A 92305-nucleotide genomic window follows, 5' to 3' on the forward strand; every position below is an offset into this window, starting at 1 on the left:
CTGCGCCTGGAACTGGCCGATCCCGACAAGCTCGACGAGGCGGCCCTCAAGGCCGCCGGCGTGCGGGCGCTGGTCCGGCTCGACGGGCCGGTGGTGCATCTGGTGATCGGGCCGAAGGCCGAGGCGGTGGCCCTGGGGTTGTCGGAGATGGCGACCGCATAGGCGCCTCTCTTCCGTAAAATCCCCGCGAAAGCGGGGACCCAGGCTTTTTCTGCTACCCGCCGCGCTCGACGATAAAACACCTGGGTCCCCGCTTTCGCGGGGGTCTTACGGGGAAGGGGCTATCAGGCCGCCGCCAGGGCCCGCTCGCGGCGGTCGTCCCAGACGGCGATCGCCCAGATCACGAAGCCGCCCGCCGCCAGGGCGCAGCCGACCCAGCCGGTCGAGCGCCAGCCGAAGCCGGCCGCGACCGCCATGCCGGCCAGCCAGGGGCCCAGCGCGTTGGCGGTGTTGAAGGCCGAGTGGTTCAGCGCCGCCGCCAGGGTCTGGGCCTCGCCGGCCACGTCCATCAGGCGGGTCTGCAGGGCCGCGCCCAGGCCGCCGCCGCAGCCGATCAGGAACACCACCGGGACCAGGGTCCACAGGCTGCCCACGGCCAGCGGATAGAGCGCCAGCGACGCGGCGCTCCACAAGAGGATGGCGCCGACGGCCGGCATCAGGGCGCGGTCGGCGGCCCAGGCGCAGACCAGTGTGCCGGCCGTCATGCCCAGGCCAAACACCATCAGCACCAGCGGGAGGGCGGTGGGCGAGGCGTGGGTGACCTCGACCAGGGTCGAGGCCAGGTAGGTGTAGACCGCGAACATGCCGCCAAAGCCGATGGCGCCGATGCCCAGCGTCAGCCAGACACGGCGGCTGGCCAGGGCCGACAGTTCGCGCAGGGGGCTGGCGTCCTTGGGCGCGGGTTCGCGCGGGGCCAGCAGGAACACCGAGACGGCCGTCAGGGTCGCCAGCGCCGAGACGATGACGAAGCCCCAGCGCCAGCCGATCCACTGGCCCACGGCGTTGGCCAGGGGGACGCCGACGATGGTGGCCACGGTCAGGCCGATCATCACCCGCGCCACCGCCGAGGCCCGCTTGTCGGGCGGGGCCAGCGAGGCGGCGACCAGGGCGGCGACGCCGAAATAGGCCCCGTGCGGCAGGCCGCTGAGGAAGCGGAAGATCACCATGGTCTCGAAGGTCGGCGACAGGGCCGACAGGCCGTTGCCGATGGCGAACAGCACCATCAGCCCGACCAGCAGGGTGCGGCGGGCGATCTTGGCGGCCAGCACCGCGATCACCGGCGCGCCGACGACGACGCCCAGGGCATAGGCGCTGATGGCGTGGCCGGCCGTCGGCTCGTCCACGCCCAGGGCGCGGGCGAAGTCGGGCAGCAGGCTCATCGAGGCGAACTCGGTGGTGCCGATGGCGAAGCCGCCCAGGGCCAGGGCCAGTTGGACGAGCGCCGCGGAGGGGGCGGGGCGGCGGGCGGGGACGCTCATGGCGGACCTTGCTGGGGCGGAAAGCGGCGAGGCTGGTCGCGCACGCGCCCATCGCCCGCCCGGACGCGAAGGTCCGGCGGAGACGGCGCGCGGTTAGGAGCCGCGCTGCGGTTGGTCGAATGTGTGCATAGCTATTCACTCGCCATTCCGAAGGCAACCCTCTAATAGGGATCACGAGGGGAAATCGCGCGAGGGATCGCCGCATGAGCGGAAACTGGCGGCCGCCGTCGTCGACCGACGTGGCCAGGGCGGCGGGCGTGTCGCAGTCGGCGGTGTCGCGCGCCTTCACGCCCGGCGCCCGGATCGCGCAGGCCACGCGCGCCAGGATCCTGGAGGCGGCCGAGGCCCTGGGCTATCGGCCCAACCTCCTGCCCAAGATCCTGCAGACCAACCGTTCGGGCATCGTCGCCGTCGTGGTCGGCGGCTTCTACAATCCCTATTTCGCCATGACGCTGGAGGCCTTCTCCCGGGCCCTGACGGCGGCCGGCCGGCAGATGATGCTGGTGCGGGTCGACAGCGACCGCATCCTCGACGGGGTGGTCGACCAGCTGGCCGGCTACCGCGTCGACGCCGTGGTCTCGGCCCTGGCCCTGACCTCGCAAGGCGCCGCCGACCAGCTGTCGAAGCTGCGCATCCCGATCGTCACCCTGAACTCGGACCTGGCGGGCGACTGGATCCGCTCGGTGTCGTCCGACAACTTCGCCGCCGGGGTCGCGGCCGCGCGGCTGCTGAGCGAGCGGGGCGGAAGCCGCTTCGGTTTCGTGGCGGGGCCCGCCGACAGCCCGGCCCAGGTCGCCCGCGAGGCGGGCTTCGCCCATGGTCTCGCCGAGCTTGGCCTGCCGCCGGCGACGCGGGCCGGCGGCGGCTACGACTACGCCAGCGGCGCTCGGGCGGCGCGAGACCTGTTCTCGTCGTCCGATCGCCCGGACGCCCTGTTCTGCGCCAACGACCTGGCCGCCTTCGGCGTCATCGACGTGCTGCGCGAGGACTTCGGACTGACCGCGCCGGGCGACGTGCAGGTGATCGGCTACGACAATCTCGACATGGCCGAATGGGCTCCCTACCGCCTGACCTCGTTCGACCAGGACGTGGACGCCCATGTAGCCACGGCGATGGAGCTGCTCGACCTCGAGGCCGGCGCGACCTGCGTGGCGCGGACCGTGCCGTCGCGGCTTGTCGAGCGCGAGAGCACGCGACGAGGCTAGGCGCTGGAAGCGCTTTGGTCGGTCCAGGTTTTCAGGGGGTAATGGCGGAGAGGGTGGACACTCAATTTCTGTCAAACCTTCAGAGTTTCAAATTGTTAGGTTGAGTTAGGCGAGATACTGTCCCACAAATCGATCCGCAAACCTCCAAAATATGAGCAATCCTAAACGGGTCGAATCGCAATGGCGCGCCACCTAATGGTTGCGAGCTAGTTTGCTAGAACAGGCCGTCTCACGGCTGAGCGACGTCCTCTATAATGGATTGGATTGTCTGTCAGTGGCGCCAGACGCACCGCTCCGCGTGTGCGGCGCTAGCGATTGGGACGAATTGGGCGCCGTCATTGTCGGGCAGGAGCCCAATAGCGGCCCAACTAATCGCCTCTGACGTCCACAAGGCTGTGCATTAGGGGATGAAGAGCTTCACCGCCATATCGATGATAGCAGCTGTCCGGTCTTTAACTTGCTTAGGGCCCCAGGTAGGGCTGTCACTGATGTCCCGATTGATCCGCAGTTTAGATTTCTTAAGGACGCTTCGCTTGTCTTTGTAGGATTTGTTGGCGAGTTTATCATTTTCCTCTGGGCCAAATATTGTGAGATTGCCCAGGCTATCCTTATGTGGCTCAAGCGCCGCCACTTTATCTGCCGGTTTGGCTGAGCGCGGGTAGATGTGCTCCAGCGTCGTATTCGCAAAATCGAAGACGACGGCTTTGTCCTTACACTTCGGCGTTCCCGCTGCCTGCCCCTTCAACCAATCAATATGATCTTCAATGGCTATAAGAAGATAACGGACATGTCCGTTGCCGGTTCTTGGACTGTAAGATGTTTGAGCCAAATTCGTCCTGAATACAACCTCTGGGACATGCTTATCCAGCAGCTCATTGAGGTCGTTCTTCAGATTGGAAATTTTGTACGCGGCCGGGTTCCCACGAATTTGCTTGGCGTGTCTGACATAGAGCTCGGTCATCGGGGTGGCATGGCCATTTCCGATGGTTTTGTACCGAAAGACAAACCGCTCTAACGAGGCTACGGCCGTGGCGAAGTTTCGTGGACCTAGCAGTTGCAGTGAAAGCAACAGCGGCATGGCGTTGGTATGTTTGAGATGGGTGACAAGCATGCGCAGGCGCTCGCGGTCCCAAACAAAAACCTTAGGATCGGGATCAAGCGGCCACTCGCCTTCCCCCATTTCCTTCAATTGGCCGAAGGCCTCTGACATGGCTTTGACTTCGCCGAGGAGGCTCTGGGCCTTCGCTCCCATCAGCGCCGCGCCCTCCTCCAGCTTGAAGCGATACGTCATGAATTGGTCGGCGAGACCTGAGGAGGTAGGACGCCGCCCCTCATGGCTCGAAAAATACCAGCGCAGATAGTCGTCCGTGTCTTTAGGCGCGTACGCTAGGACCTCATCCCATCGCTTTGCGACCTTGGCCTGCATGGGGCGTAGAGCATCTGTATCCAGGGCTTCCATCGTCTTCGCGCGGAGCAGGTCGCCATCGGTTAGCAGAACGCCGCGGTCATTTAGCACCTGGAAGATCTGGTAGGCCTCGCTCCGGGTGTCGGCCGCCATGAAAATGACGCTGCAATCATTCTCCAGCACCGCATTAACAAGCATCCTGACCTTCTCGGCGCCCGCGACCGGCCCGTCGCCGAATATCGTGGCTTCAATGAAATCGCCAATCAGGCTCCAGGCTTTTGCAAGGCGCTCATGCGAGGCGCGTTGAGGCGCGATCGGCGTCGCATCAATAAGCGCCTGAAAAAACTCATTATCGGCTTCGGAAAGCGTTAGCTTACGAACCTCGACATACGCCATACCGACATTGTCTCTATAAAAGAGGTACAGAGCCCGAAGTTGTAATAGGGTCTCCGTCAGGAATGTCTTGACGACAACCTCATCGGCGCTCAAAGCCTTTTCTTTATCGAAAGCTTCGACGACTGCGGACATTTTTTGGCTGAGCTTAGCGATCAGTAGCACGAAGGTGGCCAATCGCTGTTGACCATCAATTACTTCATAGTTTGAGCGATTTGAGTTTTCGATCGGCCATTTTGCGGCCACGACGCCACCAAAAAAGTGGTTGAGAGGCGATCCGCTGGCCCGAGCTTTAAGACAGCGAGTAATATCAGACAGGAAATCCTCTACGGATTCATCCTCCCATGCGTAGCCGCGCTGGTATTTCGGGACCTGGAACGTGTGGTTTTGTTCAAAGAGCACCTTGATGCCGTGTTGTGTTGGCTTGATGGCCAAATTCCGCCCCCGTGATTGTCATCTACCCCTCGGCCTTCACCTGCCGACTCGCTTCTAACTTGTCATTTTTTCAAAAGACACGCACTGATTCCGAAGCCTAATCGCCCATAGGGCACCGATCGCCCGAGCCGGGCGGCCTTTTACGATAGGCGGACAGCCCCCTTCGCGCCTAAGCTGCGCTAGAAGCTCCACAATTAGACCTAGACGCTTTAGACGAGCCAAGAAGGTAAGCAGGCCAAGACCCTGGCGGCGATGATGCGCACGCCGCACCTGGGCGCGGCCGGGGCCCCATCCCGTTGTCGCCAGCGCGGCGCGCGAGCTTCTCAACTTGCTGAGAGATCGCGCTGAAGAACTCGACAACCGCCTGATCGGCATCTGGCCGAAAACCAAGTTCGAGCGCCAGGGATTCGATCTGATCCGCCGCACATACGTCGAAGCGCGCTATTCAGATCATTACCGGATTTCTGACGAACACCTCATTGGTTGGAGCAACGGGTGGCTGCGCTATAAGGCGTCGCTTTTGAAGTCTGCCAGGAGCGGATTGAGGCGCTTCGCCGCGCTTTGCCATAGTTCGTGCATCTGGGAGGCAGGTGGCAGGGGCATCACGCTACCCCGTGGCTCTGTCGAAAACTTCGGCCGCTAAAATAGGCTGAAGGCATGAAAATCTCGACGCGCTGGGCGATGGCGCATCGGCTAGTTGCCGTCAGCGAATTCGCCGATCGCGATCCTAAATCGAGTAATCGCGTTGGCATGCAATTTTGTCATACGGATTGGGCGCCAATCCTTGTGGCGTATCTCTAGCCGAGACTTGTCGTTGCCGATCAGTCGAATCTGAGACGCCCCGTGGGAAGATGGCGGAGGCACGCCCCGAGACCAGGCAGCAACGATATCACCTAAATCTCTAAGCAGCTTGGCCTTCGTGCGCGTAACTCGAAAGACTGGATCGATGCCCTCAAGCTCGATCCACTCTGCACCGGTATCGTTGACCACCTTCAACAGGCGATATGAGGCAGCTTCCGCGAGCGGGGTCTCGAGCGAATCGAGGGCGTCGCCCTGCGCCTGACTTTGTGCCTGGTCGCCTAGGCCGAGAAGATTGAGAATCTCCTCAACAGGGTCGCCCAACGTCGTCACTTCAGCAATTTGCTCAAAATGCCCGGGTCGATGCCAGTTAGACCCTCGCTCGGTCCCTGACGCTGTTCATCCACGATGGCAATTAGTTCCTCAAGCGGATCCCCCGTTTGATTGAAGCAGCGCTCTTCCATCTCGACGAGCCCAGCGTGGGCATATTCTTCGAAGATCCTAATGCGCTCGTCGGCACGCTCAGGCGACAAGACCTTTAGATCGTCCGTTGTGGCGATCGAGAGTGCATCGATAAAGCCGTCGTCTAGCGCCCGCTCAAAGATGTCATACCGGATGGCGACCCCCTTCCGGTCTAACGGCAGGGACGAGCCACGACGCCGACCTAGCGCAGCGGCGAACATCAACACCTTCTGTTTTGTCTCAAAGAGTGCATGCACCCCGTGAGCGTCAGGCGTGGTGAAACGGTCCAGGAGACCCTCTAGGTCCCGCGGCGGAGCGATGCGACCGATCATTTGCCGACCAACTGGATTTGGGTGCGCTCGTAAGGGTCTGTCGTCTCCACCACGTACGGATACGTCTCGTCGATAATATCAATGGTGCGCCCGCTGTCAGGCTTTGTAGAGTGCAGTTCCAAGACGTACTCCTTTCCGACTTTGGGTCGAACCTCCTTCTCCACCTCCACGCGCCATTGAGTTTTGGAGACGAGGATAACCACCTGACTCGCGAGCCTAGGTATCCATTGAGCCACTTTGGCGCGGTAGTCGTCTTCGAGAGATCCAAACGGTGAGTCCATCACGAGGGGATATTCTCCGCCTTGCTCAACATCCATTTCTGAACTCGCCGAGTCTTCAAGGTTCTTCCGCGCTTTCTCGACTAAGCTTCCAACGAAGCTCAGTGCAAGAACCTGCTTCTCCCCTGTCGATGCGCCGTGAACAGGTTGTTCAATCCCGCCTACGCGTTTCGTCAATCGGAGTTGGAAATCTTCGTTCAACGACGCTGTGTAATCCTTGACCGCAGCATCGTTCCAAAGCCGCGCGATGCGAGCGCTCAAATCCTGACGAACATCATCCTTACGAAGATCGTAGATTTGCCGAAGCACGTTGGCTACACGGTCGACAGCCTCCCGCCGGCGCTTAATGAGCTCGCCCATCTGGTCGCTGGCCTTGAGCTTTCCTAATCGCCGCTCAGCCTCTTCTTGAATCACCTTATTAGATGCCAGGTCCTGGGTCGTGCGTAGCAGGCCCGCCTTCTCGTCAATTATGTCGTTGGTGACCCGCTGAATTTGCTCGGCAAGGCTTACGGCCTTATCGCCCGCCTCCGGATCTCCCAGTTTGAGGTCAATATCATTCAATTGGTCGTCAAGCAGACGCATCTGCGCTTTGAGACCGGAGCGCTTTCCCTGAAGCTCATCAATCAATTGGAAATAGTCTCTGCGGCGCGACTCCAGAGAGTTTATCGCGGCGCTTGTTTGGGATACCGCTTCCTCATATTCAGCAAGTCCGGTATTCTGTTGCCACTTTCGAAGCGCATCGATTTCATGCTGATGTTCATCATCTAGAGACCGGCCGCAGATGCACAATTTTTGCTGGAGAAGGTCTTCGACGAACTGCGGCTTGATTTTAGCCGGAAGCTCCCCCCGTTGCCGTGCAGCTGCGACTGCCTGCCGGGTGCTTTCGAGCTCAGGGCCACCCAAGCCCAAATAGCCATTAGTTGAAACGGCCTTGGCCAGCTCGCCGGTGCGCTCCGCCAAATTAACCCGATATTGCTCGCGCTGCGTCCTGAGGCCATCCCGCTGGACGACGAGCTCCGCCAGCGACTGGAGCTCACGCTGCGATTGCTCATAGGTGTCTTTCTCCTTCGTTAGGAGCGCGATCGCGTTAGCGGAACGCTTTTCTTCCTTGGCGAGGTCGTCCGCTTTTTCCTTGAGCGCTTCAAGCTCAGACACGGCGGCCTGCAGCTCCTCACCACCGTGCTTCTTTAGCTCGGCGGTCAATTCCTTCGAGACAACTTCCTTGAGGTGGTGGAGGGAACGCTCGTAAATCTTGATGTCGAGTAGGCTCTTTAGCCCCTCCTCAACCTGCTCATAGGCGTCAGCGCTCGCCAGCCACTCGACGCGTTCACCATTGAAGAAGAAGAACGGGTACAAGGTTTGAGAAAGCAGGGTGTTAATTCGCGGTTGGACAGATGATGGGATCGGAGTTAGCTCCGCCTCACCAGCCTTTTGCACCGAAAGCCCGACTTTCTCAGCATCAGGAACTTGTTCAATACCTTTTTTGGTGACGGCGACGGACCGTTCGACGACATACAGGCCATCCCGATTCTTAAACGTCAGGCGCACCTTCACCGTGACGGAACCGCCTTCCGGGGCCTCCGTCATCGCTGCTTCGCTTGCTAGGCGATCAGGAGCCTCAAAATCGTCAGTGGTCTCGCCATAGAGGCACCACACGAACGCATTCAGCAACGCCGTCTTGCCGGCACCGTTGAAGCCGTGGATCAGCGTAATATTACGCTCCTTTCCCACGGCAAATTCAATATTTTGCTTTCCGTAAAATTGTCGGAAATTCTCAATGTATAGCCGCTGAAGGATCATTTAATAACATCCCTTACGGCTTTCATGAGATCTTCACGCACTTGCGGTTGGCGCTGGTAAAGCTTTTCCTGCTCGACCTTCAACACACGGCTCAAAAGCTGCTGCTCTTCGGTCGTGAGGCTCTGCAGTAGCTCCGCCACCTGCTCCTTGATGCTGCTCATTTGCCCCACAACCAAACCAAACCATGCTCCTTCGTCCAGTCGAGGATGCCCGCGCGGGCCTCGGGACCGTTCAAAGCTAAGCTCGAGAACTCCATAACACGCTGAAGCTGATTTTTCACAACCATGCGCATTGCGCGTGAAGTATCGCTTTCGCCAGCCTGGATCGGCGGAACAACGAAAAAATCAAAGATTTCCGCGCTTTGCTTTCCAGTAGAAGGCGATTTTCGCAATACACGTCCGCGACGCTGAACGAACTGCCGGGGGTTGGTGCTGCTAGACAAGATATATGCGGTCCGAGTCGAAGGGACGTCGACACCTTCATCCAGGCATCGGATCGCTACCAGCGCCTGAATCCGCCCCTGGTCGAAATCCGCCAAAATCTGACGTCGGATTTCCGGCGGCGTATCTGCGGTATATTTGGCGCAAACGATACCGAGGTCAGATGCGATCTGCACCACCTCCTCTATTTGCTTTGGGGGGATTTCGTCGTGGTCACCCTCGACGCGCCCGTCGCCGCAGTAAATAAGTATATGCGTGTCGTGCTTCCTATGACCGAGTAGTTCCTTTAGCTTCGGCAATTTCTCTTTAGTAGATGAAAGAATACGCGCCCTCTTCATCAAGAGAGATTTTGCCCCCTCCGAGAGATCGGAATTGCCGTCCGCGATCCCAAATTTTGCCAGCTTTGCTGATATCGCCTCGTATGCCTCCACCTCTGAAGGATTTAGGGTGGAAAATATTGTCGTGTACTCATAAGGCACGAGGATGCTATCCCGGATAGCATCTTCCAAACTATACTCGTAAACTGTCTTCCCAAAATAGCTCTCGATGCGGGCGGTGCCTGGTGCGTCCATCCACTTCTCTGGCGTGGCGGATAGCCCGATCCGATAAGTGGCAAACGCCGGAAGAGCTGCTGCCACTTTCTGGGAACCGTAGTTGTGAGCCTCATCACCAATCACAAGAAGCACAGCCCGCAGGCGCGCGAGCAGCTTCTGAAATCCTGGCGTCTGCAACGTCGCGCTCGTGGCGACCATGCTGAGGACGCGGCGCTGGCCGCCATTTACCGCCCCGATCGCCGTTGATAGCTCGCCACTCCATCGAGCCTCCCCCTCGGCGCAACGGATTGGATTGAGGCCAAATTGTCTTGAGACTTCAATCCATTGATCCACCAGGTGGATGAACGGGGCAATAATCAAAATTGCCAGCGGCTTGCCATCCATCGCATCGTGCAGCTGAGCGGCAATAGAAAGCGAAGTGATCGTCTTACCCGATCCAGTCGCCATCGCGAGGATACCCTTGCCCCCCGCCTCAGCCCACTTTGAAATCGCCTTTTGCTGATGCACGAAGAGCCCCTTGGGAAACGGGACTAGCAGTTCGGGCTCCTCAACGCGCAGCGGGACCATTGGGGCGGCTCTTTCGTCTGCGACCGTACCGATCCTAACCTCCATCCATCCGTCGCGGTAAGCTTGAAAGAGCGGCGCCACCATCAGGCCTTGCGTCCTGTTTTCCAACATCGCCTGAAATTGGGATTCAAACCTGAGAGTCGCCCGTCGCTCGTCGGCGATCCAAGACCTAAATACCTCAAACCGCTCGAAACTACCCTTTAGTGCGAGCGCAGATTCATTGCCGCTTCCAGAGGCGACAAGAGCCTCCGCTTCGTCGGAAAAAATCGCGAATTTCTCGTGATATATTGCGGGCGACGCCGCCTCTGAAGGGCGAGCGACGTACATCCGCAATATAGATCGACGCAGTAGCTCACCAAATAGTGCATCGCTCGAGATACGCTGCGCTACCAACCCTTCAAACAGATTTTCGATGGACTCGCCGGAGAGGCTAGCGCTCCGATCTATATAATACCTCTTTATTGCACCTAAATCTTTGCGACTAAGGAGGGGCGAGCACACCAGTGTCATTACCCCTCCACGCTCAAACAAACGCCTGAGTCCAGGCGCCAGCGCGTGAAAAGCTGAACTCGAAAAGAACCCCGCCGCCCTACGATAGCTTGAGGCTGTAGAGAGCGCCCTTACGAAGAGATCTCGTGCAAGATCGTCGACGCCGCTCCGATAACCGGACCTGAACGCCAGCTGGCTTAGCGCCGCCCCAGTCAAACAGTTACCCTTCCCCGATCGTAGTATGGAGTACTACGTTAGCGAGACCGGAAGGTGAAGGGCGCGAAAAGCGCCCTCTTAGGAGATGAGCCGGCGGGTGCCGTCGGCGAGCGAATCCTGACGGCCTCTTTGGGCGGTCGCTGGCCACTAAATGGCGGCAACGGTTCCGATCAGCCCTAGCGCTTGAGCTCCTTGAGTGCAGCGATAACGTCGACCCATGGAAGATCCGGCGTGTCGTGCGACCAGGACATCCGAACCGTCCCGGCGATCTCGTCGCCGTCCAGCTTCATTGCGGTCAGAACGTGGCTCGGTTCGTAAGACGCTGAGGTGCAAGCCGAGCCATTGGAAATGGCCACATAGGGCTTGAGCGCTACGATCGCCGCCTCGGAATCAACGCCAGGAACGGCAAAGCTAAGAATGTGATCCAGCCCGATATCACCTCCGTGGACGAGAGCGCCAATCTGGCCGATCGCGGCCAGTGCTCCGCTGCGTATCTCCGCACACCGAGCCGCGCGGTTTTTCCGTTCCGATAGAGCCAGCTGCGACGCTAGACCAAAGCCGGCGATCAACGGCACAGGCAAGGTGCCGGGACGAAGTCCTCGTTCCTGCCCCCCGCCGACCATGAGCGGCGTCAGGGGGAGACGACGACCTTTGCGGCGACGGGCAATGAGGGTGCCAACGCCCTTTGGGCCATACACCTTATGCCCACTGGCGCTGATCAGATCGATCCGAGGCGAACGCGGTTCGTCTAGGAGCTTGCCAAAGGTCTGGGCCGCATCGATGTGAAAATAGGGACCGTCAGCCTCCAGGCCCTCCGCGATCTGACCGATCGGTTGGATCGCCCCGGTTTCGTTGTTGGCGTGCATGACCGACACCAGGAGCGTGTCGGGGCGGACCGCCGCCAGAACCGCTGCAGCGTCGACTCGTCCATCCCGCCCAGGTGCCACGATGGTCACCTCGAACCCTTCGTCCGCCAATCGCGCCATTGGCTCGAGCACCGCCTTATGCTCGATGGCCGTGGTCACGAGGTGCCGGCGCCCCGTCGCTTTGCCGTGGCCGGCCAGGCCCAGAATGGCCAAATTGTTGCTCTCGGTGGCGCCGCTGGTGAAGGTGACCTCGTCGGGCGTGGCCGCCACGACTTCGGCGATAGAAGCCCTGGCTTGCTGGACGGCGCGATTGGCCTCAGCCCCGTAGGCATGGGTGCGGCTGCCGGCGTTTCCGTACTCTTCCAGGAAAAGCTCGGTGATCAGCGCCGCGACCCGCGGGTCGACCCGGGTGGTCGCGGCCGTGTCGACGTAGATGGGATAATCCATCGAATATGGTTCTCGGGAAAACGTACTATGGATGTTTGATAGACGTAGCGAACTGCGTCAACATGATGTAGTTCGCTGCAACCAAACCGCAGGATGAGGACCGCCATGGACCGGGCGTTCGAGTACGTATTCCCGGCGATTCGGGGGATCCAGGCAGGACGTGAGTTCTACGTCTCGATGTGCCCCCTGCGGTTGATCCCGCGCATGTTCCTTTTCAACGAAGCTGAGTTGGTGCCCGAGCTGCGCGCCCAGCGGCAATTGAACAAGCAGCGCTTGCCGGAGATCGCGCGCTACATCGCCGACAACCGTGACAGCTATGTTTTCTCGGCGATCACCGCCTCGATCGACGCGGACGTCGAGTTTCGCCCCTCTCACGACCACACCGATGTGGGCGCCCTGCATGTGCCGATGAGCGCCAAGTTCATCATCAACGATGGCCAACACCGACGCGCCGCGATCGAGATGGCGATCGCCCAATGTCCCGATCTCGCAGACGAGAGCATCTCGGTGGTGTTCTTCATGGATCGCGGCTTGCAGCGGTGCCAGCAGATGTTCGCCGACCTCAATCGCTACGCCATCCGCCCGTCATCGTCGCTCAATGTGCTCTATGACACTCGCGATGCAAAAGGACAGCTGTCCAAGCTCGTCGTCGACAGTCTCCCAGACATCAAAGCATTGATTAATTTGGAACAATCGAGCCTTTCGGCCGGATCCAAGCAGCTCTTCACCTTGAGCGCCCTCTTCAACGCCACCAGCACGCTGATGGACGGCCACGACTTTGAAGACGCCCGGGACCAAACGGTGATCGCCTTTTGGCAGGAGGTCTATAACCAGATGGTCGAATGGCAAGTCGTTCGTAGCGGCGGCATGACGGCGGGAACCTTCCGCGAGCAATATCTTCATGGGCATGCGGTCGTGCTGCACGCCATCGGACGGGTCGGCAACAGCTTGCTGCGCACCCATGGCCGGGGGTGGAAAGGCAAGCTTGCCGGCCTGAAGGACATCGACTGGCGGCGGAGCGCCAACGGCTGGGAGGGCCGCGCCATGGTCGGCGGCACCGCTCAGAAGTCGCGCACCAATGTCATTCTCACCGCCAACCTTATCAAGACGCGCCTTGGTCTGGCCCTGACCGCGGAAGAACAACGCGTCGAAGACGCCCTTATGAGAGCCGTCCGTGCAGCTTGATATCAGCCCTCGCCGCAAGAGCGCCTCGGCGTTCGCCGAACTCGGCTTTCGGCCGACAATCGACCAGACCCTGGCCGAAATCCAGGTCCTCTACCAGGCGGACTCTATTCCGTGGGTGGTCGGCTATAGCGGCGGCAAGGATTCCACCGCCACTCTGCAACTGGTCTGGCTGGCCCTAGCGGCGCTGCCGTCCGACGTCCTGACCAAACCGATCTATGTGATCAGCACCGACACCCTGGTCGAGAACCCGGTGGTGGCCGCGTGGGTGGGCCGTTCGCTGGATCGCATGGCGGCGGCCGCCAGCGCGGCCGGCTTGCCCATCACCGCCCACCGCCTGACGCCCAAGGCGACCAACAGCTTTTGGGTCAATCTGATCGGGCGGGGCTATCCGGCGCCGCGGCCGAAGTTTCGCTGGTGCACCGAGCGGCTCAAGATCGCTCCGTCCAATCAGTTCATCGCTGACGTGGTCAAGGCCAACGGCGAAGCCATCGTCGTCCTGGGCATGCGCAAGGCCGAAAGTCAGGCGCGCGCCAAGGTCATGGACAAGCTCGAAGGCCAGCGGGTTCGCGAAAGCCTGTCGCCCAACGCCAGCCTGCAGAACTCTTACGTCTACACCCCGGTGGAGACGTGGACGAACGATGACATCTGGACTTACCTGATGCAGGAAAAGAACCCCTGGGGGTTCAACAATAAGGACCTGCTGACGATGTATCAGGGCGCCACCGCCGATGGCGAATGCCCCTTGGTCATCGATTCCTCGACCCCCAGCTGCGGCGACAGCCGATTTGGGTGCTGGGTCTGCACGCTAGTCGAAAAAGATAAGTCGATGACGGCGATGATCCAGAACGACCAGGAGAAGGAGTGGATGTTGCCGCTCCTGAACCTGCGCAACGAACTTGACGAGGATGATCGCGACAAGCGTGACTTCCGCCGCATGAACGGCTCCGTGCAGCTCTATGGCGATATCGTTATTCCGGGCCCCTACACTCAGGAAGCGCGCGAGCACTGGTTGCGCAAGGTCCTGGAGGCCCAGCGGTTCATCCGCGACGAGGGTCCCGAAGACGTTCGCGACATCGATCTAATCACGATGGACGAGCTGGCTGAGATCCGCCGGCTCTGGGTGCTCGAAAAGCATGAGCTGGAAGACAGCCTGCCGCGGATTTACCGCGAGGCGATCGGCGAAGATTATCCAGGGGGGCGCCTGGACGACAACCTGGCCCTCGGCGCCGAAGAGATGGCGATCCTGCGCGAGCTTTGTGAAGGTGACGACATCCATTTCCAGCTGACGCGCGAGTTGCTGGACGTTGAGCGTCAGCACCGCACACTTGGCCGTCGCCACGGCCTGTTCAAGAACCTGGAACAGGCTTTCCGCCGCGGCTTCTTCGACAGCGCGGAGGACGCTCAACAGCGAGCGTTGGAACGTCGCGACGTCATTGAGGCCGCCCGCGCGGTCGCCCCGCCCGAAAGCGGCATCATTCAGCCGCGGGACAGCGAGCTTAGCGTCGAGACCTCCGAGTTATGATTTTTGACGAACTGACCCTGCACGACTTTGGGGTCTACGGCGGACGACAAACCCTCGCGCTCACGCCCGTATCCAAAGACAAGCCGATCACCCTGTTTGGCGGGCTCAACGGCGGCGGCAAGACCACCTTGCTCGACGCCTTGCAGCTTTGCCTTTACGGCCCGGCCTCGCGCCTCTCCAACCGCGAGGGGATCGCCTATGACGACTATCTACGCCGCTCGATCCATCGCCAGCCCGGATTACAGGAAGCGGGCATCGAGCTTAGCTTCCGGCACACTACCGACGGCGCGGAGAATGCCTTTCGGATTCACCGGTCCTGGTCGGCCAAGACCAATGTGAAGGAGACCTTCGAGGTCTTGCGCAATGGCGAGTTCGACCGCCTGGCCACCGACCACTGGGCCGAGCAGGTCGAGGAATTTATTCCTGCCCACATCTCCCACCTATTCCTGTTCGACGGTGAAAAGGTCGAGAGCTACGCCGCGCTTGATGGCGCGCCAGCCTTGATCGCCACAGCGGTGCAAAGTCTGCTGGGTCTGGACATCGTCGAGCGGCTTGTCGCCGACCTTGGCATTCTGGAACGCCGTAAGCGCACTGAGAGCAAGCCGTCTTCCGAACCCACCGAGGAAGACGCTCTGAGCGCCAAGCTCACGGCGCTCGACGCCGAGCGCCTGGCCGAAAAGAGCGCTCAGGCCAATCACGGCAACGCGCTCGATCGCGCCCGCAAGCAGCTCAAGGCAGTCGAGGATCGGTTCAAGCGTGAAGGCGGCGACCTCTTTGAAGCCCGCGCCCAGCTTGAAGCCGATCTGCGTTCGACGCACGGCGCGCTGATCGCCGCGCGCAAGGAGTTGAAGGACCTGGCCGCTGGGGCGGCGCCCTTGCTTTTGGTCGCGCCGCTTCTGAAGGCGGCCGACACGCGGGCGCAACGCGAGGAGCGCGCGCGCAATGGCACCAAGCTGGCCAAGGCGATCGAGGAAGAGCATAGCGCGATCCTTTCTCTAAGCGCGTTGAAGGATGCGCCCGAACCTCTGCGTCAGGCCTTGGCGCGACAGCTGGGCGAGCGACGCGTCGCCCAGGGCGGCGACAATGGCGTCAAGCCTATCCTCAAGCTTGACGAGGTCGGCGCGCTCGACCTGGCGACGGTGGCGCGGGATCTGCCGGCGATTCGCGGCGACGTTCGCTCGCGCTTGATCGCCGAGCGCAAGGCGCTGATCGCCTATGAGCAGGCGCGCCGAGCCCTGGACGCCGCGCCCAGCTATGACGCGATCGCCACGGTGATCGCCGACCGCGAGACAGCCCGGCAAAACCTGGCGGTCCTGGAAAAGGAGCACGAGGTTCGCGCCGAGACGATCGCACGGCTGGAGCGTGACTTTGCCACCCTGCGCGATCGCCTTGTGCGGATTTCGGAAGCCGAAGCGCGCCAGACCTTCGCGCAGGAAGATGTCCAGCGGGTGTTGCAGCACTCTTCACGGGTGCGCACGACGCTGAGCCGGTTCAGTCAAGCCGTGGTCGCCAAGCATGTCCATCGTATCGAAGAACTGGTCTTCGACAGCTTCCAGCAGCTGATCCGCAAGCGCGAGCTGGTGGCGGCGTTGAAGATCGATCCGCAAACCTACGCCCTGGAGCTGCACTCCAGCGACGGCTCGGTGCTCACGCCCGACCGGCTGTCGGCGGGCGAACGCCAGCTGCTCGCGGTGGCCCTGCTTTGGGGTTTGGCGCGCGCCTCGGGCCGCCCCTTGCCCATGGTTATCGACACGCCGTTGGGGCGCCTCGACTCCCAGCATCGCGCCCATCTCGTCGAACGGTATTTCCCGCGGGCCAGCCACCAGGTCATCCTGCTTTCGACCGACGAAGAGATCTATGGCGACTATTACGACGCCTTGTCGGCCTCGGTCGGGCGCACCTATCATCTGGCCTATGACGAGGTCCAACGGCGGACGATTGTCCATGAAGGCTATCTTCAGCGGGGCGCCAAATGAGCCTGGATCAATTCCGCGTCTCCAAGCAGGGCCGCGAGCAGCTCATTCGCCTCAAGCGCTACACCGGCATCGAGCACTGGAACGTGCTTTGCCGATGGGCCTTTTGCCGGTCGCTGGCCGAACCCAGCGTCCCGCCGCCGGCCAAGATTCCCGCCGACAGCAATCTGGAGCTGACCTGGAAGGTGTTTGGCGGCCGCCATCAAGCGCTCTACCTGGCGCTGCTGAAGGAGCGGTGCGCCACGGATGGTCTTGAGGGCTCCGACGAGATGCTGTCTCAGCAGTTTCGACTGCACCTTCATCGCGGCATCGCCTACCTGGCCAACGACCGAAGGCTCCGCGACGGTGTCGGACCGATGGTCGGCTTGGCCATTGAGTAGGCCGAGTTGTCGTTGAGCGGGCTTCGCCTTTGCGCGACGGTAGCACCACGAGGTTCCGAAGTTCGAGCGTTCCGAAGGGCAGCAAGAGCTAAACTTTGCTCAGGGCACGGCGATCAGCCGCAGCTCGTGTTCTGCAGTGTTTCGGGCGAAAGCGGCTTGGCCCGCAAGGCCCTGGCGTGTGCCGACCGCCGCACCCCGGCTAAATCGCCTCCCTAAAGCATCATCCTACCTGCGCTCACGTGTCTAGTCTGCGCGGACACTTGGCTCCGCCTAACCAATGCGAACGTGATGCCCATCAAATCGGTCAGGCCGTGGCAGGGCAGCGCCAGGATTGCGCGTTTCAGTCCCGGGGGTGTCGATCTTTGCGTCGATTAATCACCGCATATGGTGCGGAGAATAAAGCCAATAATCTCCGCAGAGGGTCCCAGCGGGCCTAGGCCTTCCGGCGTTAAAACTCGTCTGGCTGGCTGATCTGTTCCTTGGCGACCTCGCGAGCCATTTGGCGCCCGAGCAGCCGTGCTAGCTGCATCACGACGGCATTCACGCGCTCCTCCGCCTTCGCGGCTTCCTGTTCGGTAAGAGGCGGGCCGCCGGCGACGACCGTGAGCTTGTCTTCGGCCGAACGCCGGGGCGATTTGCTCCTCGACGCCTTGGGGTTGGGGGAAGCGGCTGCTTTGAGAGGGTTTTCCACAACTGAGTTGGATGAGCTCGGCGCCGCCACCTTTTCCGGAACGGCGGGCACGCCAACGCTTATGGTTGGCGCAGCACCCAAGATCTTGTCCAGCTTGTCCCCGAGGAAAGCTTCGACGATGCGCGCTTCCTGCTCTGTGACTGGGATCATTCCAGGCCAGTCATCCGTGACGACGATCGGCTGTTCGTTGCGACGACGTCGAATTCCAGCTGGGGCCGCAGGCCGTTCTGAAGCCTGCGGAAACCTTGTGGTTTCATCCTGAGAGCCAGTGCCCAGTTGTGAGCCATTTGTGGCGGCGTCGACCTGCGAGGGAAAGCCGCGTCGCATATTCTGTGGCGCCACGGCTACGCGTCGCGGCTTGACGGTTTTTGTGGAGCCCGGCCGCTGATCAGTTGCCGGCTCCGTCCCCTCGGTCAGCGCCTTCCCGACCACCTCGATGACCTCCGTCAGCTCGTCACGAGTGATCGAGTGACTTGATGCATAAGCGGCGGTGATGTGTGCGGTCGCTCTTAAAAGGACTTGATTCAACTCCATCGGAACCTCCTAGGAAGTCGTCTAAGCGTCGCCGTCGCTTGAGACGACCGCCTGGCTTCGTCGCACAGGAATGTAAGCTCGGGAGTTCCGCCAGGCCACTGCAAGCGATCGGCGCCGGCGTCTCCTAGACCGTTGCGGCTCGCGTATCTCCCGCGTCTCAACCTGGGCATTCGCGGAAAATGGGATTGCCGACCCTCAGATTCCTAGCTGGATCAAACACCGCCGTGGACGTCTAGCTGGCCTCAAATCTCTCGCGCACTTGGCGAGCACGTCCCGGTTCTGGGCAACTATCGCCGCACCGTCGCGGCTGTCTTGCCATTTCCGAGCATCGGCGGTCTCCAACAGCCGCTCACCAGCGGACCAGAGATCCCGACGAAGCGTGCGTGCAGCCATTTTCTCGGGCCAGGCCCATTGATCGGGTGCTGCCCGAGCAACAACGCCAGGCAACCAGCCGCCGAGTAGTCCACCGGCTAACATTCCAACGAGCGTCATCTGGATGAGCCGGCGATTTTGGAGGCGCGCTAGCCGCGCGGTGTTGACCCAACCGCGAAGATCGCCGGCCGCCCGTTGAAGCATCTCCTGGGCCTGATGCAACGTCGCGCGGTCCTGCCGCCGGGCTTCATCACCGGCCGCCGTGATCTGCTGTGCTATCTCAGCGGGCGTTACCGCCAACGCCGGGCTCGTCGCCAGCTTCCCTATCCGCCCAACCGCGACCCTCACGCCTTGAGCGATCTCCCCCAGGGTCTCGCTGTAGTCTGGAGTGGAGGCTCGTTCGGCGGCTAACCCTGCCAGAGCGACGTTCAACAAGGCCACCTCCCGCCGCAACGCCTCGAACGCCACCGCCGCCGGATCTACCGGCGCTTCTGATCCGATGTCCTGATCCATCCCATCCTCCTACAAGCCAAGCCCCCGGCCGCGACCGATGCCGAGGTAGTCAGAAAGCCTCTGGCCGACGCTGCGCCCCATCTCGACAGGAAGCCCAAGCTCGGCCCGCCGCCCGCGCAGCAGCGAGTCCACCTGCGGGTCGCGCTCCAAGCTCTTGGCCATGGCGCCCATGCGGTCCTTGACCTGGCCGGCGCCGGCCAGGTCGCCCGCGCGGTGCAGCGCTGAGCGCTGGCGCTCAAGGCCCTGCCAGCGCTCGACGAAGCGATCGGCGCGTAGACGCGGATCGGCGCGGACCTCGGCTTCAAGCTGGAGAACGCGGATGGCTCGCTGCGTGCGGCCCGAAGCGGTCTCGCCGGCCAAGCCTGGATCGCGGACATAGGCCCGCTCCAGATCCTCGGCCGCGTGCGGGCCGATCTTGCCCATCGCTTCGCGCGCCTCCTCCAGCGCCCGGCGCTGATGGGCGAGCACCGGCAAGCCGCGGTCCTTCATGTGGATCACATCGGCCGCGGCGCGCGCATGGCGCTCCATCGCTCGGCGCCCGGCGACCTGGTCGGCATCGTGCGCCGGCGCCGCCGGCTGATGTGCGGGACTGGCCGGCCGGAACCCGGCGAACATGCCGCGTTCCCGCTGCGGCGGCTCCTTCGGCCTGAGCGCCGCCGGCACGCGGATGTCGCGACGTTCGGCGAAGTCGCTGGCCATGTCCTTGGCCCGCTCGCGCGACAGCACGCGGGTCAGCTTGCCCAGGTCGTCGAACTCGTCGCGGCCATAGTGGACCTGCACGCTGTCACGATGCCGCGACAGGGCGACATAGGCGCCGTGGCGGTCCATCCCTGGCGTCACCAGCACATGGGTGCGATCGACGGTGACGCCCTGGCTCTTATGGATGGTCGCCGCGTAGCCGTGATCGACCTGAGCGTAGTCCTTCAGGTCGAAGGCGACCGATCGCCCGGCGTCGAGACGCACGGTCATCTGGGTCGGTGAGACCTGTTCGATCTCGCCAAGCATGCCGTTCTTCACCCCCAGCCCGCGATCGTTCTTCAAGAACATCAGCCGATCGCCTGCCGCGAACGCGCGCTCGCCACGCTCGGCCTTGACCGTCACGTCGTCGCCCAACGCGCCGGCCTGGCGTAGCCGCTCGCGCGCCGTCAGATTGAGATCGCGCACCTCGTCATTGGTGTGGGTGAGGATGATCCGGCTCTTGCCCGGCTCGGCCACGCGGTCGCGATCCCACCGCTCGACCAGATCCTCGCGAGCCTGGTCGCGGGTCCCGGCGGCATGGACCATGCCGCGCGCCTCGTAAGACGCCAGCGCCTCGCCCGTCCGGCCGGTGGCCAGGTGCCGCGTGGCGTCGCGCTGCCAATCCTCATGCTGCCGGCGAACCTGGGTGATCTCGACGTGCGAATGACGCTCGGCGATCGACCGGAACGCCGCCCCGGCCTCGATCGCCTGGAGCTGCTCGGGATCACCGACCAGCACCACCTTGGCTCCGGCCTTTTCGGCCGCCGACAGCAGCCGCTCCATCTGCCGCGAACCAATCATCCCGGCCTCGTCGATCACCAGCACGTCGCGGGCGTCCAGCAACTCGCGACCCTGCACCCACTGGTGCTCCAGGCTGGCGATCGTGCGGGACGCGATGCCAGATCCGCCCTCCAGGTTCTCGGCGGCGATGCCCGACAAGGCCAGGCCCTGGACACGATAGCCGGCGTCCTCCCAAGCCTCCCGCGCCACGCCCAGCAGCGCCGACTTGCCGGTGCCGGCGTAGCCAACCACCACGCCCAGATCGCGGGTCGCGGTGACGTGCTCGAACGCCGCCTTCTGCTCGCCGGACAGGACCAGACCGCGCTGCTCGGCATGCGCCAGTGCGCGGCGCTGATCCAAGTCACTGACGCGATGCGCCTGACGCTCGGCCATCACGGCGGCGGCGCGATGCAGGCGATCCTCAATCGCGATCATCTCGCGGCTGGTGAACCGGTCCTGGCCGCGTCCGTCCTGGCCTAGCGCCACCAACTCTCGCGAGGCCTGCACCGCGCCCATGGCCCGATCGAACTGCTCCTTGCCGTCCGAGTGACGGTGAATGAACATCGCCAGGTCGCGGCGGGTGAAGGTCGCTTGCTGTTTGGTGATGGCGTCCAGGGCGATACGCGGATCAGCGATGATCCGTTCGCCATTGGCCCGCGCGATCTCGTGGTGTTCGTCGAGCCGATCGGCCTCCAGGCCTTCATCGGCCCGACGTCCAGCGGCCGGACCGATCTTGTTCTGCGGCTCAAGGTCGATGCCCTGGTCTTCCAGGCTGCGGTGATCGATCCGCGCGTCGATGTCGAGCTGCGCCAGCCGCTCGTTGACGTGATCGGCCCAAGCCTCGCGCCAATGCTCGACCAGCTCGGTGCGGTTCCAGTCGCGGACCTTGGCGCCGAACCCCTCTTCGCCGACTTCCCGCATCGACAGCATGACGTGAGCGTGGGGTTTGGCCAGACCATCGGGGCCAACGTCCCAATGCACATTGAGATCGGCGACCATGCCGCGATCGACCATCTCGCGCCGGACGAAGTCGCGGGCCAGGTCGATCCCCTGGGCCTGGTCCATCTCGCGGGGGATGGCGAACTCGACCTCGCGGGAAAGCTGGGCGTCCTTGCGCTTCTCGCCCGCCTCGACCGTGTTCCACAGCGTGGCGCGGGCGCCCAGGTGCTCGGGCGCGCCGTCCGGCAGCAGGATCTCGGAATGGACGACGCCGCTCTTGTTGGTGAAGTCGTGGTCGCGATCCAGCCGCTCGTCGTGCAGCCGCGAGGCGGAGCGATAGGCGGCCGAGGCCACGGCGCTGGCCCCGGTGGCGCGGCTGATGACTTTGACGGAGAAGTGGTAGATCGCCATGGCGACAGACCACTTACTATCCTGAGCGCACGTCGGCACGACGTATAAGCGCGCCCTCCAAGATTAAAATCTCGGGAGGGACCGGACCGTCCCAATGTGTTCCAGCGACCTTACAGCCTTCCGAGCGCCGTTGTTTTATCCTCCTCGCATCCCGCACTCATGGAGACTGCGATGCGCAAACCCCGGGACTTCGATGCTGAACTGAAGGCGCTGGAGGACAAGGCCAAGACGTTGAGGGAGCGGAAGATCAAACAGCTTGGCGAACTGGTCATCGCCACCGGGGCCGACGCACTGGATGTCGAGACCTTGGCGGGCGGGCTGCTCGGCCTGGTCGAAGGCGGCGATGCGGCCCGCAAGGCGGAGTGGCGCAAACGTGGCGCGGGGTTCTTTCGCAGCGGGAAGGCAGACCCTGCGCGCGCTGCTGGCGGCGACCAATGACGCGGCCCGGCGAACCAACGCGGAGCGACACCGGCTTGAGGCGCGACGGGCCAGGACCGATACGCGGGCCTGGGTGATGCAGCGGCGGGAGCGAACGCACCACCTCATCGAGTTGGGCGGCCTGGTGCGGAAGGCCGGGCTGGTCGAGCTGACCAACGACGATCGCGCCGCGCTCTACGGCGCGTTCCTCACCCTGGCGATGATGCTCCAGGGCGGGGACCGCGACCACACGCTGGCCCTCTGGCGGCGGGGCGGGAAGCGGGCTTTCGAGGACGACAACACGCCTAGCTGACCGCCAAGCCTCGCCAGTCCTTACGACGCCTTTTGCTGACCCTCGTCATCCGCCATGGCGCGAACCAGATCGAGGATCTGTCGGCGGACACGACCCTTTCCAATCTTCGGGAAGATCGCCGCTAATTCCAGACCTTCGGGCGTGTTCAGAAAGTCGGTGATGACCCGATTGGCGGTCTCGCCGACATCGTCACTCTCATCGGTGACAGGGTCGGCGAGGCCGTCGAAGAAGTATGACACTGGGACCTGAAGTGTCTTGGCGATCTCGTAGAGCTTCGATGCGCTGACCCGATTGGCGCCGCGCTCGTACTTCTGAACTTGCTGGAACGTCAGCTTGAGCGCGTCGGCCAGATGTTCCTGGCTGACGCCGAGCATCTTGCGGCGCATGCGAACGCGACCGCCGACATGGAGGTCGACCAGATTGGGGGTTCGAGCTTCAGGGATAGAGGTCAACTGTCGGCTCCGTTAGTTTCAGCTCGGAAAGGCCACGCGATCACAGCAGCGGTTCGGCGGGAGAACAGCCTACGCTGCTGCATTTCAAGCTCCTTCTCCAATGATGCGTATTGGGGTGGATTCGACGCATCCGGATCAATCCGCCATGCTGAGGGATGTCCAAGTACGATCCCCTGTCGGGCCATCTGCGTCGCCAACGTCAAGACGAACTCGAACTGACCTTCGTGGAGATCGAGCGTATCCTCGGCGCCATGCTCCCCAAGAGCGCGGCTCTGCCTCAGTGGTGGTCGAACGTCACCGACCGAAACACAACTCACGTCCAGCGCAAGGCCTGGCGCGACGCCGGCTATGACGCCTTTCTGCTGACCGGTAAGGACCGCGTGCGCTTCAGGCGGACCCGCTGACGCGGCCGCCCGGCTGGGCCTTTCCGGCCGACCACCGAGCTTGAAGCCGCCGCCGACCTTCGCTCGGAGACAATACGCCCTGGATCGCTTGGTGGAACAAGGGCCGGACGGGCTGGCGCGCGTCAAGGGGACGCCCTGCGGGCGTCTCGCGGAGCGACGGCGAAGCCGCCCTTGACCCGCACCATCCCGCCCGGCAGAGGCTCTCCAAGCGCTCCAGGGCGAGCACCGACCGTTCCGGTCCTGGCTCCCGCAGGTTGGGCTGGGCAAGGCGGTTGCCGTGAGTGGCGCGGCTATCGCTTGCAAACGGGCGCCCCGCAGTTCGGACAGCGCGCGGTGCGCAGCTCGTCCATCGTCGCCTTGAAGAGGTCGTACCCGTCGCCCTGCTGATGGACCATGACCTGTAGCGCCACCTCCAGCTTGGCGGCCACGCCGTGCATGTCGTGCGCGCGAACCTTGGGCAGCGCTTCGAGCCATGCCTCGCGTTGGTCGAACAGCGGCTTCAACTGCTCGTCGATGGCGTCCATCTCTTCGGAGGGCAACAATTCCCCACGCTCCTCGGGCGTCATGCGCTCCCATCGCTTCTGACGCACGAGGATTGTCTCCAGGTCCGACCAGCGCAGACCTAGACGGTCGATCTCCGCGTCGAGCGCCAACCACTCGGCGCAGCGGGTGATGGCCTGGTCCGGGACTGCTGCGCCACCCGCGCCAGCGACGACGGGCGCGGCGCTGGCGGCGCCGATGACGACGCGCCGGGAAACGGCGAAGGGCTCCTTGTCGTCAGACATCGGGATGCTCCGCGTTGGAAAGGTTGATGGGATTAGGGCGGACGCGCTCGATCAGATCGACCGTGCGGGAAAGCTCGCAGAGTGCGTCGGCCACGCGCGCCTGAACGTCGTCAATGGAGAGCCCCAGATGGCGAGCGATCAGCGCGTAGTCGAGCGCTTCAATCTGATTGAGCAGGAAGACGTCCCGCGTCTCCCGCCGAAGGCGGAGCACGGCATAGGACATGACTTGCTGGGCGTTGTGCGGATCGAGGACACGGCCGCGCCAGAGATGAGGATGTCGCCACCGCCACCACTGGCTGGCCACGAGCGGCCAAGGCATGCGCAGGGGCGCCATCACGCCGCGCCCTCACGATCGGAAGCTTCGCGCTCGGCGGCCTCGACAACGGCATTGATCAGATCGCAAACCGTCGCGCAGGCCTGCGACCAGCAGACCGATGCGATGGTCTCCGGCGGCATCCGTGAGATGGCGTGGACTTGATAGCAGGGGCCGAGGAGCGCGGCCAATTGGGGAAGGGCTGCTGGGGCGCCGTTGAACCCCGCGCGCCGCGCGAACCTGAGCGCTTTGCTCAGATCGTGTCGGAGATGGATGCGGTTCCAGTCATCGCTGATCCCCCGGTGTAAGAGGTGCGCCTTCAGCGCCAGCTCGATCGTGATGGCCAGGAAGTAACGGGCAGCCTCGGGATATCGCGGCAGCGCTGCCTCGGCCGCTTCGTGGAAGCCGGCGGCGTTACGGCGGAACGTCACTGCCAGCGGGCGGTCGGCGCCGTCGCGCCGTCGGGCAACCCGGCGTGTCACTTGCCACCGGAGGAGAAGGCCGCGAGGTCGTGGACCGCGCGGGTGATCAGGCCGTGGGCTTCGGGATGGTCTTCCACGAAGATCAGGCGGGCCGCCACCGACAGGTTGGCGACGACACCTTCGATGCTCTTTGCGGGCTTCGGCCGCATGGCTTTCAGCAGGGCGTTCCCCTCGACCTCCAGCACATCGAGTCGTGCGTCGATCTCGGCAAGCCTGGCGCCTTCAGGGATCGCGGCCTGCTGGTCGGGTGACAGCTGATACCAGTCGCGCTTGGTTATCAGCCAGCCTTCGAGGGTGCCCCATTCTAACTGGAGCCGCCGCTGTTCGGCGTCGATTGCCAGCCAGCGGTGGCAGTTGTTGATATGGGTATCAGTTCCGGCGTGGACTTTAGATGTGCCGCCGATCAGGGGCGCAGCGGAGACACCGATCATAACGGTGCGCCTGGAAGGTTCACTGAGGCGCGCAGGCGCGCGCCCCGCCTTTCGACGTGAACTCATGACCTCTGACCTTTGATGTGTATTAGTTGCCTTGTATCGTTTTCACAGCACCAAGTCCAACTAAAAGTGCCATCTCACACTAAAGATGACAACTTCAAAATGACGGCCGGCCAAATGAGGGCTGCTCGCAGCCTGATTGATTGGACTGGCCCAAAGCTCGCCGAGGCTTCCGGGCTAAGCCTCCACACAATTCGCCGCATGGAAACCATGGGGCCGGAGCGCAGCACGGTCGCAAACGTACAAGCTGTGAGGCGCGCGCTGGAGGACGCGGGCATCGTGTTTCAGGCTGAAGACGATCTCTTGGGAGCGGGCGTCCGCCTGAAGAAGTAGTGCGCGAGCGCCGCAACTGGCCGCAGCAAGGCCATGAAGGCACGCCACCGCCGCCACCAAGCTCGCCAATCTACGCTTTTGACGCCGTGAGCTTGTCTTTGTTTCCCATAGTACGATCTGGCCCCGCGAGGGCTTGCCGCTGACGGCGAGCAATCCAATTCTGGCTCATCGAATGCTTTCAGATCCCAATCTGTGGAGCTTGCAACGATGGCCGATCTCGACCGCATCGTCCGCCTCAAGACCGTGCTCGCGCGCACGGGCCTTAGCCGCTCGACCCTCTATCGGAAGATCAGCGAAGGTTCGTTCCCAAAACAGGTCCCGATCAGCGCGCACGGCGCGGGGTGGCGGGAGTCGTCGATCAATCGTTGGATCGCTGACCCTGCTGGATATCGGCACGAGGCCAGCTAGGCTTTCACCTTCCGGCAGCGCGGAACGGCCCGACCACGCCGCAGCTAGAGCGAGGCGGCGTGAGGCCGCAGGACATCGACGGTTTCTGTTAGGCCCTCGGCTTCCATGTCCAAGAGCAAGACCTCGGCGGTCTTCTCCGGTCGCTTGAAACGCTCGCGCATCGTACGCACTGCGGCCACAGCACGACCGGGATCAAGCGCGATCGTATCGGCGATAAAATCGTCGGCTGAGCGCGCCTCAAGATTCAATGGCCCCAGAATTTCGGCCGGAAAGTCTTTCAGGTTATCGGTGACGATGATCGCCGCGCGCGTCTTCAGCGCGGCGGCAAGAACATGGGCGTCGCCGGGGTCGGGCAGGGTATCGCAGGCGCAAAGCATGCTCTGGTAGTCACCGACGTCGGCTTCCTCGAATGCGGTTTCCATCGCGTCGCGAGCACGGCGCGCGCGCTCCGCCGCGTCCACCACGCCCCGACCGACGAGAATGCGCTCGATCGCTCTTTCCGTTTCGTCGAGAATGGCTTGCGACCAGCGCAGCCGGAAGAAGTCCGCTTCGGCAAGAGTCAGAAGGAGATTCCGCTTTAGCGTGCCTGCCAAACAGCATGCGTCGACAAGTGCGGTGAAGCGGTTGGCAAACACGGACTACAGAAGCTCCGCATCCAGAGCAGCCAGCTCCGACAGCGCCGCGGCTCGTTTTCCGTCGCGCCTTTGCTTGTAGTCGAAGAGATGCTCGGCCTTGATCCGGCGATGCCGTCCAACGAGTGAATGGGCGATCTCGCCCTTGTCTAGGAGGCCGACAAGGTAAGGGCGCGACACATTCAAGATGTCAGCGGCCTGTTGCGTCGTCAGCATCTGGCTGACGGGCACGAGCGTCACCGCATCGCCACGCCCGACGTGACGAAGCACCTCCATCAGCAGGCGCGAAAGCGCCGGAGTGAGCACGACCTCAGAGGTCGTCTTATCTTCTTGGAGAAGACGTAGAGTGGATTCGGCTTCGCCGGTCGCTTGCGCCGCCAGGATCTTGCGAAGTTGGTTGGCGGCGGCGCGCTCATCGGCAGACGGAAGCCTATCGCCAAGCTCCTTGGCGAATGCAGGCATGGTCATTTTGGTGCTCCCGGTTGAGGACGGGTTATACGCCTTAATCGAATTAAACGCAATAAACGAAACGAACGAAAGCCCGTCGAGATCCGTCCCGATCTATGAGGCAGGCCCTGCGCGCCGCCTGCGGCGCGGTCCACCAACGGTTGGCGCTGTTCGAGTGGATCGCCGCACAGGTAGGGGCGCCCAGCGTGTCATTGCCATTTATGAAAGGCGATGCGGCGCATGGCCTTACACAAGGTGCATAGCGATAACCCCACCTTTCACTAGATCGCTTGTGGTTCGCGGATGCCGGATATGCCTTTGGTAAGCGTGTGACGAACAGCCGGAGCTGATCAGACGGAGTGGGTTTGAGGCATACCTTGTGCGCCTGAGGCAGGCTTTGCTGCCCGGTGTGCGCGGCCAGCGGCGACTGCCCAGTCCTCCATGAGCAGCTTACGCTTTTCGAATAGATCGCCGCGCCGGTAAGCGGCCTCGACTTTGTTTCCGATCGTGTGGGCGAGGGCCATCTCGACAATCTCGCTTCGATACTCGGTGGTCTCGGCCGCCCAATCGCGGAAGGTGCTGCGAAAGCCATGGGCGGTGAGGTCCTCGCGCTTCATTCGCTTCAGCACCGCCAGCATCGCCATATTGCTCAGCTTCTTGCCAAACAGCGTGCCCCAGAAGAGAGGGCCGACGGGCGGTATATCGTCTGGAATGGGCTGCCTTTTGGATTCGAGAACGCGCCGGATCACGGCGGCGTAGTCCGCCTTCCGCCCTTCAAGGATCTCTATCAAGGGCGCCGTGAGTGGGACGCGGTGTTCCTTGCGCCCCTTCATTCGGTCGGCGGGGATGATCCAAACTTGGCCAGCGAGATCAATCTCGTTCCATTCCGCGCCGATGACTTCTCCGGTGCGGGCGGCTGTGAGGATCGTGAACTCAAGAGCCCGCGCCCCGGCGCCGGGTTGGTCCTTCAGCGCGGCCATAAATGCGCTCAACTCGGCGTAGGGCAGGGCGGCGTGATGTTCGACCTTGTGGACGCGCGACTTCGCCGGCAGCAGCTTCTCCAGATGACCCTTCCACCGAGCCGGGTTCTCGCCTTCGCGCAGCCCTCTGGCGGTCGCCCAATCGAGCACCGCCTCGACGCGCCCTCGCACGCGGCTGGCGGTCTCGGGCTTGGTGGACCAGATCGGCTCAAGGACGGCCAGGACCATGCCGGTGTCGATATCCGATACGCCGCGACTTCCGAAGATCGGATCGGCGTAGGTTGTCAGCGTGCTCTCCCATTGCTGGGCGTGCTTTTCATTGCGCCAGCCGGCCTTGTTGGCGCGGATGTATGCGGACGCCGCCTGCTTGAACGTAAAGCCCTTGGCGGCTTCCAACGTGGAGCGTGTGCGAGCCAGTTGACGTTGCTCGATCGGGTCGATGCCGTCGAACTTGAGGCGGCGGGCGTCGCGCGCCATCGCGCGCGCTTCCGACAAGCTGATCGTATGGGCCGGACCTAGCCCCATCTCGCGGGCGCGGCCCTGGAGCATGTAGCGATAGACCCAGGACTTACCGCCGCCCTTCTGGACCATCAGGTAGAGACCGCCGCCGTCCGGGTGCATTCCCGGTCGCGTCGTCCTTTTGACCTGCAGCGCCGTGAGGCGTTCCCAAAGTCGGGCCATTTTGTCCCACACTTCGTCCCACAAATGAGACTCGGAGCGTGTTGGATCGCGTGAGACGTGTCGAAACACGTTTTCGCGATTATCCCTTATGGTTCAGGGATTTGCGGGACGCCCGGGGGCGTTCTGGCACTGACTGGGATGGGGTGGTGGCGGAGAGGGTGGGATTCGAACCCACGGTGCCCTTCCAGGCACGCCGCATTTCGAGTGCGGTACATTCGACCACTCTGCCACCTCTCCAGGGGGTCTTCGTGACCAGCTTTTGGCCGGTCTTGAGTGAGGGCGGGATACCTATCCGCGACGCCGGAAGAGCGCAAGAGGCCATGATGCGCTTTTTCGTCTTTTCTTGCGGCGGGCCGCGACCCTCGGTCGCGGGTCAGGCCTTCGGGTACAAAATCATCTGGGTGCAGCGGAAAAGGGCGATGGTTTTCCCCGTGCCCTCGGCCGTGACGATGGCGTCCCAGACCTGGGTGTTGCGGCCGCCGTGGACGAGCTTGGCCTCGCAGGCCACGCCGCCGTCACGGGCCGTGCCCAGGAAGTTCGACTTCAGCTCGATGGTGGTGAAGCCGGTCGCGCCCTCGGGCAGCGAGACCACGCAGCCATAGCCGCTGGCCGAGTCGGCCAGCGCGATCACGGCGGCGGCGTGCAGGAAGCCGTTGGGGGCCATGTGGTGGCGGGCGACGTCGAAGCGGCCGCGCACGAGACCGGGCTTGGCCTCCTGCCATTGCAGGCCCAGGTGGTCGGGCAGGCTGCCGGCCTGGACGGTGGTGAGGTTGGCGCTCTGGTCGTCGGCCATGACGAGACCTCCTGATACTTCACGTGCGAAGCATTAGGCGCGCCAACGACCCTTGTGGCAAGTGCGTTTTTAAAGAGAACGAATGTTCCGCGGCGGAAAGCGCACGCCGTGTTCGTCGGGCGCCGGCAGCTTGCCCGAGCGCACCGCCACGTCGAGGGCGGCGATGGTCAGGGCCGAGGGCTCGGCGGTCTGGCCGGCGCGGCGGGCCGTGAACTCGGCTTCCGTCACGCCGTCCCCGGCGTCGGGATTGGCGGCCTTGTGGGCGGCGGCGGTGCTGTCGGCGGCGGCCGGGTCGGCGCCCGCCCAGCTGGACAGCACCCGCACGTCGTCGGGCAGGGCCAGCAGCTTGCGGGCGTCGGCGAACAGGCCGGCGGCGTCGGCGCCGGGCGCGTCGCTGGCCGGAAGGCCGGTCGGCAGGAGGGCGTCGCCGACGAAGACCACGTCGCCGGCCTTGTAGGCCACCGCGCCGGGCAGGCGGCCGGAGAGGGCGATGGGATGGAACTCGACGCCGCCCATGATCAGCGGCTCGTCGTCCTCGCGGGCCAGCTTGTCGAAGTCCCAGCCGTCGAGATCCACGCCCTCGGCGCCGAGAACGGGCACGAGGCGCTGGAGGCTTTCCAGGACGTGGGCGCCGATGGCGACCGAGGCGCCGGTCTCGTACTTGAGATGGCCGGCGGCCGACAGGTGGCCGGTGTGGACGGCGGTCTCGAGGATCCAGGTCGGGCCCAGGTCCTTCTCGCGGATGTCGGCGATGATGGCGTCGACGAAGGCGGTGGAGGTCTCGCCGGTGGCCGGATCGAAGTCCAGCACCGGATCGACGATGGCGCAGAGCAGGGTCGCCGGATCAGAGACGAGATAGGTCACGCGCCCGCTGGCGGCGTGGTGGTACGCTGTGATTTCCGGCTGCATGCTTACGCCTGAAGGTCCCCGTTTGCGGGCACCATGACGGCAAGCCGTTAAGCTTCGGCGAACGCCGGAATCGTCTGGTCAGCGACGGTCGTCGATGTCGCAGGGGCGCTGGGAGCCGCGCATCTGGGTGGCCCACAGCGGTTCGACATAGCGGCCGTCGTCGGCGCGCAGGCCGTCGACGCAGCGCTCGGCCGACGCGCCGCGGCCCGACATGTCGAGCGACACGGCGACCGACTGGCTCTTGCCGCCGCGGGCATAGGGGCCGTAGCCATAGCCGCCGTATCCGAGCCCGCCATAGCCCAGGCCGCCGTAGCCCGGACCGCCATAGCCGAAGTCGTCGTAGCCGTAGCCCCAGCGGCCGTTCTTGCCGAATTCGGTCTGCGAGACGGCGACGCCCAGCGTGCCGGTCTCGCCGACCGGAAACAGGGCGCTAGCCGACATGTGGCGATAGCCGCCGGTGCCGACGCCGACCTCGACGCTGCCGTGGACCTTGCGCTTGATGGGGCCGGCGTCGTCGTCGCGCGACAGGTTCAGCGGGCCGCCGCCGTCCTGGGCCGTCGTCTTGACCGGCGAGGCCTTCAGCCAGGCGTCGATCTGCTCCTGGGTGGTCAGGGGGCGGGTGGCCTCGGGCGCGGCCGGCGCGGGGGCGGTCGCGGCCTGGGCCGGGCTCGACGTCGTCTTGGCCGTGGCCACCACCTCGTCGTCGGCGCCGGCGGCGAGGGCCAGCACGGGCGCGGCGAGCAGGGCCAGACCGAGGGAAAGAGGCGTAGCGAGGCGGGCGACGAACAGCATGTGACGGATCTCCAGCCCTCAACCGATACGCGGGCGGCGAAGCTGAATTAGGGCGCGAATGTTTCGCGGGCGCAAGTTCACAGCGCCTCCAGCCCCGCCTGAACCGCGGCCATGTCGGGCGGCAGGGGGGTCTCGAAGCGCAGGGTCTCGCCGGTCACCGGATGGACGAAGCCCAGCAGGGCCGCGTGCAGCGCCTGGCGTGCGAAACCGGTCTCGACCAGGATCGCCTTGACCGGGGCGGCGGGCGCGCCGGCGCCGTAGACGGGGTCGCCCAGGCACGGCGAGCCCTTGCTGGCCATGTGGACGCGGATCTGGTGGGTGCGGCCCGTCTCCAGCCGGCAGGACACCCGGGCGGCCTGCGGCTTGCCGCCGTCGCCGCCGAACGCGCGCTCGACCTTGTAGTGGGTGACCGCCTCGCGGCCGCCGCTCCGGAGCACCGCCATCTTCTTGCGGTCGTGCGGCGAGCGGCCCAGGCGCGTCTCGATCGTGCCGGAAGAGGGATGCGGCGCGCCGCGCACCAGGGCGACGTACATGCGGTCGATGTCGTGCGTGGCGAACAGGGCCGACAGGCCACGATGGGCCGCGTCGCTCTTTGCCGCGACCATGACGCCGGAGGTTTCCTTGTCGAGCCGGTGGACGATGCCCGGCCGGGCCACGCCGCCGACGCCCGACAGGCTGTCGCCGCAGTGGTGCAGCAGGGCGTTGACCAGGGTGCCGGTCTCGCTGCCGGGGGCGGGATGCACGGCCATGCCGGCCGGCTTGTCGACCACGATCAGGTGGGCGTCTTCATAGAGCACGCTGAGCGGTATGGCCTCGGGCTCGGGAATCGCCGGCGCGGGGGGCGGTTCGACGACCAGGTAGTCGCCGGCCTGGGCCTTGGCCGAGCCGTTGGTCACCGCTTGCGGCTGGTCGCTCCGGTCGAGGCGGAAGACGCGGCCTTCCGCCATCAGGGCCTGGAGCCGGGCGCGCGAGAGATCGTCGAAAAGCACGGCCAGGGCCTTGTCGAGCCGCTGGCCGACGAGATCGCCGTCGAGACGGCCTTGCAGGCGGCGCTCGCCCGCCGTATCGGCGGCCGCTGCGTCGTCGGGGGCGTCCAGCAGGTCCTCGATCTCGTCGTCGGCGTCGGCCAAGGGTTTCACGGCTCCTTCACAACCCCGTCGCGTGGGCGACACGGCCGCTCCCTAGGGGCGAGGCCTCGTACAGTTGTTGGAGGGGAATAGTCCATGCGCGCCATCCGCACCACCTCGCTCGCCGGAGCCAGCCTGCTGGCCTTGATGATCGCCGGCCAGGCCTTCGCCGCCGACGCCCCGCCCTCGACCGAAGTGCAGGAAGTGGTCGTCACCGCCCAGAAGCGCGAGCAGAGCGTGCTGGACGTGCCGATCGCGCTGACCGCCTATTCGGGCGAGACCCTCGAGGCGCTGGGTCTGCAGGAGTTCGAGGAGCTGGGCCAGTTCGTGCCCGGTTTCGACGTGCAGAACCAGTCGCCCAACAACCCCGGCTTCGTGATGCGCGGCATCACGTCGGACAGCGGCGAGGCCACCACCGAGCCGCGCGTGTCGGTCTACCAGGACGGCGTCTCGATCTCGAAGTCGCGCGGCTCCTATGTCGAACTTTTCGACCTGGAGCGCGTCGAGATCGCCAAGGGCCCGCAGTCGACCCTCTACGGTCGCGGCGCCCTGATCGGCGCGGTCAACATCATCCAGGCCAAGGCCAGGCACGAAGCGGCCGCCAACCTGAAGATCGAGGGCGGCGACAACGGCTACGCCCTGATCGAGGGCGTCGTGAACGTGCCGATCGGCGACGCCCTGGCGGTGCGCGTGGCCGCCCGCTCCAAGAAGCGCGACGGCTATGTCGAGAACCTGCTGGGCGGCGAGGACTTCAACTCCACGAACACCCAGGCCGTGCGCGTGGCCATCGCCTACGACCCGGGCGACCGCTTCAAGCTGGACGTGCTCTACAACTACCAGCAGGACAATCCGTCCGGCACTTCTTTCAAGTCGCTGACCTACGCCCCGACCAACCCGCAGACCGGCGCGGTGATCGGTGACCGGGGCCGCAATTCCGGCGCGGCCCTGTCCACCGTCGAGGGCTTCGAGAACAACCAGGAACTGGGCCTGAACCGTCGCCTGTGGAGCCTGACGGCCCTGGCCAGCTACAAGCTCAACGACAAGTTCACCCTGAACTCGACCTCGGCCTACCGCTACTTCACCGGCGAGGAAGTGTTCGATCCGGACGGCTTCTCGCTGCCGATGCTGACCTTCGCTGAGGACGCCCAAGGCAAGTCGGCCAGCCAGGAGTTCCGCCTCAACTACGACGCCGGCGGCCGCATCACCGCCTTCGGCGGCGCCAGTTGGTTCTGGGAGGACGGCAGCCAGCGCGTGCCGATGCTGATCAACGAGAAGGTCGCCGGCCTCTTCCTGACCGGCCAGCTGCCGATCCCGAACGCCCTGCCGATGTCGGTGATCAACGTCCTGCCGGCGCTGGCGGCCCTGCCGTCGGCCCGCCGCGAGGAATACACCAACTACGGCGAGACCAACTCGTACGACGTGTTCGGCGACGTCACCTTCAAGGCCACCGACCGCCTCGAGCTGACCGCCGGCGCGCGCTACACCTACGACGACAAGACCAGCGGCTACGGCGCCTCGATGAGCGGCCCGTCGATCATCATGCTGGCCCAGACCGGGACCCAGCGCGGCCTGATCGTGCAACCCACCCTGAACGGCCAGGCGCAGTACCAGGACTTCACCGACAACGGCGTCACCTACCGCCTGGTGGCCCGCTACAAGGCGGCCGACAACACCAGCCTCTACGGCTCGGTCTCGACCGGCCGCCGGCCCAAGGTGCTGGCCGGCAGCAATGGCGCGCCCGGCGCGGCGGCGACCTTCCGCGAAGTGGCGGCCGAGGAGGTCACCTCCTACGAGGCCGGCGCCAAGACCGCCCTGCTGGACCGTCGCCTGACCCTGGAAGGCGCGATCTACCGCTACGACTACGAGAACTTCCAGACCAGCCAGCGCAACGCCAACGGCCAGACCATCCCGCTGAACGCCGGCGAGGCCAAGGCCACCGGCTTCGAGGGCCAGGTGAACTTCCAGGCGACGAAGGACTTCCTGGTCTTCGCCACCTACGGCTACAGCCACGCCCGCTTCGGCAACGGCCTGTTCGACGGCAACCACTTCCGCCTGTCGCCCGACCACCAGGCCTCGATCGGCGTGAAGGCCGGCTTCGACACCGCCGTCGGCCGCTTCACCCTGATCCCGACCTACACCTGGCAGTCGGAGATGTTCTTCGACAACAACAACGACATCGCCGCCCTGCAGACCACGACCGGCGTGATCAAGGACACCGTGCAGGACGAGAAGCAGAAGGCCTACGGTCTCCTGAACCTGCGCCTGACCTACCAGCCGGACAACAGCCCGCTGACCTTCGGCGCGTTCGTCACCAACGTGCTGGAGCAGGACTATATCAAGGACGCCGGCAACACGGGCGACGCCTTCGGCATCCCCACCTTCATCGCCGGCGAACCGCGCTTCATGGGCGTGTCGGTGTCGATCAAGCGGTAGTTCGGAATCCTTCTCCCTGTAGGGAGAAGGTGGCGGCCGAAGGCCGTCGGATGAGGGGTTGAAGACTGAAGACGGCGTGCCGGCACGCCGGTTGACGCCGTCACCCCTCACCCTCCCACGCTACGCGCGGGCCCCTCCCTCTCCCCTCCGGGAGAGGGATCTAGGCAAACAGCCCCGGCGTTGGCGCGACGGCCTTCAGCGCCGCGCCGAAATAGTCCTGCACCTCCTGGAACAGGTCCGGGCGGTAGATGGCTCGGGGGTCGTTGGCCTTGTCGTCGTCGAAGGCGTGGGTGGCGTCGGCATAGAGCTTGAGATCCACCTTCACCCCGTCGGCGGTCAGGCGGTCGAGCGCCTTCTTGGGGAAGCGCCAGCCGACCACGCCGTCCTTCTGGCCCAGCACCGACCATACCGGCGGGGCGCCCGGGCCCCAGCCGCGGCGGCTGGTCATCGAGGGGTAGGCGGCATAGGGATAGACCAGCAGCGCGCCCTTGACCTGCCGGCGCAGGGCGACCGCGTCGGCGTCGGGCAGGCCGGTGGCGCTGGGGGCAGAGGTCCCGGCGGCGTAGGCGTCCATGATCGTCCAGGCGCCGTGGCTCCAGCCGGCCAGGAACACCTGGTCGGGCCGCGCCCAGGATTGGGTCTTCAGCCAGGCCAGGGTTCCGAAGATGTCGGCGGCCCGCTTGGCCCCGTGCAGGGTCATCAGGGTGCAGACGAAGAGCTTGCCGTCCAGCGTGCTCATGCCGCGCGGCTTGAAGGAGTCGAGCACGACGGCGGCGTAGCCGGCCTTCACGGCGACTTCCGCATAGGTCTCCAGGAACGGGGTCTTGCCGCCGCAGCCGTGCAGGATCAGCGCCACCGGGAAGGGGCCCAGGCCCGCGGGCTTGAACACCCGCGAGCGCGCGACGACCTTGGCCCCCCAGGATGTGCTGTCCATCGTGCTGCCGCCTTGTCCCCGCCTGTCCGCGCGCGGAGGTGAACGGATTTGGGAGGCCTGTCGAGGCCTCCCAAAGGTCCTAGTGGCGGAACACTCGCACGCCGGTAAAGGCCATAGTGAGGCCGAGCTTGTCGGCGGCCTCGATGACCTCGGCGTCGCGCATGGAGCCGCCCGGCTGGATGATCGCCGTGGCGCCGGCTTCGGCCGCCTGGATCAGCCCGTCGGCGAACGGGAAGAAGGCTTCAGAGGCGCAGGCGCAGCCCGCCAGGTCCAGGCCGAAGTCGGCGGCGCGCAGGGCCGCGATGCGGGCCGAGTCCTTGCGGTTCATCTGGCCGGCGCCGACGCCCAGGGTCTGGCCGGCGCGGGCGTAGACGATGGCGTTCGACTTGACGTGCTTGCCGATCTGGAAGGCGAACAGCATGTCGCGGATCTCTTCCTCGGTCGGCTGGCGCTGGGTGACGATCTTCAGGTCGGTCGCCTTGATCCGCGCGTCATCACGGGATTGAACCAGGAAGCCGCCGGCCACGCTCTTGAAGGTGTCGCCGGTCGACAGCGGGTCGGGCAGGCCGCCCGTGACCAGCAGGCGCAGGTTCTTCTTGGCGGCGAACACGGCGACGGCGTCGTCGTCGGCTTCGGGGGCGATCACCACCTCGGTGAAGATCTCGACCATGGCCTCGGCGGCCTCGCGGGTCAGGCGAGTGTTGGTGGCGACGATGCCGCCGAAGGCCGAGGTGGGGTCGCAGGCCAGGGCCCGCTCATAGGCCTCGCGCTGGGTGGCGCCCAGCGCCACGCCGCAGGGGTTGGCGTGCTTGATGATGGCGACGGCCGGGCCTTGGGCCGGGTCGAACTCGGCGATCAGCTCGAAGGCCGCGTCGGTGTCGTTGATGTTGTTGTAGCTGAGTTCCTTGCCCTGCAGCTGCCTGGCCGTGGCCACGCCGACGCGGGGGTTGGGGAAGGTGTAGAAGGCCGCCTTCTGGTGCGGGTTCTCGCCATAGCGCATGGTCTGGCGCAACTCGCCGGCGATCGACTTGCGGGCCGGGAAGTCCTGACCCAGCTGGGCCGCGAACCAGGCCGAGATGGCCGCGTCATAGGCCGCCGTGCGGGCATAGGCGCGGGCCGCCAGGGTCTTGCGCAGGGCCAGCGACGTGCCGCCGTCGGCCTTCAGGGCTTCGAGCACGTCGGCCAGGTCGGCCGGGTCGGTGCAGACCGACACGTAGCCGTGGTTCTTGGCCGCCGAGCGGATCATGGCCGGGCCGCCGATGTCGATGTTCTCGACGCACTCCTCGTACGAGCCGCCCTTCGCGACGGTGGCCTCGAACGGATAGAGGTTCACATAGAGGATATCGATGCCGCCGATGCCGTGGTCGGCCATGGCTTTCGCATGTTCGGGCGCATCCCGAACGCCGAGGAGCCCGCCGTGGACGATGGGGTGCAGGGTCTTGACCCGGCCGTCCATCATCTCGGGGAAGCCGGTCAGGTCCGACACGTCCTTCACCGGCAGGCCGGCCGCGGCGATGGCCGCCTTGGTGCCGCCGGTCGAGACCAGCTCGACGCCCGCCTCGTGCAGGACCTTGGCCGCCTCGACCAGGCCGGTCTTGTCGGAGACCGACAGCAGGGCGCGCTTGGGCGCGACGAGATCGGGGGCGGACGGATAGTCGGGGGCGGCGGGCACGGCGGGACTCCGGGTCTGGTTGCGATCAGAAAGGAGCCCAGGCGCGCGGCATATGCGTTCCGAGCTCCCCGGTGGTCACCCACCTTCAACGCCAGTCACTCGAACGGCGCGGAACATACGGAGGGGGGGCGGGGAGTCAATGCGGCCTGATGATCCTTCTCCCCTTGCGGGAGAAGGTGGCGGCGAAGCCGCCGGATGAGGGGTCTCTCAAAAGGTCCAACCGCCGTTTCAGGTCGAACGATTGTCGCGGCGGAGAGGGCTTTCGACCCCTCACCCGACCCGCTTCGCGGGCCACCCTCTCCCGCAGGGGGAGAGGGGTCAGGAAGCCGGCGCCGCCAGCAGCACCTCGACCGCCACTCCCGCAGCCGCCAGGGCCTGGATGTCGGCCGCCTCGACCGGCGCCGCCACCAGCCGCACGACCTGGCGGCCGCTGCGGGCCAATTCGATCAGCTGTTCCGGCGTCGCCTCGGCCGGCGACAGGCGGTGGGCGTCGCGGCGGGCCATGGTGACCACTTCGGGATCGGCGGCTTCGTCGATGACCAGCACGTCGGCGGCCGACAGGGCCCGCACGGCGCGCAGGGTCAAAAGGTCGGCGGGGCCCTTGCCGGCCACGAAGCGGACCTTGCCTTCCTTCCTGACGCTCTTGGCCAGGGCCTCGCGGAACAGGGCGCCGGCCTTTTCCATGTCGCCGGTCATGGCCGCCTGGGCCGCCTCGCCCGACAGCGCCTCGCGCAGGAAGGCCCGGCGTTCATGCAGGGTGGGCAGGGCGCCGCGCACCTCGCTCTGGAAATTGCGCATCAGGGCGGCCACGCGGCCGGCGCCTTCGGGCACCTGGGCCTCGATGTCGGAACGCAGCATGGTGGCCAGCACGGGCGCCGCGCCGCCGGTGCCGACGGCCGCCACCACCTCGCCGCGGTCGATGACGGCGGGGGTGTTGAAGTCGCACATGTCGGGCTTGTCGACGACGTTGACCAGCACGCCGGCGGCGCGGGCGGCGCGGGCGGCGGCCTGGGCGAACACCTCGTCGGCGCTGGAGACGAAGGCCAGCACCGCGCCGCTGTAGGAGCCGGGCAGGAAGGCGGCGTGGCCGTCCAGCCGCACCAGCGTGGCGGGCGAGCCGTCGAACAGCCGGGCCTTGGCCTCGGCGCCCTCGCCGGTTCCGGCGATCACCACCTTGCGGCCGGCGAGGGGGAAATAGGCGGGGAAGGAGTCCAAGGCGGGGTCCTCTTGGCGGCGGCCGGGCGGGTCTGGTCCCAAGGCTAGGGCGCGTCGGCCGCGAACGTGAGCCTTTTCGCGCAACAGGCGTCGAGGATCTGGAGCCGAGGCCATCCTGACGGCGTTAAATTTCACTGGCGGAGCTTTCGAGGAACGGTGTTAGCTCTGGTTTGAAGGGCAGGAGACGACGCATGGCGGCGAGCTTGAACGTCAACGGCAAGACGGTGTCGGTGCTGGCCGAGCCCGACACGCCGCTGCTGTGGGTGCTGCGTGACGAGCTGGGCCTGACGGGCACGAAGTTCGGTTGCGGCCTGGCCCAGTGCGGGGCCTGCACGGTGCATGTGAACGGCGACCCGGTGCGCTCGTGCGTCACGCCGATCGCCGCGCTCTCCGGCGCCAAGATCACCACCATCGAGGGCCTGGGCGGCGCCCATCCGCTGCAGCAGGCCTGGGTCAGGCTGGACGTGCCCCAGTGCGGCTACTGCCAGTCGGGCCAGATCATGTCGGCCGCCGCCCTGCTGGCGGCGACCAAGAGCCCCAGCGACGAGGACATCGACGCGGCCATGGGCGGCAACATCTGTCGCTGCGGCGCCTATCAGCGGATCCGGGCGGCGATCAAGGAGGCCGCGACCAGCGCCGCCGCCCCGGTGGTCGCCGCGCCGCCGGCCGCCAAGGAGGCGGAGGTGGAAGCCGCCGTCGACGAAGCGATCTCGGCCGCCTCGGGGGCGACCTCGCGCGTCCAGCGCGGAGAGGTGCGATGAACGCGCCCGTCAAACCCGAAGGCTTCAGCCGCCGCGAGCTGATGGTCGGCGCGGCGGTGGTCGGCGGCGCTCTGGTTGTGGGCTGTTCGCCGGCCGACCTGATGAGCGCCGGCTCCAAGGTCGAGGTCGGGGCGTTCGGCCCGTTCATCCGCTTCGAGCCCGACGGCTTCGTCACGGTGATCTCCAAGCACATCGAGTTCGGCCAGGGCAGTCACGCCGGCCTGGCGGCCATCGTCGCCGAGGAGCTGGACGCCGACTGGACCAAGGTGCGCGTCGAGCAGTCGCCGGCCAACGCCAAGCTCTACGGCAACGGCGCGCTGGGTGCGCAGCTGACCGGCGGCAGTTCGGCGATCTCCAACAGCTGGGAGCAGCTGCGCAAGGCCGGCGCCGGGGCGCGGGCGATGTTCGTCGAGGCCGCCGCCAACCGCTGGAACGTCCCGGCCGGCGAGATCGCCGTCAAGGACGGGGTGCTGACCCACGCCTCGGGCAAGAGCGCCGCCTTCGCCGACCTGATGGCCGACGCCGGCAAGGTGACGCCGCCGCAGAACCCGCCTCTGAAGGATCCCAAGACCTTCACCCTGATCGGCACGGACCGGGTGCGCCGCAAGGACGCGCAAGGCAAAAGCGACGGGACGGCCCGCTACACTCAGGACGTCCACCTGCCCGAGATGCTGACGGCCATGGTCGCCCATGCGCCGAAGTTCGGGGCCAAGGTCGAGAGCTTCGACGCCGATGCGGCCAGGAAGGTCGCCGGCGTTGTCGACGTGTTCGAGATCCCGACCGGCGTGGCGGTGGTGGCGCGATCCACCTGGGCCGCGCGCCTGGGCCGGGAGGCGCTGGCGGTGCGCTGGGACGAGGCCAAGGCCGAGAAACGTGGCTCCGTCGAGATCGCCGCGGCCTTCCGCGACCTGGCGACCGGCAAGGGGCCGGCCGACCAGAAATGGGAGTCGTTCGGGTCCAAGGGCGACGTGGCCCAGGCGGCGGGAAGGCCCGATGATGGGAAGAACGCCTTCGAGGCGGTCTACGAGTTCCCGTATCTCGCCCACGCCACCATGGAGCCGATGAACTGCGTGGCGATCGTCGACGGCAATCACGTGCGGCTGGTGCACGGCTCGCAGGGCCAGACCCTGGACCAGCTGAACGCGGCCAAGATCGTCGGGACCCTGCCGGGTTCGGTCGAGGTCGAGACCCTGTTCGCCGGCGGCTCGTTCGGGCGGCGCGCGACCTTCACCTCCGACTATGTGGCCGAGTGCGTGCACGTCGCGAAAAAGGTCGGGGGCGGCAAGCCGGTGAAGCTGGTCTGGACCCGCGAGGACGACATGCGCGCCGGCCACTATCGGCCGCTGGTCGCGCACGCCGTGCGGGTGAGCCTGGACAAGGACGGCCTGCCGGCGACCTGGCGCCATCGCATCGTCAGCCAGTCGATCATGAAGGACTCGCCGATGCCCGCGAAGGGCGTCGACCAGACCGCCGTCGAAGGAGCGATGGATTCGCCCTATCTCAAGGCCACGCCGATCGTCGACGCCCAGGTCGCCTTCCCGGAGGTCGGCGTGCCGGTGCTGTGGTGGCGTTCGGTGGGGGCCACCCACACCGCCTTCGCCATGGAGCACACCATCGACCAGCTGGCCCGCAAGGCCGGCAAGGATCCGGTCGAGTACCGCCGCGCGCTCTACGCCAAGGCCGGCGCCAACCGCCACCTGGCGGCGCTGGACCTGGCGGTCGAGAAGGCCGGGCCGACGGCCGCGGCCGGCTGGACGCGCGGCGTGGCGGTGCACGAGAGCTTCGGCTCGGTCGTCGCCCAGGTCGCCGAGGTCAAGCTGGTGGATGGCGCGCCCAGGGTCGGCCGCGTGGTCACCGCCATCGACTGCGGCACGGCCGTCTCGCCCGACCAGATCGCCGCCCAGATGGAGGGCGGGACCTGCTATGGCCTGTCGGCGGCGCTCTACGGCGAGATCACCCTCACCGACGGGGCGGTCGACCAGAGCAATTTCGATACCTACCGCGTGCTGCGGATCGGCGAGGCGCCGATGGTGGAAACCCACATCGTGCCGTCCACCGCGCCGCCCAGCGGGGTGGGCGAGCCGGGCACGCCGGTGATCGCGCCGGCGGTCGCCAACGCCCTGCTGGCGCTGTCGGGCCAGGCCACGGCGCGGCTGCCGCTGGTCCGGTCTGTCTGAGTGTTAACCTTGGCGCGACCGGAATTGACGTCGGACCGCTGGACGAGAGGCTGTGCTAGGACCATCTTAGCGCCATGGTCGAGCCTGCCGACAGCCTTGGTTTCGAGAAACTCACGCCCCGTGAGCGCGAGATCCTGCGCCTGATCGCCAAGCATCAGCGCTCGAAGGAAATCGCTCGCCTGCTCAGCCTGTCGCCCAAGACCGTCGAGATGCACGTGCTCAGCGCCCGTAGGCGCCTGGCCGGCATGCCGCGTCGCGACGCCGCCCTGGCCTTCGTGGCCTGGGAGCAGGCCCCCGGTAATTGGGACCCCGGTAATGACTACCGTAGGCAATCGCCAGACCTAGCCGTCGAGCCCGAGCCGGTCTCTCCTGACTTCAACAGCGGGAGCGGCCATGGCCATGAACGACAACTCACCCAAGACGAGGCCTTCGGGCGCTCCCGGTTCGGCCTTCTTCATCGCGAGCTGGAAATCGCTGGAAGAGGGCCTGACCCTGATGGCGGGCACTCCCGAGCGGGAGCGCCTGGTGCCGGAAACGGTCTCGGCGCTGCGGCAAGGCGCAAGCGGCTGGCGATCCTCCGTCGAAGCTGCTGCTGCGGGTTCTCGCGGCGACGGCGTTCCTGTCGGACGACAGTCCGATCCGGTCCGAACGCGGGGAGGTTGGCGCAATGACCTGACTCCCGCCCAATGGATGGGCCTGATCCTGGTTTCAGCCCTGGCGGCCGGCGTGCTGCTCAGCGTGGTGACCATGGGCGCCCATGAATTCCTCTTCGCCCTCCAGCGGTTCCGCGAGGGCTGGAGCACTCCGCCGGCGCACTGACCGGCGACCAGCTTTCCAAAAATCCATCGCCTTGAACGTGCGGGGGGCTCCCGCGCGAGTGGGAGAGTCTTGCATGAAACGCAGCGACGCGGCCCGTGCTGGGGCCGAGAAACTGAAGCGCGCCGAAGCCGCCATCGACGCGGCCCTGCGCGAAACCGCCGAGTTGGTGGGCCTGCTGCCCTCCCTGCGGCTCGACGCCCAACTTTCGGCCGTGATCGGCCAGGAAGCGATCGAGACCCTCGGCGACACCCTGACACACATCCTTTCCGCCCGTCGGACGATCGTGAAGGCGCACGGCGATCTCGCCGAGGTCCGCGCCCAGATCGGCTGCGGCGCCCTGGCCGTCGGCGACATGGGCAAGGTCGAGGGCGGCGATCAGCCGCGCACCGCCGGCCTGCGCGCCCTCGATGGCGGCCGCGCCGCGTAGTCCGCGCGGCGCCCCTCTTAAATTCCGGAGCCAATCCATGACCGCCGTTCTCGCCGCGCTTCAGCCGGCGATCGATGAAGCCGCCGAATTCGGCCGCTGCCTGCGCGACCTCTGCCCCGTCCAGAAGCGGGTGCTGACCGCGCTGATGCACCGGCTGATCGCCATGGAAGAGGCCAACGACGCCGAAGGCGCCCTGGTCGTGATCGACGAGGTGCGCCGCATCCTCGGCGAGGGGCGGCTGACCCACCACTGAACCGAAGTGAGAGCGGGTTCGGATCAGGCTTGATCCGAACCCGGCTTTGGGCAATTTGGCCCCCGCGAGACGGGGGTCCTTCCTTGATACAAGCCTTGATTTCCCTGGGCGTGGCGATCGTCGTCTGCGGCGCGGCCTTGCGCTTCGGCGACAAGCCGGCGCGGCGCATCGGCGCGATCATGCTGGGCGGCTGGCTGGTGTCGCTGGTCGTGTTTCGCAACAGCCCGCGTTTCACCGATATGGGCGTGATGGTGATCGACGGCGTCGTGGCGGCGCTGTTCGTCTGGGTGTCGCTGTCGTCGCGACGCCTGTGGACTGTCGTGGTGTCGGCCTTCCAGCTGCTGGCGGTGGCGTCGCACCTGGCGACCTTCATCGACCATCGGGTGACCATCAACACCTACACCGTCAGCCTGGCGGTCTGGAGCTACGGCATACTGTCGGTGCTGGCCTTCGCCGTCTGGCGTCACTGGCGCGAGCAGCGAAGGGCCGAGGGCGAGGGCGAGGGCGCCTAGCCGGCCAGATCCTCGCGTCGGTCGACATCGAACAGCACACCGGCCGCATCGGTCTCGACCAGCGCCAGGGCCTCGCCCGCCGCGGCCATCAGCCCCTGGGCGCCGCGATCGCCGCCCAGCGTCGCCAGGTCCGCGAAGCAGGCGCGCGAGAACAGCACCGGATGGCCGCGCCGGCCGGCATGCACCGGGGCGACGATCCTGACGCCTTCGACCAGTCGCGCCGCCAGGGCGTCGGCCAGGTCGTGGGGGACGTCCGGCATGTCGCCAAGGAACACGAAGACCCCGTCGCCGGCCGGATCGAGGGCGCGGGCCCCGGCGCGCAGCGAGGCGCCCAGGCCCTCGGCGGCGTCGGGGGCGAGCAGGGGACGCAGGCGCGGGTCGGTACGGACGGCGATCCGCTCTGCCAGGGCCGAGTCGCCAGGGCGGATCACCGCCGTCACCCGTTCGACCGGGGCCGCCAGGGCCGCGTCCAGAGCGTGGTCCAGCAGCGTGCGGCTGCGATAATCGGCGAGCAGCTTGCCGCCGCCAAAGCGCGTTCCCGCGCCGGCCGCCAGGACGATGGCCTCCAGTCGCATGCGATCCCTTTCCGCGACGCCTTCGGAAGCCTATCCTATGGAGGATATGACGTCCCCTGACGACAGCCCCCGACTGATCGACGGCTTTGGCCGGGCGGTGACCTATCTGCGCGTTTCGGTGACCGACCGCTGCGACCTGCGATGCGTCTACTGCATGGCCGAGCACATGACCTTCCTGCCGAAGGCGCAGGTGCTGACGCTCGAGGAGCTGGACCGCCTGGCCTCGACCTTTGTGGACCTGGGCGTGCGCAAGCTGCGCCTGACCGGCGGCGAGCCGCTGGTGCGCAAGGGGATCATGGAGCTGGTCGAGAACCTCTCCCGTCACCTGAAGTCGGGCGCGCTGGACGAGCTGACCCTGACCACCAACGGCACCCAGCTGGCCCAGCACGCCGACCGCCTGGCGGCCCTGGGGGTGAAGCGGATCAACGTCTCGCTCGACACCCTCAAGCCCGACCTCTTCCGTCGCCTGACCCGCGGCGGCGACGTGGCCAAGGTGATCGGCGGCATCGACGCGGCCCTGGCGGCCGGCATCCAGGTCAAGATCAACGCCGTGGCGCTGAAGCGCGACAACGCCGCCGAACTGCCCGGCCTGATCCAGTGGGCCCATGCGCGCGGCTGCGACATGACCCTGATCGAGACCATGCCCCTGGGCGAGATCGACGAGGATCGCACCGACCAGTTCCTGTCGCTGCGCGACGTGCGGCGCGAGCTGTCATCCTATTGGACGCTGACGGACCTGGCCTACGCCACCGGCGGCCCGGCCCGCTACGCCAAGGTCGAGGAGACCGGCGGGCGGCTGGGGTTCATCACGCCGCTGAGCCACAATTTCTGTGAGGCCTGCAATCGCGTGCGGCTGACCTGCACCGGCACCCTTCACACCTGCCTCGGCCGCGACGACGCCAGCGACCTTCGGGCCGTGCTGCGCGGCGGGGCGACCGACGGCGAACTGGTGGCGGCGATCCACGCGGCGATCGGATCCAAGCCCAAGGGCCACGACTTCCAGGTCGATGCGCCGCGTCCGGCGGTGGCCCGCCACATGTCGACGACCGGAGGCTAGGCGATGGCCCGCGTGCTGTTGTTCGGACGCCTGGCCGACCAGGCCGGCTGGCGCGAGCGCGAGGTCGAGGCGGGGAGTCTTGCGGCCCTGCGCGCGTCGATCGCCAATGAAGACGCCGCCCTCGCGCAGGCCCTGGAAGGCCCCGGCGTGCAGGTGGCCGTCGACAAGGCGCTGGTCCGGGGCGAGGCCGTGCTGGCGGCTGGCGTCGAGGTCGCCTTCCTGCCGCCGATGAGCGGCGGATGATCACCCTGACCGAGGCGCCGTTCGAGCCCGGCGCGCTGCTGGCGCAGTTCTGCGCCGGTCGCGACGAGACCGGGGCGGTGGCCAGCTTCGTCGGCCTGGCCCGCGCCGAGAGCGGGCAGGCCAGCATCCTGGAGCTCGAGGCCTATCCCGGCTTCACCGAAAGCGCGATCGAGGCCTTCGCGGTCGAGGCCGCCGAGCGGTTCGAGTTGCAGGACTGGCGGATCGTCCATCGCGTCGGAAAGATCGCGCCGGGGCAGGCGGTGGTGTTCGTCGCCACGGCCTCGAAACATCGCCGGGCCGCCTTCGAGGCGTGCGACTTCCTGATGGACTGGCTCAAGAGCCGGGCGCCGTTCTGGAAGAAGGAGCACGGACCGGACGGCGCCCGCTGGATCGAGCCGACGGCTCAAGATAGGACCGACGCCCAGCGTTGGGATGTTTAGGAGAGACGGATGTCGGCAGGCCTCACCCCGGGCGGCGGGATCAAGCCGGAGCTTCCGTTCAAGCCGGTGCGGGTGGCGATCCTGACCGTCTCCGACACCCGCGACGAGGCCACCGACACCTCCGGCCAGATCCTGATCGAACGGGTCAAGGACGCCGGCCATGAGTTCGCCGGCCGGGCGGTGGTGCGCGACGACATCGAGAAGATCCGCGCCACCGTGCGCGGCTGGATCGACAGCGGGCAGGTCGATGCGGTGGTCAGCACCGGCGGCACCGGCCTGACGGGCCGCGACGTCACTGTCGAGGCGCTGCAGCCGCTGTTCCACAAGGTGATCGACGGCTTTGCGGTGGTGTTCCACCTCGTCTCCTACGCCACGGTGGGCCTCTCGACCCTGCAGTCGCGGGCCACGGCCGGGATCATCGACGGGGTGTTCGTGTTCTGCCTGCCGGGTTCGAACGGCGCGGTGAAGGACGGCTGGGACAAGGTCATCGCCGCTCAGCTCGACAGCCGCCACAAGCCCTGCAACATGGTCGAGCTGATGCCTCGACTTCTTGAGCGATAGGGCTTCTCGAAACGTGAGCAGGCTGACCCACATCGACGACCAGGGCCGCGCCCGCATGGTCGACGTCTCCGACAAGCCCGCCACGGCGCGCGAGGCTGTGGCGACCGGCTTCGTGCGGATGGCTCCCGAGACCCTGGCGCTGGCCGTCTCTGGAACCGGCCGCAAGGGCGACGTGCGCGCCGTGGCCGAGCTGGCCGGGGTGATGGCGGCGAAGAAAACCTCGGACCTGATCCCGCTGTGCCACCCGCTGGCCCTGTCTAAGGTGGTGGTCGAGGTCGATCCCCGCGAGGGCGGGCTGTCGGTCACCGCGCGGGTCAAGACCACCGGCCCGACCGGCGTCGAGATGGAGGCCCTGACCGCCGTCTCGGTGGCCTGCCTGACGATCTACGACATGCTGAAAGCCGCCGAGAAGGGCATGGTCATCGAGGCCGTGCGGCTCTTGGAGAAGACGGGCGGCAAGTCGGGGGACTGGACGGCGTAGGCCCCATTAGTCGCTCTATCTATTCTGCTTCCCTCGCCCTTGTGGCGAGGGCCCATGCCTGCGGCTGCTCAGACCTGGATCAAGCTTGATAGGTCTGAGGAGGCTGATCCATGGGTCCTGGGCACAAGGCCCAGGAAAGCAAAGAGGGGGCGATAAGAGGGCGCGGCTAGAGCGCGACTTCCGCCCGCCTCTCCAGCGCCGGCTGCCCGTTGCGCGTCGCGATGATCTCGCCGATCACGGCCACGGCCACCTCGAACGGCGCCTTGCCGCCGAGATCAAGGCCGATGGGCGCGCGCAGCTTGGCGAGGTCCCGCTCGGTCAGGCCGTCGGCCTTCAGCGCCGCGAGCCGTTCCGACAGGCGTCGGCGGGCGCCCAGCAGGCCGACGTAAGGCGCCGGCGAGGGCAGGGCGGCCAGCAGGGCCTCGTGGTCCAGCGCCATGTCGTGACTGCACACCGCCACGGCGGTCCAGGCGTCGAGGCCGGCGGCGGCCAGGGCGATTGCCGGCGCCTCGCGGCTGTAGCGCACGCCCGGCAGGGGCGGGGCGGTCATCGGGCCCTTGGGGCGCGCCAGGGTGGTCTCGAACCCGGCCTGCACACCGAGGCTGGCCAGGGCCAGGGCGGTCGGGTCGCCGCCCATCACCACAAGGCGCGGGACCGGATCGAAGCGGCGCACGAACACGTCGGGCCATGGGACAGGCGTCGCGCCCACAGGCGCGCAGACCCGTCGGACACCGTCGGTGAACCACAGCGCCGGGCGCCTTTTTCGGGCGTGAGTCAAAAGGTCGCGCAACGCGCCATCGTCGACGTTAAGGCGTTCGACCAGGATCTCGATGCGGGCGCCGCACAGCAGGCGGATGTCGGGCCAGGGGCTGCCTTCGCCATAGACGAGACGCTTGGGAAGACCCGTCTCGAGCACCGCCCGGGCATGCAGTTCAACGTCGCCCTCGATGCAGCCGCCCGACAGGAAGCCGGCGACAAAGCCTTGCGCGAACACCATCTGCGTGCCGACCGGGCGCGGGCCGCCGCCCTCCAGGGCGACGATCGTGGCCAAGGCCGCGGGGCCTTGCGCGAGCGCTTGTTCGAGGGCCGGTCGCATGTCGTCGGCCAGGCCGTGCATCGGCCATTCGGGGCCGGAAAGGGCGGCGGGATCGGTAAGGTCCATCGGGCTGATCTTAACCCCTCGGCAAGGTTCCAGAAACGCCTTCTTCAAACCTTGGCGCGTAGGCTCCTCGACATTGGTGCTTCATCCGACGCGGAAGTTCATGTCGCTCACCGTCTCCAAGCTCGGTCTTGCCGCCGCCCAGTTCGGACTGGACGGCATGAACGCGTCGCCGCGTTCGCGCTCCCCCGAGATCGAGGCGCGTGACATCCTGAACATCGCCGCCCGCGCCCGCCTGTCGGTGCTGGACGTCTCGGGCGTCTATGGCCGCTCGGAGTCCGTGCTGGGCGACCTGATCCCGCGTCCGGTCTCGTGCCGGGTGACCCTGGCCGCCGCCCGCGCCGACCGCGGGCCCGACTTCGTCGAGGCCGAGGCACGCGCCTCGCTGCGTCGCCTGGGCCTGGAGCGCGCCGACACCATCGTCGTTCAATCGCCGTCGGAACTGTTCGGCGCCCATGGCCCGGCCATGTGGGACCGCCTGCACCGCCTGCGCGAGCAGGGCCTGTTCCGCAACATCGGCATCTCGGCCCACGCCACCGACGATCCGGTCGGCGTGGCCCGCCGCTTCAAGCCCGACATCATCCAGGCGCCCGCCAGCCTGCTCGACCAGCGCCTGCTGGCCGACGGCTCGCTGCAGCGCATCGCCGGCATGGGCGTCGAGGTGCAGTTGCGCTCGATCTTCCTCAACGGCCTTCTGTTCCTGCCGCCCGACCGCGTGCCGGCCCAGCTGAAGGGCGCCTCGGGCCGCCTGTCGCGCGTGCGCCGCATGATCGCCGAGGGCCGGTCCGACCCGCTGCAGGCCGCGCTCGGCTTCGCCCTGTCGCGTCCGGAGGCCTCGGCCGTGATCGTCGGCGTGACCTCGGCCGCCGAGCTTTCCGCCGTCGTGGCGGCTGCTTCCAGCCCGCCGCCGGATCTCGACTGGGACGAGATGGCCATCGACGACCCGGTGGCCCTCGACCCGCGACGTTGGGTCGCCTAGCGGGCGGACCCGACTCGAAGCTCAAGGTTCAGAAAAGAACCTGATGAACGCCTCGAAGGGAGGCAACGCCATGATCCTCGCCGTCCTGCAGGCCCGCATGGGCTCCAGTCGTCTGCCCGGCAAGGCGATGGCCACCCTCCAGGGACAGCCGATGATCCTGCGCCAGCTGGAGCGCATCCGGCAGGCCCGCACCCTGAACAAGATCATCGTCGCCACCAGCGACCAGCCGGCCGACGACGCGCTGGCCGGGTTCCTGGTCTCGCGCGGCGTCACCGTCCATCGCGGCGCGGGCGCCGACATCCTCGACCGCATCGCCCGCTGCGCCGAGGCCGCCGGCCCGGTCAGCCACATTGTGCGCCTGAAGGGCGACGCGCCGTTCGTCGACCCGGGCCTGATCGACCAGACCGTCCGCCTGGCGCTCAGCACCGGCGCCGACTACGCCTCCAACCGCGTCTACCGCACCTATCCGGCCGGCCTGGAGGTCGAGGTGATCTCGGCCCAGGCCCTGCGCACCGCCGCCGCCGAGGAGCGCGACCCGCTGGCCCGCATCTCGCCCACCGCCGCCATCCGGAGCCAGCCGAACCGCTTCCGCCACGCCCACCTGCGGGCCGTGCGCGACTGGAGCGCGCTGGACTGGCGCGTGAAGACCCCGGCCGACCTCGCCTTCGCCCGCTCGATCTACGACGCCCTCTACCCGGCCGACCCCGGTTTCCGCATGGGCGACGTGCTGGACCTGGTCGAGAGCAAGCAGGACCTGGGCCGGTTCGCGGCGTAGTTCTTACCCTCTTCCCACGGGAGAGGTTTACTTGGAGGGAAACCCGCCCGCCCGCGCCAGCGAGGACGCCGGGGCCTTGCCCAGGCGTTGGCTGATGTCGCGGCCGATGGCGATCAGCGCATCCAGGTCGTAGCCCGTCTCGAAACCCGCGCGCTCCAGCATGTAGACCAGATCTTCCGTCCCGATGTTGCCGGTGGCCGCCGGGGCGAAGGGGCAGCCGCCCAGGCCGCCGACCGAGGCGTCGAGCACGTCTACCCCCGCCTCGACGCTGGCGAAGGCGTTGGCCAGGCCCGTGTTGCGGGTGTCGTGGAAGTGCATGCGCAGGCGCGCGTCGGGGGCTGCGGCGCGGACGGCCTCGATGCGCTTGGCGACGGTCCAGGGGTCCGCGACCCCGATGGTGTCGGCGATGGCGATCTCGGGCACGTTCATGGCGGCCGCCTCGCGGGCGATGGCCACGACCTGGTCTTGCGACACCTCGCCGTCGAACGGGCAGCCGAAAGCCACCGAGATGGTGGCGGTGATCGGCGGGCCGCCGTCGATCGCCTGGCGCTCGACGATGGCGGCCAGGGTGTCGAGCTGCTGGTTGACCGTCGCGCCCTGGTTCTTCACGCCAAAGCCGTCCGAGGCGCAGACCACGACATTGGCCTCGTCGCAGCCGGTCGACACGCAGCGTTCCCAGCCGCGCATGTTGAGCACCAGGCCGATGCGCGAGCGCGCAGGGTCCGGGCCGCCCAAGGCGTCCATGATCTCTTCGGCCCCGGCCATCTGCGGCACGCGGCTGGGATTGACGAACGACACCACCTCGGTGCGGCGGGCGCCGGCGGCCTCAAGGCGTCGGATCAGGTCGAGCTTTTCCTCGACCGTCAGGATGGACTTTTCGTTCTGCAGGCCGTCGCGCGGACCGACCTCGACGATCTCGATGAAGCGGCTCATCGCGGGGCCTCCTCGGCGACGGGAGCGGTGACCTCGGCGCCGGTGACGGCGTCGGGTTGGTCGGTCGCTTCGACGGCCTCGTGGCGGCGGGGCTCGCCGCGATAGATGCGCAGCACCTCGTCGTCGCCGTCGGAATAGTTCAGGCCCCTGATCTCGCCGGCCTGGCGGGGGGCGTGGCCGAGCGCGGCCAGGGCGGCGCGGAACTTCTCGTCCTCGCGGCCCTCGACCACCGCGGGACGGCCTTCATCCACGGCGTCGGCCGCGCCCTCTGCGTCGGTCAGTTGCGTGGTGGTGCCCAGCTGGAAGACCATGCTGGGTTCGGAATAGCCGGTCACAGCCACCGGGCCGGGAGCGCCGGCCCGGGGGGCGAGATCAGTGGCCTCGAGCGCACGGGCCAGGCGCTTGGACAGCCACAGCGAGTCTAGGCGCGGGGCCAGCAGGCCGGCCATGGTTCCGTGGGCCAGGATGCCCAGCACGCCAGCGGTGACCAGGGCCTTTGCCGCCTGCCTGCGCAGGATCAGCCAGCCGCCGGCGATGGCGGCGGCCACGAACAGCAGGGCCGGCAGGATGGCCAGCGGCAGGGCCTGGGGCGCGGCGTAGGTCTTCCAGGCGATGATGCAGACGGTGGCGAAGGCGACGCCCGCCAGGGCCAGCAAGGCCGTGCCGATGATGCGCGGGACAAGGCCCAGGGGCGCGCGCAGGGCGGCGGCCATCAGCATGGCCAGGGCCCCGAACGAGGGCAGGGTGTAGTGGGCGAGCTTGGTCGGCAGGATCTCGAACATCAGCCAGGTCGGGATCAGCCAGCACAGGGCGAAGCGCACGCCCGGCTCCTTGCGGCCGGTCCAGGCCAGAACGAGGGCGGCGGGCAGCAGCAGGGTCACCGGGAACAGCAGCAGCGGCGAGAGCAGGGCATAGTAGCCGAACGGGCCGCTGTGGCTCTCGTGGCCGCCGGCCAGCTTGGGGGCCAGGTCCCCGCCCACCGCCGCGCCCCAGAAGGCGCCGTCGGTGGCGATGGTGATCATGGTCGCCCAGGGCAGGACGATGGCGGCGAACAGGATCAGGCCCCAGCTCCAGCCCAGCTGCTTGAGCCAGCCGATCTTCCGGTCCCAGGCCCACAGAGCCAGGACGGCGAGGATGGCGACCAGCAGGCCGACCGGGCCCTTGATCAGGGCGGCCATCGCCATGCCGATCCAGAAGGCGAGCTTGGGCCCCTTGCCGGCCTTCTCGCCCGCCAGGCCCGCCGCGTAGATCCGCGCAAGGCCGGCCATGGCCAGGGTGGTGAAGCCGCACAGCGCCGCGTCGGTCTTGGCGATGAAGGCCTCGGTCGAAAGCAGGAAGGTCGCGCCCAGGATCGCGCCCGACAGCAGGCTTTCACGCGGACCGAAGAAGGCGGCGGCGCCCCAGGCGCAGGCGGCGGCGGCCAGCATGGCGCCCAGCAGCGAGGGGATGCGGTAGGCCCAGATGCCCCGGTCTTCCGGCGCCGAGACGGCCTCGACCGCCACGGCCTGCAGCCAGTGGATGCCCACCGGCTTCTTGTTGCGCGGCTGGTCCTGAAGCTTGATGTTCACATAGTCGCCCGTCTCCAGCATCTGGGCCGTGGCCTGGGCGAAGCGGGACTCGTCGCGGTCGAGCGGCGGCATGGCGAATAGGCCCGGCAGGCCGGCGATCAGCGCCACGAGGGCGGCGAAGACGGGCGCGCGCCAGCCGCGCGACCAGGCGTCGAGGCGAGATTCTAGAGTCGGGCTTTGGCTGGGGGCGGGGCTGGTGTTCGCGCTCATGCGTGCTGGAATAGCACGATCCTTTCATGGCGCGAGATTTGCGGTAAAAGCGGCCATGACATCCGATAATTCCGCCGCGACCCCTGATTTCTCCGTCGTCGTGCCCGTGTTCGACGAGGGCGGGGCCGCGCCGGCCCTGGCGCGCGAGATCGCCGCCGCCTTCGCCGGCGAGTCCTACGAGATGATCTTCGTGGACGACGCCAGCCGCGACGACACCAAGGCCCTGCTGACGGCCCTCAAGGCCGAGATCCCGCAGCTGCGCGTGCTGGGCCATCGCAAGAATTCGGGCCAGAGCCGCTCGATCCGCAGCGGCATCCTGGCCGCCCGCGCCCCGATCGTGGTGACCATGGATGGCGACGGCCAGAACGACCCGGCCGACGCCCCACGCCTTGCCAAGGCGCTGCGGGCGGCCCCGTCCGAGCTGGCCCTGGTCGGCGGCGAGCGGGTCAAGCGCCAGGACAGCAACGCCAAGCGCTTCGCCAGCAAGTTCGGCAACGGCGTGCGCAAGCGCCTGCTGAAGGACACCGCCAACGACACCGGCTGCGGCCTGAAGGCCTTCCGCCGCGAGGCGTTCCTGCGACTGCCCTACTTCGATCACATCCACCGCTACATCCCGGCGCTGATGCTGCGCGAGGGCTACGAGATCGCCTTCCAGCCGGTGAACCACCGTCACCGCGAGACCGGCGTGTCGAAATACACCAACTTCGGCCGCCTGAAGGCCTCGGTCAGCGACCTCTTCGGCGTGATGTGGCTGCAGTCGCGGGCCCGCAACCCGCAGGGCGTCGACGAGGCTTAGGGGGCAGCGCTCCAGCTTTCCTCCATCTTCCCGTCATTCCCGCCACGAGGGCGGGAATGACGGGAGGTCGGGAGGCGGCGGACTGTCCCGCTCGCCCGGCAGGCGGCCCCCGCTTCACCCGCCTGGCAAAACCGGTTAACCCTGAAAGCCGACTTCGGGGGAATTCACCGCAATGTTCGCCGCCTTTCCGCTGCTGGCCCTGCCGGTGCTGATCTACAACCTGCTGGCCCTGACGGTCGGCGGCGGCTTTTCGTCGGACGCCGCCAGCTATCGGTTCAGCGAGCAGTTGTTCCGCATCCACATGGCCTCGCGCGTCGACTGGATCGTCAGCTGGGGCGACCTGCTGCTGGGCGCCTCGCTGGTGGTGCTGTTCGTCGAGCTCTTGAAGTCGACGACCAGCCGCAAGGTGGCGATCATCAACCACTCGCTGTCGATGGTGCTGTTCATCGTCTGCCTGGTGGAACTGCTGCTGCTCCCGGCGTTCGCGACCTCGGTGTTCTTCCTGATCACCCTGATGGTGCTGCTGGACGTGCTGGCCGGCTTCATCGTCACCATCGTCGCCGCCCGCCGCGACGTCGATTTCGGCGAGATGCGCTGAGACGAAAGGTCTTGGGGCGTTTCTTCAAGCCGCGAGCGGCCGTCCCGCGTTAGCCTCCCGCGTCAGGAGGCCCCGATGGACGACGACCAGCCGCCGCAAGACAGCAAGCTGACCCGCAGCAAGGAAGCCTGGGCGCGCTCGGGCAAGTTCCTGACCGGCGAGACGAGCCGCCCGGAGGCTGAGCGCCTGCCGCCGGGCCAGCACCTGACCCGCGATTGGCCAGTGCTGGATCTCGGCCTCAAGCCCGACCTGACCCGCCAGGACTGGCGGCTGCGCATCGACGGCCTGGTGTCGCGGCCGGCGACCTGGACCTTCGAGGCCCTGCTGGCCCAGCCGCAGAGCACGCCCGTCTCCGACATCCACTGCGTCACCACCTGGTCGCGCTACGACAATCACTGGGACGGGGTTCTGACCCGCGACCTGCTGCTGGCCGTGGCGCCCAGGGACGAGGCGCGGTTCGTCGTGCTGCATTCCTACGACGGCTACACCACCAACCTTTCCCTCGACGATTTCGCCCACGAGGGCGCGCTGCTGGCCCACGGCTGGGAGGGCGCGCCGATCGCGCCGGAGCACGGCGGACCGGTGCGGCTGGTCGTCCCGCACCTTTACTTCTGGAAAAGCGCCAAGTGGCTGAAGCGGATCGAGTTCGTCGCCGCCGACAGGCCGGGCTTCTGGGAGGAGCGCGGCTATCACAACCGCGGCGATCCGTGGGTCGAAGAGCGCTATTCGTGAGCGCGGCCGATTTCGACAAGCGCGAGCGTGTCAGCCCTCCTATCTATCGGTAACAGACCCTCTTACGGACGCCGTTCCACCATGACCGCTTCCAATCTCTGGCTCGCCGCCGGCCTGCGCTCGCCCTTCGCCAAGGTCGACGGGGCGCTGGCCGCCCATGACGCCATCGACCTGTCCGTTCCCGTGGTGAAGGCCATGCTGGAGAAGGGCGCGCGGCCCGACTTCGCGGTCTGGGGCACGGTGATCCCCAACCTGACCTGGAGCAACATCGCCCGCGAGGTGCTGCTGGACGCCGGGGCCGATCCGACCATCCCGGCCTTTTCCACCGTCATGGCCTGCTCGACCAGCATGACCGGCGTGCTCGAGGCGGCCGGCATGATCGACGGGCGCGGCCGCGACCTGGCCCTGGTCGGCGGCGTCGAGGCCATGAGCCGGGTGCAGATCGGCCTGTCGGTGCGGCTGTCGGACTGGATCCGCCGCTTCCAGCAGGCCCGTGACCTGAAGGGGCGGCTTGCGGTGCTTTCGGCCTTCAAGGCCGCTGACGCCAGGCTGTTCATCCCCAAGGTGGCCAACCGCACCACGGGCCTTTCCATGGGCGAGCACACCGAGATCACCGCCAAGGAGTGGGGCCTGGCCCGCGCCGACCAGGACGCCATCGCCTTTGCCAGCCACCAGAACGCCGTGCGCGCCTGGGAGAACGGCTTCTTCGACGACCTCGTGATCCCTGTCGGCGAGGCGCGGCGCGACACCATCCCGCGCAAGGACAGCACGCTGGAGAAGCTGGCCAAGCTGAAGCCGGCCTTCGACAAGACCAGCGGCCAGGGCACGCTGACGGCCGGCAACTCCTCGCCCCTGACCGATGGCGCGGCCAGCGTCTGGGTGGCGTCGGAGGCGGGCCTGGCCCGGCTGCCCGAGCGGACGCCGCGGGTGAAGATCCTCGACTACGAGGTCACGGCCATCGACCTGAGGAGCGAGGGCCTGCTGATGGCGCCGGCCTACGGCGTGCCGCGCATGCTGGCCCGCAACGGCCTGACGCTGGGCGACATCGGCCTGTGGGAGATCCACGAGGCCTTCGCGGCCCAGGTGCTGTCGCACATCGCCGCCTGGGAGAGCAAAAAGTTCCTGGCCGAGCGGGCCGGCGTCACGGCCGACCTGGGCGCCTTCCCGCGCGAGCGGATGAACCCCACCGGCGGGAGTCTCGCGCTAGGCCATCCGTTCGGGGCCACCGGCGCGCGGATCCTTTCGCAGGCCACCAAGGAGCTGGCCGCGCGCGGCAAGGGCGAGAAGGCGATCGTCAGCATCTGCGCCGACGGCGGCCAGGGCACGATGATGTTGCTGGAAGCGGCCTAGGGCTTAGGGCTGAGCCGCCCTGGCCCTATCTCATTCGCCTTCCTGGGCCTTGTGCCCAGGATCCATCGTTCCACCTGCTCAGACCCTTCGAACTTGATCGAGGTCTGAGGGGGCGCCGGCATGGACCCTCGCCACAGGGGCGAGGGGAGCGAAGAATTTGCGGCGGGCGTAGCCTTCGAGCGCACGCGCCTCGTCGCCGCGGCGGTCGCGAAATCTAGCGATGTCTTTGGGAGCTGAACGTAGAACCGGCCCGAGGACTAGGGGCAACCTCGGGCCGGCGGTACGCATGTCGCGTTGTGGGGGGTGGACGCGACACGGTTAAATTGGACCCGGCAGTCCCCGCGATCAAGCGAATGGATGTCGCTCGGCGCTTTTGTCGCAGGGAAGCGTTGTCAGGAAAACGGTGTCAGGTCAGGACCGAGAAGATCAGGGTGACGACGGCCACGTCGAAGGCTCGGATCAGGATGGACAGCATAGGTCGTGACGCTTTCCGAAAAGACTCGGGACTCGACCTAGCAAGACTGGCGCCAAGTCGGCGCGGGGCGCTAGAAATCCCATATGGCGCTGTTCTTCGATCACGACTGGTACGACGCGCGGCTGGAAGAGCGGGGGCTGGACCGCCTGGCCCTGGCCGCGGCGGCCGGCCTGAGCCCGGCCGATCTGGAGCTCGTCTTCAAGGATCAGCGCGAGATCCGGCCGGCCGAACTGGCGGTTTTTGCCGAGATGGTCGGGGTTTCCCGGGAAGAAGCCGCACGGCGGGCCGGCGTGGGCGCGCATGCGGCGCCGGTCGATCCCGCCGCCGCGCGGATCGCACGACTGGAGGCCAGGGTGGCGGCGCTGGAGGCCCAGGTCGCCGACCTTGCGGTCAGATCTGGCGGCTAGATCTCGGTCTTCTTGATCAGGCCCGCCTTGGGACGGCGGTCGGCCGGGCCGGAATATTCCGTGCCGAGATAGGTCGAACGCGCCGCGTCGAGCACTTCCTGCCCACCACGCAGGCCGCGCTTCTGGCCGGGCTGGCCCATGATCTGGGCGGCGAAGGCGGCGAACGGGCCGCGCGGGCGCGGTTGCGGCGGCGGATCGACCGGGGCCTCTTCCTCGTCGCGGACGAACACGACCTCTTCGCCGTCCGTCTCATGGCGGTCGGAGTCCTTGGGCGCGGCCAGCGCCCGGCGCGCGTTCGCCGCGCGTCGGATGGGGTCGATCGGACCGGTCATGGTCGGCACGCTAGCGGCGCCTCCGTTAAGAACGAATGCGCCGTCATGGTTGATGGAAATTAGGACTTGGTCGCCAGCTTGGCGATCTGTTCCTGCATGGCCTCGAGCTGGCGCTTGAGGTCGGCCAGGCTGTCCTCGCTGGGGGCGGACGGAGCCGGCGCGGGCGGCGGCGGCGCGGCGGGCGCCTCGGCGGCGTCTTCCGGGCGGTTGTAGGCGAAGGGCGAGAACATCTTCATGGCCCGGTCGAACAGCGCCATGTTCTGGCGGATCTGTTCTTCGTAGATGGCCATGCCCGGCGCGGCGGCCTTGCCGGCCAGGCCCGGGGCGCCGGTGAACTGCTGGCGCATGCGCTCCTGCTGCTTGGAGAAGCTTTCCAGCGACATCTCCAGGTAGCTGGGCAGGAAGGCCTGCATCGAGTTGCCGTAGAAGCCGATCAGCTGGCGAAGGAACTGGATGGGCAGCAGGTTCTGACCGCCGCCGCGGTTTTCCTCTTCGAAGATGATCTGGGTCAGGACCGAGCGGGTGATGTCGTCGTTGGTCTTGGCGTCATAGACCACGAAGTCGACGCCCTCCTTCACCATGTCCGACAGGTGCTCGAGGGTGACGTAGGAACTGGACGCGGTGTTGTAGAGCCGGCGGTTGGCGTACTTCTTGATGACGACGCGCTGACCCGAACCTTTTTCAGTACCGGCGGCTTCGCCTTTTTCGGGGTTCTCGGACATTTCGTTCCCTGGGACAGCGGTGTCGCCCGCCTTTTCGCATCGCACTATCGCTAATGCAAAGCCAGGGCGCCAGTCCCGCGAGGACTTGGACGCCAGATGATGACATGAAAATGTATTCGTGACGAACGCCGTTCGTTTGGGCATGGTGCTGTTGCACTGCAAAAGTGTGGGCGCCGCACCTGCGAAGGCGTCACGGAACAGTCACGGGAAAATCAAAGCCAATGACCGACATCGTCATCGTCTCCGCCGCCCGCACGCCGGTGGGTTCCTTCCTCGGCGCGCTTTCGAGCCTGCCGGCCGCGGAGCTGGGCAAGACCGCGATCGCCGCCGCGGTGGAGCGGGCCGGGATCACGCCGGCCGACGTCGACGAGGTGATCCTGGGCCAGGTGCTGCAGGCGGGCGCAGGCCAGGGCCCGGCCCGCCAGGCCTCGGTCAAGGCCGGCATTCCGGTCGAGAGCCCGGCCTGGAGCCTGAACCAGCTGTGCGGCTCGGGCTTGCGCGCGGTGGCCCTGGGCGCCCAGCAGATCCTGTCGGGCGACGCCAGCATCGTGGTGGTCGGCGGCCAGGAGAGCATGAGCCAGGCCCCGCACGCCCAGGCCCTGCGCACCGGCCAGAAGATGGGCGACCTGGGCTTCGTCGACACCATGATCAAGGACGGCCTGTGGGACGCCTTCCACGGCTATCACATGGGCCAGACGGCCGAGAACATCGCCAACCGCTGGCAGATCACCCGCGAGGACCAGGACAAGTTCGCCGTCGCCAGCCAGAACAAGGCCGAGGCCGCCCAGAAGGCCGGCAAGTTCGCCGACGAGATCGTCGGGGTGACCATCAAGGGCCGCAAGGGCGACACCATCGTCGACCAGGACGAATACATCCGTCACGGCGTGACGCTGGAAAGCATCTCGGGCCTGAAGCCGGCCTTCGCCAAGGACGGTTCGGTGACCGCCGCCAACGCCTCGGGCCTCAATGACGGCGCCGCCGCCCTGGTGCTGATGAGCGCCGAGGAGGCCGACAAGCGCGGCCTCAAGCCGCTGGCCCGCATCGTCTCGTGGGCAAATGCCGGCGTCGAGCCGGAAATCATGGGCACCGGCCCGATCCCGGCCACCAAGAAGGCGCTGGAAAAGGCCGGCTGGAGCGTTTCGGACCTCGACCTGATCGAGAGCAACGAGGCCTTCGCCGCCCAGTCGATCTCGGTGGTGCGCGAGCTGGGCCTCGACCCGGCCAAGGTCAATGTCAACGGCGGCGCGATCGCCATCGGCCACCCGATCGGCGCTTCGGGCGCGCGGATCCTGACCACCCTGGTGCACGAGCTGAAGCGCTCGGGCGGCAAGAAGGGCCTGGCGACGCTGTGCGTCGGCGGCGGCATGGGCGTGGCCCTCTGCGTCGAGGCCGTCTGACCTCGGAAGAAGTCTTCGTGACAAACTGCGTCCGGGGCTTGCGCTCCGGACGCGACCACGTGCAACCATGACGTAACGGCAGCGGGAGACTACTGGATGGCTAGAGTTGCGTTCGTGACCGGCGGCACGCGCGGTATCGGTCGGGCGATCTGTGAGCGGCTGGTGGCCGACGGCCTCAAGGTCGCGGCCGGCTATTCCGGCAACGAGGCGGCCGCCGAGGCCTGCGCCAAGGAGCTTGGCGTGACGGTGGTGAAGGGCAATGTCGGCTCGTTCGACGACTGCCAGGCCGCGGTGGCCAAGGTGACGGCCGAGCTGGGTCCGATCGACGTGCTGGTCAACAACGCCGGCATCACGCGCGACGGCTTCCTGCACAAGATGACCTACGATCAGTGGTCGGAAGTGATCCGGGTCAACATGGACTCGGCCTTCAACATGACCCGTCCGGTGATCGAGGGCATGCGCGAGCGCGGCTGGGGCCGGATCATCAACATCAGTTCGATCAACGGCCAGAAGGGCCAGGTCGGCCAGACCAACTATTCGGCGGCCAAGGCCGGCCTGATCGGCTTCACCAAGGCGCTGGCCCTGGAGAACGCCAAGAAGGGCGTCACCGTCAACGTGATCTGCCCGGGCTACATCGACACCGAGATGGTGGCCGCGGTGCCGGAAACGGTGCTGGCCGGCATCATCGGCGGCATCCCCGTCGGCCGCCTGGGCAAGGGTGAGGAGATCGCCGACATGGTCTCGTTCCTGGCCGGCGAACGGGCGGGCTTCGTCACCGGCGCCACCCTGTCGCTGAACGGCGGCCAGTACCTCGCCTGAGGCTGGCCTAGAACCTTCTGTCTTGACCTGACGGTCCCGGTTGGCGTCAATCGCGCCAACCGGGAGCACGTGGCGGATCGCCGCGCTCTTCCTGTTTGGGACGAGCCTGCTTGTCCGTTGCGGGCGACCGAAGCGGGCAGGCTCTATGGGGAGCGAGTGGCGGGGGCCGCGCGCCAAGGGAAGCGTTGCAGAAAAGTCGCACGGCGACGCTTGCCAGGAAGCGCCGCCTCCACGTCCAAGATTCGCCCCACTCGGGGACCATCACCGTTCGCATGATACGACCGACGGTGGAAAGGATGGGGCCGGGAGGCTGCGCGGCAACGCTGATGCTCGCCCTGGCAGGCCTGACCATCGCCACGCCCGCCGCGGCCCAGTCCAAGCATAACCTGCGCGACGCCCTGTTCGGCGACCGCGCCGCCGCCGAGGCGCGCAAGGCGCCGCCCCCGCCGGTGGCCCGCTACGTCTCCGACGGCGGCGGGGCCTTCGTGCTCGACCGCGCCACCTCGACCACGCTTCTGAAGTTCGAGAACAGCAGCGAGGTGTGGGTGCTGTCGCCCCACGCCGGTCCGCGCGGCGACGTCATCTACAAGAACGAGCTGGGCGAGCCGGTGCTGCGCGCCACCAAGCTGGGCGGCATGACCCTGTTCACGCCCGATCGTCCGGCCGGCGCCGCCGCGGCGCTGATGGGCCGGGCCCCGACCATCCAGCCGCCGGCCTTCATCACGCCCAACGCCCTGTTCCAGCGCATGCTGCAGGCGGCCGACCGCGCCAGCCGCGCCGCCCGCCACCGGGTCAGCTTCGAGACCGTGCAGGACGCCCGGCCCGAGACCTCGGTGCTGGTCGCCGAATGCGCCAACGTCACCGCCGAGGCGTTCGAGCGCATGGCCCGCAACGGCGACCGCAGCCTGCTGGGCCGCATCGGCCGCGTGCTGCTGGCCGAGGGCCGCAAGCCCGGCGCGACGATCAAGGACGACGCCCTGATCGTCACCTACGCCGCCGGCAAGGGCTTGGCCGGCCGCCCGTCGTCGGACCGCATCATCAAGGTGGTCGACAAGTAGGGACGCGGAACCGGGGCGTGTCGTCCACGTTCAAGTGGCTTCATGCATACGGCCAAGCTCCTTGAGGCGCTTTTCCCGTTTCGGAGCCTGCCTTGCCGACCGACACCGCCCCCGTCGACCTCACCAATTGCGACCGTGAGCCGATCCACATCCTGGGGGCCATCCAGCCCATCGGCTTCCTGATCGCCCTGACGGCCGACTGGCTGGTGGCGCGGGCCTCGGCCAACATCGCCGACTTCATCGGCTTCCAGCCGGACGAACTGTTCGGCAAGCCGCTGTTCGAGCTGTTCCAGCCCAAGGCGGTGCACGACCTGCGCAACCGCTCGACCCTGCTGCGTGGGGCCGACGCGGTGGAGCGCATCTTCGACCTGGAACTGGTGGCCGGTCGCCCCAATTTCGACGTCGCCCTGCATTTCTCCGGCGGCCAGATCGTCATCGAGGCCGAGCCGGCCTCGGGCGAGCACGGCGACGCCACCGGCATGGTGCGATCGATGATCGCCCGCCTGGACGGGGCGACCGACTTCGCCGCCTTCTATCGCGAGGGCGCGCGCCAGGTGCGGGCGCTCATCGAGTTCGACCGGGTGATGGTCTACCGCTTCGCCGCCGACGGCTCGGGCGAGGTGGTGGCCGAGGCCGTGCGCTCGGGCATCGGCGCGTTCATGGGCCTGCGCTATCCGGCCTCGGACATTCCGGTCCAGGCCCGCGAGCTCTATCGCCGCAACCTCCTGCGGGTGATCACCGACGTCAACGCCGCGCCCGTGCCGATCGTCCCCCAGCGGGACCAGCACGGCCGCCCGCTGGACCTGTCGCTGTCGGTGCTGCGCTCGGTCTCGCCGATCCACATCGAGTACCTGAAGAACATGGGCGTGCAGGCGTCCCTGTCGATCTCGATCATCGTCGAGGGCAAGCTCTGGGGGCTGTTCGCCTGCCACCACTACTCGCCGCGCTGTCCGACCTTCGAGCGCCGCTCTGTCAGCGAGCTGTTCGCCCAGATGTTCTCGATGCGGCTGGAGAGCCGCGAGCGGCAGGAAACCGTCGAATACGAGCGCCGGGCGCGCGACATCTCCGACCAGCTGCTGGGCGCGGTGGCCTCCGACGAGACCCTGCTGAAGGATCCCGACTGGCTGGGCGACATTCTCACGAACGCCATCCCGGCCGACGGGGTGGGCGTGTGGCTGGGCGGCAATCACGCCTTCTCGGGCACGGTCCCGCCGCTGGCGGACTTCCGCCGGATCGTCCGGGCGCTGAACGGCACGGCCGCCGGTAAGGTCTTCGCCACCGACCACATCGGCTCGCTGGTCGACGACGCCCACGGCTTCGCCTCCGACGCGGCCGGCCTGCTGGCGATCCCGATCTCGCGTTCGCCGCGCGACTACGTGGTGTTGTTCCGCAAGGAGCTGATCCATTCGGTGCGATGGGCCGGCGACCCGCACAAGCCGGTGGAGTACGGCCCCAACGGTCCGCGCCTGACGCCGCGCGCCAGCTTCGCCGAGTGGAAGGAACTGGTCGAGGGCAAGTCCCAGCCGTTCTCGGGCTCGGAGATCCGGGTGGCCGAGACCCTGCGCGCCACCCTGATCGAGGTGGTGCTGCGCCTGGCCGACGAGGCCTCGGCCGAGCGCCAGCAGGCCAGCGCCCGCCAGGAACTGCTGATCGCCGAGCTGAACCACCGGGTGCGCAACATCCTCGGCCTGATCCGGGGGCTGATCCGGCAGTCGCTGCCGGCCGGCGGCGACATCGCCGAGTTCGTCAAGGTCGTCGACGGCCGCATCCACGCCCTGGCCCGCGCCCACAACCAGATCACCGACGACCATTGGGGCCCCGCGCCGCTGCAGGCGCTGATCGACGCCGAGGCGGCCGCCTTCGTCGACGAGCGCGACCGCATCGCCGTGCAGGGCGAGCCGGTGTCGCTGAACCCCCAGGCCTATTCGACCCTGGCGCTGGTGTTCCACGAGCTGGTCACCAACTCCAACAAGTACGGCGCGCTGTCGGCCGAGGGCGGGCGGGTGACCATAGGCTGGCACCGCAAGGCGGGCGGCGACCTGGCGGTCGAGTGGCGCGAAGCCGGCGGCCCGCCGGTGACGCCGCCCACCCGCAAGGGCTTCGGCACCACGATCATCGAGCGTTCGGTGCCCTACGACCTCGGCGGCAAGGTGAAGGTCGACTACGACCCGCGCGGCTTCCACGTGGTGTTCAACATCCCCGCCCGGCACTTGTCGGAGCCGCGCCAGGGCGCGGGTCCGCAGGTGATTAAATATCCGCGACCGGCGCCGGGACACGCCCACCCCGCGCCGACCAGGATTCTCGAGGGCCAGGACGTGCTGCTGGTCGAGGACAGCCTGATCATCGCCCTGGACGCCGAGGATATCGCCAACCGCCTGGGCGCGCGCAGCGTGACGACGACGGCGACGGTGCAGGGGGCGCTCGACGGCATCGAGGCCCATCGCCCGACCGTGGCGGTGCTGGACATCAACCTGGGCGACCGCAACAGCTATCCCATCGCCGACCGGCTGGCCGAACTGAAGACGCCCTTCCTGTTCGCCACCGGCTATGGCGAGCAGGCCAACCTGCCGCAGAACCATCGCGGCCGGCTGGTGGTGCAGAAGCCCTACACGCTGGAGAACCTGGCCCGGGCGATGGACGCCCTGGGCGTGGGGCCAGGCGAGGGCTGACGGAGCACAAAGAAAAAAGGACCCCGGCGCGAGCCGGGGTCCTTTCGCAGTGGCCGCTTCTGTCCGCTGGGGTTGGGGACCGAGAGGCGCGGGCGGCGGCCTTGTTGTCTGCTTGTCCGGCTCAGCCCCAGGTCTGGCGCAGGCGGAAATAGATGAACGGGTCGAAGTCGACGCGGCGGTCGTCGAGATAGGCGAAGTCGCCCGGCGCGCGCACGCGTCCCTCGAACACCTCGCGCTGGCGATTGAGGCCGCGACCGGTGAGGTTCTGGGCCTCGACCCGCAGCGACAGCCCCTGGCGCGGCTTGACCTCGGCATAGGCCAGCAGCCAGGGCTCGATCTCGAAGCGGCTGACCTCGTTGAAGGCGTAGGAGGTCTCGGTCTCGCCCGAGAACAGCTCCACGCCCCATTGCAGCTTGCGCTTGGGCAGGTCCTGCGAGAACCGCAGCTCGCCCTCGAAGGGCTCCTGGTCGCTGATCCGGCGCTTGCGGCCGGTGATCGGGTCGACGACCTCCGAGCGGGTCCAGGTTCCCTTGCCGCGCAGCAGGCCGCCGGGCACGAACCGCTCCAGCGGCAGGTTCACCGACAGCTCCAGCTCGTCGCCCGCAGCGTCGCCGATGTTGCCGGGGGCGTCGTAGAGATTGCCGGCCTTGTCGACCACCAGGATGCGGTCGGCGACGTCGCTGATCTCCTTGTGGCGGGCCGTCAGCACCACGGCGCCGTCCTTGCCGAACTTGCGCTCCCAGGCCGCCTCGAACACCCAGGTCCGCTCGGGCACGAGCTCGGCGCCGCCGGCGGTGTCGCGGCCGGTGGAGAAGGTGGTCGAGGAGACGAAGTCGCTGAAGTCCAGCTGGCCGACCTCGCGCTCGACACGGCCGCGCAGCTGGTCGTGGGCGCTGGGCGACCAGGTGACCGACAGGCGGGGCTTGGGATAGGTGAACGACTTTTCGAGGTTGGTGTCGCCGGTCTGCGAGATGGTCGAGCGCTCCAGCCGCAGGGCGCCTTCCAGGGTCAGGGCCGAGTGGGCGCGCCAGGTGGCCACGCCGAAGGCCTCGCCGCGCTTTTCCTCGACCCGCACGTTGGCGGCCGGCAGCACCTGGGGCGCGCCGTTGACCAGGTAGCCGATCTGGCTCTCCAGGAAGTTCACCGCGATCTCACCGCCGCCCTCGAACGACAGGGTCGGGCTCATGGTGTGGCGCAGCACGCCGCGGGCGATGCTTTCGCCACTGTCGCGGGCCGAGGTGAAGCGACCGGCCTCGCCGGCTTCGGTGAAGGTGCTGGCGTAGTCGACATGCTTGCGGCGCAGCAGGCCGGTCAGCTCGACGCGCGACTTGGCGGTCAGGGGGCGTTCCCAGCCCATGCCGATCTCGCCCTCCTCGCGGTCGTCGGCGTCGATGACCTTCAGGCGGTCGCCGCCGGCCGGGGGAATGTCCTCCAGGCTCCAGTCGTAGACCTCGCGCTCATAGACGGTGTTGACTGACAGCCGGCCGCCCAGCAGCGGGCGCTTGAGGTTGGCCTTGGCGGTCAGGCCGTCGCCGCCGCCGGTCTCGTCCAGCCACGAGGGGCTGACCGTCCCGTTGGCCAGGCGCACGACCTTGGGGCCCTCGCCGGCGCCGTCGTCGACATAGCGGAAGGTCAGGATCGACCAGTCGAAGGCGTTGACGCCGTACTGGCGCGAGCCCTCGAAACGCATGGCCGGGGTGGTGCGGCCGTCCTGCTGGAACGAGCTGGCCACCGCCAGCAGGGTCGAACCCTTGGCGTCGGCGCGCAGGATGACGTTGGCGACGACGTTCTTGCCCTGCATGTCGATGCCCGGGGCGCCGCCGACGATGATCTCGACGCGGTCGACCTGGCTGGCCTGGATGCGGCGCAGGGCGTCTTCCAGGGACTCGCTCTTGGTGGCCGGGCGCTGGCCGCCGATCAGCACGTTGCCGGCCGCGCCGCCGAAGCCGCGCACGCTGTCGCCGCCGTCGAAGGTGAAGCCGGGCACGCGCACCACCATGTCGTAGGCCGACAGAGGCTGGCGCTCGGCGAAGAAGGCGGCGGGATAGCGGGTGATCCCTTCCGTCGCCGGGGCGACGACGGGGGCCTGGGCCGCGGCCTCGGGCGTGGCGGCCGCCAGGGCCGCGAAAAGCGATCCGAACTGCATGTCTTTCCGTCCCCTGGCCCCCGCCAGTTGCGTGGCTGGCAAACTGGGCCTTTGGCTGTCGGGAGGGAAAGTTACAAGCTTGAAATGTGGATTAAATAATGGACATCAATGGACGTAAGCGTCCAGTTTTCGTCCTTCTCCCCTTGCGGGAGAAGGTGTCGGCGAAGCCGACGGATGAGGGGTCTCTCAGATCCTGACCCCCGCGCCCGGTCGGGCCGCAAGTCGAGGCGGAAAGGGTTTTCGACCCCTCACCAGACCTCCCTTCGGGAGGCCACCCTCTCCCGCAAGGGGAGAGGGATCACGATCAGATATTCGTCCCGCCCACCGTCAGGCCGGTGATCTTCAAGCTGGGCTGGCCCACGCCCACGGGCACGCCCTGGCCGGCCTTGCCGCAGACGCCGATGCCGGGATCGAAGTCGAAGTCGTTGCCGATCATGGTCACGCGGGTGAGCGCCGAGGGGCCGTCGCCGATCAGGGTGGCGCCCTTGACCGGGGCGGTGATCTTGCCGTCCTCGACCAGATAGGCCTCGGTGCACTGGAAGACGAACTTGCCGTTGGTGATGTCGACCTGGCCGCCGCCGAAGTTGGCGCAGTAGAGGCCCTTCTTCATCGAGGCGATCATCTCGGCCGGATCGTGGTCGCCGGCCAGCATCCCGGTGTTGGTCATGCGCGGCATCGGCATGTGGGCGTAGGACTGGCGGCGGCCGTTGCCGGTGGCCTGCATGCCCATCAGCCGGGCCGACATGCGGTCGTGCATGTAGCCGACGAGAATGCCGTCCTCGATCAGGATGGTGCGCTCGGTCGGCGTGCCCTCGTCGTCGATGGTCAGCGAGCCGCGGCGGCCGGGGATCGAGCCGTCGTCGAAGACGGTGACGCCCTTGGCGGCCACCCGCTCGCCGATGCGGCCCGAGAAGGCGCTGATGCCCTTGCGGTTGAAGTCGCCTTCCAGGCCGTGGCCGACGGCCTCGTGCAGCAGCACGCCGTTCCAGCCCGGGCCCAGCACCACGTCCATCTCGCCGGCCGGGCAGGCGACGGCGTCGAGGTTCACCAGCGCCATGCGCAGGGCCTCGTCGACCTGGCCCTGCCACTTATCGGGGCTGATCCAGGCCGAGAAGCCGGCGCGGCCGCCGGCGCCGGACGAGCCGGCCTCGCGCTTGCCGTCCTTCTCGACGGTGACCTGGACATTCAGGCGCACCAGCGGGCGCACGTCGCGGATCAGCTTGCCGTCGGCGCGCAGGATCTCGACCACGCGGCGCTCGCCGGCCAGGCTGGCCAGCACCTGCACCACGCGCGGGTCGCGCTGGCGGGCGAAGGCGTCGATCTCCTGGAGCAGGGACACCTTGTCGGAGAAGGCGGGCGAGGAGACCGGATCGTCCTCGCCGTATAGCTTTTCGTTGGTCGAGCGCGGGCCTTCGGCCGACACGCCGGCATAGCCGCGCTTGGCCAGGCTGGCGGAAGAGGCGGCCCGGCCGATGGCGGCCTCGGAGATCTCCGAGGCGTGGGCATAGCCGGCCGTCTCGCCGGCCACCACGCGCAGGCCGAAGCCCTCGCCCGAGTCGTAGGAGGCGGTCTTCAGGCGGCCGTCGTCGAAGACGAAGGCCTCGCTCTCGGACCGCTCAAGGAAGAGTTCGCCGTCGTCGGCCCCGGCCAGGGCTTCGCCGAGGATGGCGCGGGCGCGTTGCGGATCGACGCCGGCGGCGTCCAGCAGGGAAGGGGCGGAGAGGGGAGCGGTCATTCCTGTAAGGTAGGCGCTTGCAGGCCCCGCGTCATCTCCCTCCGCCCCCGGATCGCTCACCAGCTCTCGTTGATGTCGCCCGAACCGGCGATCGACCTGGACAGGCTGGCCGGACGCTCGGTGAGGGTGACGTCGCCGCTGCCGGCGATGTGGACGTCCGCCTCGCCCGTGGGGCCAAGCTTGGCCTCGCCGCTGCCGGCGATCGCGACCTTGGCGTCGGTGACGACCAGGGCGGTCAGTTCGGCCTCGCCCGAGCCGGCGATCTTCAGGTCGACCTTGCCGGTCTTGCCCGAGGCGTAGGCCTCGCCGCTGCCGTTGAGGGTCAGCGACAGGTCCGGCTGGTCGTAGGACTGGATGTCGAGGTCGCCCGAGCCGTTGAGGGTGAACTTGCGCACGGCCGGGGCGGTGATGCGGATGACCAGGTCGTCGCGGTCGGCCAAGGTCTGCAGGCCGTGGCGGTCGAAGCGGAAGCCGCGGCCCTGGCCGTCGCCGTCGAAGTGCAGGCGGTCGTTAGTCAGCACCACGCGGCGGGCCAGGCCTTCTGGCCCCTCGACGGTGATCCCAGCCTTGTCGCCCTGGGTGAAGATCACCCGGGCCGGCAGGTCGATGCGCAGGGCCTCGCCGCCGGTCCAGGCGATCTGGCGGCTGGTGTTGGGGCCGTGGTCCTCGATCGTCACGTCGCCGTTGCGGCGGATGGTGACGCGGCCGTCGTCGTCCTCGATGTGGATGTTGGCCGGGAAGCTCCAGCCGCCCTGCTTGACCAGGTCGCGGCCGCCGATGGCGAAGGCGGTTCCGAGGCACGCCACGGCCAGGACGAAGCTGGCGACGGCGATGATGGTGAGGTTGCGGATCATGGCCAGGCCTCAGGCTTGCGGTTCGATGGCCGGCTTCAGCAGCCGGTAGTGGAGCCGGCCGTACCAGACCAGCAGGTTGACCAGGCCCACGGTGACCAGGCCGGTGACGGCGCTGAGCGCGGTGGCCGCGGCCATCAGGCCGATGCCGCCGAGGATGGCGAAGGCGGGGCCGCCCGGCGGGTCCATGAACGGCCCGGCCGAGAACACGAAGCCGCCGGCGATGAAGATGCCGATCCCGGCCATGAAGAAGCCGAACAGCGCCCCGATCACGCCCATCAGGATGGGCAGCAGGATCAGGATGTCGATGGCGCCCAGGCCCAGCACCGCGAACACGGCGCCGGCGGCGGCCGACGGGTTCTTGGTCTCTTCCCAGCGCTTCAAGCCCGCTTCGGCGCGCAGCTCGCGGGCCAGGCGGTCGGGATCGCCCAGGGCCGCGGCCGTCTCGGCCTCGGTGCGGCCGGCGGCGATGGCGTCGTCGAAGTGGGCCTCGTAGTCGGCCGCGGCGTCGGCGATGGTGGTGGCCGGCAAACCGGCCAGGCCGCGTTTCAGGCGGGTGACGAATTCGGCGCGGGTCATGCGGCGGCTCCCAGGATGTCGTTCACGGCCTTGGCGAAGGCTTCCCATTCGCTCTTCTGGGCGGCGAAGCTGTCGCGGCCGGCGGCGGTGAGGCGGTAATATTTGCGGGGCGGGCCGCTGGTCGACTCGACCAGATAGGTCTCGACCAGGCCGTCGGACTGCAATCGCCGCATCAGCGGGTAGATCGTCCCCTCTCCCATGTCGATGTCCTTGGCCAGCTGGCTGGCGATCTCGTAGGCGTAGCTGTCGGCCTTCGACAGCAGGGCCAGAACGCACAGCGCCAGCACGCCTTTCTTCAGTTGGGTTTCGATGGCTTCAGGCACGGCTCTCGTTTCCTGTTGGTGAGAACCTTGTACGGCCAGGTAGTGTGTGATGCAAGGTAGCTGTTATTACAAGTTATCAATGTTCGAGGATCGGCGTGATTCGCCTGTCGGTCGTGTGGATGAAATCAGCGAAGTTATTGAGAATGCTTCGCAACTGACGTGATTCCCCTGCCCAACGTGTGGTTTCGGGTGCTTGGCAACAGGGATTGAAGCGCGTAAGCACGCCTGCGACCGGCCGGCGCCGTGGGGGGAGTGCTTTCGACCGTTTCAAGTCGATTGCATAAGTCCGCGTAACCGGTCGTATTGTGCATGTCGGCGCGGAGACACGGCTGAGTAACAGCCGGTCGCCGCCGTAACGGGCCGAGAGGGAAATGAAGGCACAAGTTCAGGGGATGGGACGGAAAGGGTTGGGCTTTGCAGCCGCCGCCGTCATGACGACGCTCGCGGGGCATGCCTTCGCCGACGATCTATTGGGTCAGCCAACGCCGGGGGGCATCGCCCTCCAGCCGGCGGCGTCCGTGCTCAAGCACGACGCCATCTGGTTCCACGACTGGGTTCTGATGCCGATCATCACGGCGATCACCCTGCTGGTCCTGGGCCTGCTGGTCTGGATCGCGATCCGCTACAACAAGAAGGCGAACCCGGTTCCGGCCAAGTTCAGCCACAACACCACGATCGAGATCATCTGGACGATCGTGCCGGTGCTGATCCTGATGATCATCGCCATCTTCTCGTTCCGGCTGTTGTTCAAGTACAACGACATGCCCAAGCCCTACATGACTGTGAAGGCCACGGGCTATCAGTGGTACTGGGGCTACGAGTATCCGGACCAGAAGGTGCCGGAGATCATCTCCAAGGTGCTGAGCGAGGAAGAAGTGGCGGCCAAGGGCCTGCCGCACAGCGTCTATCGCCTGGCCGCCGACAACGCGCTGGTCGTGCCGGTCAACCAGGTGGTGCGCGTGCAGGTCACCGCCGCCGACGTGATCCACGCCTTCGCCCTGCCGGCGTTCGGCCTGAAGACCGACGCCATTCCGGGCCGCCTGAACGAAACCTGGTTCAAGGCCGAGAAGGTGGGCACCTATTACGGCCAGTGCTCGGAGCTCTGCGGCATCGACCACGCCTTCATGCCGATCGAGATCAAGGTCGTCACGCAGGCCGAGTTCGACGCGTGGGTGAAGTCCAAGGCTCCCGCCGAGGCACCCGCCGCCCCGGCGACCGCCGAGGCCGCCCCGGCCGCGCCTGGCGCGGCTCCGGCCGCCACGCCCGCCGCCGCTCCGGCCGCTCCCGCTTCCGCTCCGGCCGCGGCCCCCGCCGCCGCGCCGGCGGCCTAAGAACGCTTTAGGATATCAGTCCGATGGCTCACGCCGCTGACATCGATCACCACGACGGCCCCCACGACGCTGGGCACGCCGACGAAAAGCCGCCCTTCTTCCAGCGCTGGTTCTTCTCGACGAACCACAAGGACATCGGCACGCTCTACATCCTGTTCGCCATCATGGCGGGCATCGTCGGCGGGGCCCTGTCGGGCCTGATCCGCTGGGAGCTGATGCACCCGGGCATCCAGATCTTCTCCGAGACCGGCCTGCTGGCCGAGTGGGGCGTATTCAAGGGCAAGCACGGCTACAACGCCGTGGTCACCGCCCACGCCCTGATCATGATCTTCTTCATGGTCATGCCCGCCATGATCGGCGGCTTCGGCAACTGGTTCGTCCCGATCATGATCGGCGCGCCGGACATGGCCTTCCCGCGGATGAACAACATCTCGTTCTGGCTGCTGGTCGCCGCCTGGATCCTGCTGTGCACCTCGATGTTCGTCGACGGCGGCCCGGGCCACGGCTTCGGCGGCGGCTGGACGATCTATCCGCCGCTGTCGACTTCGGGCCACACCGGCCCGGCCATGGACCTGGCGATCCTGTCGCTCCACCTGGCCGGCGCTTCGTCGATCCTGGGCGCGATCAACTTCATCACCACGATCTTCAACATGCGCGCGCCGGGCATGACCCTGCACCGCATGCCGCTGTTCGCCTGGTCGGTGCTGATCACCGCCTTCCTGCTGCTGCTGTCGCTGCCCGTGCTGGCCGGCGCCATCACCATGCTGCTGACCGACCGCAACTTCGGCACCCACTTCTTCGATCCCGCCGCCGGCGGCGACCCGGTGATGTTCCAGCACCTGTTCTGGTTCTTCGGTCACCCGGAAGTGTACATCCTGATCCTGCCGGGGTTCGGCATCATCAGCCACATCGTCTCGACCTTCTCGAAGAAGCCGGTCTTCGGCTACCTCGCCATGGCCTACGCCATGGTCGCCATCGGCTTCGTCGGCTTCGTCGTGTGGGCCCACCACATGTACACGGTCGGCATGCCCATCAACCTGCGCGCCTACTTCGTGGCCGCGACGATGATCATCGCCGTCCCGACGGGCGTGAAGATCTTCAGCTGGATCGCCACGATGTGGGGCGGTTCGATCAGCTTCAAGACGCCCATGCTGTGGGCGATCGGCTTCATCTTCCTGTTCACGGTCGGCGGCGTCACCGGCGTCGTCCTGTCGAACGCCGGCATCGACTACAGCCTGCACGACACCTACTACGTGGTGGCCCACTTCCACTACGTGCTGTCGCTGGGCGCCGTCTTCGCCATCTTCGCGGGCTTCTACTACTGGTTCGAGAAGATGTGGGGCGTGAAGTACAACGAGTTCCTCGGCGCCCTGCACTTCTGGATCATGTTCGTGGGCGTGAACCTGGTGTTCTTCCCGCAGCACTTCCTGGGCCTGGACGGCATGCCGCGTCGCTACGTCGACTATCCGGACGCCTTCGCGAAGTGGAACTACGTCTCGTCGGTGGGCTACATGATCACCGTCGTCGGCGTCGGCGTCTTCCTGATCGTGCTGCTGGAAGCCGCCATCCGTCGCCGCAAGGCCGAGGCCAACCCGTGGGGCGAAGGCGCCACCACGCTGGAATGGACCCTGTCCTCGCCGCCGCCGTTCCACCAGTTCAGCGAGCCGCCGGTCATCAAGGCCGACGATCACCACTGATCTCTGGTAAGATAGCAGTATAAGCGCGGGGGCGCGGATCGGGCGGCAGCCCGGCCCGCGCCCTTCGCCCATCAAGACCTCGTTCGAAGACCAAGATTCCCATGGCCAAGCCCGCCGTCCTCTCGCCCGACACGCCCGCCGACACGGTTCGCGCGGCGCGCTGGCAGGACTACTTCCAGCTCCTCAAGCCGCGCGTGATGTCGCTGGTGGTGTTCACGGCCGCGACCGGCCTGGTGGCCGCCCGCACCCACATCCACCCGCTGCTGGGCGCGGTGGCGGTGCTGTGCATCGCCGTGGGCGCGGGGGCCTCGGGCGCCCTGAACATGTGGTACGACGCCGACATCGACGCCAAGATGCGCCGCACCCGCGGCCGCCCGGTGCCGGCCGGCCTGGTCGAGGGCTCGGAAGCCGCCACCCTCGGCGTCGTCCTTTCCCTGCTGTCGGTCCTGCTGATGGGCATGGCCATCAACTGGCTGGCCGCGGGCCTCTTGGCCTTCACCATCGTTTTCTACGCGGTGGTCTACACCATGTGGCTCAAGCGCTGGACGGCCCAGAACATCGTCATCGGCGGCCTGGCCGGCGCGCTGCCGCCGGCCATCGGCTGGGCGGCCGCCAGCGGCTCGGCGCCGCTGAACGCCTGGCTGATGGTGCTGATCATCTTCCTGTGGACCCCGCCGCACTTCTGGGCCCTGTCGCTCTATATCAGCACCGACTACGCCAAGGCCGGCGTGCCGATGCTGCCGGTGGTCAAGGGCGCCAAGGAGACCCGCAAGCAGATCCTGCTCTACAGCCTGGTCTTCATCCCCGTCTGCCTGGCGCCGGCCGCCACGGGCCTGGGCGGTCCGCTGTACCTGGCCGTCTCGGCCCTGGGCGGTCTCGTCTTCCTGATCCTGGCCTGGCGGGTGTTCCGCAGCGACGCCGGCGACGCGGCCGACCCGCGCGTGGCCGACCGCGCCCTCTACGAGGTGGCCGACGCCCCCGCCGCCGAAGCGACCGAGCCGGGCAAGCGCCCGCCGCCGGTGGGCGGGGCCAAGGACGCCCGCAATCTGTTCGCCTTCTCGATCCTGTACCTGTTCGCCCTGTTCGCCGCGCTCCTGGCCGAGGCCATGATCGGGATCCGGGCCCTGGAGCTTCCGCTTTGACCGATCCGAAGAAGACCGTTTCCGTGAAGCCCGACGCCGACCAGGCGCTCAAGGCCCGCAACGGCCGCAACATCGCCCTGGCGCTGGGCCTGGTGGCCTTCGTCGCCCTGGTCTTCGTGGTCACCCTGGTGAGGCTCGGCGCCAATGTCGGAAACCGGTTCTGATCCCAGGCCGGCGACCAAGGCCGGCAAGGCGAGCGACCCGCAAGGCCGTCGCAACAAGCGCGTGGCGCTGATCTGCGTCGGCGCCTTCGCCGGCATGGTGGGCGCGGCCTACGCCTCGGTGCCGCTCTACAAGCTGTTCTGCCAGGTCACCGGCTTCGACGGCACGGTGCGCCGCGCCGAGGCCGCCCCGAGCAAGGTGCTGGACCGCAGCGTCGTCGTCCGCTTCGACGCCAATATCCGCAATCTGCCCTGGACCTTCACCACCGAGCAGGTCAGCCAGGACATCAAGCTGGGCGCGTCGGGTCTGGCGTTCTTCAAGGTCACCAACAACAGCGACAAGCCCCAGACGGGCCGGGCGATCTACAACGTCGTGCCCGAGCAGGCCGGGGCCTACTTCCAGAAGATCGAGTGCTTCTGCTTCTCGAACCAGACGATCGAGCCGGGCCAGACCGTCGAGTTCCCGGTCGTCTACTTCGTCGATCCCCGTTTCGCCGAGGATCCGGAGACCAAGGGCAAGTCCGAGATCACCCTGTCCTACACCTTCTTCCCGGCGGTGGAGGGCGAGAACGGCGGCAAGTCGGCCGACGCGACGCCGCGCATCGTTCAACCACTTGGCGGAACACCGTCCAAGGGACTATAGCAATCCACAAGGGAGTGCGCGGGCCTTGGGGGACCTACGCGACGCGTACTTCAAATAATCAGAGGGTTCGCAACACATGGCCCACGGCGCCGTCAAACACGACTACCATATCCTGCCGCCTAGCCCGTGGCCGTTCGTCGGCTCGATGGCGGCCACCGTCATGGCCATCGGCCTGATCGCCTGGATCAAGGGCGGCGTGTTCGGCATCGAGAAGGGCCAGTGGTGGCTGTTCGCCGCCGGCCTGGCCGGCGTGCTCTACACGATGTTCGGCTGGTGGCGCGACGTCATCAAGGAAGCCAACGCCGGCGACCACACCCCCGTCGTCTCGATCGGCCTGCGCTACGGCATGGTGCTGTTCATCGCCTCGGAAGTGATGTTCTTCGTGGCGTGGTTCTGGATCTTCTTCGAGATGGCCCTGTTCCACGGCCACCGCACCTTCTCCAGCATCGAGGAAGTCCGCACCGCCTGGGCCGCCTGGCCGCCGGCCGGCGTCGAGACCGTCTCGCCCTGGCACCTGCCGCTGGTCAACACCCTGACCCTGCTGCTGTCGGGCACGACCATCACCTGGTCGCACCACGCCCTGCAGCAAGGCGACCGCAAGGGCGCCAAGTGGGGCCTGATCCTGACCATCCTGCTGGGCGCGCTGTTCACCTGCATCCAGGTCTACGAATACGCCCACATCAACCACGAGAACCTGTTCTACAACGAAGCCGCCGCCAATTCGGGCCTCTACGGCTCGACCTTCTTCCTGGCCACCGGCTTCCACGGCTTCCACGTCTTCGTGGGCACGCTGTTCCTGATCGTCTGCCTGATCCGCCTGATGAACGGCGCCTTCACGCCCAAGCAGCACTTCGGCTTCGAAGCGGCCGCCTGGTACTGGCACTTCGTCGACGTGGTCTGGCTGTTCCTGTTCGCCTTCATCTACGTGATCTTCGGCGCCTCGGCGCACTAGGCTCACGGACTATCGAAGGGCCCGGAGCGCCGATCGCGCTCCGGGCCTTTTTCGTTTCAGCGGAGCGGGGTCGAACTCTTGTTCCGTGCACAGCAAAGTCGCTTCCCTGGGCCTCGTGCCCAGGGCCCATCGTTCCGCCGCTCAGGTCGTGCAGGTCGATCAACGCCTTGCGAGCCGATGCATGGATCCTCGCCACAGGGGCGAGGAAGGCGATAAGGAGAGGCGGCGAATTTGTCGGACGGTGCAGCACGCATGCCCAAGACCAACCCCTACGCCGCCGGCGCGACCGGGCGCTGCCCCGTCTGCGGCGAGGGCTTCCTGTTCGAGGGTTTCCTCAAGGTGGCGCCGCGCTGCGAGGCCTGCGGCTACGATCTCTCCAAGCTCGAGAGCGGCGATGGGGCTGCGACCTTCGTCATCCTGATCGCCGGCGCGCTGTGCGCGTTCGGGGCGCTGTTCTCGATGTTCGCCTGGAACTGGCCGGTGTGGCTGCTGCTGCTGGTCTGGCTGCCGCTGACCCTGCTGGCGTGCCTCGTGCTGATGCGGCCGGCCAAGGGCCTGATGGTCGCCGCCCAGATCGCCAACAAGGCCTCCGAAGCGGGGCGCGACGATGTCTGAGACGGCAAAGTCCAAGGCCCGCTTTCCGATCGTCCTGACGATCGCGACCCTGATCGCCTTCGCCATTCTGTGCGGCCTGGGAACCTGGCAGATGCAGCGCCTGGCCTGGAAGGAAGACCTGCTGGCGCGGATCGAGACGCTGAAGACCGCGCCGGCCACCCCGCTGGCCGAGGTCCTGGTCCGCGCCGACCGTGGCGAGGACGTCGACTTCGTGCGCGTGGCCGCCGACTGCGCGCCGGGATCGACCGCGCCGCTGCCGCTGGTGTACGGCGTACGCGACGGCGACATGGTCTGGCGGGCCATGGCCGCCTGCCGCCTGGCTGGACAGGCGCACGGCGTGGTGCTGCTGGATCTGGGCCTCGTCGACGCCCTGACCGGCCAGATCCAGCCCGCGCCCCGGACCTTCGCCGCGCCCGCCCGCGCCGTCGGCGTGCTGATGGCCCCCGAGGCCCTGGGCGGCGATCGCGGCAAGGCCCTGGCCGCCTTCGCCGCCGACCGGCCCGCCTCCCACATCCTGATGGTCGAGACCGCCACGCCCGCCGTCGCCGGCGTCACCCCCGCGCCGCTGCCGGTAGAAATTTCCAATCGGCACCTGGAATACGCGCTTACGTGGTTTGGTCTTGCTGTCACCCTGCTCTTTATCTATGCCGCCATGCTCTGGCGTAGGATGAGGCCCTGATGCGTTACGTCTCGACCCGGGGCGAGTCCCCTTCGATCGGTTTCCTGGACGCGGTGCTCGCGGGCCTGGCCCCCGACGGCGGCCTGTACGTGCCCGAGGCCTGGCCGGCCTTCACGTCCGACGAGATCGCCGCCTTCGCCGGCAAGACCTACGCGCAGGTCGCCGCCGCGGTGCTCGGCAAGTTCGTCGGTGACGACATCCCGGCCGACGACCTGGCCCAGATGTGCGACGAGGCCTATGCCAGCTTCACCCACGCGGCGGTGACGCCGCTGAAGCAGCTGGCCGCCAACCGCTACCTGCTGGAGCTGTTCCACGGCCCGACCCTGGCCTTCAAGGACGTGGCCATGCAGCTCCTGGGCCGGCTCTACGACTACGTGCTGTCGCGCCAGTCGCGGACCATGACCATCATCTGCGCCACCTCGGGCGACACCGGCGGCGCGGCCGTCGAGGCCTTCCGCGGCCGCAGCAACGCCCGCATCGTCGCGCTCTTCCCTGAGGGCCGGATCAGCGAGGTCCAGCGCCGGTTCATGACCACGGCGGAAGACGCCAACGTGTCGTGCGTTTCGGTGCAGGGCTCGTTCGACGACTGCCAGGCCATCGTCAAGCAGGCCTTCCAGGACGACCAGTTCCGCCACGCGGTGGACCTGTCGGGCGTCAACTCGATCAACTGGGCGCGGATCGCCGCCCAGAGCGTCTATTACTTCACCGCCGCCGTCAGCCTGGGCGCGCCGGCCCGCGAAGTGGCCTTCGTCGTGCCGACCGGCAACTTCGGCGACGCCTACGCCGCCTTCGTCGCCAAGCAGCTGGGCCTGCCGATCGCCAAGGTCGTGGCCGCCACCAACAGCAATGACATTCTCGCCCGCGCCTTCGAGGACGGCCGCTACGCGCGCGGCGCGGTGGCCGCCACCCAGAGCCCGGCCATGGACATCCAGGTCGCCTCCAATTTCGAGCGGCTCTATTTCGAGGCCGTGCGCCGCGACGGCGTCGAGACCGGCCGAGCCTTCCGAGGCTTCGCCACCACCGGCTCGCTCGACATCCCGCCCAGCGCCCACGCGATGATGCGCGAACTGTTCGCCGGCGCCTCGGTCAGCGAGGCTGACACCGCCAAGACCATGCTCTCCACCCTTAACGAGACCGGCGAGGTGGTCGATCCGCACACCGCCGTCGGCCTGGCCGCCGCGGCGCGCCTGCGTCTGGAGGATCCCACGACCCCGGTCGTGGTGCTGTCGACCGCTCACCCGGCCAAGTTCCCCGAGGCCGTGCTGGCCGCCACCGGCGTCGTCCAGGGCGTGCCGCGCGGCGCGCCGGACCTGTCCGCCAAGCCCGAACGCTTCGACCGCCTGCCGGCCGACTCGGCCGCCGTGAAGGCCCACGTGCGGGCGTTCGCGGGGCGGTAGGATTCCTTTTCGGAGCCCCCAAACCCGTAAAATCCCCGCGAAAGCGGGGACCCAGGCTTTTTCTGAAAGGCCGGGCTCTCGACGATAAAACACCTGGGTCCCCGCTTTCGCGGGGATTTTACGGAAGAAGAGCGCCTGCGTCGCAAGCCTGCGGGTCGCTTTCGGGCGCTTAGGCGGCTACACGGAGGGAAATGAGCCTTCCGACCCTGCATACCCTGAACAATGGCGTCCGCGTCGTCTGCGACCCCATGCCCGGCCTCGAGACCCTGGCCCTCTCCGTCGTCGCCGGCCGCGGCGCGGGCTATGAGGATCCGGCGCGATCGGGCTGGTCGCACCTGCTCGAGCACATGGTGTTCAAGGGCGCGGGCGGGCGCAGCGCGCGCGACATCGTCGAGGTGATCGAGGCCGAGGGCGGCTCGATCAACGCCGCCACCGGCTATGAGCGCACCAGCTTCCAGGTGCGGGCCCTGAAGGGCGGCGCGCCGCTCGCCATGGCGGTGATCGCCGACCTGGTGCGCCGCCCCACGCTCGACGCCTGCGACCTGGCCCGCGAGAAACAGGTGGTGGCCCAGGAGATCGCCGAGGCCGCCGACGCCCCCGACGACTACGTCTTCGACCTGCTGCAGAAGGGCGCCTGGGGCGACCATCCGGTCGGCCGGCCGATCCTGGGCACGGTCGACAGCGTCGAGGCCGCCACCCCCGAGGCCCTGGCCGAGTGGCGCGCGGCGCTCTACGCCGCCGACCGGCTGGTGGTCAGCGCCACCGGCGCGGTGAACGAGGCCGAGATCCTGGCCCTGGCGGAAAAGGCGTTCGGCGACCTTCCGGCGACGCCCGGCGTGGCCATTCCCGACCCGGCGCCGTTCGTCGGTTCCAGTTTCGCCGAGACCCGCAAGCTGGAGCAGGCCCACCTTGTTCTGATGCTGCCGGCCGCCGGCTCGCGCGACGACGACTATTTCGCCCTGCGGGTCTTCGCCGAGGCCCTGGGCGGCGGGATGTCGTCGCGGCTGTTCCAGGAAGCCCGTGAGAAGCGGGGGCTCGCCTACAACATCGACGCCTATGCCGACACCTATGCCGACATCGGCGGGCTTGGCATCTATGTCGGCTGCGCGGCCAAGGACGCGGCCGAGACCGCCAAGGTCTGCGCCGAGCAGGTGCTGGCCCTGGTCGAGCGGATCGAACCGGCCGAGCTGGCCCGCTGCAAGGCCCAGCTGAAGGCGCACATGTTCATGGCCCGCGAGCAGCCGCTGGCCCGCGCCGAGCAGAACGCCGGCCAGGCCCTGACCTTCGGCAAGCTGTTCCCGCCGGCCGAGCTGGCGGCCGGGGTCGACGCGGTCACCGCCGAAGACATCACCCGCCTGGGCCGGCGCATGCTCGACCCGGCGCGGGCGGCCACCGCCGTGCTGGGCGCCAAGACCGCGCTTCCGGCCGGCGAAATCTTCCGACGGACGTTGTTCGGCGGCCGATAAGCCGCGATGGTGCGGCTTCGAGATCTGAGACCTCCTGCTTGTCCGCCATCCTCCGCCTGTTCCGCATCGACCATGGTCCGCGCATCGACGCCGAGCGGGTCTATCTGCGCCTGCCGCGGCTGGCCGACCACAAGCCGTGGGCGCAGCTGCGGGCGGCCTCGCGCGGCTACCTGACGCCCTGGGAGCCCAGCTGGCCGGCCGACGACCTGACCCGCACGGCCTTCCGCCAGCGCCTGGCCGCCTACGCCCGCGAGCTGGAGGCGGGCGAGGCCTTTCCGTTCTTCGTGTTCCGCAAGGACGACGACGCCATCGTCGGCGGCGTGCGTCTGTTCAATATCCGTCGCGGCGTCTCGCAGACCGGCGTGCTGGGCTACTGGAGCGGCCAGGCCCATGCGGGGCAGGGCTATACGACCGAGGCGGTGAAGGCGGTGATCGACTTCGCCTTCGGACCGCTGGGCCTTCACCGCCTGGAGGCGGCGTGCATGCCGCACAACGCGCGCTCGGCGGACCTGTTGTCGCGCTGCGGGTTTTCCGAGGAGGGATACGCCCGCGCTTATCTCAAAATTAACGGCGAGTGGCGAGATCATCGTCTGTTCGGGTTGATCGCTCCCAGTTAGCGACCGCCCGGGCTGTGACGCCGGCTTTTTCGGCGTGGGAACGGGCATGTCATTCAAGGTAGCCGAGCGACGCATCTGGGACGCGACGACCACGCTGGAAGCGTTGGGAGCCGCCGAGGTCGCGCTGTGGCACTGGGAGCCCGAGGCCGACCGCCTGCGTATCAACGGCGCGGCCCGGGCCCTGGGCCTGTCGCCGCTGGCCCCCGAATGCTCGTCGGCCGCCTTCCGCGCGCTGGCCCTGCCGCAGGATCGCGCCCAGGCCGAGGAGCTGCTGCGCGTCCGTGAAGCCGGGGCCGAGATCGTCGTGCGCCTGCGCATGCGCAGCGGCGGCGTCTGCATCTGGCGGGGCGTGTGGCTGGAGGAGGGCGTGCGCGCCGCCGGCGTCATCGCCCCTGAAGTGAAATTCGCAGCGTCGGGCAAGGACGAGCTTACCGGGCTGCTCGACCGTCGCAGCTTCATCGCCCGCGCCCGCGAGCGCCTGACCCACGACGGCGTGCACGAGCTGGTCGTGGCCGACCTCGACCGCCTGCGCCGCCTGAACGAGGCCCTGGGCCACGAGCGCGCCGATCTCGTCCTGGCCGCCCTGGGCTCGCGCCTGGCCGCCGCCTTCCCCGAAGGCTCGATCCTGGGCCGCATCGGCGAGGACGAGTTCGCCGTGCTGTGCGAGCCGAAGGGCTACGAGCCCGCCGAGCTGCTGCGCACTGCGCTCGAACAGCCCTTGCGGATCGCCGGCTTCGACATCCACCCGACCCTGACCATCGGCGCCGTCTCGGCCGAGGGCGGCGAGGACGCGCCGGAGGCCGCAGAGCTGGTCCGCCGCGCCGAACTGGCCGTCGAGGCCGCTTCCGCCAACGGGCGCGGCTCGGCCGCCGCCTACGGCCGCTCGATGGAGACCGACGGCCTGTCGCGCCTGGCCCTGGAAGCCGACCTGCGCGGCGCCATCGGCCGCGGCGAGATCATTCCCTATTTCCAGCCGGTCGTGCGGCTGTCGACCGGCGCCCTGTCGGGCTTCGAGGCCCTGGCGCGCTGGATCCACCCGCGCCGCGGCCTGCTGCCGCCCGACGAGTTCCTGCCGCTGATCGAAGAGATGGGCCTGATGGCCGAGCTCGGCGAGCACATGATGCGCAGCGCCGGCAAGCAGCTGGCCGCCTGGCGCCGCAGCCACCCGGCCGTCGGCGCCCTGACCGTCAGCGTCAACCTGTCGACCGGCGAGATCGACCGTCCGGGCCTGGTGCACGACGTGGCCCAGGTGCTGGCCGAGAACGGCCTGCCGCGCGGCGCGCTGAAGCTGGAAGTCACCGAAAGCGACATCATGCGCGACCCCGAGCGGGCCGCGGTGATCCTGAAGGCCCTGCGCGAAGCGGGCGCGGGCCTGGCGCTCGACGACTTCGGCACCGGCTTCTCGTCGCTGTCGTACCTGACGCGCCTGCCGTTCGACACGCTGAAGATCGACCGCTATTTCGTGCGGACCATGGGCGGCAACGCCGGCTCGGCCAAGATCGTCCGGTCGGTGGTCAAGCTCGGCCAGGACCTCGACCTGGAAGTCGTCGCCGAGGGCGTCGAGAACGCCGAGATGGCCCACGCGCTGCAAAAGCTCGGCTGCGACTACGGCCAGGGCTTCGGCTATGCGCCGGCCCTGTCGCCGCAGGAGGCCGAGGTCTATCTCAACGAGGCCTATGTCGATGGCGCCGCCCCGGTGAAGGCTCGCGGTTGAACTCACGCGCGTAATCGCGTGAGTTGTATCGGTCGTTTCATTCCGAAATAAAAGGACCCCGACGGCCCGAGGCGGAGCCATCGGGCGATGACGCGCGCGTGCGGCGATGTTACGCATCACTCAAGGTTGATAGTTGTAAACTGCTGCGTCCCTTGCGGTCGCGAAACGGAGTGTCATGCCGCAACTCTCCTACGGACAATCCTTCTCTTACGTCGCCCCCGTGAATGGCGTTTCGGATCCGGTGAACGACTGGACCGTGGTCTTCTCCACCGCTCGTTGGACCCAGACAGGGCAGAGCAGCACCACCTGGACCGTGGTGGGCGCGGCCGGCACGGCCTATGCCGGCTGGACCTTCGTCTTCACCTCGGGGTTCAACTACATTCATCCCGCGGGTGGCGGCGCGCCCAGCGGCTACACGGCCTCCATCCAGGGGTTCGCGCCGAACAGCGCCAACGCCGCCTTCACGCTTAGCGGTCTCAACTTCGACATGGCGGGCCTGTCGACCAATCCGGCCGGCCTGATGGCCGGGATCACCGGCTTCACGGGATCGTCCGGGGCGGACGTGCTGCAGTTCTCGGCCTCGCTCGCCAACGGCCTCGGAACCTTCGACGGCGGCGGCGGCGACGACACGATCAGGGTCCTGCAAGGCGCGCTGACGGTTCGCGGCGGGGCCGGGGCGGACACGATCGAGGTGGTGAGGAATCCGGGCCTGACCTTCGGCTACGACACCTCGGCTCGTACTCAGGTGTACGGCGACGACGGCGACGACGTGATCATCAGTTCGATCTCCAACGTGCAGGCCTTCGGCGGCGCGGGGAACGACAGCTTCGTCGTCAGCGGCAATCTCATCGGACAGAGCTTCGACGGCGGCGCGGGCAACGACAGCGCCTCGATCGCCCTCGTGGGGCAGGGTCTGAACTACGACGTCCGCCAGATCTTCCTGGACAAGGCGGGCGCCAACTATCAGTTCACCAGCGTCGAAAACCTGACCGTCAATGCGAGCGACGCTACGGTGGTGATCACCAGCGGCGCGGGCGACTACCGGATCGTCGGCGTCGGCAATGCGGTGTTCCAGATCAGCGGCGGGGCCGGAAACGATCGGATCACCGGCGGCAACAACGGCGACTGGATCAGCGGCGGAGCCGGCGACGACGTGCTCGACGGCGGCAACGGCTGGGACACCCTGGACTACAGCAGCGCGACTGCGGGCTTGACCCTGGACATGAGCCTGGTGGGCGTGGCGCAGGACACCGGCGGCGCGGGCGTCGACACGCTCAGCAACTTCGAAGTCGTGGTCGGGTCGCAGTACAACGACGTGATCCGCGGCGGCGGCGGGGTGCTGAATATCAGCGGCGGGGCCGGCGACGACGTGATCATCGGCGGCCCGGGCGTCGGAACCTATCAGGGACTGCCGGTCGCCAACATCCTGAGCGGCGGCGATGGCGAGGACCGGTTCGTGTTCGAGTCGGTGCAGGATTCCACCTCCGCCCGGCCCGACACCATCACCGACTTCGTCCACGGCGTGGACAAGGTCGACCTGTCGATGGTGACGGGCGAGGTCCGGATCATCCATAACGACAACGTCAACCGCGGCGGCGGGCCGGCCGGCACGACGATCCTGTTCGGCGGCGACGGCCAGGGCAATTTCGCCGGCAAGATCATCGTCGCCAATGCCTGGATCTCGGGCGACGACCTGATCCTGGCGCCCGGATCGGCGCCGGTCCCGGTCTACATGGCGCAGATTTCCAACAGCTTCCGCTACCAGATGGACGCGCGCGTCGGCGACGGCCGGGGCGAGACCTATTTCGGCGGCGACGGCGTCGACAAGATCGTCGGCGCGCCGTCCGACAGCGCCCTGACCAACATCATCGGCGGGGGCGGCGGCGCCGACCTGCTGTACGCGGGCGTAGGCTCCAAGAACCTGTTCCTGGTCAATGCGCGGGAGTCGAGCTTCGACGCGCCCGACACGGTGTTCGACTTCCAGGTCGGCGTGGACAAGATCGGCATCGGCGCCAACGTCGCCTACGAGATCCAGGCCCAGGGCAACGGCGACAGCCTGCTGCTGTTCGACGCCGACGGACTGGGCGGCTATCGCGGGGCGGTGCTGGTCAAGGGCGTGACCCTGACCGCCGCCAATGTCGACACCAGCGCCATCGCCAGCCAGTCCCAGACGGTCAGCGGCTCCTGGGGCGTGCACGTTGTCGGCGGTTACGGCGCGGATCGCATCGCCAGCAGCAGCCCCGACCAGATCGAATACCTCGAGGGCGGCGCCGGTGCGGCCAACACCTTCGCCGTCAACAATGCGGCCCATTCGTCGTCAACCCGCTCCGACTACGTGATCGACTTCCGTCCGGGCGTCGACAAGCTGGACCTGGGCGCCGTCGCCGGATCGCGGGTGCTGATCGAGGTGCAGGAGGACGGCGACAGCTACGTCTGGTTCGCGCCTGATGCGCGCGGCGTCTTCCAGGGGCGCCTGATCGTGCGCAACGCCGTTGTCCAGGGCAGCGACCTGATCACGCCGGCGACCACGCAACTGATCGTGCAGGGCAGTGCGGCGGGCGATGTCCTGACGGGCGGCGCGCGCGCCGACCTGATCTATGGCGGGGCCGGCGACGACGTGATCACCGGCGGCGCGGGAGCCGACTTCCTTTCGGGTGGCTTGGGCGCGGACGATTTCGTGTTCCGCAGCCCCAGCGAGGGCGGCGACGTCATCAGCGACTTCCGTGGAGGCGTCGACCGCATCGTGCTCGACGCCAAGGGCTTCGGCGTCCAGGCCGGCAACCTGAGCCAGGCGGGCGTGGTTTTCGTGGCCGACGCCCCGCCGGGCGCGCACGCGCCGACCCTGATCTACAAATCGAGCGACGGCACGCTGTGGTGGGACGCCGACGGCAGCGGCGCTGGCGCGGCGGTCCTGCTGGCCAACATCGGGACCTACGGGGTCAAGGTCCTGGCTCAGGAAACCTTGCCCAGCCGCACGACAAGCGCCGGCGGCCCCACCGCCCTGGGAACCGCCTGGAGCGTCTCGGCCCCCGGCGATTTCGACGGCGATGGAACCAAGGACATCCTGTTCGCCGACAACACCGGCGCGACCCAGATCTGGACCCAGCAGCGCGGCCAAAGGTCCGGCACGCTGGTTCCCGGCTCGCACGGGGCCGGCTGGAGCGTGGCGGCGGTGGCCGATTTCAACGGTGACGGCGACAGCGACATCCTGTGGCGCAACAACGCCACCGGCCAAGCCGACGTGTGGTTGCTCAAGAACGGTTCGTGGATCGGCGGCTTCGCGCCCAACAGCCCCGGCGCGACCTGGCAGGTCGTGGGCACTGGCGACTTCAACGGCGACGGCTCGACCGACATCCTGTGGCGCGACAGCGCCACCGGCGCCCTCAACGGTCAGATCTATCGCCAGGGCGTGCAGGTCAGCACGTTCGACGGCGGCGCGCGGTCGACCGACTGGATGGTCAAGAGCCTTACGGACTTCAACAAGGACGGCAAGGCCGACATCCTGTGGGTCAACGCCGCCACCAACACGCTGGAGATCGCCACCCAGACCGCGACGGGATTCAACGTCACCCTGCGGGTCAACCTGCCGGGCACGCTGGTCGGCGTGACCGACATGACCGGCGACGGGGTCTCGGACCTGGTGTTCCTGAACGCGGCCAACACCATCGAGATCTATGCCATCACGAACGGCGGCACGGTCAATTCGTTCGGCAAGACCGGCGCTCACGTGGCGGGCTGGTCGGTGGCGGGCGTGGCCGACTACACGGGCGACGGCTATGGCGACGTGCTCTGGCGCAACGACGCGACCGGGGCGTTTGATCTGTGGGAACTGACGGGCGTGCAATGGCGCGGGTCGTCCGATCCCAGCCAGCATACCGCCAACTGGTCCTATGCCGGCGCGGGCGACTTCAACGGCGACGGCTTCAACGATCTCCTGTGGCTGGACAGCGCGACCGGCCGCAGCGAGGCCTGGCTGATGCAGAATGGCCAGGTGATCGGGACCGCCTCGCCGGGCAATCACGGCGGGACCATCGCCGCCGTCGGCGACTTCAACGGCGACGGCTTCGACGACATCCTCTGGAAGAACGCCGACGGCAGCCTGGACGGCTGGCTGTTGAACTACAGCTACTACAAGGCCGGCTTCAGCCCGGGCGGCCCCGGCGCGGCCTGGACGCTCGAGAACTACGGCGACTTCAACGCCGACGGAACGACCGACCTGCTGTACCGCGACCGCGCCACGGGCCAGACCATGGCCTGGCTGGTCGAGAACGGCAAAGCGGCCGGCTCCTTCGTTCTGGGCGTCCACAACACCGACTATGGCGTCCAGGCCGTGGGCGACTTCAATGGCGACGGCTCGTCGGACGTCTTCTGGCGCAACCCGACAACCGGCCAGGTCGACGTCTGGCTGCTGAAGGACGGCATCTGGGCCGGCTCGGTGCAGCCGGGCTTCTACAACACCCAGTGGGTGTTCGCCGGAGTGGGCGACTTCAACGGCGACGGCACCGACGACGTGCTGTGGCGCAACACCCAGACCGGCCAGAACGACATCTGGCTGCTCAACAACGGCGGTTGGGCCGGGTCGGTCGACCCGGGGGCCATGGGGACGGCCTGGAGCGTCTCGGCGGTGCAGGACGTCAACCACGACGGCATCGCCGACATCATCTGGCGCAACGCCTCCACGGGGGCGACGATCGAGTGGCTCATGGGCTCGCATGGCGGCCACCTGCTGGGCTCGGACATCCTGTTCGGATGATCCTCGCCGGGGTCCTCCGAGAGGCCTTCAGGGCCTCCGGAGGACCCCGCCGCTCATCCCTTCGCCAGGTCGCCGTACCACCAGGCGGCGGTGACGCCGCCGTCCATCAGGATGTCGCTGCCGGTGATGAAGCCGCCGTCGGGACCCATCAGCAGGGCGCCGACCGCGCCCACTTCGTCGGGCGCGCCTGCGCGCTTGGCTGAAGAGCCTTCGATCATCCTGCGATAGCCCTCGCCGCGCGGGCCGGTCAGCTCGTCGCGGGCCAGCGGCGTCATGACGATGCCCGGGCTGATGGCGTTGATCCGCGCCCCGCGCTCGCCCCAGCGCACGGCCTGGGCCGCTACGCGCAGGGAATTGCCACGCTTGGAGAGCTGGTAGGCCTTCAGCGAGTCGGTCACCTGGTCTGGGGCCAGGAAGGGCAGGGCCAGCAGCTCTTCGGTCGGCGTCGTGGCCAGGGCGTGGTTCTGCTCTACGGACAGCGGCGGCAGGCGGTGGCCCGACTGCGAGGCGATGACCACGCCCGAGCCGCCCCGGGCGATCACCGCGCCGAACAGTTCCAGCACCAGGGCGGTTCCGTAGAGGTCGACCTTGAGGATCACCTCGGGCGGCGCCTGGCTGGGCGAGACGCCGGCGGCGTGGATCAGGCCGGTGACCTCGCCCAGGGCCGTGGCGGTGGCCACCAGGGCCTCGACGGACGGTCGCGAGGCGACGTCGACGGCGCCCACGTGGGTCTCGTAGCCGGCGTCGGCCAGCACCTCCGCGGCGGCCTGCGCGTTCTCTGGCTTCATGTCGGCCAGCAGCACGCGCTTGCCCACGCCCACCCGGCGGGCGATGGCCTGGCCGATCTGGCCGGCCCCGATGACGACGATGACCTCGCGCATGGCCTCTCCTTGCTCAGGAGGGCGTCATAGCGCCGTCGGGCGGCCGGGATTAGCCCGAGCCTCGTCCATGGCCTGCTGAGCGATCCTCAGCAGTCCTGGAGGCTAGCGGCGCGCCTCGGTCGCCATGCGGACGGCGAGGCCGCCGAGCACGCTGGCCATCAGCCAGCGCTGGACCAGCGCGAAGCTGGGGCGCGTGGCTAGGAAGCCGGCGATGGTCCCGGCCGCCAGGCAGATCGCGGCGTTGACCGACAGGCTGATGGCGATCTGCGTGCCGCCCAGCAGCAGCGACTGCGAAAGCACGTTCCCGTGCTTCGGATCGATGAACTGCGGCAGCAGCGACAGATAGAGCATCGCCGCCTTGGGATTGAGCAGGTTGGTCAGGAACCCCATGGCCATCAGCTTGGCCGGCGGGTCCTTGGGCAGGTCGCGCACCTGGAAGGGCGAGCGCCCGCCGGGCTTGATCGCCTGCCAGGCCAGCCAGCCCAGGTAGAGGGCCCCGCCGAAGCGCAGGATGTCGTAGGCGATCGGGGCGGCCATCAGGAGGGCGGTGATCCCAAGCGCCGCGCAGACCAGGTAGACGACGAAGCCCGCCGCGGTTCCGGCCAGAGAGACGATGCCGGCCCACTTGCCCTGGCAGATCGATCGGCTGACCAGGTAGAGCATGTTGGGCCCCGGCGTCAGGGCCATCCCCAGGCAGACCAGCGAGAAGGCGATCCAGGTCTTGGCGTCGGGCATCGGGGGCTCCGGTCAAGCGGGCATGAAAAAGGGGCCGGAAGCTTTCGCCGCCGGCCCCTCGATACTTTTTCGGATGATCCGAAAACCGTCCTTAGTGCCTTAGAGCGTGGCGTCCGCCACGCTCGGCCTTAGTGGATGTCTTCGTTGATCAGGCCGACCTTGTACCAGCCAGCGGTCTGCAGCTGGTTCAGGACGCCCATGAAGTCCGAGTACAGCACGTCGGCGTCGGCGCGGATCATGACGCGCTGATCGTCCTTCGGACCGGCTTGGCCCTTCGAGGTGAACGAAGCGTCCAGGTCGATCGGCAGGTTGTCGAGGCTGGTTTGCTTGTCCGCGATGAACAGAGCGCCCGACTTCTGGATCGAGATGAACACCGGTTCCTTCGGCTTCGGCGCGTTCGGCGGCGGCGGGACGGCCGGCGGCAGATCGATCTTGATCGAGGTCACGGCCATAGGCACGGCGACCATGAAGATGATCAGCAGAACGAGCAGAATGTCGACGAAGGGCGTGACGTTGATTTCGGAATTCTGGTTCAGCGAGTAGCGACCGCCGCCGCCGCCAGCAAGTTTAGCCGCCATAGCCTGACTGTCTCCCGGGGACCGCCCCCAGGCGGTCCAGAAATTGTTAGATGCCACGTCTGGCGCAGACGAGCGCGGAAGTAAAGCCCGACGAGACGCTGCGCTGGCAACCCCTTTTGTGAGTCTTTTTGGCCTAACGGCGTTCAGGAGGCGGATTCCCGCTCAAGGCTTCGCGCAAGACGCGACTAGCGCTGTGAAACTGGCCGCGCTAAGCCCCCGCGCATGATCTTTTCGTTCGACGCCTACGTCACCGCCGCCCTGTTCGATCGCGCTGGACGCGCCGGATTCGCCCTGGGCGACGGCACGGTCCGATTCGAGGCCGAGGGCGGCTTCGTCACCGTCGAGGCCCATGGCATGGGGGGCGCGGCGCTGGCCGCCTGCGTCCACCCCTCGGGCCGGGGCCTGGTGACCGGCGGCGACGACGGCCGCGTGGTCTGGAGCCGGCTGGAGGGCGACGAACTGGTCGCCACCCTGCTGGCCGAGGTCAAGGGCAAGTGGATCGAGCACGTGGCCGCCAGCCCCGCCTCGGGCCTGATCGCCTTCACGGCCGGCAAGGAGGTCCACGTGCTGGACGTCGCCGACGACAGCTTCCGCCGTGTCTACGCGCACGAGAAGACGGTGTCGGCGGTGGCCTTCGATCCGAAGGGCAAGCGCCTGGCCGCGGCCGGCTACGGCGGCGTGTCGCTGTGGTGGGGCCGTATCGCCGACCAGAAGCCGACGGTGATGAAGTGGGCCGGCAGCCACGTCGGCCTGGCCTACAGCCCCGACGGCAAGTTCCTGGTCTCGGCCATGCAGGAGAACCAGCTGCACGGCTGGCGCCTGTCGGACGGCAAGGACATGCGGATGGGCGGCTATCCGGCCAAGATCAAGAGCATGGCCTTCCTCGACAAGGGCGCGCTGCTGGCCACGGCCGGCGCCAACGGCGCGGTGATCTGGCCGTTCGCCGGCGCGAGCGGCCCGATGGGCAAGGAAGCCGCCGAGATCGGCTTCTCGCGCGACTCGCTGGTCGTGCAGGTCGCCGGAGTCGACGCCCTGCCGGTGGCCATCGCCGGCCAGGACAACGGTCGCATCTGGGCCTGCCACCTGCGCTCGGGCCGCATCGAGACCCTGAAGGCCGAGAAAGGCGCCCCGATCAGCAGCCTGTCGGTCAACGCCGACGGCACGCGCCTGGCCTGGGGCGACGAAAGCGGCGAGGCCGGCGTGCTGGCCGTGCCGGATATCTCGGTGAGGAATTTCTGAGGGCCAGCGGCTCCCTAAGACCGCCCGTCATTCCCGCCACAAGGGCGGGAATGACGGGATCTAGGTGATGGCCGGGGTCCTTAGGCCGGCCACGTCTCTTCGCTCGCGCCCAGCACTTCGCCCGCCAGGTACAGCGAGCCGCAGATCAGCACGTGCGGGACCGGCTCCAGCGCCAGCGCCCGGTTGAGCGCGTCGTCGAGGCTGTCGCAGGCGGCCGCCCGCAGGCCGGCCAGTTCGGCGGCGGCGGCGGTCTGCGCGGCGCTGGCGGCGGCGTGGCCTTCGAAGGTGACGGTGAAGACCTTGGTCGCCACGCCCCGGAAGGCCTCGAAGAAGCCGGCGGCGTCCTTGTTGGCCAGAAGGCCCGAGATCAGCGCCACCGGGCGGCCGTCGCGGGCGGCCAGGTCCGCCACGGCGCGGGCCACGGCGCGGCCCGCATGGGGATTGTGGCCGCCGTCGAGCCAGAGGTCGGCGCCCGCCTTCTGGGCAGCCTCGGCGTAGGGGCCGGCCGTCAGGCGCTGGAAGCGGGCCGGCCACACCGTGCCGGCGATCCCCCGGCCCATGGCCTCCTCGTCGATCCTGGGGGCGCCCAGGGCCAGCAGGGCGGCCACGGCCAGGCCCGCATTGGCGAACTGGTGCTCGCCGGGCAGGGCGGGGGCGGGCAGGTCGAGCAGGCGGTCCTGCATCTGCACCAGCAGGCGGCCGCGCTCTTCCCAGGCGTCGAACTCGCGGCCCATGAGCGTGAGCTCCACCCCGGCCATGGCCGCGGCGGTGTCGAGCACCTCGTCGACAGCGTCCTGCTGGCGGGCGCTGACGGCGGGCGCGCCGGGCTTGATGATGCCGGCCTTCTCGACGGCGATCTGCTCGATGGTGTCGCCCAGGAACTCGCGGTGGTCGAGGTCGATGGGCGCGATGACGCTGACCGCCGGTTGCGTGATGACGTTGGTGGCGTCGAGCACGCCGCCGAGGCCGACCTCGACGATGCACAGGTCGGCGGGGACCTCGGCGAAGGCCACGAAGGCCGCGGCCGTGGTGATCTCGAAGAAGGTGATGGCCTGGCCGTCGTTGGCGGCCTCGACCCGTTCCAGCACATCGGCGAGGTGCGCTTCGGTAATCAGCGTCCCGGCCAGGCGGATGCGCTCGACGAAGCGCACCAGGTGGGGCGAGGTGAAGACATGGACCTTGAGCCCCGCGGCCTCGGCCATGTGGCGCAGATAGGCGACGGTCGAGCCCTTGCCGTTGGTGCCGGCCACGTGGATCACCGGCGGCAGGCGGTCCTGCGGATCGCCCAGGGCGGCGCACAGCCGGCGCATGCGACCCAGCGACAGGTCGATCTTCAGCGGATGCAGCGCCCGCAGGCGCTCCAGCGCGGCGTCGTGGGCGCGGAGGTGGTCGGTCATGGGAGCCCCGAAAGCTCCTCCCCCGCGAGCGGGGGAGGTGGCGCGGCGCTGTCAGCGCCGTGACGGAGGGGGCGAGGGACGGAGTGCGGCGGGGGGGGGGGGGGGGCGCGGCGGCGGCGCCCCCCCCCCCCCCCCCCCCCCCCCGCCGCGCCCGGGGGGCTCGGGCGGGC

General features: G+C 67.4%; 88 protein-coding genes, 1 tRNA gene, 1 pseudogene and 1 riboswitch. Of the genes and pseudogenes, 48 read left to right on the plus strand and 42 right to left on the minus strand.

Annotation, left to right across the window (positions count from 1 at the left end; genetic code table 11):
* Positions 1-284 precede the first annotated feature (284 nt).
* Positions 285-1478, minus strand: a complete 1194-nt coding sequence (locus V6S85_RS23560; RefSeq protein ID WP_334350466.1) for an MFS transporter — start codon at positions 1476-1478, stop codon at positions 285-287.
* A gap of 203 nt (positions 1479-1681) precedes the next feature.
* On the opposite strand from V6S85_RS23560, the gene V6S85_RS23565 reads away from it, so the two are divergent.
* On the plus strand, positions 1682-2683 hold the full coding sequence (locus V6S85_RS23565; protein ID WP_116563759.1) for a LacI family DNA-binding transcriptional regulator: 1002 nt from the start codon (positions 1682-1684) through the stop codon (positions 2681-2683).
* Positions 2684-3083: 400 nt separating this feature from the next.
* Here V6S85_RS23565 and V6S85_RS23570 read toward each other — a convergent pair whose 3' ends face one another.
* Complete coding sequence (locus V6S85_RS23570) at positions 3084-4916, minus strand: DUF262 domain-containing protein (protein WP_334350467.1); 1833 nt, start codon at positions 4914-4916, stop codon at positions 3084-3086.
* A gap of 328 nt (positions 4917-5244) precedes the next feature.
* On the opposite strand from V6S85_RS23570, the gene V6S85_RS23575 reads away from it, so the two are divergent.
* Positions 5245-5559 (plus strand): hypothetical protein, encoded by a 315-nt coding sequence (locus V6S85_RS23575; protein ID WP_334350468.1) that lies wholly within the window; start codon positions 5245-5247, stop codon positions 5557-5559.
* A 50-nt stretch (positions 5560-5609) separates the two neighbouring features.
* Here V6S85_RS23575 and V6S85_RS23580 read toward each other — a convergent pair whose 3' ends face one another.
* The 6 genes from V6S85_RS23580 to V6S85_RS23605 form a co-directional block, all read right to left on the minus strand.
* Positions 5610-6038 carry a hypothetical protein gene (locus V6S85_RS23580; protein WP_334350469.1) on the minus strand — a complete coding sequence of 143 codons (429 nt, stop codon included), beginning with the start codon at positions 6036-6038 and terminating at the stop codon, positions 5610-5612.
* A 5-nt stretch (positions 6039-6043) separates the two neighbouring features.
* Positions 6044-6508 (minus strand): DNA phosphorothioation-associated protein 4, encoded by a 465-nt coding sequence (locus tag V6S85_RS23585; RefSeq protein WP_334350470.1) that lies wholly within the window; start codon positions 6506-6508, stop codon positions 6044-6046.
* Positions 6505-8586 carry an AAA family ATPase gene (locus V6S85_RS23590; RefSeq protein WP_334350471.1) on the minus strand — a complete coding sequence of 694 codons (2082 nt, stop codon included), beginning with the start codon at positions 8584-8586 and terminating at the stop codon, positions 6505-6507. Before V6S85_RS23590 ends, V6S85_RS23585 begins: the two co-directional genes overlap by 4 nt.
* A complete protein-coding gene (locus V6S85_RS23595) occupies positions 8583-8747 on the minus strand; it encodes a hypothetical protein (RefSeq protein ID WP_334350472.1) in 165 nt (54 codons plus the stop codon). Before V6S85_RS23595 ends, V6S85_RS23590 begins: the two co-directional genes overlap by 4 nt.
* Positions 8744-10657, minus strand: coding sequence for a DEAD/DEAH box helicase family protein (locus tag V6S85_RS23600; protein WP_334350473.1), 1914 nt, complete (start codon positions 10655-10657; stop codon positions 8744-8746). The genes V6S85_RS23595 and V6S85_RS23600 overlap by 4 nt, the downstream gene beginning before the upstream one ends.
* A 371-nt stretch (positions 10658-11028) precedes the next feature.
* Positions 11029-12165, minus strand: a complete 1137-nt coding sequence (locus V6S85_RS23605; protein ID WP_334350474.1) for an aminotransferase class V-fold PLP-dependent enzyme — start codon at positions 12163-12165, stop codon at positions 11029-11031.
* Between the two features lie 105 nt (positions 12166-12270).
* On the opposite strand from V6S85_RS23605, the gene dndB reads away from it, so the two are divergent.
* The 4 genes from dndB to dndE are packed head-to-tail and all read left to right on the plus strand — an operon-like array spanning position 12271 to position 17225.
* A complete protein-coding gene (gene dndB, locus V6S85_RS23610) occupies positions 12271-13350 on the plus strand; it encodes a DNA sulfur modification protein DndB (RefSeq protein WP_334350475.1) in 1080 nt (359 codons plus the stop codon).
* Positions 13340-14872 carry a DNA phosphorothioation system sulfurtransferase DndC gene (gene dndC, locus V6S85_RS23615; RefSeq protein ID WP_334350476.1) on the plus strand — a complete coding sequence of 511 codons (1533 nt, stop codon included), beginning with the start codon at positions 13340-13342 and terminating at the stop codon, positions 14870-14872. The genes dndB and dndC overlap by 11 nt, the downstream gene beginning before the upstream one ends.
* Positions 14869-16848: a DNA sulfur modification protein DndD gene (dndD, locus tag V6S85_RS23620; protein ID WP_334350477.1), complete on the plus strand. Its 1980-nt coding sequence runs from the start codon at positions 14869-14871 to the stop codon at positions 16846-16848. Before dndC ends, dndD begins: the two co-directional genes overlap by 4 nt.
* The gene (dndE, locus tag V6S85_RS23625; protein WP_334350478.1) at positions 16845-17225 is read left to right on the plus strand and encodes a DNA sulfur modification protein DndE; all 381 of its coding nucleotides are present in this window, start codon (positions 16845-16847) and stop codon (positions 17223-17225) included. The genes dndD and dndE overlap by 4 nt, the downstream gene beginning before the upstream one ends.
* A gap of 448 nt (positions 17226-17673) precedes the next feature.
* Here the strand turns inward: dndE and V6S85_RS23630 are convergent, their stop codons facing one another.
* The 3 genes from V6S85_RS23630 to traA form a co-directional block, all read right to left on the minus strand.
* Positions 17674-18450 (minus strand): hypothetical protein, encoded by a 777-nt coding sequence (locus V6S85_RS23630; protein WP_334350479.1) that lies wholly within the window; start codon positions 18448-18450, stop codon positions 17674-17676.
* 195 nt (positions 18451-18645) lie between these two features.
* The gene (locus V6S85_RS23635) at positions 18646-19335 is read right to left on the minus strand and encodes a DUF6118 family protein (protein WP_334350480.1); all 690 of its coding nucleotides are present in this window, start codon (positions 19333-19335) and stop codon (positions 18646-18648) included.
* A gap of 9 nt (positions 19336-19344) precedes the next feature.
* Complete coding sequence (gene traA, locus V6S85_RS23640) at positions 19345-22203, minus strand: Ti-type conjugative transfer relaxase TraA (RefSeq protein WP_334350481.1); 2859 nt, start codon at positions 22201-22203, stop codon at positions 19345-19347.
* A gap of 171 nt (positions 22204-22374) precedes the next feature.
* Between traA and V6S85_RS23645 the strand changes: the two genes are divergently transcribed.
* Together V6S85_RS23645 and V6S85_RS23650 are read left to right on the plus strand one after the other, a co-directional pair.
* Complete coding sequence (locus tag V6S85_RS23645) at positions 22375-22641, plus strand: conjugal transfer protein TraD (protein WP_334350482.1); 267 nt, start codon at positions 22375-22377, stop codon at positions 22639-22641.
* Positions 22642-22717: 76 nt separating this feature from the next.
* Positions 22718-22933: a conjugal transfer protein TraD gene (locus V6S85_RS23650; protein WP_334350520.1), complete on the plus strand. Its 216-nt coding sequence runs from the start codon at positions 22718-22720 to the stop codon at positions 22931-22933.
* A 20-nt stretch (positions 22934-22953) separates the two neighbouring features.
* On the opposite strand, the gene V6S85_RS23655 is transcribed toward V6S85_RS23650, so the two are convergent.
* Positions 22954-23385 (minus strand): helix-turn-helix domain-containing protein, encoded by a 432-nt coding sequence (locus V6S85_RS23655; RefSeq protein ID WP_334350483.1) that lies wholly within the window; start codon positions 23383-23385, stop codon positions 22954-22956.
* A 155-nt stretch (positions 23386-23540) separates the two neighbouring features.
* On the opposite strand from V6S85_RS23655, the gene V6S85_RS23660 reads away from it, so the two are divergent.
* A complete protein-coding gene (locus V6S85_RS23660) occupies positions 23541-23789 on the plus strand; it encodes a DUF7662 domain-containing protein (RefSeq protein WP_334350484.1) in 249 nt (82 codons plus the stop codon).
* A gap of 290 nt (positions 23790-24079) precedes the next feature.
* Here the strand turns inward: V6S85_RS23660 and V6S85_RS23665 are convergent, their stop codons facing one another.
* The 4 genes from V6S85_RS23665 to V6S85_RS23680 are packed head-to-tail and all read right to left on the minus strand — an operon-like array spanning position 24080 to position 25800.
* On the minus strand, positions 24080-24574 hold the full coding sequence (locus V6S85_RS23665) for a hypothetical protein (protein ID WP_334350485.1): 495 nt from the start codon (positions 24572-24574) through the stop codon (positions 24080-24082).
* Entirely contained in the window at positions 24567-24908 is a 342-nt protein-coding gene (locus V6S85_RS23670) for a sigma factor-like helix-turn-helix DNA-binding protein (protein ID WP_334350486.1), read from the minus strand. The genes V6S85_RS23665 and V6S85_RS23670 overlap by 8 nt, the downstream gene beginning before the upstream one ends.
* On the minus strand, positions 24908-25369 hold the full coding sequence (locus V6S85_RS23675) for a hypothetical protein (RefSeq protein WP_334350487.1): 462 nt from the start codon (positions 25367-25369) through the stop codon (positions 24908-24910). The genes V6S85_RS23670 and V6S85_RS23675 overlap by 1 nt, the downstream gene beginning before the upstream one ends.
* Positions 25366-25800 carry a hypothetical protein gene (locus V6S85_RS23680; RefSeq protein ID WP_334350488.1) on the minus strand — a complete coding sequence of 145 codons (435 nt, stop codon included), beginning with the start codon at positions 25798-25800 and terminating at the stop codon, positions 25366-25368. Before V6S85_RS23680 ends, V6S85_RS23675 begins: the two co-directional genes overlap by 4 nt.
* A gap of 603 nt (positions 25801-26403) precedes the next feature.
* On the opposite strand from V6S85_RS23680, the gene V6S85_RS23685 reads away from it, so the two are divergent.
* Complete coding sequence (locus V6S85_RS23685) at positions 26404-26604, plus strand: helix-turn-helix transcriptional regulator (RefSeq protein ID WP_334350489.1); 201 nt, start codon at positions 26404-26406, stop codon at positions 26602-26604.
* 44 nt (positions 26605-26648) lie between these two features.
* On the opposite strand, the gene V6S85_RS23690 is transcribed toward V6S85_RS23685, so the two are convergent.
* The 8 genes from V6S85_RS23690 to V6S85_RS23725 form a co-directional block, all read right to left on the minus strand.
* A complete protein-coding gene (locus V6S85_RS23690) occupies positions 26649-27239 on the minus strand; it encodes a PIN domain-containing protein (RefSeq protein ID WP_334350490.1) in 591 nt (196 codons plus the stop codon).
* Positions 27240-27242: 3 nt separating this feature from the next.
* Positions 27243-27704, minus strand: coding sequence for a helix-turn-helix domain-containing protein (locus tag V6S85_RS23695; protein WP_334350491.1), 462 nt, complete (start codon positions 27702-27704; stop codon positions 27243-27245).
* Between the two features lie 329 nt (positions 27705-28033).
* Complete coding sequence (locus V6S85_RS23700; RefSeq protein WP_334350492.1) at positions 28034-29344, minus strand: tyrosine-type recombinase/integrase; 1311 nt, start codon at positions 29342-29344, stop codon at positions 28034-28036.
* Between the two features lie 147 nt (positions 29345-29491).
* Positions 29492-29581: transfer RNA gene (locus V6S85_RS23705), tRNA-Ser, on the minus strand.
* Between the two features lie 136 nt (positions 29582-29717).
* Positions 29718-30137, minus strand: coding sequence for a PaaI family thioesterase (locus V6S85_RS23710; protein ID WP_116563757.1), 420 nt, complete (start codon positions 30135-30137; stop codon positions 29718-29720).
* Positions 30138-30206: 69 nt separating this feature from the next.
* Positions 30207-31046: an MBL fold metallo-hydrolase gene (locus V6S85_RS23715; protein WP_334350493.1), complete on the minus strand. Its 840-nt coding sequence runs from the start codon at positions 31044-31046 to the stop codon at positions 30207-30209.
* A 78-nt stretch (positions 31047-31124) separates the two neighbouring features.
* Entirely contained in the window at positions 31125-31838 is a 714-nt protein-coding gene (locus tag V6S85_RS23720) for a hypothetical protein (protein ID WP_334350494.1), read from the minus strand.
* 77 nt (positions 31839-31915) lie between these two features.
* Positions 31916-32968, minus strand: coding sequence for an RluA family pseudouridine synthase (locus tag V6S85_RS23725; RefSeq protein ID WP_442885733.1), 1053 nt, complete (start codon positions 32966-32968; stop codon positions 31916-31918).
* Positions 32969-33061: 93 nt separating this feature from the next.
* On the opposite strand from V6S85_RS23725, the gene V6S85_RS23730 reads away from it, so the two are divergent.
* Positions 33062-35398 (plus strand): TonB-dependent receptor, encoded by a 2337-nt coding sequence (locus V6S85_RS23730; RefSeq protein ID WP_116563749.1) that lies wholly within the window; start codon positions 33062-33064, stop codon positions 35396-35398.
* A gap of 160 nt (positions 35399-35558) precedes the next feature.
* Here V6S85_RS23730 and V6S85_RS23735 read toward each other — a convergent pair whose 3' ends face one another.
* The 3 genes from V6S85_RS23735 to V6S85_RS23745 form a co-directional block, all read right to left on the minus strand.
* Entirely contained in the window at positions 35559-36332 is a 774-nt protein-coding gene (locus V6S85_RS23735) for a dienelactone hydrolase family protein (RefSeq protein ID WP_334350495.1), read from the minus strand.
* Positions 36333-36411: 79 nt separating this feature from the next.
* Positions 36412-38004 (minus strand): bifunctional phosphoribosylaminoimidazolecarboxamide formyltransferase/IMP cyclohydrolase, encoded by a 1593-nt coding sequence (gene purH, locus V6S85_RS23740; RefSeq protein ID WP_116563745.1) that lies wholly within the window; start codon positions 38002-38004, stop codon positions 36412-36414.
* 28 nt (positions 38005-38032) lie between these two features.
* A riboswitch (ZMP/ZTP riboswitch) is annotated at positions 38033-38113 on the minus strand.
* A gap of 209 nt (positions 38114-38322) precedes the next feature.
* A complete protein-coding gene (locus tag V6S85_RS23745; RefSeq protein ID WP_334350496.1) occupies positions 38323-39219 on the minus strand; it encodes an NAD(P)-dependent oxidoreductase in 897 nt (298 codons plus the stop codon).
* A gap of 191 nt (positions 39220-39410) precedes the next feature.
* Here V6S85_RS23745 and V6S85_RS23750 point away from each other — a divergent pair, with 191 nt between their 5' ends.
* From V6S85_RS23750 to V6S85_RS23780, 7 genes and pseudogenes are all read left to right on the plus strand, one after another.
* Positions 39411-39980, plus strand: coding sequence for a (2Fe-2S)-binding protein (locus V6S85_RS23750; protein ID WP_334350497.1), 570 nt, complete (start codon positions 39411-39413; stop codon positions 39978-39980).
* Positions 39977-42157 (plus strand): xanthine dehydrogenase family protein molybdopterin-binding subunit, encoded by a 2181-nt coding sequence (locus V6S85_RS23755; RefSeq protein ID WP_334350498.1) that lies wholly within the window; start codon positions 39977-39979, stop codon positions 42155-42157. Before V6S85_RS23750 ends, V6S85_RS23755 begins: the two co-directional genes overlap by 4 nt.
* 74 nt (positions 42158-42231) lie before the next feature.
* A pseudogene (locus V6S85_RS23760) lies at positions 42232-42408 on the plus strand (response regulator transcription factor); the annotation flags it as partial.
* Positions 42409-42550: 142 nt separating this feature from the next.
* Entirely contained in the window at positions 42551-42976 is a 426-nt protein-coding gene (locus V6S85_RS23765; protein ID WP_334350522.1) for a hypothetical protein, read from the plus strand.
* 73 nt (positions 42977-43049) lie between these two features.
* Positions 43050-43403, plus strand: a complete 354-nt coding sequence (locus V6S85_RS23770) for a hypothetical protein (protein WP_116563736.1) — start codon at positions 43050-43052, stop codon at positions 43401-43403.
* 37 nt (positions 43404-43440) lie between these two features.
* A complete protein-coding gene (locus V6S85_RS23775) occupies positions 43441-43656 on the plus strand; it encodes a hypothetical protein (protein WP_101711290.1) in 216 nt (71 codons plus the stop codon).
* Between the two features lie 83 nt (positions 43657-43739).
* Entirely contained in the window at positions 43740-44168 is a 429-nt protein-coding gene (locus tag V6S85_RS23780) for a hypothetical protein (RefSeq protein WP_334350499.1), read from the plus strand.
* On the opposite strand, the gene V6S85_RS23785 is transcribed toward V6S85_RS23780, so the two are convergent.
* The gene (locus V6S85_RS23785) at positions 44165-44743 is read right to left on the minus strand and encodes a nucleotidyltransferase family protein (protein WP_334350500.1); all 579 of its coding nucleotides are present in this window, start codon (positions 44741-44743) and stop codon (positions 44165-44167) included. The two genes, V6S85_RS23780 and V6S85_RS23785, sit on opposite strands and share 4 nt — an antisense overlap.
* Positions 44744-44780: 37 nt before the next feature.
* On the opposite strand from V6S85_RS23785, the gene moaA reads away from it, so the two are divergent.
* Genes moaA through moaC form a run of 5 tightly spaced genes read left to right on the plus strand, consistent with a single transcriptional unit; the run spans position 44781 to position 47525 of the window.
* The gene (gene moaA / locus V6S85_RS23790) at positions 44781-45800 is read left to right on the plus strand and encodes a GTP 3',8-cyclase MoaA (RefSeq protein WP_431830614.1); all 1020 of its coding nucleotides are present in this window, start codon (positions 44781-44783) and stop codon (positions 45798-45800) included.
* A 3-nt stretch (positions 45801-45803) separates the two neighbouring features.
* A complete protein-coding gene (locus V6S85_RS23795; RefSeq protein WP_116563728.1) occupies positions 45804-46043 on the plus strand; it encodes a MoaD/ThiS family protein in 240 nt (79 codons plus the stop codon).
* Positions 46040-46483: a molybdenum cofactor biosynthesis protein MoaE gene (locus V6S85_RS23800; RefSeq protein ID WP_116563726.1), complete on the plus strand. Its 444-nt coding sequence runs from the start codon at positions 46040-46042 to the stop codon at positions 46481-46483. The genes V6S85_RS23795 and V6S85_RS23800 overlap by 4 nt, the downstream gene beginning before the upstream one ends.
* Before the next feature lie 9 nt (positions 46484-46492).
* Complete coding sequence (gene moaB, locus V6S85_RS23805; RefSeq protein WP_116563724.1) at positions 46493-47044, plus strand: molybdenum cofactor biosynthesis protein B; 552 nt, start codon at positions 46493-46495, stop codon at positions 47042-47044.
* A gap of 13 nt (positions 47045-47057) precedes the next feature.
* A complete protein-coding gene (gene moaC / locus V6S85_RS23810; protein ID WP_116563722.1) occupies positions 47058-47525 on the plus strand; it encodes a cyclic pyranopterin monophosphate synthase MoaC in 468 nt (155 codons plus the stop codon).
* Between the two features lie 166 nt (positions 47526-47691).
* Here moaC and V6S85_RS23815 read toward each other — a convergent pair whose 3' ends face one another.
* Entirely contained in the window at positions 47692-48687 is a 996-nt protein-coding gene (locus V6S85_RS23815) for an XdhC family protein (protein WP_334350501.1), read from the minus strand.
* A 100-nt stretch (positions 48688-48787) separates the two neighbouring features.
* On the opposite strand from V6S85_RS23815, the gene V6S85_RS23820 reads away from it, so the two are divergent.
* Together V6S85_RS23820 and V6S85_RS23825 are read left to right on the plus strand one after the other, a co-directional pair.
* Positions 48788-49663 carry a bifunctional regulator KidO gene (locus V6S85_RS23820; protein WP_116563719.1) on the plus strand — a complete coding sequence of 292 codons (876 nt, stop codon included), beginning with the start codon at positions 48788-48790 and terminating at the stop codon, positions 49661-49663.
* Between the two features lie 70 nt (positions 49664-49733).
* The gene (locus tag V6S85_RS23825; RefSeq protein WP_116563765.1) at positions 49734-50438 is read left to right on the plus strand and encodes a glycosyltransferase family protein; all 705 of its coding nucleotides are present in this window, start codon (positions 49734-49736) and stop codon (positions 50436-50438) included.
* A gap of 27 nt (positions 50439-50465) precedes the next feature.
* On the opposite strand, the gene V6S85_RS23830 is transcribed toward V6S85_RS23825, so the two are convergent.
* Positions 50466-51371, minus strand: a complete 906-nt coding sequence (locus V6S85_RS23830; protein WP_334350502.1) for a hydroxymethylglutaryl-CoA lyase — start codon at positions 51369-51371, stop codon at positions 50466-50468.
* Positions 51368-53149 carry an ArnT family glycosyltransferase gene (locus tag V6S85_RS23835; RefSeq protein WP_334350503.1) on the minus strand — a complete coding sequence of 594 codons (1782 nt, stop codon included), beginning with the start codon at positions 53147-53149 and terminating at the stop codon, positions 51368-51370. Before V6S85_RS23835 ends, V6S85_RS23830 begins: the two co-directional genes overlap by 4 nt.
* Positions 53150-53204: 55 nt before the next feature.
* Between V6S85_RS23835 and V6S85_RS23840 the strand changes: the two genes are divergently transcribed.
* The 5 genes from V6S85_RS23840 to V6S85_RS23860 all read left to right on the plus strand — a co-directional run bounded on the left by V6S85_RS23840 (position 53205) and on the right by V6S85_RS23860 (position 57507).
* Positions 53205-53945 (plus strand): glycosyltransferase family 2 protein, encoded by a 741-nt coding sequence (locus V6S85_RS23840; protein WP_116563713.1) that lies wholly within the window; start codon positions 53205-53207, stop codon positions 53943-53945.
* Between the two features lie 172 nt (positions 53946-54117).
* Positions 54118-54543, plus strand: coding sequence for a hypothetical protein (locus V6S85_RS23845; protein WP_116490177.1), 426 nt, complete (start codon positions 54118-54120; stop codon positions 54541-54543).
* Positions 54544-54618: 75 nt separating this feature from the next.
* The gene (locus V6S85_RS23850) at positions 54619-55275 is read left to right on the plus strand and encodes a sulfite oxidase-like oxidoreductase (RefSeq protein WP_334350504.1); all 657 of its coding nucleotides are present in this window, start codon (positions 54619-54621) and stop codon (positions 55273-55275) included.
* Positions 55276-55356: 81 nt separating this feature from the next.
* Positions 55357-56625 (plus strand): acetyl-CoA C-acyltransferase, encoded by a 1269-nt coding sequence (locus tag V6S85_RS23855; RefSeq protein WP_334350505.1) that lies wholly within the window; start codon positions 55357-55359, stop codon positions 56623-56625.
* Positions 56626-57183: 558 nt separating this feature from the next.
* Positions 57184-57507 (plus strand): DNA-binding protein, encoded by a 324-nt coding sequence (locus V6S85_RS23860; RefSeq protein ID WP_116563707.1) that lies wholly within the window; start codon positions 57184-57186, stop codon positions 57505-57507.
* Here V6S85_RS23860 and V6S85_RS23865 read toward each other — a convergent pair.
* Positions 57504-57839 carry a hypothetical protein gene (locus tag V6S85_RS23865; protein WP_334350506.1) on the minus strand — a complete coding sequence of 112 codons (336 nt, stop codon included), beginning with the start codon at positions 57837-57839 and terminating at the stop codon, positions 57504-57506. The genes V6S85_RS23860 and V6S85_RS23865 overlap by 4 nt on opposite strands.
* 59 nt (positions 57840-57898) lie before the next feature.
* Positions 57899-58561 (minus strand): polyhydroxyalkanoate synthesis repressor PhaR, encoded by a 663-nt coding sequence (gene phaR / locus V6S85_RS23870; RefSeq protein WP_116563703.1) that lies wholly within the window; start codon positions 58559-58561, stop codon positions 57899-57901.
* A 221-nt stretch (positions 58562-58782) separates the two neighbouring features.
* Between phaR and V6S85_RS23875 the strand changes: the two genes are divergently transcribed.
* The 4 genes from V6S85_RS23875 to V6S85_RS23890 all read left to right on the plus strand — a co-directional run bounded on the left by V6S85_RS23875 (position 58783) and on the right by V6S85_RS23890 (position 64504).
* Positions 58783-59958 carry an acetyl-CoA C-acetyltransferase gene (locus tag V6S85_RS23875; protein WP_116563701.1) on the plus strand — a complete coding sequence of 392 codons (1176 nt, stop codon included), beginning with the start codon at positions 58783-58785 and terminating at the stop codon, positions 59956-59958.
* 96 nt (positions 59959-60054) lie between these two features.
* Positions 60055-60777 (plus strand): beta-ketoacyl-ACP reductase, encoded by a 723-nt coding sequence (locus V6S85_RS23880; protein ID WP_116490183.1) that lies wholly within the window; start codon positions 60055-60057, stop codon positions 60775-60777.
* A 326-nt stretch (positions 60778-61103) separates the two neighbouring features.
* Positions 61104-61835, plus strand: a complete 732-nt coding sequence (locus V6S85_RS23885) for a DUF4908 domain-containing protein (RefSeq protein WP_243410427.1) — start codon at positions 61104-61106, stop codon at positions 61833-61835.
* A 92-nt stretch (positions 61836-61927) separates the two neighbouring features.
* A complete protein-coding gene (locus V6S85_RS23890) occupies positions 61928-64504 on the plus strand; it encodes an HWE histidine kinase domain-containing protein (RefSeq protein WP_334350507.1) in 2577 nt (858 codons plus the stop codon).
* Positions 64505-64625: 121 nt separating this feature from the next.
* Here the strand turns inward: V6S85_RS23890 and V6S85_RS23895 are convergent, their stop codons facing one another.
* The 5 genes from V6S85_RS23895 to V6S85_RS23915 form a co-directional block, all read right to left on the minus strand.
* A complete protein-coding gene (locus V6S85_RS23895; RefSeq protein ID WP_334350508.1) occupies positions 64626-66650 on the minus strand; it encodes a TonB-dependent receptor plug domain-containing protein in 2025 nt (674 codons plus the stop codon).
* Positions 66651-66954: 304 nt separating this feature from the next.
* Complete coding sequence (tldD, locus tag V6S85_RS23900; protein ID WP_334350509.1) at positions 66955-68385, minus strand: metalloprotease TldD; 1431 nt, start codon at positions 68383-68385, stop codon at positions 66955-66957.
* A 56-nt stretch (positions 68386-68441) separates the two neighbouring features.
* Complete coding sequence (locus V6S85_RS23905; protein WP_116563689.1) at positions 68442-69239, minus strand: GIN domain-containing protein; 798 nt, start codon at positions 69237-69239, stop codon at positions 68442-68444.
* A 9-nt stretch (positions 69240-69248) separates the two neighbouring features.
* A complete protein-coding gene (locus V6S85_RS23910) occupies positions 69249-69815 on the minus strand; it encodes a DUF1700 domain-containing protein (RefSeq protein ID WP_116563687.1) in 567 nt (188 codons plus the stop codon).
* Entirely contained in the window at positions 69812-70138 is a 327-nt protein-coding gene (locus tag V6S85_RS23915; RefSeq protein WP_116490190.1) for a PadR family transcriptional regulator, read from the minus strand. Before V6S85_RS23915 ends, V6S85_RS23910 begins: the two co-directional genes overlap by 4 nt.
* Positions 70139-70509: 371 nt before the next feature.
* Between V6S85_RS23915 and coxB the strand changes: the two genes are divergently transcribed.
* The 13 genes from coxB (at position 70510) to V6S85_RS23980 (ending at position 87305) form a co-directional block, all read left to right on the plus strand.
* The gene (gene coxB, locus V6S85_RS23920; RefSeq protein WP_334350510.1) at positions 70510-71469 is read left to right on the plus strand and encodes a cytochrome c oxidase subunit II; all 960 of its coding nucleotides are present in this window, start codon (positions 70510-70512) and stop codon (positions 71467-71469) included.
* 23 nt (positions 71470-71492) lie between these two features.
* Positions 71493-73166, plus strand: coding sequence for a cytochrome c oxidase subunit I (gene ctaD, locus V6S85_RS23925; protein ID WP_116569098.1), 1674 nt, complete (start codon positions 71493-71495; stop codon positions 73164-73166).
* A gap of 101 nt (positions 73167-73267) precedes the next feature.
* The gene (cyoE, locus tag V6S85_RS23930) at positions 73268-74308 is read left to right on the plus strand and encodes a heme o synthase (protein ID WP_116569099.1); all 1041 of its coding nucleotides are present in this window, start codon (positions 73268-73270) and stop codon (positions 74306-74308) included.
* Positions 74309-74331: 23 nt separating this feature from the next.
* Positions 74332-74472 carry a hypothetical protein gene (locus V6S85_RS23935; RefSeq protein ID WP_101714106.1) on the plus strand — a complete coding sequence of 47 codons (141 nt, stop codon included), beginning with the start codon at positions 74332-74334 and terminating at the stop codon, positions 74470-74472.
* Positions 74473-74566: 94 nt separating this feature from the next.
* Entirely contained in the window at positions 74567-75112 is a 546-nt protein-coding gene (locus tag V6S85_RS23940) for a cytochrome c oxidase assembly protein (RefSeq protein ID WP_442885734.1), read from the plus strand.
* A 76-nt stretch (positions 75113-75188) separates the two neighbouring features.
* Positions 75189-76064, plus strand: coding sequence for a cytochrome c oxidase subunit 3 (locus tag V6S85_RS23945; protein ID WP_116569101.1), 876 nt, complete (start codon positions 75189-75191; stop codon positions 76062-76064).
* A gap of 252 nt (positions 76065-76316) precedes the next feature.
* Positions 76317-76679, plus strand: a complete 363-nt coding sequence (locus V6S85_RS23950; protein WP_334350512.1) for a DUF983 domain-containing protein — start codon at positions 76317-76319, stop codon at positions 76677-76679.
* Positions 76672-77358 (plus strand): SURF1 family protein, encoded by a 687-nt coding sequence (locus V6S85_RS23955; RefSeq protein ID WP_334350513.1) that lies wholly within the window; start codon positions 76672-76674, stop codon positions 77356-77358. The genes V6S85_RS23950 and V6S85_RS23955 overlap by 8 nt, the downstream gene beginning before the upstream one ends.
* Positions 77358-78755 carry a threonine synthase gene (gene thrC / locus V6S85_RS23960; protein WP_334350514.1) on the plus strand — a complete coding sequence of 466 codons (1398 nt, stop codon included), beginning with the start codon at positions 77358-77360 and terminating at the stop codon, positions 78753-78755. Before V6S85_RS23955 ends, thrC begins: the two co-directional genes overlap by 1 nt.
* 191 nt (positions 78756-78946) lie before the next feature.
* Positions 78947-80221, plus strand: coding sequence for a M16 family metallopeptidase (locus V6S85_RS23965; protein WP_334350515.1), 1275 nt, complete (start codon positions 78947-78949; stop codon positions 80219-80221).
* Between the two features lie 38 nt (positions 80222-80259).
* A complete protein-coding gene (locus V6S85_RS23970) occupies positions 80260-80838 on the plus strand; it encodes a GNAT family N-acetyltransferase (RefSeq protein ID WP_101716064.1) in 579 nt (192 codons plus the stop codon).
* Between the two features lie 46 nt (positions 80839-80884).
* Positions 80885-82552, plus strand: a complete 1668-nt coding sequence (locus V6S85_RS23975; protein WP_116569106.1) for a putative bifunctional diguanylate cyclase/phosphodiesterase — start codon at positions 80885-80887, stop codon at positions 82550-82552.
* A gap of 175 nt (positions 82553-82727) precedes the next feature.
* The gene (locus V6S85_RS23980) at positions 82728-87305 is read left to right on the plus strand and encodes a beta strand repeat-containing protein (protein ID WP_334350516.1); all 4578 of its coding nucleotides are present in this window, start codon (positions 82728-82730) and stop codon (positions 87303-87305) included.
* A gap of 53 nt (positions 87306-87358) precedes the next feature.
* Here V6S85_RS23980 and V6S85_RS23985 read toward each other — a convergent pair whose 3' ends face one another.
* From V6S85_RS23985 to V6S85_RS23995, 3 genes are all read right to left on the minus strand, one after another.
* Positions 87359-88186, minus strand: coding sequence for an SDR family oxidoreductase (locus V6S85_RS23985; RefSeq protein ID WP_334350517.1), 828 nt, complete (start codon positions 88184-88186; stop codon positions 87359-87361).
* Positions 88187-88288: 102 nt separating this feature from the next.
* The gene (locus tag V6S85_RS23990; RefSeq protein ID WP_116569109.1) at positions 88289-88921 is read right to left on the minus strand and encodes a LysE family translocator; all 633 of its coding nucleotides are present in this window, start codon (positions 88919-88921) and stop codon (positions 88289-88291) included.
* 128 nt (positions 88922-89049) lie between these two features.
* Positions 89050-89499 (minus strand): biopolymer transporter ExbD, encoded by a 450-nt coding sequence (locus tag V6S85_RS23995; protein WP_058349874.1) that lies wholly within the window; start codon positions 89497-89499, stop codon positions 89050-89052.
* A 222-nt stretch (positions 89500-89721) separates the two neighbouring features.
* Between V6S85_RS23995 and V6S85_RS24000 the strand changes: the two genes are divergently transcribed.
* Positions 89722-90738 carry a WD40 repeat domain-containing protein gene (locus V6S85_RS24000; RefSeq protein WP_334350518.1) on the plus strand — a complete coding sequence of 339 codons (1017 nt, stop codon included), beginning with the start codon at positions 89722-89724 and terminating at the stop codon, positions 90736-90738.
* 80 nt (positions 90739-90818) lie between these two features.
* On the opposite strand, the gene V6S85_RS24005 is transcribed toward V6S85_RS24000, so the two are convergent.
* Positions 90819-92135 (minus strand): bifunctional folylpolyglutamate synthase/dihydrofolate synthase, encoded by a 1317-nt coding sequence (locus tag V6S85_RS24005; protein ID WP_334350519.1) that lies wholly within the window; start codon positions 92133-92135, stop codon positions 90819-90821.
* Positions 92136-92305: the final 170 nt, after the last annotated feature.

It is taken from the genome of Caulobacter sp. CCNWLW153, assembly GCF_036889365.1.
In the GTDB taxonomy this organism is placed as follows: domain Bacteria; phylum Pseudomonadota; class Alphaproteobacteria; order Caulobacterales; family Caulobacteraceae; genus Caulobacter; species Caulobacter radicis.

Coding starts and splice junctions, on each gene's coding strand:
- V6S85_RS23560 (WP_334350466.1), bottom strand. CDS start 1,478: ATGAGCGTCCCCGCCCGCCGCCCCGCCCCCTCCGCGGCGCTCGTCCAA.
- V6S85_RS23565 (WP_116563759.1), top strand. CDS start 1,682: ATGAGCGGAAACTGGCGGCCGCCGTCGTCGACCGACGTGGCCAGGGCG.
- V6S85_RS23585 (WP_334350470.1), bottom strand. CDS start 6,508: ATGATCGGTCGCATCGCTCCGCCGCGGGACCTAGAGGGTCTCCTGGAC.
- V6S85_RS23590 (WP_334350471.1), bottom strand. CDS start 8,586: ATGATCCTTCAGCGGCTATACATTGAGAATTTCCGACAATTTTACGGA.
- V6S85_RS23595 (WP_334350472.1), bottom strand. CDS start 8,747: ATGAGCAGCATCAAGGAGCAGGTGGCGGAGCTACTGCAGAGCCTCACG.
- V6S85_RS23600 (WP_334350473.1), bottom strand. CDS start 10,657: ATGACACTGGTGTGCTCGCCCCTCCTTAGTCGCAAAGATTTAGGTGCA.
- V6S85_RS23605 (WP_334350474.1), bottom strand. CDS start 12,165: ATGGATTATCCCATCTACGTCGACACGGCCGCGACCACCCGGGTCGAC.
- dndB (WP_334350475.1), top strand. CDS start 12,271: ATGGACCGGGCGTTCGAGTACGTATTCCCGGCGATTCGGGGGATCCAG.
- dndD (WP_334350477.1), top strand. CDS start 14,869: ATGATTTTTGACGAACTGACCCTGCACGACTTTGGGGTCTACGGCGGA.
- dndE (WP_334350478.1), top strand. CDS start 16,845: ATGAGCCTGGATCAATTCCGCGTCTCCAAGCAGGGCCGCGAGCAGCTC.
- V6S85_RS23630 (WP_334350479.1), bottom strand. CDS start 18,450: ATGGAGTTGAATCAAGTCCTTTTAAGAGCGACCGCACACATCACCGCC.
- V6S85_RS23635 (WP_334350480.1), bottom strand. CDS start 19,335: ATGGATCAGGACATCGGATCAGAAGCGCCGGTAGATCCGGCGGCGGTG.
- traA (WP_334350481.1), bottom strand. CDS start 22,203: ATGGCGATCTACCACTTCTCCGTCAAAGTCATCAGCCGCGCCACCGGG.
- V6S85_RS23645 (WP_334350482.1), top strand. CDS start 22,375: ATGCGCAAACCCCGGGACTTCGATGCTGAACTGAAGGCGCTGGAGGAC.
- V6S85_RS23650 (WP_334350520.1), top strand. CDS start 22,718: ATGCAGCGGCGGGAGCGAACGCACCACCTCATCGAGTTGGGCGGCCTG.
- V6S85_RS23660 (WP_334350484.1), top strand. CDS start 23,541: ATGTCCAAGTACGATCCCCTGTCGGGCCATCTGCGTCGCCAACGTCAA.
- V6S85_RS23665 (WP_334350485.1), bottom strand. CDS start 24,574: ATGTCTGACGACAAGGAGCCCTTCGCCGTTTCCCGGCGCGTCGTCATC.
- V6S85_RS23670 (WP_334350486.1), bottom strand. CDS start 24,908: ATGGCGCCCCTGCGCATGCCTTGGCCGCTCGTGGCCAGCCAGTGGTGG.
- V6S85_RS23680 (WP_334350488.1), bottom strand. CDS start 25,800: ATGATCGGTGTCTCCGCTGCGCCCCTGATCGGCGGCACATCTAAAGTC.
- V6S85_RS23685 (WP_334350489.1), top strand. CDS start 26,404: ATGGCCGATCTCGACCGCATCGTCCGCCTCAAGACCGTGCTCGCGCGC.
- V6S85_RS23695 (WP_334350491.1), bottom strand. CDS start 27,704: ATGACCATGCCTGCATTCGCCAAGGAGCTTGGCGATAGGCTTCCGTCT.
- V6S85_RS23700 (WP_334350492.1), bottom strand. CDS start 29,344: ATGGCCCGACTTTGGGAACGCCTCACGGCGCTGCAGGTCAAAAGGACG.
- V6S85_RS23710 (WP_116563757.1), bottom strand. CDS start 30,137: ATGGCCGACGACCAGAGCGCCAACCTCACCACCGTCCAGGCCGGCAGC.
- V6S85_RS23715 (WP_334350493.1), bottom strand. CDS start 31,046: ATGCAGCCGGAAATCACAGCGTACCACCACGCCGCCAGCGGGCGCGTG.
- V6S85_RS23720 (WP_334350494.1), bottom strand. CDS start 31,838: ATGCTGTTCGTCGCCCGCCTCGCTACGCCTCTTTCCCTCGGTCTGGCC.
- V6S85_RS23730 (WP_116563749.1), top strand. CDS start 33,062: ATGCGCGCCATCCGCACCACCTCGCTCGCCGGAGCCAGCCTGCTGGCC.
- V6S85_RS23735 (WP_334350495.1), bottom strand. CDS start 36,332: ATGGACAGCACATCCTGGGGGGCCAAGGTCGTCGCGCGCTCGCGGGTG.
- V6S85_RS23750 (WP_334350497.1), top strand. CDS start 39,411: ATGGCGGCGAGCTTGAACGTCAACGGCAAGACGGTGTCGGTGCTGGCC.
- V6S85_RS23755 (WP_334350498.1), top strand. CDS start 39,977: ATGAACGCGCCCGTCAAACCCGAAGGCTTCAGCCGCCGCGAGCTGATG.
- V6S85_RS23765 (WP_334350522.1), top strand. CDS start 42,551: ATGGCCATGAACGACAACTCACCCAAGACGAGGCCTTCGGGCGCTCCC.
- V6S85_RS23770 (WP_116563736.1), top strand. CDS start 43,050: ATGAAACGCAGCGACGCGGCCCGTGCTGGGGCCGAGAAACTGAAGCGC.
- V6S85_RS23775 (WP_101711290.1), top strand. CDS start 43,441: ATGACCGCCGTTCTCGCCGCGCTTCAGCCGGCGATCGATGAAGCCGCC.
- V6S85_RS23785 (WP_334350500.1), bottom strand. CDS start 44,743: ATGCGACTGGAGGCCATCGTCCTGGCGGCCGGCGCGGGAACGCGCTTT.
- moaA (WP_431830614.1), top strand. CDS start 44,781: ATGGAGGATATGACGTCCCCTGACGACAGCCCCCGACTGATCGACGGC.
- V6S85_RS23795 (WP_116563728.1), top strand. CDS start 45,804: ATGGCCCGCGTGCTGTTGTTCGGACGCCTGGCCGACCAGGCCGGCTGG.
- V6S85_RS23800 (WP_116563726.1), top strand. CDS start 46,040: ATGATCACCCTGACCGAGGCGCCGTTCGAGCCCGGCGCGCTGCTGGCG.
- moaB (WP_116563724.1), top strand. CDS start 46,493: ATGTCGGCAGGCCTCACCCCGGGCGGCGGGATCAAGCCGGAGCTTCCG.
- V6S85_RS23815 (WP_334350501.1), bottom strand. CDS start 48,687: ATGGACCTTACCGATCCCGCCGCCCTTTCCGGCCCCGAATGGCCGATG.
- V6S85_RS23820 (WP_116563719.1), top strand. CDS start 48,788: ATGTCGCTCACCGTCTCCAAGCTCGGTCTTGCCGCCGCCCAGTTCGGA.
- V6S85_RS23825 (WP_116563765.1), top strand. CDS start 49,734: ATGATCCTCGCCGTCCTGCAGGCCCGCATGGGCTCCAGTCGTCTGCCC.
- V6S85_RS23830 (WP_334350502.1), bottom strand. CDS start 51,371: ATGAGCCGCTTCATCGAGATCGTCGAGGTCGGTCCGCGCGACGGCCTG.
- V6S85_RS23835 (WP_334350503.1), bottom strand. CDS start 53,149: ATGAGCGCGAACACCAGCCCCGCCCCCAGCCAAAGCCCGACTCTAGAA.
- V6S85_RS23840 (WP_116563713.1), top strand. CDS start 53,205: ATGACATCCGATAATTCCGCCGCGACCCCTGATTTCTCCGTCGTCGTG.
- V6S85_RS23845 (WP_116490177.1), top strand. CDS start 54,118: ATGTTCGCCGCCTTTCCGCTGCTGGCCCTGCCGGTGCTGATCTACAAC.
- V6S85_RS23850 (WP_334350504.1), top strand. CDS start 54,619: ATGGACGACGACCAGCCGCCGCAAGACAGCAAGCTGACCCGCAGCAAG.
- V6S85_RS23855 (WP_334350505.1), top strand. CDS start 55,357: ATGACCGCTTCCAATCTCTGGCTCGCCGCCGGCCTGCGCTCGCCCTTC.
- V6S85_RS23860 (WP_116563707.1), top strand. CDS start 57,184: ATGGCGCTGTTCTTCGATCACGACTGGTACGACGCGCGGCTGGAAGAG.
- V6S85_RS23865 (WP_334350506.1), bottom strand. CDS start 57,839: ATGACCGGTCCGATCGACCCCATCCGACGCGCGGCGAACGCGCGCCGG.
- phaR (WP_116563703.1), bottom strand. CDS start 58,561: ATGTCCGAGAACCCCGAAAAAGGCGAAGCCGCCGGTACTGAAAAAGGT.
- V6S85_RS23875 (WP_116563701.1), top strand. CDS start 58,783: ATGACCGACATCGTCATCGTCTCCGCCGCCCGCACGCCGGTGGGTTCC.
- V6S85_RS23880 (WP_116490183.1), top strand. CDS start 60,055: ATGGCTAGAGTTGCGTTCGTGACCGGCGGCACGCGCGGTATCGGTCGG.
- V6S85_RS23885 (WP_243410427.1), top strand. CDS start 61,104: ATGCTCGCCCTGGCAGGCCTGACCATCGCCACGCCCGCCGCGGCCCAG.
- V6S85_RS23895 (WP_334350508.1), bottom strand. CDS start 66,650: ATGCAGTTCGGATCGCTTTTCGCGGCCCTGGCGGCCGCCACGCCCGAG.
- tldD (WP_334350509.1), bottom strand. CDS start 68,385: ATGACCGCTCCCCTCTCCGCCCCTTCCCTGCTGGACGCCGCCGGCGTC.
- V6S85_RS23905 (WP_116563689.1), bottom strand. CDS start 69,239: ATGATCCGCAACCTCACCATCATCGCCGTCGCCAGCTTCGTCCTGGCC.
- V6S85_RS23910 (WP_116563687.1), bottom strand. CDS start 69,815: ATGACCCGCGCCGAATTCGTCACCCGCCTGAAACGCGGCCTGGCCGGT.
- coxB (WP_334350510.1), top strand. CDS start 70,510: ATGAAGGCACAAGTTCAGGGGATGGGACGGAAAGGGTTGGGCTTTGCA.
- ctaD (WP_116569098.1), top strand. CDS start 71,493: ATGGCTCACGCCGCTGACATCGATCACCACGACGGCCCCCACGACGCT.
- cyoE (WP_116569099.1), top strand. CDS start 73,268: ATGGCCAAGCCCGCCGTCCTCTCGCCCGACACGCCCGCCGACACGGTT.
- V6S85_RS23940 (WP_442885734.1), top strand. CDS start 74,567: ATGGTGGGCGCGGCCTACGCCTCGGTGCCGCTCTACAAGCTGTTCTGC.
- V6S85_RS23945 (WP_116569101.1), top strand. CDS start 75,189: ATGGCCCACGGCGCCGTCAAACACGACTACCATATCCTGCCGCCTAGC.
- V6S85_RS23950 (WP_334350512.1), top strand. CDS start 76,317: ATGCCCAAGACCAACCCCTACGCCGCCGGCGCGACCGGGCGCTGCCCC.
- V6S85_RS23955 (WP_334350513.1), top strand. CDS start 76,672: ATGTCTGAGACGGCAAAGTCCAAGGCCCGCTTTCCGATCGTCCTGACG.
- thrC (WP_334350514.1), top strand. CDS start 77,358: ATGCGTTACGTCTCGACCCGGGGCGAGTCCCCTTCGATCGGTTTCCTG.
- V6S85_RS23965 (WP_334350515.1), top strand. CDS start 78,947: ATGAGCCTTCCGACCCTGCATACCCTGAACAATGGCGTCCGCGTCGTC.
- V6S85_RS23975 (WP_116569106.1), top strand. CDS start 80,885: ATGTCATTCAAGGTAGCCGAGCGACGCATCTGGGACGCGACGACCACG.
- V6S85_RS23980 (WP_334350516.1), top strand. CDS start 82,728: ATGCCGCAACTCTCCTACGGACAATCCTTCTCTTACGTCGCCCCCGTG.
- V6S85_RS23985 (WP_334350517.1), bottom strand. CDS start 88,186: ATGCGCGAGGTCATCGTCGTCATCGGGGCCGGCCAGATCGGCCAGGCC.
- V6S85_RS23990 (WP_116569109.1), bottom strand. CDS start 88,921: ATGCCCGACGCCAAGACCTGGATCGCCTTCTCGCTGGTCTGCCTGGGG.
- V6S85_RS23995 (WP_058349874.1), bottom strand. CDS start 89,499: ATGGCGGCTAAACTTGCTGGCGGCGGCGGCGGTCGCTACTCGCTGAAC.
- V6S85_RS24000 (WP_334350518.1), top strand. CDS start 89,722: ATGATCTTTTCGTTCGACGCCTACGTCACCGCCGCCCTGTTCGATCGC.
- V6S85_RS24005 (WP_334350519.1), bottom strand. CDS start 92,135: ATGACCGACCACCTCCGCGCCCACGACGCCGCGCTGGAGCGCCTGCGG.